Raw genomic sequence first — 115,343 nt, 5'->3', positions numbered from 1 at the left:
CGTGCCACCGATGGCGAAGAAGACCAGCGCCGTCAGCATGAACCGTTTGCCGACGACATTATGGTTGACGGCAGCAAACCGGCCCCATCCGGGCTTTGTTGCCCAGACACGGTCGAGTGCCTTGTGCAGAGCGATGGCTGAAGTGGGCTGCTCCTTGTGCCTCATCTTATATTTCCGCTCATTATCCGTTCGAACTCCTCAGCGTCATGCGCGATCACTCGAAAGTCCATTCCGGCATGGCCGGCGCCGCAATATTCGGCACAGACGCCGCCATAGCTTCCAGGCCGCCCGGCTTCTATACGCAGGCGTGTGACGTGACCGGGAATTGCATCGATCTTGCCGCCAAGACGGGGTACCCAGAAGCTGTGAATGACATCGGAGCTCGTAAGCAGAATCTCTATCGGTTGCCCCGCCGGAATATGCAGAACGTTTGCGGTCGCCGAAATGCCTGGAAGATCGGGATAATGAAAATCCCATGTCCACATGCGGCCCCTGGCTTCGATGCGCATCGGTGTGCGGTCGTCATGGGTGCCAATCAGGCGTTCGCCTTGGTACAGTGCATAGCCTGTAAGGGCGATTAGAATCGGAAGCGGCAGAACAAGCCCGCCTCCGATGATCCAGGAGCGGGCCGACACGCGCTTCATCATGGCGCCTTTCCGCGTGACAACGAAGAAAAGCGTCATCACAAGCAGAAAAAGAAATACGCTTCCCGCCAGCATCACCCACCAGAGTTGCACGATAGATTGTGCCGAAGGGCCAGCCGGGTCGAGCGCCGAGAGGTCACCACTGCAACCAGCGAGGAGACAAGCTGGAACAATGATGCGAGCCACGTGGAACCGTTTTATCAGTTTTTCGATTAGCCCCTGCAAAGGAGTTCGGGCATGAGCGAAATCGGGCATGATGAGGAAAATCCGGTCATTTCGAAGGTCAATGAACTCGATACGAGTTCCGCGGTTGCCGTCGCTGGCCATCCGCTGCATGCAATGAGTGTGCATTTTCCCATAACACTGGTTTTTGCAACGCTCGGAGCCGATGTGTTCTACTGGTATTCCGCGGACCCGTTCTGGCTGCGCGTTGGCGTCTGGACGGCCGGTGCCGCATTTTTCTCGGGCCTGGCCGCGGGTGCCGTCGGTACAATAGAACTCTTGGCGGTACCAGGGATTCGCAGTCGCGTGGCCAGTTGGGCGCACGCGATTGCCGCGATCGTACTGGTCGCTATCGCCGGCTTGAACTGGGGGCTGCGTCTGAGCGGAACTATCGACCTGCTGCCGCATGGACTGTTTATCTCTGTCGTCGCCTGTATCATGACCGGAATGGCCGGTTGGCATGGGGGAAAGCTGATTTTCGATCACGGCATCGGCCTCATGGTATCGTCCAAGGACTGATGGTCTCGAGCATATCCCGTAACGCACCGGGCTCTGACACGAATGAAGGGAACGAAACGTCAAGCTGCGGCTTGACGAGCACAATGACGACAATCGTCAGCGCTACTGCGGCAGTCAGTGCGGTCGTCAGCATAAATCGCCAGACCGGATAAATTTCACCGTCCTTGAACAGGCGCACTATGACCAGCCCGGTGAGCGTATGGAAGATGGCAAGCACACCTACAAAGGTCAGCTTCAACGAGAACCAGGCGTCGAACGTCTGTTGCAGGAAGATCAATGCAATTCCGGATGCTACCGCGATGAAGGCCGCAGGTGAGATAATGGCTACATAGGAATAGCGAACGATATTCTGAAGGCGGAAGAGATCATCCTCATCGCGCACGTGAGCGCGCTGAACATAAAGCCCGGGGAGAGCTATGAGACCAGCGCTCCAGATGGCAATCGCGACGATATGGATGAATTTCAGCGCAACTGTCATGCACGACCTGCGGGTGTTGCAGCACATGTCAAAAGCTGCATGAGTTTGAGAACAGCCACGAGAAGAAAAGGCAGGGCCGACGGCACCCACATGATAAGGCCCGCCAGTTGCTGATCGGTGAGTGGGCTAAGACCGTAGCTCTCCGTCGTAAGGAAATGGGCGGCGAAAAGAGGTCGCGACGCAAATGTCAGCAAGGCACCAAGCAGAGCCATCTGTGTGGCTGCGAAAAGCGCTACCACTGCTGCCATTCCCGTCTCGCGCACCGATAGAAGATCATTCCATAGAAAGAGCGAGGCCAGAATGAGCAGCAATTGCATCAGCCAATATTGCCACGTGCCGGAGAGAGCAAAGTCATAAACGACAGGCAGATGCCACGCCCATAGCACGACGAGGAAGAAGGCGCTCGACAGCAAAGGGGTCTTAATCCGGGAAAAGAGCGGAGCATTACCTAACGCAAATACAATGCAGGGTGCCAGCAGTGACGTCACCAGCAAGTGGTGCGTCGCTCTTGCCGAAAACAGCGAACTGGTCAGCGCGCAAAGCGGAGAAACAAACGCTACGAGCAAAAGAGCCAGCGCGAGAGAGCCGTAAGTTTTTTTGCGGGCCGTTGGTGCGCGCCGATACAGAATCCAGCCGGTCAACGTGATAAAAATTATCAAGATCGGGTCGAAATTCCACTGAACGAACAAGTCAGCCGGATCCGGTGGAGTTCCGCAATATGGATCATACACCCCACCATTCATTGTTGTTCCCCCGAAACATGGATCATGAACTAGGGAAGAACTGTCCGGCCTGCATGTGGTTCCATGCTTCCAGCACGCCGCGTAGTGCCGTCCTGAAGGCGCCACACAGCTTTTATCAATGCTCGCCCGCTCATTTTCCTCGGCACTTTGGGAACATCTGGGTGCGGATCTACTTAGCGGTCTGTCTCTTCAAAAAAGGGACGAATGAACCGAGGAGGCAGTGATGAATGGGATCGTATATATCGTAGGACTTATAGTGATCGTGATCGCCATTCTGTCTTTTCTGGGGCTGGGTTAGACAGGAGGCTAGATCATGCAACAGGGTATAGCGGACGAGCCTCAAGGCTCACGCGCCGCACAGGATGCGCAGGAAATGCGCAACAAGTTCGATCGCGAAACAGAAATGGCAAAAGCCAAACTGGAGGAAGGGAAAGAGCAGCTCGCGCATGATTTCTCATCCGCCACATCTTCGCTGAAGGACGAAGCAATCCGGGAAGCAGAAAGCGGTAAAAACCAGGCTGCGGATGGGCTGCGCGATTTCACGGCTGCAATCCGCAAGGCATCTGAGGAACTGGGCGAACGCGATCAGTCCATGGCTGCAGGCTTTGCGCGCGAGGCGGCTTCCGGGCTGGAACATTTTGCCGGATCTCTTAAAGGTAAGAATGTCCAGGAACTGACGCACTCGATCGCGGGCTTTGCGCGCAAACAGCCGGCCGCGTTTCTGGTCGGTGCGGCCCTCGCTGGCGTCGCCCTCGGACGGTTCGCGAAGGCGTCGGGTGCACATGGGACCGACGAGGTTCGGCCACATCCGGCAGGCACAGAAACTACCGTTACCGGCAGACCGGAAGCGACTGCACAGGCGGAAGATCCCGTTATGGCCGGCACGTCGGTGCTCGGAACTGAGGACTTGCCCGAAAATGCCACCGCCGATCTGTCGCAACCCGGACTGTTTCAGGGAGGCAATCATGAGCGTTGAACCACGCGACCAGAAATCGGTACCCGATTTGCTGAGCGGTCTCTTACGGGAAGCAACAGAGCTTTTCCGGACGGAGACCCGTCTTATCCGGTCCGAACTTTCCGATAAGATGACGCAATTACAGGTGGGTGGCGGCTCTATCGCAGCTGGTGCGATCTGCCTTCTTGTCGCGCTGATCGTGCTTGCACAAGCGCTGGTCATCGCACTTACCAACGTCCTCGACATAGATGGCGGATGGGCAGCGCTTATGGTTGGCGCGGTGATCGCGATCATAGGCGTCATTCTGCTGGCGAAAGGAAAGAAGGAACTGGAACCCACCAATCTCGTGCCCGAGCGCAGTGTTGAACAATTGCGCAAGGACACCACCATGGTGAAGGAGCAATCCCGATGAGCAGCGAAACCGAACAGCTGGCGCGCGAAGCAGAAAGCCATCGCCGCGCTGTTGACGCCACCATCGACAGCTTGAAGGAGCGGATGTCACTTGGGCAGATCATAGATGAGCTGACGAGTTATGCGCGCGAAGGTCAGGCCGCCGAAATGGTGACTAATCTCAAAACGCAGGTGAAGGAAAATCCGCTGGCGCTTGGCCTCGTGGGTGCTGGCGTTGCCTGGCTGATGCTAGGGGATGGTTCAAAACACAGCGCCACTTCGGGTGCGCCCGGGAGCTTCGCCTCCGCCAGCAACACCGCCAAAGGCGTTGCCTCCAGTGCAGGAGAGGCAGCAGCATCAGCAAAAGACGCAACAATGCGTGCAGTACACGATATGCGCGACACGGCAAGCAACGTCGGAAGCTCGGCTTATCATGCCGGAGCACAGGTGGGCAGCGCCATGTCGCACGGTGCGCAAAGAGCACGCCGCACGATCGTAGACAGTCTGCACGAGGAGCCCTTGGTCATCGGCGCTATTGCGCTTGCCATCGGCGCGGCAGTTGGTGCGTCCCTCCCATCTACCGAGACCGAGGATCGACTGGTGGGCGATACGAGTGACCGGGTTAAGTCCGGTCTAGCGAAAGGCGGCAGCGAAGCAGTCGAGACGGCAAAAGCAGTCGCGGCAGATAGCTATACGGCTGCGGCGTCTGAGGCGGACCGCCAGGGTTTGACGCCCGGCGGAGGCGAGGACACTATTTCCGAAAAGGTATCTTCCGTCGTCGGGGCCGCGGCAGACGCGGCCAAGCAGTCATTTAATGATCGTACATAATCGCAAAAAGACCGGCTTGCTCAAGCAGGCCGGTCTTTATCCGAGTGCAGATCAACGTGCTGTTGCATAAAGTCTATCGATGACGTCCGCGCTGGCGAGAATACGTTCGCAGGCAGCATCAAAAAGTGGCGATTGCGCGAGACGCTTTACCCAATCGGCCGCAGCGCGGCCACCCCAGTCGTCAGGAGGCGACACGAGCGTTTCACGGGCGGTTCCACGATATTCTTCCAGCTGAAGATCATAAAACGAACCATTAACATTGCGCATGGAAAGCGTAGCTTCCGTGCCATAGAATGTTGCTTCGATCACGGCGTCGCGACCTGCATTCAAGCGCCACGAGCACGCAAGCCTGACTTCACAACCGCTGGCCAGGGACAGGGCCGCGGTCGCGTAATCCTCGACTGCATCGCTGTTTGGTTCAAGCGGCCGCCCCTTAAACATGATCTTGCCTGCTACGTCCTGAACCTGCGGAAAGTCCAGTGTCCAGAGGGCAAGATCTATCAGATGAACGCCGAGATCAACGACACAGCCGCCACCCGACCGTGTGCGATCGTAAAACCAGTCCTTATCGGGGCCGTAGGCGTTATGAAAGATCAGCTCGGCAGCGAATATACTGCCAAGTGCACCCTGCGAAATCATCTTGCGAGCCCTCTGCATGGCAGCAGTATGGCGGTATGAAAAGTCAACACCCAGCAGCCGGCCCGCGTGTTTTGCAGCGGCAACGACCTCGGCCACTTCCGACGCTGAACGACCGAGCGGCTTCTGACAGAAGACTGCCAAGCCGGCCTCCAGAGCTTTGATCGCCTGTTGCGCATGCAGCGCACTGGGCGTAGCAATCACGATGCCATCAAGGCCGCTTGCAAGCATGTCCTCGAATGTCGCCGCGATCACCGCATCAGGTGCCAGCTTCCTTGCTTCGTTGAGCATCTCGTCGGACGGGTCCAGCAAGACCGTTGCGCGGGCAAGGCCAGTATCAAGCATGGCTTGCATTCGGTGTCGGCCGATCCAGCCAACGCCAAGGAACCCCAGGCGCAACTGCTTTGTGGAGATTTTCATTGCATGTGCAGGTGCAAGTTCGTTCATGAGTATATCACCAGAGCCTTGAGAAAATTGTCGGGACGATCACGTGTCGCGTCGAGTGCCTTGTCGAGCTCCTCAAGCGGATAATGATGTGTAAAAAGCAAGGAAGGCGTCATGCGTCCGCTCACTACGGCTTCGACCGCTGAACGAATACCGTCCATGTATATTTCCGGACTGCGCTCGTGCGCGTTGACGACATCGAGCCCGCGCCAGTTCCACAGCTGCATATTGATCTGGCGCGCGCCATCCTGATGATAGCCCGCGATGATCAATCGCCCGCGCTCGCGCGTGAGTTCGCCTGCGAGATCGAGCGGCCAGGACTTACCCGTCGCTTCGATTACTCGATCGCAGAATGTGCCATCCGTCAACTTCCGAACATCTTCAATGATGCGCCAGTGATCATCCATGACGATGGTCTCTGCCGCACCCATTTTGCGCGCAACATCAAGCGCATAGGCACGACGGGAAATCGCGATGACACGAGCGCCCGCCTTCGATGCCAATTCGGTTAGCAAAGCACCAAGAAAGCCTATGCCGATAATAGCGACGGTTTGTCCGGCCCGAATGTCGCTTCTGCGAAAAATGTTCATGGCACATCCGAGCGGTTCTCCCGGGAACGGTTCTCCGTGCAATTCGGGCGGCAACTTAACGACATTCTCCTCCGCAGCAATATCGTGCGTGGCGTAGGCATTGTAGGAAAGGGCGGCAACACGATCGCCAATCCCGACAGATCGCACATCCTGACCCACTGCGTCGATGACGCCCCAACCTTCATGCCCCAGTCCGCCCGGTGGCGTCGGAAACTCCATCCATTCCGGCCCTGCCCAAGGCGTGAGATTGGAGGCGCAGACGCCGCACCCTTCCAGGCGGATCCGCACCTCTCCGGATTTTGGAACCGGAGCGGTATGATATTGAATGGCAATCTGGCCAGGAGCCGTCACGACCGCCGCGCGCATCTCGTCCTGGGTGCTCGTTGCTGCACTATCCATGAATGGTCTCCTTTGGAATTTCGTCCTGATCAGGATGGCGACGCTGCGATCTTGATACGTGCCGAAACGCCGCTGCCCTGCTTGCGCGGACGTGTTCGCGCAAGAGCCTTGGGTCTGCCAATGCTGACATAATGCAAGCCATGCGCCACAACGTCGTCCGAGGTCAGAAGATTACGATAATCGATCAGACAATCGCCGCGCATGGCGCCAGCCAGGCGGCTGAGATCAAGTCGGCGGTAATCTTCCCATTCGGTGAGAATGACGATCGCGTCGGAAGCGTCAGACGCTTCGTAGGGGCAGTCGTACCACAAGACATCCGGCAACAAACGCGATGCCTGGAAGCGTGCCTTGGGGTCATGCGCGCGAACCTCGACACCAGCCTCAATAAGTTTTGGCACGATTGCCAGTGCAGCCGCTTCGCGCATGTCATCCGTGTTCGCCTTGAAGGCAGTTCCAAGAATCGTGACGCGTCCACCTTCCGGATTTCCCAGTTCTTCCAGAATGCGGTCGGCCAAATTGGTCTTCCGCAGTTCATTATCCCCGATCAGCGTCTCTACCAGAGATTGCGGCTGGCCGTAGCGTCTGCCAATCGCAGCGAAGGCTCGAGTATCCTTGGGAAAACACGACCCTCCATATCCCGGACCCGGTGAGAGAAAAGCCCGGCCAATACGGCTATCGAGGCCCATTCCCTCAGAGACAGCGACCACATCCGCTTCTGCTCCCTCGCAGAGATCGGCAACCTGATTGATGAACCCGATTTTCAACGCAAGAAATGCATTTGCGGCATATTTGATAAGTTCAGCATTGATGGTCGTCGTCTTCAGCACTGGAACGCCTCGGCGCTCGAATGCGGCATAAAGCTCCACAAGTTTCACCTGCGATGCGTTCCTGTCCGCGCCTATGACGATCCGGTCCGGTTTCATGAAATCACGGACGGCGCTTCCCTCCCGCAAGAATTCGGGATTCGAGGCGACGTCGATCGCCCGGTCTCCCCGTATCCTCACGATAAGATCGCGAATATATTTTGCAGTTCCGGCTGTTACCGTCGACTTGATAACGACCGCCGCCTGCTCCCCTAAATGTGGTGCAACGTTTCGCGCCGCGGTTTCAACGTAGGACAGGTCGATGTCTCCATCAGCCCGCGACGGCGTGCCGACAGCGAGGAAAACCAGTTCGGCGTCAGAGATGTTGCTACCGATCGCATGGGAGAATGCCAAGCGGTTGCAATCAAGGTTACGTGCAACGAGATTCTCCAGGTCTGGCTCATAAACTGGCAGTTTGCGACTTTTAATCGCGGCTATACGGGCTTCGTCAATGTCGATGCAGAGCACGTGGTGGCCCAGTTCTGCCAGGCATGCGCCGGTCGTCAGACCCACATAGCCTGCACCTATGATTACGACCTTCATCATCTTTCTCCATGGGGCACGATTTCGTGAATGAAGACCCGAAGTCGAGAAATCCGCGGGGGTTCCTGAAGATGGCGAAAGAAGTGGAAGAGGACAAAGAAGATGTAGCCCATCTTGTGCAGGCGCGAATCCTCTTGAAATCACAATGAAATTTTTCCTGGAACTTTCTAATCCAGGGTCGGTTCGGAATCCGATTGCAACATCTTCATAGGGTTTCAGGGTTTCTCATGAAAAAGATTTTGGTCACAGGAGGCTGCGGCTTCATCGGTCGCCATGTCGTCTCCGAACTGCTTGAAAATGGCTATGGGGTCCGCGTTCTGGATGCACTGATCGAGCAGGTGCATGGGGATGCTGAAACGATATTACCCGAAGAGGTTGACGTCGTTTCCGGCAATGTCTGCGACCGCGCGGTCGTTGAGAAAGCACTTGCTGATATCGACGGCGTCATTCATCTCGCAGCGGAAGTCGGCGTTGGTCAATCAATGTACGAGATCGCCCGTTATGTCGATGCGAACGATCTCGGCACCGCTGTTCTTCTGGAGGCAATGATCGGTAAGCCGATCAAACGCATTGTCGTTGCCTCCTCCATGAGCGTTTACGGAGAAGGCCGCTACATGGACGCGACGGGGCGGGATGCTGGTTCTATCCGACGCCGCGCGGACCGCGTGAGGGCGGGACTCTGGGAGCCCTTGGGGGCAGATGGCTCGGCACTGACGCCATCTCCCACGGATGAGCAGAAGCCGGTCGATCTTGCGTCGATTTATGCGCTCACCAAGTACGCGCAGGAACGCCAGGTACTTATCTTCGGCGAAGCTTATAACATGGAAGCCGTCGCGCTCCGCCTTTTCAACGTGTTCGGCGCCGGACAGGCACTCTCCAATCCTTATACCGGCGTTCTTGCCAATTTCGCTTCACGCCTTGCAAACGGGCAGCGGCCAACCGTTTTCGAAGATGGTCAGCAAAAGCGCGATTTCGTGCATGTCGAGGATGTGGCGCTGGCTTTTCGCCTCGCTCTGGAGAAGCCTGACGCCAACAGCCATGTCATCAATATCGGCAGTGGCAACGCCTACACGATTACAGAAGTTGCGGGCCTCCTTGCAGAAGCCATGAACGTGCCGCATCTCGAGCCCGAGATACTTAACAAGTCGCGAGCCGGCGATATTCGCAATTGCTTCGCCGATATTTCCAAAGCGCGGGAGCTGCTCGGCTTCGAGCCTCGCCATTTGCTTGAAAACTCCCTGCAGCGGTTCGTCCAATGGGTCGCGCAGACACGATCTGTCGATCGCGGCAACCAAATGCGCAAACAGCTGGAAGAGCGAGGGTTGGTTTCATGACGATCGTCCCGAAAACGCCGTGCCGCAGGGATTTCGGCTTCGTGGAATGGTTTCGTCCCGGAGAATATGAGCGCACGGAAGAGCTGTTGCCCGGTCTTCTGAAAAGCGGCGCGAACTATCTTCGCACGCATGTGTCCTGGGCGGAGTATCATGCCGAGGGCGGGCAGGAGTGGTTCGATTGGATCATCCCCCGAATCGGCGCGGAAATCGACCTCCTGCCGTGCCTGCATTACACGCCGCCATCGCTGTCGCGCAACGGCAAGACCTCGGGCGCGCCGTACGTGCTCAAGGATTATGCCGATTTCGTGGATCATATACTGACGCGTTATGGCCAATATTTCCGCCACGTCGAGCTTTGGAACGAGCCAAACAATCTCCTGGACTGGGATTGGCGGGCAGATCCCGACTACCAGCTTTTCTGCGAGATGGTTGGTGGTGCCGCCTACTGGGCGAAAGAGCGCGGCTTCAAACCTGTGTTGGGCGGACCCTGTCCGTTTGATCCGCTCTGGCTCGATCTCATGGGCGAACGCGGCGTCCTAGGTGTCGTCGATGCCGTCGGCTTCCACGGCTTTCCTGGCACGTGGGACAGTGAGCAGGCGAGTTGGAGCGGCTGGGACATGCACTTGGGCGAGATGCGCCGCGTCATAGACAGGTTCAATCCTGAAGCGCAGATATGGATCACCGAAACCGGCTATTCCACCTGGCGCAATGACGAGGTCGAGCAGGTCCGACGATTTATCAATGCGCTCAACGTGAAGGCCGATCGCGTTTACTGGTACTCTTGGCGGGACGTGCCGCCGGATGTGGCCGTACAGGAAGGATTGTGGTTCGACCCGCGGCACTATCACCTCGGCGCGACGACGCACGACGGACAGCCCAAACTCCTTGCGCGCCTCCTGATGGAAGGTGGCATTGAGCGACTGGAACAAGTAACCCGGCTTGCGGCCCCGGCCATCTCGAGCGGCGCGAAACCGGTTATCATTACTGGGGGCGCGGGCTTCATCGGCTCAAATCTCGCTGACAGCCTTCTGAGCGACGGTAAAGATGTCATCATTCTGGATAATCTGGGCCGAACCGGCGTAGATCAGAACCTTTCATGGCTGATCGAGCGGCACGGAACAAAAATCTCTCCCGCCCTGGCTGACGTGCGTGACCTACGGGGCATCGAGGATTATTTCACCGACGCGAAGGCTGTGTTTCACCTCGCGGCGCAGACGGCGGTGACCACCAGTCTGATAAATCCGATCGATGATTTCGAGGCCAATGCACGCGGCACGCTCAATGTCCTCGAAGCAGTGCGCAAAGCTGGCGGCGAGGCTCCTATTGTCTTCGCCAGCACCAACAAGGTCTATGGCGCGCTCGATGATCTCACCATGGAAGAGATGGCGGACTGTTACGCGCCGGTAGACGAGCGAATACGCCAGCATGGGATCGACGAGACGCGACCACTGGACTTCTGCACGCCCTATGGTTGCTCGAAAGGCGTCGCGGACCAATATGTGCTGGATTATGCAAAATCCTTCGGTCTTCGGGCTGCTGTTCTACGCATGAGCTGCATTTACGGGCCGCGGCAGTTCGGCACGGAAGATCAGGGTTGGGTGGCGCATTTTCTAATTCGCGCCTTGGCGGGTGAACCGATCTCCATCTACGGCAATGGCAAGCAGGTACGAGACATTCTGCACGTCAATGATGCCGTGAAGGCCTATCGGGCAGTGCTTGACAATATGGACAGTGTCAGTGGCCACGCGTTCAATCTTGGAGGCGGACCAGAAAATGCCGTGAGCCTCAACGCGGTTCTGCAATGTATTGAGAGTCTGAGCATCAATCGCGTCAGGACCAGTCACGACGCATGGCGTGCAGGCGACCAGTTCTACTTCGTTGCGAATACCTCCAAGCTGCGGAACGCGCTCGATTGGCAACCCACCATAGGCTGGCAGAATGGGATTCGGGATCTGGCATGCTGGCTGGCCGAAAATCGCGCTGCATGTCGAGCAGGGATGAAAACACGCGAGAAGGTGTTCGCATGAAGACCCTTCCCACAAGCCTGCGCATCCTCATGAGCCTGGACGCTGTCGGCGGCGTCTGGCGCTACGCCGTCGATCTGGCTGAAGGGCTTGTCGCGCATGGCATCGAGTCGGTTTTCGTCGGTTTCGGCCCCCGCCCCCATGAAACACAGGTCGCAGAAGCGGAAAAGATTGGTGCCAAGCTGCTCTGGTTCGATTTGCCTCTCGACTGGATGGCAGAGGATGCCCGGCAACTCTCATCCATATCGGCAATTCTGGCAGACCTAGTGGTATGTGAAAAGATCGACCTCCTCCAGCTCAACCTGCCGTCGCAGGCAGCGAACCTCGATCTCAACGTTCCGATCGTTGTCGTTTCGCATTCCTGTGTTGTCACATGGTTTCACGGCGTGCGCGAGAGCGCGGTGCCGGATGATTGGTCATGGCAATATGATCTCAATCAGCGGGGCTATGAACGCGCAGATCTAGTGATCGCACCAAGCAAAAGCCATGCGACGACGACACAGGCTGTCTACGGGTTACAGCGCGGGATCGAGGTCGTTCACAATGCGACCCGCGTCCAGCCAAATCCGGCGATTGAGAAGCAGAACTATATTTTTTCAGCCGGTCGCTGGTGGGACGAAGGAAAGAATGCCGCGCTGCTTGAGGGGGCTGCGCCCGATCTGTCCTGGCCACTGGTTACGGTCGGCAACACCAGTGGGCCAAGCGGGCAAAGCTTCCAGTTTACGAACCCCCGGCACAAGTCTCACCTGCCGCATTCGGATGCCATGCGATTGATGGCGGGGGCAGGTGTGGTCGCCTCGCCTTCAATCTACGAACCATTCGGCCTCGTGGCACTGGAAGCCGCACGCCAGGGCGCTGCGCTGCTTCTTTCGGACATCCCCACATATCGCGAGCTTTGGAACGACGCCGCGCTTTTCTTTGATCCGCGCGATGTCGCCACTTTCGTAGCGGGGGCCAACCGGCTGGCTAAGGACGGAGATCTCCGAGAGACGCTTGCCGCGAAGGCATTCGAACGATCGAGGCAGTTTTCTCTGGCGCGGCAGGCGGAGCGCATGGCTGAGCTCTACATGCAGACGCTTGAAAATTCTTCCCGAATTGCAGCGGAGTAACCATGAATTTCGTTTTCTATACGCATTCCCTTGTCTCAGATTGGAACCATGGAAACGCACATTTCCTGCGCGGCGTGATGAAGGACCTGATCCGACGCGGGCATTCGGCCAAGGCGCTGGAGCCGCAGGCCTCCTGGAGCCGCGACAATCTAGTGGCCGATCAGGGCGCGGAGGCTATCCAAACCTTCCATCACATATTTCCGCAATTGCGCTCGGAGCAATATGATTCTAACTTCGATCACGAGGCGGCGTTGGAAGATGCAAATATCGTCATCGTCCACGAATGGACAGAGCCAGCGATTATCGCCCATATCGGGAAAATCAGACGCGATGGTGGAAGGTTTCTGCTGCTCTTCCACGACACGCATCATCGAGCGGTGTCGGCGCGCGAGGAAATCGCTGGTCTTGATCTTACCGATTATGATGGCGTTCTTGCCTTCGGCGAAACATTGCGCCAGCGTTACCTCGACGCTGGTTGGGGCAGGCAGGTTCAGACCTGGCACGAGGCGGCGGATGATACGCTTTTCAAACCGTTAGAAACAAACCACGCTGAAAAAGACCTGATCTGGATCGGAAACTGGGGCGATGATGAACGGTCTGCTGAAATCGTCGAATTCTTGATCAAGCCGATCAGGGACTTGCAGCTCAGCGCAACCGTCAGGGGCGTTCGCTATCCCGCTCACGCACTGGATGCGTTGCGTCGGGCCGGCGTCGACTATAGCGGCTGGATCGCGAACGCGGAGGTGCCGAAAGCTTTCGCCCGGCATAAGGCGACCGTGCACATCCCGCGCCGACCTTATGTTGAGTCTCTTCCCGGCATTCCGACTATTCGCGTTTTTGAAGCATTGGCCTGCGGCATTCCGCTCGTTTCTGCGCCATGGCCCGATACAGAACAGCTGTTTCGCCCCGGAGAAGATTATCTCGTGGCGCGCAACGGCGACGAAATGAAAAAGAATCTGCATGCCATTCTTGGCGACCCCGACTTAGCTCGATCTTTGCGAAATAACGGACTCGAGACAATAGGCGCGCGGCACACCTGCCGGCACCGCGTCAGCGAGTTGCTTTCATTTGTGGACGAGCTGACCTCTTCGCCGAATCAATCACACGAGATTAAGGAGCCGGCAGAATGAAGATCGCATTTTATGGGTCCAGTCTGGTTTCAGCATATTGGAATGGAGCAGCGACTTATTATCGCGGCATGCTGCGCGCGCTTGCGGAAAAGGGCTATCGGATCACCTTTTATGAACCCGACGTCTACGACCGGCAGAAGAACCGGGACATGGAGCCGCCCGAGTGGTGCAAGGTTGTGGTCTATCAACCGACGCTGGATGCAGTAGAACAGGTTACGTCGGAAGCAAGTCAAGCCGACATCGTAGTCAAAGCCAGCGGCGTCGGTTTCGAAGATGATACGCTGCTCGATCGCCTGCTGCATCATGCGCGCGCAGACGCCCTGAAAATCTTCTGGGACGTGGATGCACCAGCCACCCTCGCGGAACTACACGCATCGGCTGAGCATCCGTTGCGCAAGGCGTTGAAAACGCTAGATCTTGTATTGACCTATGGTGGGGGCGAGCCGGTGGTTGATGCTTATCGTACGCTGGGGGCAAAGAACTGCATTCCAGTCTACAACGCGCTCGATCCGGAAACCCATCATCCCGTCTCCCCCGATCCGGCCTTTTATGCCGATCTCGCCTTTCTCGGCAATCGGCTGCCTGATCGTGAGGCACGGGTCGAGGAATTCTTCTTGAAGCCCGCTTCGTTACTGGAGGAGCAAAACTTTTTGCTCGGTGGCTCCGGTTGGGAAGATAAGGCGAAGCCACAGAACGTGAGCTATATCGGACACGTCTCCACGACGAAGCACAACGCGTTTAACTGCACACCTAAAATCGTGCTTAATATTTCGCGCGACAGCATGGCGCGCAATGGCTTTTCGCCAGCCACGCGCGTCTTCGAAACAGCTGGAGCGGGTGGATGTCTCATCACGGATTTCTGGGAGGGGATTGAGCTTTTTCTTCAACCGGACGAAGAAATTCTGGTTGCGCGCGACGGCAAGGATGTCGCTGAAATCATGGCCTCTCTGTCGCCACGCGACGCAGCGTTGATCGGGCACCGGGCCCGCGATCGCGTGCTTTCGGAGCACACTTATACGCATCGCGCTGATCAGGTTGACGCGATCTTTCGCACCTACGCAGAAGGCAGGGCGGAGGCAACGCAATGACTGGGAAACTCGATATCGTCATTTTCGGGCTATCATTGTCCTCATCGTGGGGTAACGGTCACGCCACGACCTACAGAGCACTGCTACGCGGCCTGGACACGCTTGGTCATCGAGTGCTTTTCCTCGAACGGGACGTGCCATGGTATGCAAGCCAGCGCGATCTACGGCAGCCTGATTTCTGTGAACTCGTTTATTATGACGATCTGAACGACGCGCTCGCCACTTACCGAACAGCGATTGAGACAGCCGACGCCGTCATCATCGGTTCATATGTGCCGGAGGGTGTTACCTTGATCGATCGCGTCGTGGCGCTCCGACCGCGACAGCTTTGCTTCTATGACATTGACACGCCGGTTACCTTAGCCAAGCTCGACAGAGGTGATGAGGAATATCTGGCAAAACGGCAAATAGCCTTCTTCGACACCTATTTCTCCTTTTCCGGTGGAGCAGTTTTGCGCCGGCTTGAAGGGGATTATGGAGCGCGCCAGGCTGCCGATCTCTATTGTTCGGTCGACGCCGAGAAATACAAGCCGATGGATGAGCCTCTTAGCTGGGACCTCGGCTATCTCGGCACTTATAGTCCCGATCGCCAACCGGCGCTGGAAAAGCTCTTGATCGAACCGGCGCGGCGCTTACCGGAAAAGCGTTTCGTGGTGGCCGGACCACAATACCCGAACGACATAAACTGGCCGCAGAATGTCGAGCGCATCGAGCACCTGGCCCCGGATCGGCACCCCGCTTTCTACAGCCGTCAACGCTTTACGCTGAACATCACGCGGGCCGACATGATCGCGGCTGGTTGGTCACCCAGCGTTCGTCTCTTCGAGGCAGCTGCCTGCGGGGTGCCGATCATCAGCGACTGGTGGCAAGGGCTGGACGAAATTTTCGAGACCGGCAAAGCACTTCGGGTTGCGCATACGACGGAAGATGTCGTCGCAACCTTGAGCAACATGCCCGATGAAAGGCGGCAAGCGATCGCTGATGCGGCAAGCGATATCGTGCTGCGCCATCATACCGGCCTAGCCCGCGCAAGCCAGCTCGCCGCGACCATCGCCGCCAGACAGATCCAGCACGCGTGAGGATAGACATGCTTCAAAGTGTTGAACGGAAAAATATTCTCGTAGCAGGCGGAGCAGGGTTCATCGGCTCCCATCTTTGCGACTTTCTTCTCAGTCGCGGTGATTATGTCAGCTGCGTCGACAGCTTTATCACCGGCTCAAGACAAAACATCCAACCGCTCATGAACCATCCGCGATTTCGGCTGATTGAAAAAGACATTTCCGACTTCGAAGATTTCGACGAACCGATTCAACAAATCTATAATCTGGCGTGCGCAGCCTCGCCTCCGCAATATCAGGCCGATCCCGTTCATACGATGATGACCTGCGTCAATGGAACGGCGATCTTGCTTAAGGTTGCCGAACGGCGGAGGGCGCGGTTTCTGCAGGCGTCCACCAGCGAGGTCTATGGGGATCCCTTGCAGCACCCGCAGCAAGAGGCTTACTGGGGCAATGTCAATTGTACAGGCCCGCGCGCCTGTTACGACGAAGGCAAGCGGGCATCTGAAACCTTGTGTTTCGATCTGTTAAGGCTAGGTCGCGTGGACGCACGCGTGGCGCGTATCTTTAACACATACGGGCCGCGTATGCAGCGCAATGATGGACGCATAGTCTCCAATCTCGTCGTACAGGCGCTTGAGGGCCGGCCGTTGACCATATACGGAACAGGTCAGCAGACACGCTCCTTCTGCTATGTCAGCGATCTCGTGGCTGGTCTTGTCCAACTGATGGACGCCTCACCGAATCCACAATCCCCCCTAAATCTCGGTAATCCCGGCGAATTAACGATCCTCGAGCTCGCGCATCTCGTGCTCGATATGATACCCACCTCCTCTGAAATCGAATTCCGGCCCTTGCCACAGGACGACCCAACGCGGCGACGCCCAGATATTACGCGTGCAAAACAAGTCCTGAACTGGTGTCCTGCAATTCCCTTACATGAAGGCCTTCGCCGCACCATCGAGTGGTTTGCGACGACATCTGGAGAAATGCCGCAAGAAGAGAGCGTTCTGTCATGAATGTTGCAGACAGACAGTTCAAACTGAGGAGGAGCATTGAAGAACTCGGTCCCTGGTTCCAAAATTTGAAGCTCCACGGGATCGAGACTGCTCCGGACCATTTCCTCGGCGATTATCCCGCGTTCAAGTGGCGGGGATTCCAGCACGTCCTTCCGGATGATCTGGAAGGGCGCAGCGTTCTCGATGTGGGGTGCAATGCCGGCTTCTACAGTATCGAAATGAAGCGGCGTAACGCCGGGCGTGTAGTCGGCATCGACAGCAATCCGAAATATCTGCGCCAGGCGCGGTTCGCAGCTGACGAGCTTGGCATGACCGACATCGAGTTCCGCCAGCTGTCGATCTACGATGTTGGCCAGATCGGCGAACGCTATGATCTCGTCATCTTCATGGGTGTGCTGTATCATTTGCGTCATCCGTTGCTTGCGCTCGATCTTCTTTCTCAACACGTTGTCGGAGATCAGATGTTGTTCCAATGCTTGCAACGCGGCGACGAGCGCGTCCCGACGCTAAACGAGAATTACGATTTCTCAGAATGGGCGATTTTCGACAAACCCGAATTCCCGAAGCTGTTCTTCATCGAAAACAGCTATTCCGGGGATCCTTCGAACTGGTTTATCCCCAATAAAGCCGCCGTTGAAGCCATGCTGCGCAGTTCCGGATTTCGAATTCTGGATAACCCGGAGCGAGAAGTCTTTCTTTGCGAAAAAACGGGAGAACCCATGGCAGAACACTGGCTCTAAGCCGTCGAGGAACTTTGCAGGGACCTTCTTGTTTGAGCGCGATAACCGCAATCGAACGAGGCAAGCTATGAGCAGTTCCGAGACTACGACGGATCATGAAGCGATTCGCAAATGGGCAGAAGCACGCGAGGGGCGACCGGCCGTCATACGTACTGGCGGCGAAGGTGGTGTTCTCCGTATCGACTTTGGAAAGCCCGAGAAAGAGCTGGAAGAAATCGACTGGGAAGAGTTCTTCACGATATTTGAGGAAAGTCAGCTCGCGTTTCTATATCAGGAAAAAGTGGAAAGCGGACAACTCAGTCGTTTCAACAAGTTCGTAAACCGAGCCTAGCGAAATGATTAAATGTTCCTGATCGCTATCTCGCGACTTCTCAAATCACTTACGATTATTCCCTACATTGGAGATGAATGATGCGACCGCTCATTCTCGTTATCGGCATTTTAATTTTATTTGGCGGTGCTATGATTTTACTGAACAGAAACGGCGCCGACGGAGACGAAGTGCCGCAAGACAGTGCAAACCCTCATGCCATCCAGCAAGAATAGCGAGTGACAGCCGAGCGAAACAGGGGAAAGCCCTACAGGTACAGGATCTGTTATGACGACATTCACAGGACTATTATTTGGAATAATCGCCCTTATCATAACATTGATGGGCGGCTGGCTGATCGCGCTGGGCGGGAGTCCAGCCTATCTCTTTCTTGGCTTGGCCATTCTTCTGACGGCTTGGCTTGTCTTGCGCAGAAGTGGAGCAGCTACCGTCGTTTTCTCGATTACTCTCGTTCTCTGGCTTGGCTGGGCAATTTGGGAGGTCGGATTCGACTGGTGGAAACTGGCGCCTCGCGGCGGTCTCGTCGTCTTGATGGCCATATGGCTGTGGTTGCCGTTCGTACGTAACCGTCTGGTCGGCACATACGACACAGCGCCGGAACGAAGGGCAGGAGGAACTTCCGGCTTGCCGCTCGCGGCAGCGATCCTGCTTAGTATCTGTGCCGCCGCATATTCCATGTCTCAGGATCCGACACGCATCGAGGGCGAATTACCTGGCAAGCGTATTGCGAACGAGCCTAACACCGGAAACCCTGTCCCTCCGGGTGAGTGGCACCAGTACGGTCGCACCAATTACGGCCAGCGCTGGTCTCCGCTTGATACAATTACACCGGAAAATGTAGCACAACTGGAAGAAGTCTGGCGCTATCAGACAGGTGACGTGAAACGCCCTGACGACGTATCGGAGACGACATACCAGGTCACGCCGCTGAAGATCGACAACAGACTTTATCTCTGTACTCCTCACAATATAGCTATCGCGCTCGACGCCGCCACCGGCAGGGAGGTTTGGCGGTACGATGCACAATCCGGAATGAACCCGGATCGCCAACACCAGACCTGCCGTGGCGTAACCTACTGGGATACGGGTGCCGCGCCCGCCACGGAGGGCCCAGCCTGCGTGCAGCGGGTATATATGCCGACTGCCGATGCTCGGCTTCTCGCACTCGACGCAGAAACGGGAGAACTCTGCACCAGCTTCGCCGAAGGCGGAACACTGCGCCTGGAGCGCGGTATGCCTTATAATCCGGCAGGCTATTATTATTCAACCTCCCCACCTGTTGCCGTCAATGGCTTGCTCATTATAGGCGGCGCTGTGAATGACAATTTCTCCATCTATTCGCAATCGGGCGTAATCCGCGCCTATGACATTCTGACCGGCGAACTCCGCTGGAACTGGGACAGTGGCAACCCGGACGATACGGCCCCCATCAACGTGGAGGCAGGCGAAACCTACACAGCGAATTCGCCGAATAGCTGGTCGGTCTTCTCCGTCGATGAGCAACGCGGCCTAGTCTACATTCCGCTTGGAAATCAGGTGCCGGATCAGTTGGGCATGGGGCGGTCACCGGCAGTGGAAGAGCATTCTTCCTCCATTGTTGCCCTCGACGTGAATTCCGGCCAGCGACGCTGGGTCTTCCAGACGGTGCACCATGATCTCTGGGACATGGACGTTCCCGCACAGCCAGTTCTCATCGACCTTGAACGGGATGGACAGACCTTGCCGGCACTGGTTGGTCCGACCAAGCAGGGCGACATCTACGTGCTTAACCGCGAGACGGGTGAGCCTATTCTTTCCGTCAGCGAAGAGCCGGCACCGGGCGGAGCCATCCCGGAGGATTTCACTGCCCCGACTCAGCCGACCTCGGCGCTGACCTTGAAACCCGAACCCTTGCGGGAACGAGACATGTGGGGCGTATCGATCTTCGATCAGCTTTACTGCCGCATCCAGTTTCACCAGCTCAAATATGAAGGTCGCTATACTCCGCCGTCGCTCCAGGGAACGATCGTGTATCCCGGCAATTTCGGCACATTCAACTGGGGCTCTGTCGCAGTCGATCCCGAACGCCAGGTCATGTTCGGTATGCCGACCTATCTGGCCTTTACCTCTCGCCTCGTGCCCCGCGCCGACATCCCGCCAAAAGAAGAGGGGGAAACTGCGAGCGAACAAGGCCTCAATCGAAATGAAGGGGCGCCGTACGGCGTCGTCATGGGGCCATTTCTCGGTCCTCTGGGCATACCGTGTCAGTCCCCGCCATGGGGCTATGTTGCAGGTGCCGATCTGACTAACGGTCAGGTCGCATGGATGCACAAGAACGGCACGGTACGCGACATGTCTCCCGTACCGCTCCCCATCAAGATGGGTGTACCAGGGATCGGAGGCCCGATCATCACCCGCGGCGGGGTCGCGTTTCTCGGGGCTGCCGTCGATGATTATTTGCGCGCTTACGATTTGACCACTGGTGAGCAGCTTTGGCAGGCGCGTCTTCCGGCGGGTGGCCAATCTACACCGATGACCTATGAGCAGGACGACAGACAATATGTGCTCATTGTTGCCGGCGGTCACGGTTCAGTCGGAACGAAACCCGGAGACTACGTGATCGCGTACGCCTTGCCGGAATAATCAGGTCAGCAGAATGAACGGCATCTGCTGCGGATTGCGGTGGGTGCCGTTCTGCATCGCGGGTCGAATTCAAGGAACTATGCACAGGAAGCTCTGTTCGGACGTAAATCCAACCGAGGAGAGTTTCATGTTCTTTCGAACAAACCAGTTCCAATACAACGCCAAGCCGACCAAGCCCGACCCGATCTTTGCCAAGCAGCTGCAGGAAGTGCTTGGGGGGCAGTGGGGCGAAATCAGCGTCATGATGACTTACTTGTTCCAGGGGTGGAACTGCCGTGCCGCGCCAAAGTATCGTGACTTGATCATGGACACTGGCACAGAGGAAATTGCTCATGTCGAAATGCTGGCGACCATGATTGCGCGACTACTCGAAACGTCACCTGTAGACGTTCAGGAGAACGCTGCGAAAAATTCCGCCATTGGGGCAGTACTCGGCGGCTCGCGCATGGAAGATGTCCTGGTTGCGGGGATGAACCCCCAGCATGCGATCGTCTCTGGGCTTGGCGCAACGCCGACCGACAGCAACGGCTATCCGTGGAATTCACGCTACACCGTCGCCTCGGGCAATCTGATGGCCGATTTTCGCTTCAACGTCACTGCGGAGTCGCAAGGTCGGCTTCAGGTTTGTCGACTTTACGAAATGACGGACGATCCGGGCGTTCGCGATATGCTTTCCTTCTTGATTGCACGCGATACCATGCACCAGAATCAATGGCTGGCCGCTATTTCCGAACTGGAAGAAGATGGCGTCGAAGGACCGCTCGTTCCAACGAGCTTCCCCGTGGAAAATCAGAAATCGGACGTCGCCTATCAATTCATGAATTTTTCAGGCGGCGAGGAAAGCAAGGAAGGTCGGTGGGCGAAGGGACCGTCGATTGATGGCATGGGTGAGTTCGAATATGTCGCGGAGCCCAGGGCCATGGGCGAGGTGGTAGAGGAAATGAACCCCGCTGATCCGCTTATGCACGGGACGCCGAAAAAGCCGATACAGCCCCAATCCACCTAACTAACCCTCCGAATTACAATAGGGCTCCCAGGAAGGTGAACACCGGCCTAGGTCAACATGTCTTGGGGGCTTCAGTTCAAGAGATTATCCCAGAGGGAAAGACATGGACATGACAGGTGCTGCCCAATAAAATCGAATGCAGTATCGCCCGCAGCGGATCGTTCCGCAGCTCGGCGGCCATTCCGGCTGGTCAGAAGGTCAAATGCGACGATTTCTCCCGTCATTATCAGCTCTTCACGCCTTTGATGCATCGGCGCGGTATCTCAGTTTCACCCGGGCTGCGGATGAACTAGGCATAACGCAGAGCGGCATCAGCCGTCAGATCAAAAAGCTTGAAGAGTTCTTGGGAGTAACACTTTTTCATCGATCGGGGACACGGCTTGTTCTCACCGAAATCGGGGCAGCCTATTATCGAGATGTTGCGCAGGAACTCGATCGGCTTCAGGAGGTAACCATCGATGCCGTACGCGGTCGATCAGCCGACACGTCGCTCCTGCTTGGCACGCATCCGACAATTGCGGCGCGCTGGTTACCAGAGAGACTTGGCTCCTTCATTCAGAGTTATCCCGACATTCCACTCGAGGTTCAAAGCATCGAGTCAAATACCGATTTCGAGAAGACACGCATCGACATTGCGATTCTCCGCGGGGTAGGACAATGGCTGCACGTGCGCTGTTTCGAACTTTTTGCCGAAGAGCTCGTCGTCGTGGCCGCGCCCCAGCTTATTCCGGCCGGTACAAGCTATCCACCCTCGGATTTCGCAAAATTTCCGTTGTTGCAAAATGCGGGGCAGCCAAGCCTTTGGCTACATTGGCTGCGTCTCTCCGGCATCAGTCACGCGGGTCGAATACAAGGAACACGTTTCGCTTATTATGATATGGTAATAAATGCCGCGGTGCATGGGCTTGGGCTGGCTCTTGTGCCTACATTTTATGTTCGACGTGAATTGGAGCGTGGCGATCTGCACGCGCCTTTCGGCCCACCGGTCGCGTCGGGGGAATCCTATTTCATTGTCTATCCGGAACGGAAAATCCCATCAATCGAGTATAATTCTCTTCCGAGATTGGTTGCTAAGACATTTTCGCGAACGCCGGCTTCCGACCCACGATCTTTTATTGCCATAACGGAGAAGACGCCGATCAGCGCTTCCTCTGCGGCCAGATTAAAAATAGCGGACCTCTTCAGCCTCGACGCTCAACGGATTTTTGCCGCGCTTCGCAAGCCAGGAATAAACCGGAGGCACGCGATCTGCGATGGACTCGACATGTATGTCGATGAAGCAGGGACCACTTTTATAGGCAAATGCTTCGCCCAGAGCCGCGTCCAGTTCCTCTGCATTCTTGGCGGTCCACGCTTTCAAGCCAAAGGCTTCAGCGATTGCCTGTCCCTTCGGCGGTGTGAAGTCTACGCCAAAGCATTGATTGTGCCCGCGCAGTCGATGAAGACCCTTGATCCAACCAAATGTACCATTGTTGAAAAGGAGCAGAATCGCCGGAACCTGCAAGCGGACCAAGGTTTCCAACTCGCCGACAGTCATGCCAAAGGAGCCATCGCCAAACATTCCAATCGGACGACAGTTTTTGTTGGCAAACCACGCGCCAACCGTTGCTGGTAGCGCGGACCCTAAACCGCCGAAAGCACGCGGAATTGCGATCTGGGTGTTGCTGTCCTTCAGCTTCAGAAAACGCGTCATATGCGGCGTTGGGGTTCCTGCATCCGAATAAATCAAGGCAGATTGTCCGGAAGTGTCGAGCGCCTCGTTAAAACAACGGACAGCGCGTTCCGGACGTAAGGGCAATGCGCTTGAGCTTAGCAGTTCCTCTGCATTCTCCCAGAAAGAAGCACGCAAGTCGTTGAGCTGATCGATCCAGTCTTGCGTGTGGGAGCTATCTTTGTTCACATCGACTATGCCGGCCATCTGCCGTAGCACGAGCTTGGCATCACCGGTGACAGACAGCACGTTCTCATAATTGTTGGCCATGATCTCCGGATCAATATCAATTTGAGCTACCCGCTTGTTGAGGGTAATTTTCGGAAACGTCCAACCGATCGTCACGACGGAACCCATTCTAGAGCCGATGAACAGCACGAAATCGGCATGTTCGAGTGCCCAGTTTGCATGGGGATGGAAACCATTATCGCCGATCACCCCCACAGCAAGCCGATGATTGTCCGGCATGGTTCCTTGACCCGTCATCGTGGTACAGACGGGGATGTTCAGGAGTTCAGCGAGTTCCGTGACTTCCCGTCCGGCGCGAGAGCGGTTCACGCCACCACCCGATACAATCAATGGTCGCTTGCTCGAACGCAGGAGCGAGATGAGCTGTTCGAGTTTATGCGGCTCCGGCAGCGTTGGAAACGCGGGAAATTCGCGGCACTCCTCTTCGACGTGAAGTGAAACACGTCTTGGATCTACTTCGGCAAGAAGCATGTCTTCCGGAATTTGCAAATGAACTGCACCCGGCTTGCCCGAACAAGCGACGCGAAATGCGCGACGAATGATTTCGGGTAGCTTTTCCGGTGATTTAACCTGTACGGACATCTTGGTGATCGGATCGAACAGGCGGGCGCAATCAAGTTCGGTCAGAACGCCGCGCCCTTCTCCCGGAAGGGGAATGTCTATCGTCAGGAGTATCACCGGAACGGATGATGAGTTTGACTCGGCAACGGGCGGCAGCGAATACATGGCACCGGCGCCTGATGGACATTCGAAAACGCCGGGTTTGCTCGTAAAACGACCATAAGCATCGGCCATGTAGCCAGCCGAACGCTCATCGCGCGCCATGACATGTCGAATACGTTCTTCCTTCTGCTGCAGAGCTTCATAGAAGGGAACATTCGTGTCACCCGGAACGCCAAAGACAACCTCAACGCCATATCCGATCAGCATTTCCACTAAGATATCCGCACCACGCATTTATACTCTCCCGTAACTTCGACAGGGGCATCCAGACCTGCCCGAGGCTGGGAGCGAGGCCCAGCAACCGAAACTTCTAAAATTTCTCGCTTACCTGAACCGTCCGGGTGAGAACGCGACGTTGATGGCGTCGTGCCCCCTCCCTGAGATGAGATCGGCAACAATCCGTCCAGTAGCCGGTCCACTGGCGAAGCCAATGTGGCCGTGACCGAAGGCGAAAATGATGTCCTGAGAGCGATTCGAATAGCCGATGACCGGCAGGCCGTCTGGCGTCGACGGTCGATGCCCCATCCACCGCTCAATCTTCCGCTCATCCGTTTCCAAGGCTGGATAGGCTTTTCTCGCGTGGTTGAGGAGAATATCGACCCGGCGCCAGTCGGCCAGTGCATCGACGTCAGCCAGCTCTACCTGACCGGAAAGGCGCAAGCCATTGTTGGTCGGCGTATTGGCCATCTTGCCATCACTTGGCATGATAGGGCATTTCAGGTTGATTGACGGACATGTGATAACGCAGTGATAACCACGCTCCGCTTCAAGTGGGATTCGATCACCCGCCTGTGCTGCGAGGCTTTTCGAGCGGATGCCCGCCGCAACCACGGCTTGATCACAGTCGATACGCTCGTTCTCGCCGGTGATTATGCCGACCAGCTTCTCGTTCTCAAATTGAAAATCTCTGGCGCTATCCCGGACGAATTTGGCGCCAAGTTGAGCACAAGAGTCAGCGATTGCAGAGAGATAGCGGGCGGGATCAAGACAATGACTGCCATTCTGGATCAGAATGCCAAATTTGTAGCGATTAGCGAGAGTGGGCTCGTACTCATGCAGCACCTCGTGTTCAAGCTCTCTCCAGGTCACGCCGTTAGCCTTGCGTAAATTCCAGGAAAGTTCTTCGGCCTCGAACGCTTGACGGTCTGGAAAGACGTAAAGAAGACCATCTTGGTGGATGAGCGCTTCTTCACCAACATCTTGCGCGAGCTGCCGATGACGTTCCGGACCGTCTCGCAAGAGATAAGACAACGCGTGAGCGGTACGCTCGACCTTGGCTTTCGTGGCACCGGCCAGTATGAAGCGAACCAGCCATGGCAGCAGTCTTGGCAAACTTTTCCAGCGGATCACCAAAGGGCCGGTTGAATCAAGCAGATAGCTCGGCACTTTCTTCCACAGGCCGGGCATCGACATCGGTACAATGGACGCCGGGCTGATCCAGCAACCATGGCCATAGCTCGCGCCATGCTTTCCACCGGGGCTTTTGGGGTCCAGGATGGTCACGGTGTGACCAGCCTTCAACAGTTCATAAGCCGAGCAAAGGCCTATGATACCGCTTCCGATCACCGCAACTTTTTTAGAACCCATAGACATACCGCATTCCCGAATTTCGACAAAATGAAGCCTGTCCCGTCCCGACGCTCCGAAACGGATCAGAAATTTTTCTGGTTTGTGAGTTGACTGACCTTATCGTTCAGCCAAGATTCTGGCGTTGCCCCGTAAAGAGGCTTCGCTGATTTTAATACCTAAGCCTGGACCGTCCGGAACCACGACGTGCCCTTCCTCGTTGCCGACCCGCTCTTCCAGGACGTCTTCTGTCAGCACATGATGCGGCATGTAAAATTCGCATCCAAGTGACATGCCGGGTGCGGCCGCGATAAACTGCGTGCCCGCCGCCAACGCGATCCCGCCTTCCCAAAGCGTGCCGCCATATGCTGGAAGGTGGGCCGCGTCGGCTATTGCCATCAAAGCCTGAGCTTTGAGAATGCCCCCGGCCTTCATGAGCTTTACCGATATGGCATCGGCAGCCGTTAGGCGAATGACTTCCATCAGGTCACGCGCGTCGAAGCAACTCTCATCCGCAAGAATTGGCGTATCGAGGTCACGCGCGAATGAGGCCATCGCCATCAGACAATCACGCGGCACGGGCTGCTCAATGAAAGTCGGGCGGAACTGATCGACATCACGCAAGATCGAAATTGCGCCAAACGGTTTCAGTGCCTGATTATAGTCGAGCCGGAGATCAATCTTATCGCCAAATGCGTCGCGCATGGCCTGAAGATGCGCCATATCCTCGGCATGAGATTTAACACCCGTCTTCACTTTGAAGATCCTGTGTCCACCTTCCACCATGATCTTCATTCGACGCATATCTGCATCGAAATCCGGATCGGCTATAGAGAAGGAGAGCGGGATTGTATCCCGCACACGCCCACCTAAAAGATCGGCAATCGATAGTGCGCATGACTTTCCGAGGATATCGAACATAGCGGTTTCGACAGCAAGCTTTGCTTCACTATGCCCGACAAGCGCCTTGTCCATTGTTCGCGTCAGTTCACGGATACGATTGACAGGCGCACCTATGACATGCGCGCGCAAATAGACATCGATCGCTGCGAAGGCGGCTTCGGAAGTTCCTGTGAAGACTTCCCACGGCGCTGCTTCCCCCCAACCGACAATACCGTTGGCCGTTGTCAACTCAAGAAGGACACGCTTCACTGTCCCCTTGATATTTCCGACCCCTTGCAGTCGCGCCATCTTGATCGGACTTTCGATGAGGAAGAGTCTGAGGCGTTCAATGCGATCCATCTTGATTTCCATCGTAAGTATCTGCGTTGGTCAAACGAGCCTGTGGGCTTTGTGGAAGTGACTGAGGAAAGATCTGGTCGCTTCCATCGCCGGGTTGTCGATCGTTTCGCGCGCTGGACCTTCTTCAACGACGTAGCCATCGCGCATAAAGATAACGCGATCGGCGACGTCCCTCGCAAAGGCGATTTCATGCGTGACGATAACCATCGTCATGCCGCCGCTCGCCAATTTCTGCATGATCTGCAAAACCTCGCCCACCAGTTCCGGATCGAGCGCGGACGTAGCTTCATCAAACAACATTACCCTCGGTTCCATGGCCAGTGCGCGAGCAATTGCTACACGCTGCTTCTGACCGCCAGATAGGGTCTCGGTTCCCTGCTGCGCTCTGTCGTCCAGTCCGACTCTTTGAAGCTGTGCCATCGCCAAATCACGGGCTTTAGCTTTGGGCATACGTCGCACTTGAACGAGCGCTTCCATCACATTCTCAATCACGTTCATATGTGGAAAGAGATTGAAATTCTGGAAAACCATACCAGTCTGCGCACGAAATGCTGCCAGTGAGCGGGAGCCGGGCGCGGTCGTCCCTTGGCCGAACCTGAACGATTTCTCTCCGACGCGTATACTACCATCGTCTGGTTGAACAAGGAGGTTAAGGCAGCGCAGCAAAGTTGACTTTCCTGAACCGGAAGGACCGATCAACGCGACCACACCGCCATGTTCGACGCTTAGATTGATATCCTTCAAAACATCGAGTTTTCCGAAGCTTTTTCTGAGCTGCGTTACTTCTATCATCGGAGTGCTCGAAGTCATCGCTTCTCTCCGTTTTTCCGTTCGCGATGGCGTACAAAAAGCGTTAGCGGGAAGAGGATCATGAAATAGGCGACAGCCACGGCGGTGTAGGTCTCAAGCGGTCGGAAACTATCATGGGCGATCATCTGACTCTGATAAACGAGGTCGGGAACCGCCAGAACTGAGACAAGAGAGGTATTTTTGAATTGCAAAATTGATTGATTCATCATCGCGGGCATCATGCGCCGCAAGGCCTGTGGAAGCACGATGCGACGCATGGTTTTCGCAGGCGTCATACCAAGCGCCGCCGCTGCCTCCGATTGCCCCGGATCTATTGAAACAATGCCGCCGCGGATAATCTCGGCGTAAAACGATCCGCCATAGAGAGATAGCGCCAAGACCGAAGCCGTCATCGGCGTCATCTCTACGCCTGCCAGGATTGGCAGGGCGTAGTAAAACCAGATCAGCTGAACCAGGATCGGTGTGCAACGAAATACTTCGATGAAGCCAAGCGAGACGACCCGCAACAATCTGTAAGGAGACAGGAGACAGATCGCGGAAGTCAGACCGACGGCCAGTCCACCGAATACGATCGCGGCGGTGAGGGCAATGGTCATGCCCATTCCCTGCAGTAAAAGCCATCGGTAATCCCAAAGGAGCGCGAAGTTCCACTCGTACATCTTTAACAAGTCTCATAAGAAATGGGGCTGCACGGGGCGAATGTCCCGCAGCGTGGAAATCAGATCTCGAAGTCGTCAGGAAGATCCGTTTCCTTGACGCCGACCAATTCCATGTTCTTGATGATGGTCGACTTGATGAAACCGCTTTCGCGATGTTCGGAAATCCATTTGTCAACAAATTCACGCCAGGAGGCATCGTCTTCACGGCGAAAGCCAGCGTTGGAAGTAGTGAAATCGAGGGGGGTGGGCATCACGAGATCGCCAATCGCCGGGTTCTTCGCAACAAGGCTGAGAGCAAGGACTAGAACCAGGCACTGTGCGTCAGCACGCCCGGACTGCAGCGCTGCCGTGGCATCGCTTGCCGTCTTCAACCGCGATATCGTAGCGTTGGGTGCATGGCGCCCCATCGCTGAATCGTGAGAGGAGCCGGCGTCGACCGCGATCCGAATATTCGACTTATTGAAATCCTCCCAGCTTTTAGCCTCCAAATCCTTACGCTTGATCATCGTGAAGGCGTTCTTGAAGACCGGACCAGAAAAATCGATGACCTTTTCCCGCGCAGGGGTGGGGTTCAGGCCAAAGAAGACGTCAATCTTCTGAGATTGCAGATCGAGGACGGAATTGCCCCAGGTGGTCTCCGTAATCTTCAGCTTGACACCCAGATCGTCAGCAAGCTTCTGACAAATATCTATATAGAAGCCGCGCCACTGACCATCCGTCAGGCTTTTCTGATAATAGGGTGCACCGTCCGCGACGCCGCCTATGCGCAATTCCCCCGAGGATTTGACCCTCTCCAGCGAGCTAGCCGCCCGCACTTGGGTGGTCGCAAACGGCATCAATGCAGATGCTACGACACCGAGTCCCGCGAATTTGTTGAAGGTACGTCTATTGATCATCTTGTTCCCCTGTCATTTTTATCGTCAGCACTTGCGGCACGACTGAGCGCGCTAAACGCTTTTCAGATGGCGCTTCAGGCAGCAGCCATTACCCTAGACTCCTGCTTCACTCACTGTTCCTCTCGGAGAGAAGCATGATCGAGTCATTCATGGCCCACCCCTGGCCAAAGAAAAAACGACAAAAGAGGGGTCTTGCATGACTTTTAGTCATACCCCGATCGTTCCCCCTTGAAATGCCGCTATTTGCTCACGAAAGACCGTTGATTTTGAGCACGCACTTCAAGCCAGGCAACAAGCCGCACCATCGGCCAGAGAAGGGCGATATAGATGATTGCAGCGCCGATCAGGGGCGTCGGGTTCGCCATCAAGGCTTGAGTATCATTCGCCTGCTTGAGCAGGTCAGGCATCGCCACGACCGAGGCGAGAGCCGTGTCTTTCATGATCGAGACACAGTTTGATGTATGGGGAGGAATGACGATCCGCATGGCTTGCGGCAGGATGACTTTGCGCATTGTAAGGAAGAACGACAAGCCCAGTGCACTGGCAGCCTCGAACTGCCCGCGCGGGATTGCCTGAATACCCGCACGCAGAACTTCTGCGGTGAACGCCGCAAGAACCAGGCTGAGCGCGAGCGCTGCGGAAGTGAAGGACGAGAAGCGTATGCCGACGAAGGGCAGGGCGTAGTAAATAAGAATAAGCAGAACCAGAACCGGCATTGCTCGCAATATGTCGATATACCCTACAGCAAGCAGCCGAAAAAATTTGGGGCCGTACAACCTGACAAGACAAATGCCCACACCCAACAGTCCGCCACAGATGATGGCGGTTATCCCGAGCAGAAGCGTATTGCCAAGGCCACGCAGCAATATGGGAAAAGAACGAACAAGAATGTCCCAGTTGAAGAACGTGTCGATCAGTTCCATGATTTCACTTTCATCGATATTGTGGCTGCCGCAGAGAAAAGAAGCCAGCCACAAGAGGCTGGCTTCCAAGCACCGGTGAGCACTCGTGCTACTGTGCCTTCGGCAGATCCGACGGCGTCACCGTGCTCGTGTCCGGGGTGGGTTCAACGCCGAACCACTTCTTGTGGATGCCAATCATCGTGCCGTCCTGCTTCATTTCCGTCAGAGCGGCGTTCACCTTCTCTAGCAGGGGATGATCCTTTTTCATCATCATCGCGAAGCGTTCACCGGTAGGAATCCGCACCAGGATCTTCAAGCCAGGCGTTTTAGTCATCGCATATTGGAAACCAGCCAGTTCACCCGCACCGCCGTCGATACGTCCGTTTCGAACGTCGAGAAGGAGGTCCTGCTGGGCGGAATAGCTGGTGACGTTGCCGATCCCGTATTTCTCGCGATTTTCTTCCGCCCACTTGGCGCCGGTCGTCGCCGCCACCACGCCAATCGTCTTGTCCTTCAAATCTTCCAGGGACGCTATGTCGGAGGCTTCTCTTCCAACTATAGTTCCATCGCTGTCATAGTAGGGCTGCGTGAAGGACTGTGTCTGAAGACGGTCATTATTGATGGAAATCGAAGAAACCGCACCATCAATGCGACCGGAACTCGTGGCGGCAAACAAGGCCTGGAAGCCAAGGTCGGAAATTTCCAGCTCCATCCCGAGGCGCTTGACAACCTCTTGTGCAACGTCAATCTCAAAGCCTTCGAATTGACCTCGCTCGTTCTTGAACTCCCAGGGCGGGTTGGATGGATAGGCCCCGAGGACAAAGGTTTCAGCCTTCGCTCCGAGAGTGGCCATCGATACCAGCAGGGCAGAGGCGAGTAAGGTTCCGAATTTAAGCATGCGTAGGCTCCCGAAAATGCCCCCGATGCAATTCTTCTGCATTATTCGGGGTGTTCCTGCGCCTAATATGATGCGAGAGAAAACGCCTTGTCCAATGAAATCTTGATCAAATGATACTTTTGCGAAAAGGTCGATTCGTGGAAACCCACGCGCGTGAATGCCCGCAGAGGGCGGCTCCAGAGGGAGTCTCGGCGCGAAGCTTTGAATATCAGGTCTTCAGAAAGGAATTTTAGATGGCAGGTGCCACGCTTTCAAAAGTATCAACACGCTTCACCCTGCAGGATGGCGTGTACGAGCAGTTGCAGCAGGCACTGATGTGGGGACAATTCGAGCCCTCTCAAGCGATAACGATTTCCTCTCTCGCCTCTGAGTTCGGTACCAGTCACATGCCGGTACGAGAAGCACTGCGACGGCTCGCCGCCGAAAAAGCGCTTGAAATTGGCAGCAATGGATCGGCACGCGTCCCCGCAGTCTCGCGCGAGAACCTCGACGATATATGTCTTGCACGGCTATCGCTCGAAGGAACAGCCACGGAAGAAGCCGCGAAACAGGCAACAGTAGAACAGATAAATACGGCCGAAGCGTTGTCGAAGGAGCATGCCCGTCTCGGTGATGCGGGCGACGTTCTGGGGATGCTGCGCAAGAACCAGGAATTTCACTTCGCAGTCTATGAGATGTCGGGATCGAAAGTCCTCCATCAGTTGATTCTGATGCTCTGGCTTCGCTTCGGCCCTTACATGCGATTATTGTCCGATCATGTGGAGCGAGAGATCCAGAACGGGAAGACAGACGATTTCGAACGCATTCACAGACAGATCATTACTGCGCTGCGCGAAGGAGACGCAAAGCGTGCTCGTGCCATGATGCGCGAGGACATTCAGACGACCCGTGACCTGATCCGCACGCTACTCACTCCCGCCGGGTCTGTGATGCGCGGCTAAATACATGCAAACTCAGCCGGCGTGGTGGGACATATTTCACGCAAGGCTCCACAACAGCGCGTGGATCTCCAGGGGCACATGCGCATTTGATCAAAATTTACTTGCACATGCAGCTATTTCCCTTATCCTCCCAATCCAAGTCGCCAAAAGGCGAGAACTATAAAGTGGGAACGATAGGGAGTTTGCCCCATGTTGCGGCAGCACACAGTAATTTCACGCCTTGAATCCTGGACGCCATCAAAAACGCGGGCCCGCGCGGGAATCGCATCGGTGGCCCTGGCCGCAATGGTCGCTGCGATGGGAGTCTCCACAGGCTCGGCGAACGCGGCCGAGTTTAAGTTTGCTGGCCCGCTCGATGCTTATACGCTGGACCCACATGCGGTTTCCAATACCCTCATTTTCGCGGTTCTAAGCAATGTTTATGAGCCCTTGGTTCGCCGTAATGCCGAACAGAAACTCGAGCCCGCACTAGCGACCGAATGGAAGCAGATCGATGATCTGAGCTGGGAGTTCACGCTGCGCGAGGGCGTAAAATTCCACAATGGCAATCCCTTCACAGCTGACGATGTGATCTTTTCCCTGACCCGCGGCAAGGCCGGTGGAATCAAGTCGAACATCGCGTCCATGGCGTCGATCGAGAAGGACGGGGATTACAAGGTAGTCATCAAGACGATTGCTCCCAATCCGATCCTGCCGAACCAGATCGTCAACTGGTTTATCATGGACGAGGAATGGGCGGAGGAGAACGGCGCCGTCGCCCCTGGTTCCGCCAATAACAGCACCGAAACCTACGCCAATCGGAACGTGAATGGCACCGGCCCCTATAAGATCAGCTCCCGTGATCCCGGCGTTAAGACGATTTTCGAAGCAAATCCGGATTGGTGGGACAAGCTTTCGGGCAATGTCGATAAGGCCACCTTCTTCATTATTCCCAATCCTTCCACGCGTGTCTCAGCGCTCCTTTCCGGGGAGGTTGACATGATCGAGAGCGTGCCACCGCAGGATACCGGACGCATCGACCAGACGACCGGCTTCCGCGTTCAGGCCGGCAATGATCTGCGAACAATTTATCTCCAGCCGGACGTGGCGCGCGACGAACTGATTTTCGGGAGCGTCAAGGACAAGAACCCGTTCAAGGATGTAAAAGTTCGCAAGGCCATGCAGCTGGCCATCGACACCACGGCGATTCAAAAACGGATCATGCGAAACTATTCGACCCCGATCGGAACGCCGATCGGCATAGAAGTCGCAGGCAACACGTCCGAACTGGCCACGCCGGTTGCAGCCGACGTCGACCAGGCAAAGGCGCTGATGGAAGAGGCAGGTTATGGCGAAGGCTTCGCCGTAACGCTGGATTGCACCAATGATCGCTTCATGAACGACGAGGCAACCTGCCTTGCAATTGCAGCATCGCTGGACCGTATCGGAATTAAGGTCACGCCACGTGCGCAGACCACGAGCCAGTGGGCAAAACAGGTCAATCCGCCTGAATACAATACCAGTTTGGCACTTCTCGGCTACTCGCCCTTTACATACGACGCGCATATTTTCATGACGTCGATCGCGACGACACGGGATCCAGAAAAAGGTTTGGGCTCCTTCAATATTGGCGGTTATTCCAACCCGAAGGTCGACGAGTTGATCGTCGCCAGCGGCAAGGAAACCGATCCTGCCAAACGCACAGCCCAGATTGGCGAGGCCTTGCAAATCATCAAGGATGATGTCGGCTTCATTCCGATCCACCAGTTGAAGCAGCTCTGGGGTGTCCGCGACGGGGTTGAAGTGGTCCAGCCTGCTGATCTCGGCTACCCGTTGCGCTATTTCAAGGTTGCCGAATAATGGCGACTGCGACTGTAGAAAGACATCTGGCCGATTTGATCGCGTTCCCGACTGTAAGCGCAGAGTCCAACCTTGCTCTACTCGACCATGTGGAGACTGTGGCAGCGCCATTTGGCGCGCGCTTCCGTCGTTTTCCTAATCCGGAAGGCACAAAAGCCAATCTTCTTGTTTCCATCGGACCGGAAGAAAAAGGCGGTATTGTCTTTAGCGGCCATACGGACGTCGTGCCTACAAAAGGGCAGGCGTGGAGCGGGGACCCATGGGTGCTGCGTCAGCAGGAGGAGCGCCTCGTCGGCCGGGGCGCAACGGACATGAAGGGCTTCCTGGCATGCTGTCTTGCGGCGCTTCCAGCGCTGAGTGCTCGTATGCTCGAACGCCCGGTTCATCTGGCCTTCTCATATGACGAAGAGGTCGGATGCACCGGCGTCGGCTCGATGGCTGAATGGCTGGGACAGGAGCACGTGCGGCCCAGTCTTGCCGTTATCGGCGAGGCGACCGGAATGGACATGATTTCGGCCCATAAGGGTGGCCTGATCGGATGGACCCGCATTATCGGCAAACCGGGACATTCCTCCCAACCGGATCGCTACGTCAATGCCGTCATGGCAGCCGGTGAAATGATCGCAGAAATCAATCGCATCCGTGACGATATGCGTAACGGCCCGCAGTTCGAAGGCCTTGATCCTCCTTATTCAACGATCCAGGTCAATCAGATCAGCGGTGGCCTGCACGGTAACATCGTTGCTGAAGCTTGCGAATTCTTCTGGGAAATGCGGATCATTCCCGGCGAAAGCGATCTCGCTGTGCTTGACCGCATGCGGGATTTTGCGCGCGAGAAGATCGAACCCGCCATGAAGGCGGTCGATCCTGAGTGCGGCATCCGTTTCGATGTCCAGGCACGCATTCCGGGGCTGAAACCGACGAATGATGCCACGCTTGAGACCGATCTTCTCGGCCGCTTGGGCAAAGTAGCTCCTCGCGCCGTACCCTACGGGACAGAAGCAGGCATTTTCCAGAATGCCGGTATTCCTTCGGTCGTCATCGGACCAGGCGATATCGCCGACGCGCATCAGCCTGACGAGTCCATCGCGATCAGCGAACTGAAATCATGCGTCGCCTTTCTGGAAGATTTGGGCGACCGCTGCTGCTGAGTGAATAGCCATGTTGTCATACACAGCCTCACGCATTGGCCAGACCTTGCTGGTTTTGCTTATTATCAGCTTTATCGCCTTTTTGCTGGTGGCCAATCTCGGAGATCCGCTCGGCTCGCTGCTGAGCGCGGACGCGACGGTTGCGGAGCGTGCTGAGCTGATCAAACAGCTCGGCCTCGACCAGCCAATGCTAACGCGCTTCGCCAGTTTTCTTTCTGACCTTCTGCAGGGCGATCTTGGAACGTCTTATCGAACACAGGAACCGGTCTCGAAACTGATCGGCGAACGGCTACCCGCAACGGTGGAACTGGCGGTGGTAAGCCTGATCTTCACAATCATCATTGCCATCCCGGCCGGCATCTATTGCGGCGTGAAACCGAAGTCGCCCCTGGCGCGAGGCATCATGCTCTTTTCGATTGCCGGCATCACCTTGCCAAACTTTGTCATTGGCATAGCGCTTATTGTCATCTTCTCCGTTCAGCTGGGCCTCCTGCCGTCCTTCGGGCGCGGTCAGACCGTCGAGCTAGGCTTCTGGGCCACCGGCTTGCTGACAAAATCGGGCTGGCAGGCCATCATCCTGCCCGCGATCACGCTGTCGACATTCCAGATCACCTTCATCATCCGCATGCTGCGCACACAGCTGATGGAGGTTGGCCACAGCGAACATATTCGTTTTGCGCGCGCACGTGGCATCCCGGAACGCACCATCTGGTTTCATTACGCGATCAAGAACACGCTCCTGCCGATCATCACCATGCTCGGCCTACAGCTTGGCAATATCATCGCTTTTTCCGTCGTGACCGAAAACGTCTTCGCCTGGCCTGGCCTCGGGTCACTTTTCCTCCAGTCGATTCAGGCCGCCGACATTCCTGTCATCGCAATCTATCTGATCTTTGTCGGCGCGGTGTTTATGGTCATCAATCTCTTCGTCGAGCTTTGCTACCCACTGATTGACCCGCGCGTCCTGAGGAGAAGGTCATGACTTCCATTCCGCTCCATACGCCGGCCTCAGCGACACGGAACCGCCGGAATAGCTTTCTCAAAGCGATGTTCAGCGCGCCGGCGGCTACATTCTCTGCGATCATTCTCGTAGCGTTGTTTGCCTACGCTATCCTCCTGCCATTCTTCGCGCCAAACCCGTTCGAACTGTCCGGCATGTCAGTACTCGATGCCTTTACGCCACCAATCTGGATGGATGGGGGCAACCCGGATTTTCCGCTAGGTGCCGATGACCAGGGCAGAAACCTGTTGACTGCAATGGCGTATGGGCTGCGCACTTCGATCATGGTGGGCGCGTTCTCCGTGCTGATCGGCCTTGCACTCGGCGGAACGCTTGGCCTGATCGCCGGCTTCGTCGGCGGGCGTATCGACAACCTGATCATGCGTGTCGCGGATGTCCAGCTCGCTTATCCGGCCCTGCTTTTGGCAATGATTATCGATGGCGCGTCACGTGCGGTCCTTGGCAGCGATCGCAGCGTCGCCGTCTCCATTGCCATTGTCGTTACATCGATTGGTATCGCGTTCTGGGTCCAATATGCCCGCACGATCCGCTCCTCGGTCATGATCGAACGGGATCAGGATTACGTCGCCGCAGCCAAGATCAGCGGGCGTAGCAACACGGGCATAGTTCTTCTGCATATTCTGCCGAACGTCATGGCGCCAGTTCTGGTCATTGCAACGATCAATCTTGGTATTGCAATTATCACCGAGGCGACGTTGAGCTTCCTCGGCATCGGCCTACCCGTCACAACAGCCTCGCTCGGCACGCTTATCCGCAACGGCAACAATTTTCTGCAGTCAGGGGAATGGTGGATTTCGATCTGGCCTTGCGTGCTCCTGGTGATTTTCGTGGTCGCTGTCAATGTGCTCGGAGATCATCTTCGCGACGTCTATAACCCCAAGCTGAAAGGCCGTTCGTGATGCAGCCCTCACTTCTGGAAGTACGCGATCTCACGGTGACGCTGCGGCGGGACGACAATGCGTTGACTGCCCTGGACAGGGTTAGCTTCGATGTCAAGAAAGGAGAAGTGCTGGGAATTGTGGGCGAGTCCGGTGCGGGCAAGTCCATCACCGGCTCTGCGATCATCGACCTGCTCGTTCCCCCGCTACGGCGAACCGGCGGCTCTATAAGCCTCAATGGCGAACGGCTCGACATACTGTCTTCCCGCGCCATGCGCCACGTCCGCGGCGGGAAGGTGGGCTTCATCTTTCAGGATCCCATGACGTCGCTCAATCCGGTAATCTCGGTTGGTCGCCAGTTGATGGACACAATACGTGCGCATCTCAAGCTCGATCGGACACGCGCGCGCAAACTTGCGATAGAATGGCTGGATCGGGTCGGGCTTCCAAACCCGGAATTACAGGTCGATCGTTATCCCCATCAGCTATCAGGAGGCATGCGCCAGCGCGTCGTCATAGCGCTCGCACTCTGCACCAATCCCGCGCTCGTCATTGCCGATGAGCCGACCACGGCGCTCGATGTCTCCGTACAGGCGCACATTCTACAGCTGCTGCGTGATCTTCACCGTGAAACCGGGACGGCCATGATGCTTATTACGCACGACCTCGGGGTAATTGCCAAGATGGCGGATCGTGTAGCTGTCTTCTATGCGGGCCGCATAGCGGAGATCGCGCCTGTATCGCAGCTATTCGCAAATCCGAGGCACCCCTATACGCAGGGACTCATTCGCGCCACGCCGGATATATCGGATGCTGGTGAAATAGAGCTGACGCCCATTCCGGGTTCAATGCCAGGCATCGGGGCGCTGCCATCCGGTTGCGCTTTTAATCCACGCTGCTTCAAGGCGCAAACCGACTGTCGGGGGATTGTCCCTGCTCTGTCTGGAGACGAAGTATCGGCGTTCGCCTGTCACCATCCTCTCGAAAGGGAGCTGCCGCAATGAGCACGGATGTCATTTTGAAAGTCGCTCATGTCAGCAAGGTCTATGGCCAACAACAAAGGCTGATCGACAAGCTGAAGGGGCAACCCGCACAAGGTGTGCGTGCTGTTTCCGATGTCAGCTTTTCGATCGTCCATGGCCAAACCATGGGGCTGGTAGGAGAAAGCGGTTGTGGAAAGTCCACCATCGCGCGCCTGGTATCGGGACTCGTGCAGCCGACGGAGGGGCAGATCGAGCTCGCAAGCACTCCTGGCAAGACGGTTCGACCGCGTCTGCAAATGATCTTTCAGGACCCCTTCACCTCGCTGAACGGCCGCTGGACGATTGAGCGCTCGATAGCCGAACCGATTATCGTTCACGGCTTGCGCACCAGCAAGGCAGCCATTCGCGCACGTGTCGACGAACTGCTGGAAATGGTCGGTCTTTCCTCCGGGGATAGAGAAAAATATCCGCAGGAGTTTTCCGGTGGGCAGCGCCAGCGCATTTGCATTGCCCGTGCGCTTGCAGGCGAACCTGACTTCCTGATCCTTGACGAACCGACCAGCGCGCTCGACGTCTCCGTTCAGGCTCAAGTTCTCAACCTCCTGCGCGACCTGCAGGCCCGGCTAAATCTGACGAGCCTTTTCATCACTCATAATCTGTCAGTGGTGCGGATCATGGCTGATCGGATCGGGGTCATGTATCTCGGCGAACTGGTCGAGGAAGCACCAGCTGCAACGCTATTCGAAAAGCCGCAACATCCCTACACACGCCTTCTGATCGATGCGGCACCAGGCATGGACGTCGAGGACCGGGCCTTGCACCCGATCCTTGGAGAACTGCCGAGCCCTTCATCGCCGCCACAGGGCTGCCGGTTCCACACGCGATGTCCTTTCGTTCAACCGAAATGCCGTACCGACGCGCCTGAGGCCCGCCCCCGTCCGGATGGAGGCATGTTCCGGTGCCATTTCAATCTCGAGCTTGGCCAGGGCGGCAAGGCCGCCGGTTCATCGCTTGCCAACGAACTGTCACTGTCCGCATAAACGCCAAAAACGAGTATTCCATGGATAATATTGTAGCGAGCGACAGTCGCCAGAACGCAATCAGGCGCGCCCTCGACCATCTGGATAGCGGAGAGTTTCAAACGATTCTGGCGCGCCGGGTTGCCATTCCATCAGCCAGTCGCATCGCAGAGAACAAACCTGACCTCGAAGCCTATATTCACGAGGAAATGATCCCGCCTTTCGAGCGGATGGGATTTTCGATAGAGGTCTTCGAAAACGATCTGGCGCCGGGCCCATTTTTACTCGCCACGCGGCTGGAGGAGGGAACGGATCTCACCGTACTGCAATATGGCCATGGCGATGTCGTTGCCGGTCTTGCCGAGAAATGGACAGCGGGACTTTCTCCATTCGACATGCAGGAGCGGGATGGGGTTTGGTTTGGCCGGGGCACGGCCGATAACAAGGGGCAGCATTCCATTAACATGGCGGCCATCGAAGCCGTTCTCTCTGAGAAAGGGCGCCTTGGCTTCAACCTGAAATATTTGATCGAAATGGGCGAAGAATCCGGATCCCTGGGACTGGAGGAGTTTTGCTCGGAGCATCGCGACAAGCTCCGCGCCGATGTCTTCATCGCATCAGATGGCCCCAGACTTTCGTTGCAACGGCCGACATTGTTTCTCGGCGCACGTGGCGGCATGTCCTTCTATCTCGAAGCAAACGCACGCGAGCACTTCCAGCATTCCGGCAACTGGGGCGGCTTACTCTCCAATCCCGGCATCGAGCTTTGTCATGCGATTACAGCGCTGGTGGACCGGGCAGGCAGAATCAAGGTGAAGGCCCTGACGCCCGGAACCATTCCGGGGAATGTGCGTGAGGCCCTGCGTGATTGCAAGATCGAGCCGACCGCCCACGATCCCCAGATAGAACCATGGTGGGGGGAGCCGGGACTGACTGCCGAAGAGAAAGTCTTCGCCTGGAGCTCGTTCGATATCATGGAGATGGAATGCGGCAATCTCGCACAACCTCTCTACGCCATCCCTCCCAAGGCACGGGCGCGTGTGCAACTCCGCTTTCCTGTCGGCGTCGATCCGGACGCTATTGTGCCGGCGGTACGTTCGGCGCTGGAAGAGGAGGGCTTCGATCGCATCGAGGTGAGAGATCCTCATGATGCAATTTTCCTCGCCAGCAGGCTCGATCCCGATCACCCATGGGTGAAGAGAATTGCAGCGTCCATAGAACGCACGTCAGGGCAGAAACCTGCTATTCTTCCCAATCTCGGCGGTTCTCTGCCAAATAATATATTCAGCGATCTTCTCGAACTGCCGACAATCTGGATCCCGCATTCCTATCCCGGCTGCCTTCAGCACGCACCGGATGAGCATCTTCCAATATCAATCGTGCGCGAAGGACTGGCTATCATGGCGGGGATCTATTGCGATCTCGGAGAGGGAGAAGGTCAATGAGCGGATATTTTCTTTATCACTCGATCGGCACATTTTCCGGGAAAGATGCCGCCATGGCCGAGGCGCTGAGAGACTTCTCCAGCGCATGGTCCGCCGAAGACGACAACCAATGGCCGACGGCGCTCGCGGCGCGGCAGTCCTTCATCAACGCTTGGGAACGTCTCATCGGTGCGCCGTCCGGATCGCTTACCGTGACAGAAAACGTGACGCTTGCCCTTTATACCCTGATCGGCTCCTTGCCCTCCGGCCGCTTGCGGGGTAAGCGCGTGCTCGTCGCTCAAGACTGCTTTCCGAGCTTGCATTTTCTCCTGAACGGTCTTTCCGGGCGTTTCGGGTTCACCCTTGAAACCGTGCCGTTCCGGCAGGGTGAGTTCTTTGTTCATGACGAAGATTTTCTCGCCCGCTGGAACGAAGACGTCGGCCTGGCTCTCGTAACATTCGTCTCGTCTACCACCTCGAAAAAAGTCGACATCGACGCGCTGCGAAACCAAAGCAAGCGCATGGGCAGCATCATGGTCGTCGACGTCACGCAAGGCGTGGGCATTGCACCATTTGCAGTGTCGGAGGGAATAGACGTCGTGATCGGATCGTCACTCAAATGGCTCTGCGGCGCTTCAGGGGCAGGCGTCCTCCAGATCGAACCGTCTTTGCTGGCACAATGCGAACCGGAATTACGCGGCTGGTTCAGCCAACCCAATCCGTTCTCCTGGGGACTGGATGATTTTTCCTATGCTCCTGACGTCCGCCGCTTCGATCACGGAACCCCGGCAGTATTGGCGTCTGTGGCCTCCCAGCCGGGCATAGAATTCGTTCTGGAGACTGGTGTGGAAACCCTGGCAACCCGTAATCGTCAGCTTGTCTCCTCTATCGTGGAGATGGCGCAGGCACTCGAAATGCCGATCGTCTCGCCGCTCGATGCCGCGCAGCGCGGCGGAAGCATCATGATCCAGGCAAGCTCGCCGGAAGTCGCTACCCAAATTCAGAAGAAACTCAAAGCCGAAGGTCTATTTTGCGATAATCGCGGAGCAATAATCCGGTTTTCCCCAGGCATCGTGACGGGAGAGGATGCCGTTGCGCATCTTGGCGCGGTGATGCAGGAATTCCGCTGAATTATCTGGCGCGACCGGCACTGCGCTTTCCGGTCGCGCGCTTCCAATCAGGCGACTGCCGCCATCCGGCCATTGAAATACGCGGAAAGCCGATCCATCGCCAGATCAAGTTTCTCCAGGCTTTCTGAACCAAAGCACACGCGTAAATGGCCTTCACCTTGGGAGCCATAAAAACTCCCGGCTTCTAAGACAACGCCGGTCCGCTGCAATATATCCTCTGCGGCCTCCCGGGACGTCAAGCCCGTCTCGGAAATGTCCGGGAAAGCGTAGATCGTTCCCTCTGGCATCGTGCAGCGAACGCCAGGCATCTGGTTAAGACGCTTCACCACCAGATCACGCTTGCGCCGATCATCTTCAACCATATCCGCAAGAACGTTTTCCGGACCGGTAAGGGCCGCGATCGCCCCATGCTGAATGAAGGTGTTGACGTGGGTGACTTCGGAAGCCGTCATCTTGAGCAATGCACCGATGAGGGACGCATCAGCGGCAAGATAGCCTAGACGCCAGCCATCCATCGCAAAAGCCTTGGTAAAGGCAAAAAGGGAAACAGTCCGCTCACGCATGCCTGGCAAAGAGGCAATGCTGATATGGCTGACACCGTCGAAAACGATCTGCTCATAGACTTCGTCGCAGATAACGACGAGGTCATGTTCAATGGCGAGATCGGCAACAATCTGCAATTCGTCGCGCGAATAGACGCGGCCCGTCGGATTGACCGGATTAACCAGCACGATGACGCGGCTGGCCGGGGTTATATGCTTCTCGATGAGATCGCGCCGAATTCTGAACCCGGCCTCCTTGTCGAGTTGGGCATAAACTGGCTTGGCGCCCGCAAGCTCGATCTTGCCTATATGCTGCGGATAATACGGTTCCAGGAGAATTGCCTCGTCGCCCTGATCGAGCAGAGCCATGAAAGCGGCGAACGACGCCTGCGTCAACCCGTTGGTAACAATCAACTCGGAGGGCTTGTAGTCCAGCGCGTTTCCCGCCGCCAACTTCTTTGCCAAGGCTTCACGCAGCTCGGGAATGCCCTGCAAGTCGCTGTAATGCACATGGCCCTCTTCAAGCGCTTTTATCGTCGCCTGTTTTATATGGGACGGAGTGTCGTGATAGGGCCGCCCGAGTTCAAGATGGATGAGATCCTTGCCGCTACCCGCCAACGCTGCCGCGCGCGCGAACATGCCATAATCTTTCTTGGAACTTTGCGTAATACGTCGAGCGAGGCGGACCATGAAGTTTCCTATAGAATGCGACTAATGAGCGGGGCTTATTCCATTGCAGATAGGAGAAAGCCGACTGGAGACCCTGCTAAACATAATCATGATCTTTTGATCAAATCAACAGAAATAGATAGGATCGAGCTTATGCCGCCCGTTTCTCAGGCTCCGCTGCGCATCTCCAGCGTCGTGGTACTCTGAATCTGCACGCCTTGGCGCCTGTGGACGTGAAACTCGAAAAGAATGCAGGAACATATTTCACGAGGCAAAATTCCTCTCTTTTCATCATTCAAGCCAACGCCACGGAATAATTCCTAAAGCTATTGACCTCCGCTGTGGAATTAAAATATGATTTTGCAAATATCTTGAAGCTCCAGAAGAGAGCGGGGGAATTAAATAATGGCAGAGCGTTCGTTCGCTCGCGAAGTCGAGGACCTTAAGCTCGGCGACGGCGAGATTTTTCGCGGCGAGGGCATCCTCGCAATTACCAAGGCTCTGTTGCAGTCCGGCGTTTCCTATGTCGGCGGCTATCAGGGTTCGCCAATCTCACATCTGATGGATGTTCTGGCAGACGCCAAGGATGTCATGGAAGAGTTGGGTGTTCACTTCGAGACATCCGCCTCGGAAGCAGCGGCAGCGGCCATGCTGTCAGCCTCCGTCATGTATCCGGTACGTGGAGCGGTCACCTGGAAATCCACGGCCGGCACCAATGTCGCCTCCGATGCGCTCTCCAATCTCTCCTCCGGGGGCGTCACGGGGGGTGCCCTGATCATCCTCGGCGAAGATTTCGGCGAGGGCTCATCGATCATGCAGGAGCGCAGTCACGCCTATGCGATGAAATCGCAAATGTGGCTGCTCGATCCGCGCCCGAACCTGCCATGCATCGTCCAGGCAGTGGAGGATGGCTTTCAACTTTCCGAAGCGTCCAATACGCCGGTCATGCTTCAGGTTCGCATCCGAGCCTGTCATGTGCACGGGCAGTTCGTCGCCAAAAATAACAAACGTCCCGCATATACTTTGAAGCAGGCGCTGGAAAATCCAGTCCGTGACGTCAATCGCATTGTGCTTCCTCCCGCAAATTTCGCGCACGAAAAGGATAAGCTCGAGCGCCGCTGGCCCGCAGCCGTGGAATTTATCAAGCAGGCGAAGCTGAACGAGTTCTTTGGACCGGAAGAAGGGGAGGTCGGTGTCGTTGTGCTCGGGGGGCTGTATAATTCCCTCATGCGCTCCCTACAGCAGCTCGGCCTGGCAGATGTCTACGGCAATTCCGCCGTACCGATCTACGTAATGAACGTAGCCTATCCGATGATCGACGACGAGATGGTCGCCTTCTGCGCCGGCAAGAAAGCCGTCATCATGATCGAGGAAGGCGCACCGGAATATATCGAACAGTCGCTTCACACGCTTCTGCGCCGGCGCGACATCCAGACCAAGGTTTCCGGCAAGGATATTCTGCCGTTGAGTGGCGAATACACGGCCCCCGTTCTGACCAAGGCGCTGAAAACATTCTTCGAGACCCATGCGCGTCCGATCCTGGGCAATCAGCCGCCCGTTCCGGACCCAACGCCCATTCTGGCAGACCCGAAGATCAAGGCGCTGGCCGAAGTCGTCCCGCCGCGACCGGCAGGTTTCTGCACCGGCTGCCCCGAACGCCCGATATTCGCGGCAATGAAGCTCGTTGAGAACGAACTCGGACCGCATCATGTGTCTGCCGACATCGGCTGCCATCTATTCTCCATCCTGCCACCCTTCAATATTGGAGGCACGACCATGGGCTATGGCCTTGGCCCGGCCTCGGCTTCGGCCTTCAACGTCGAAGCCGACAAACGTTCAATTGCGGTGATGGGCGATGGCGGCTTCTGGCATAACGGCCTTGCGACTTCCGTCGGAAACGCGGTGTTCAACAAGCAGGACGGGGTGATCCTCGTCGTCGACAATTATTATTCGGCGGCCACTGGCGGGCAGGACATTCTCTCGTCGCGTGCCATCAACCCGCGCCGCAAGACAAATAATTCCATCGTCGATGCCGTGAAGGGTATCGGCGCGACATGGGTGCGTCAGATCGATCATACCTATGATGTCGCGAAGGTTCGGGACACGCTGAAGGAAGCGCTTACGACCGACGAGAAGGGGCCCAAGATCATCGTGGCCTCTTCCGAGTGCATGCTGAACAAGCAGCGTCGCGTGAAACCGCAATTTAACAAGGCGGTGAAAGACGGCAAGCGCATGATCAAGGAACGTTTCGGCGTGGATGAGGATGTGTGTACGGGCGATCACGCCTGCATACGCCTGTCCGGCTGCCCATCGCTTTCGGTGAAGCACACCGACGACCCGCTAAAGGACGATCCAGTCGCATCGATCGACAATTCCTGCGTCGGCTGTGGCAATTGCGGCGAAGTTTCCGAAGCAGCCGTTCTTTGTCCCTCCTTCTATCGCGCAGATATCATTCATAATCCCACCGGCTGGGACAAGTTTGTCGCCCGCATCCGTGCTGGCGTCATAGGCTGGCTTCAACGCCGTCGTGACGGAAGCCGTATCGTTTTTGCCGACTGAGGACATGACCTTGAAACATACGCAGATTGCCGCCCATCAGCGGCTCTCCACGGACAAACCCCTCAGCCTCGCCATTCTCGCCATGGGCGGGCAGGGTGGCGGTGTGCTGGCAGACTGGATCGTTGCCGTCGCCGAACGCAGCGGTTGGATTGCGCAATCTACGTCTGTACCGGGCGTCGCGCAGCGCACGGGCGCTACTATCTATTATATCGAAATGTTACCTGAAAAGGATGGTGCCCAGCCGGTACTGTCCCTGATGCCTTCGCCTGGCGACGTCGATATCGTCCTTGCGGCTGAGCTTATGGAAGCTGGACGTTCCGTCCTTCGCGGCCTGGTGACGCCCGACAAGACAACCCTGATTGCCTCTACCCACCGGTCCTTCGCCATCGGCGAAAAGGAAAAGCCAGGTGATGGTATCGGCAACCCGGAGACAGTGACGCAAGCGACCGATTTTGCTGCCAGGAACACAATCGCTTTCGACATGGACACGCTAGCCGTCAAAAATGGTAGCGTGATCTCCGCATCCATGTTCGGCGCGCTCGCAGCTTCCGGAACTTTGCCTTTTGAACGATCGGCTTACGAAGAAACCATCAAAGAAGGTGGCAAGGGCGTTTCCGCCAGCTTGAAGGCATTTGACGCGGCCTTTGAGCGTACGAAGATAAAGCCGCGCGATAGCGTTTCCAATGAACCATTTAAACGCCTTGACCCGCTACCAGGCATAACCGGGAATGTCGTACTTGACGCACTGGTGGCGCGTATAGCCGCGTTTCCCGAGATTGCGCATGCCATGCTTTTTGCTGGCGTGAAAAAGTTGACCGATTTTCAAGATCCTGCTTATGCGGACGAATATCTGGATCACATGAGCGAGATATTGTCGCGCGACCAGAAAAATGGTGGCGAGGCGAAAGGCTACCCCTTCACAGTTCAGGCCGCGAAATATCTGGCTGTTGCAATGGCCTATGACGATGTTGTGCGCGTCGCTGATCTGAAGGTCCGCGCCTCCCGTTTCGAGCGCGTACGAAGGGAAGTCGGAGCAAAAGACGGCCAGATTCTTTACATGACGGAATATATGCACCCACGCATGGAAGAGATCTGCGGGACGATGCCAAGGCGCATGGGGGAGTGGATCGAAAACCGCCCCAAGCTTTTCGCCCGGCTGGACAAGATCGTCAACAAGGGTCGCCGCGTTCGGACTGGCACCCTGTTCTGGTTTTTTGGACTTTATGCAATGTCATCCTTGCGTCGCATTCGCCGCAAGACATTGCGGCACGCGCGTGAAATGGAGCACCTGCAGGCCTGGCTCGATGCGGCTAAGGCCACACTTCCTGTAAATTACGATCTCGCCGTTGAACTGCTTGGTAATCGTCGTCTCGTGAAGGGTTATTCCGATACGCATTCACGTGGTCTTTCCAAGTTCGACCGCGTCATGAGCGTCCTGCCGCAGTTGCGCCAACGGGAAGACGGAGCAGATTGGATGCGCCGGCTGCGTCAGGCAGCGCTCGCCGACGAAAAGGGCGAATTGCTCGACGGCGCGATCAAAACGATAGCGACCTTGTAAAATCCTAGAAGGTCTTAATGGGGAATGGGATGACTGATGCAGTTCATGGGAGGAGCATGGCTGCTCCCGAAACACAGACGACGGAAGTTTCACACAAGAAAAGTCTGATCGTCGTTTTTCTCTGCTGGCTGGCGATTTTTGCCGAGGGGTATGATGTTGGGGTGCTGGGTGCCGTATTGCCGTCGCTCAGCACTTATGAGAACTGGTCGCTTACTCCCATGCAGCTTGGCGCATTCGGTGCCTATACCGTCTTCGGCATGTTACTCGGCGGCATCGCGATAGGAACGCTGAGCGATCTCTATGGCAGAAAACCGATGTTTCTCTTCTGCCTCGCGCTTTTCGGTATCTGCATGGTGATTGCGGCATCTGCGCCAACTCCCACAATCTTCGGCATAAGCCGCTTCGTCGCCGGCCTTGGCCTCGGCGGGATCATTCCGGTAGCAGCTGCCCTAACGATCGAGTATTCGCCATCGTCGAGGAAGAGCTTTAACTACGGCCTCATGTATTCCGGCTATTCCCTGGGTATCCTGGCTTCCGCCCTGGTGGGACGCGGCATGCTTGAAGAGCATGGCTGGCGGCCGGTCGTTCTGATCGGCGCCTTTCCGTTGCTGCTTCTGCCCGTGATGATGGCGCTATTGCCGGAATCTCTGGATTTCCTCGTCCGCCGCAGGCGCACGGGAAAAGCCCGGTCCACGGCGGAACGCTTCGGTATTACCGTGCCTGCCAAGGCAACGGAGAAGATGGAAGTCCCGAGCTGGCGCGCTGTGTTGCGTGAAATTTTTTCAAGAGAAAACGCCTTCGCCACCGCCTGTTTCTGGGTCGCGCTTTTCATGGGACTGCTTCTGGTCTACGGGCTTGCACAGTGGTTGCCGCAGATCATGCGTAGCGCAGGCTACGATCTCGGCAACAGCCTTCTGTTCCTGGCGGTCTTTTCCTTTACGTCTGCAATTGGCGGTATTGTTCTCGGGCAATGGGCCGACAAGTTCGGCGTGCGTCTCACAGTCACACTTTCCTACCTGCTCGGTGCGGTGGGCATTGCCGCTCTCTCCATCCAGGGTTCGATCTGGTTCAACTATCTCGTGGTAGCAGTAGCAGGCTTCGGCACCGTCTCCGCATCCCTGATATTGACCGGCTACCTAGCCTCCTATCTATCACCACAGGCTCGTGCAACGGGAACCGGTTGGGCACTCAGCTTTTCGCGCATCGGTGCTCTTCTGGGCCCTCTGCTAGGTGGCTATATTGCCAGCCTAGAGGTTAATCCAAATTGGAATTTCTACATATTCGCCGTCATCGCGCTTATTGCAGCCTTCGCAACTGCACTTATTCCACGAAAAGCCTAAAGCGCCGGCTGGCCGCTAAAAGCGCGGCCAGCTCCTTCAAATTGCATGTTTGCGAATGTTCAGCAGGATTTTGTGCAGCGTTGCAGTGAAAGCTCTATACTCGTCTTCATCGACGCCATCGAACATACGCAGAAATGAGTCATACATGACAGGCCATGCTTGCTCGAACGCGGCGCGACCCTCTTCTGTGAGAGACACGTCGCGCACGCGCATGTCTTCTGCGCGAGGCACCCTGCGGATGAAACCCTGCTCTTCAAGCGAATCCAGGGTCCGGCTCATGGTCGATTGTTCAGTAACCGCAAAAACCGCAAGTTCGTTGATAGTCATCGACGACGACACGCTCAACACCGCCAACGCACGCATCTTGGCGGTCGTGATGTCCTGCGCGCGAAGTTCATCTGCCAGATTGGCGTTCCACCGCGCTATGACGCGGTTCATGAGATAGGGTGCAAAGTGGTTAAGCCCAATCTCGCCCATAGTCGGACGGACCGGTGTTTCGCTGTCCTTGGCAGGCCGCAGCACCACGCCCGAAAATCGATCCGACATTACGTCTCCCGTTCTTCACTATCTTAAACCAGAGGCAAGAAGAAAACCCGATCCTCCGCCCAGTCCCGGCCCCGGATGGGTCGAGGCACCAATGTGATATAATTTCGCAATCCTGGTGCGATGATTAATCGAGGACTTGAACGGCCGCCACAAGAAAAACTGGTCGAGTACGCTGGACCCGCCATAGGGGTCGCCGCCCAGCAGATTGATATTGAGCGCGTTCAGGTCGGAAGGAGAGTAGGTCTTACGGGCAAGGACGATCTCGTCGAAATTATCTATATGGCGCGAAAGTATGGCGTGGACGCGATCCGCATAGGCTTCGCGGAGATCCGGCGTCCAGCCGTCCTCCGGCAACAATTCAATTTCCCCTGCCGCATCACCTTTCACGTGCCGCGGCATTTCCGGCATCTGCAGCCATAGAATAGCTTTGCCTTCGGGCGCCCTTGTCGAATCGAATGAGACCGGCTGTCCGACACAAATCGTGGGCTCTGCAGGCAAAAGACCGCGCTCTGCCTCGTTGCAGGCACGGGAAACGGCATCTATTCCGTCTGAAAGGTGCAGGAGCGCGACATTTGCCAAAGCCTCCCCCGATTTCCAGACGGGCGGACGCGACAAGGCATAATGCATCTGCATATTGCCCTTTCCATATCGATACGACTTGAGCTCCTTGACAATCTCGGGCGCCTGCGCCTCCGGCCAGTCTTTGAGAAGATCGCCGTACAATGCGTTCGGCGTAGTGCTGGCGATGACACCACGACGCGCGAAGACACGCGTTCCATTACGCAGGGACACGCCTGCTGCTTTTCTTCCTGTCCCCGCCAAAATGGAAACGACATCGCTCCCGGTCCGGATTTCGCCACCCATATCGCGGATCAGTCTCTCAAAGGCAGCAACAAGATTTCGCGCGCCGCCTTTGACGATCGGACAACCTGCCTGCTCGATGGCGAAAGCTATGACCTTGAGCATTTGCGCGGAATAAGCGCTTTCCGGGTTCAAGCCGCAGTGAAGAACCCATGGCGCCCAGAGCGCCTGTGTGGTGGGCGAACTATAGGCCGTCTCCAGATAGCCACGGGCGGGCGAAAGGGCCTTGCCTATGAAGGATGCAAGACCGCGGGGGCCGCGTCTGAAGACTTCTCTTGCGATGGTCTTGGCCGTTGCCGCAGACCATAACCGCCCACCGAGCAGAGAAAAGACAAGAGGAGCATCCCTTTCCATCTCCGCCATTGCCTCTGCAAAGGCGGCACCATCGCCATCTGCATGCGCGTCGAAACGATCGACATTGCTGCTTCTGGTTTTCGTGAAGATAATATGGGAACCGTCAGGTCTCAGGACTCCTGTCGGCGTTGGGCAATGGGCGAATTCAAGTCCTCTGGCGGCGAGATCATCAGCCAGATGCGCATAAGCGGGCGACGTCAGAAAGAGAACCATCGTCGTGGCCATAACGTCGTGGACGAAGCCCGGATCGGTCATCTCCTCCGTCAGCAGGCATCCGCCCGCTGTCGAATTGCGCTCAAGGACAAGAACTTTATGCCCCTTCTTGCCCAACGTGGCCGCCGCAACAAGCGCATTGATGCCGCTGCCGATAATCACATAATCGAAGCTCGCCATCGCTTTTCCCCTGATGAGGGCGATGCCGCCTCCGCGCCATCGCTATTTTCGCTCAGCGGAAAGGAGGTCAGGCAGGCACCAGAGCCATCGCACGGACCGGGGAACCAGTTCCCTTGACGAATTTGAGTGGCGCGGCAATCAGGACAGCTCCCTTGGCCGGAAGCTGATCGAGATTACACAAGCTGGCGAGGCCGTATTTATTTGCCTTGTGCATCAGGTTATGCGCGGGGAAAGGGGGGGTCATGCCGCCGGCAGCGCCGGCGTCCGTACCCACCGTTTCCGTGCCCCAGCCAATAATTCCTTTGGTCAGCAGATATTCGATGGCTTCTGCCGTTGGCCCGGGCGAATGCGGTCCATTCTCGTCAGCGTTCAAAAAAGTTTCAGTCGAGCCATTGCGCTTATACCAATCGGAGCGAAGCAAAACCCAGCTTCCCGCTTCTATCTCGCCGTTCTGCGCTTCCCATTCCTTGATGCTTTCGACAGTAAGGAGATAATCCGGATCGGCAGTCGCCTCGCTCGAACGGTCGATGACATTGACGGGCGCAACAAAGTTTTGTGGCGGAATGGTATCCGTAGTGTTCTGCGGATTGTCCTTGCCCGTAATCCAGTGGCTCGGCGCGTCGAAATGCGTTCCGGTATGTTCGCCCAGTTCCAACCAGTTCCAGGCCCAGAAGGGACCATTCTCATCATACTCGGAAATGGTGTGAACCTTGACCTTCGGTGTGTTCTTGCCGAACTGCGGCGGCAGGTACAATACCGGCGTGTCCGGACCAAGCGATGCGGAAAGATCAACCACCTTCACCGAACCGGAAACAAGGGCTGAGGCAAGATTTGCGAGCGCATTTGCGGATGTCATGGAAATTCCCCTGAACGTTGCTTTCGTCTTACGTTCACGGTTCCTCTCCGTCTGCGCAAGACCTGGAAGAATGCTAGAAATAAAAATATGAGAATGCAACTTTTATCCCGAAACCTCTCAAAAACAGGCGGAGATATGGTTGCGTCCTCTATGCGAACGAATGCTTCCCTCTTCTCAAGCCGTCATCTTCGCGCAAATTTCGGCACAGTGACGGAGGAAGGCATTGACAGTGGGCCGTGCAACGCTTTGACGGCGATAGGTGGCGCATGTCGTCCGCATCCACGTCGGCACATCCAGCGGCAATGCGGAGAGCTCAGCACCCGCATGTTTTTGCGCGTGGAGGCTGGATTGCGTCAGGTAACTGAGATTATCGGTCGCATTCAACATCGCCGACTGAAAGACGACGGACGTTGTTTCCACCGCCATGCGCGGCTTTGGAAGACCTCCATTGACGAAAAGCGCATCCAGTCTCAACCGATCAGGATCAGGGCGTGGCGGCACGACCCAGCCATAGGGGACGAGGTGAGAGAGCGAAACTCTCGTCTCGCCTGCCAGCGGGTGATTTTGACCGCAGACGAGCAGCAGCGGTTCTTCCAGCAGATTAACATATTCGAGGTCGGGATTGAGCGCGCCTGAAGGGCGCAGCGTCACAGCCAGATCGAGACGCCCGCCATGCAGCAGGTCGAGCAGCGTATCATTGAGCCCCTCGCTCACCACAATGTCGACACCTGGATGCCTTTCAAGAAAGCTGGTCACCGCATTGGGCATCACGGCCCGCAGCACCGCTGCCACACAACCGATTCGTAGCGAGCCGCGCCTGACCCCGCGCAAGGCGTCGATTTCGTCGATAGCCTCGCTCGAAAGCGTCAGCATGAGATCGGCATAATTTTTCAGCCGCTCGCCAAAAATCGTCAACGTCACGCCGCTTGGCCCGCGCTCAAAGAGCGTGACGCCGATACTTTCCTCCAGCATCCGCACACTTTTGCTCAGGGCCGGCTGTGTCAGGTTCAACTCCTTCGCGGCCGCGCTGAAACTTGCAAGATGCGCCACCGCGCTGAAGTGTCTTAACTGTCTGATCTCGAGAGCCATGGCGACCATCCTGCCCATAACCAAAAGCTATAGCAAGTGGCGCCATAGTTGTTTGCCGGCCCTTTCTTTCGGTCCTATCGTCCCGGGAAAAGGATATAAACGGGGAATTTCGCATGATACGCCTTCGCGCACCAATGCGGCCGAATGAAAGGAAAACTGCCTTCCATGAAGAGGCAGCAGAATGAATTTTTCATCGATGAACGAGGGCAAAGCGCTTGATTCCAAGCTGATTTCGGCATTTCCACCCCCGCAGCGCACTTTGCCGGTCATGCTTCAGCGGCAGGCTCTATTGTTCGGGGACCGAACACTCCTGACCTTTGATGACCATACCATCAGTTATAGAGAAGCCTGTGCGATTGCTGCACGGAGTGCCGCAGCGCTGCACCAGGCAGGCGTCCGCCCTGGCGACCGCGTTGCGCTACTATGCTCCAACCGCGTGGAATTCTTGCAGCTTTATCTCGGCTGCGCCTGGGCAGGAGTGATCGCCGTGCCGATCAATGTTGCCTCGCGCGGCGCACAGCTCCGGCATATTCTCGATAATTGCGGTGCCAGACTCATCGCCATAGAGGCCGATCTTGTGCATGTCCTGGAACCCTTGGATCGGGCAGGACTGGCTCTGGAAAAAGTCTGGCTCATCGGCAATGGGCGTTCGGTGACCTTGCCAGACCTCCAGGTCGCACCATTCGTGCTTGGCAATGAAGCTGCCGATCCTCATCAAAGCCAGCCCGGCGACACTGTGGCGATCCTCTATACCTCCGGAACGACCGGCCTCTCAAAGGGGGTTTGCTGTCCGCAGGCACAATATTTCTGGTGGGGTGTGCATACGGCATCGCTGCTGGAGATGCGCGAGGGCGACGTTCTCTACAGCTGCTTGCCATTGTTCCATACCAATGCGCTCAACAGTTTCTATCAGGCACTTTTGACCGGCTCGACCCTCGTGGTCGGCCAGCGGTTTTCCGTGTCAGGATATACGGCGGCGTTGAAGCGCCATGGCGCGACAATAAGCTATCTGCTTGGCGCCATGGTCCCAATGCTTTTGTCACGCCCTCCGTCCGATGATGAGCGAGCGCACAAGACCCGTATTGCTCTGGCGCCTGGCGTGCCAGTGCAATTTCGAGAGATTTTCCAGAAGCGTTTCGGTATCGGCTTGATCGACGGCTACGGATCGACCGAAACCAATTTCACTATTGGTGCCACGCTGGCCGATCAGCGACCGGGCTTCATGGGGCGTGTCCGTCCCGGTTTTCAGGCCAAGGTCGTAGACGAGCATGACAATGAGGTGCCGGATGGCACTCCGGGCGAGCTTATTATGCGTGCCGATGAACCTTTCGCTTTTGCTACCGGCTATTTTGGGATGGCCGACAAGACCGTGGAAGCATGGCGGAATCTCTGGTTCCACTCGGGGGACCGGGTCATCCGGGAAGCCTGCGGCGGATTCCGCTTTCTCGATCGAATGAAGGACGCCATCCGCCGTCGCGGCGAGAACATCTCCTCCTTCGAGGTTGAACAAGTCATTACAAGCCATCCGGCAGTCGCCAATGCGGCGGTCTTCCCGGTGCAATCGGAACTGGCGGAGGATGAGGTCATGGTCGCCGTCGTGCTTCAGGAAAAAGCACGGCTGACGCCCGAAGAACTCCTCGATTACTGCCAGCCGCGCATGCCGTACTTCGCCGTTCCCAGATATGTCGATTTCGCAACCGCGTTACCGACGACAGAGAACGGCAAGGTGCAGAAATACAAGCTGCGGGACAAGGGTGTAGGGGAAGCAACCTGGGACCGTGAAGCCGCGGGGTATGTCGTCAAGCGCTGATGCGCAACAACAACCTGCCCGGACAGAAAATCCTAACAAGGGGAACAACCATGTCTGTCTCTACGCATGATCCAATAAGCCACAAGCGGCCCTCCAAAGCGCAAATGCGTAAAATCGTCGCCGCTTCGGTCGCAGGCAACGCCCTCGAATGGTACGATTTTTTTCTATACGGCACGGCAGCAGCTCTGGTTTTCAGTCAGCTGTTCTTTCCGGCTGGCACCGATCCGTTAACCGGTACGCTGGCGGCGTTCGCAGGTTTTGCAGTCGGCTTCGCCGCACGTCCGTTCGGCGGCATTGTATTCGGCCATCTGGGCGATCGACTCGGTCGCAAGTATGCTCTTGTGCTAACGCTCAGCATCATGGGAGCCGCAACCTTTGCCATCGGCCTTCTGCCAACCTATGAACAGATCGGCATATGGGCACCGGCGTTGCTTGTTCTTCTGCGCCTCTTGCAAGGAATCGCCGCGGGTGGCGAATGGGGCGGCGGTGTCCTCATCATCAGCGAAAACGCCCCGCCGGAACAACGCGGCCTTTACTCCGCCTGGAGCCAGGTAGGCGTTGCCGCCGGTTTCGTTCTTTCGGCGGGAGCTTTCTACCTCGCCCAACTGCTTCCGCATGAAGCCTTCATGAGCTGGGGCTGGCGTGTACCGTTCCTTATCAGCATCGTGATCTTCGCTCTGGGAATCTATATTCGCTACAACCTTCCCGACAGCGCAGAATTCAAGCAGGCTCAAACTGAAAAAACGGATGAAAAGCCGCATCTGCCTTTGAAGGAAGTGCTGCGCCGTCACCCGCGCGAGGTGCTGCTTGCCATGGGACTGCGTGTGGCGGAAAATGGCGGCTCCTATATATTCCTGGCCTTTGCACTTGCCTACGGCAAATTTGCTGGCGCGGATCAGGGTACCATGTTGCTGGGCGTCATGCTCTCCATGACGGTTGCCCTCGGCTCAATGGTTTTCTTCGGTCATCTGTCGGACAAGATCGGTCGGCGTCCCGTCTTCATGTTCGGAGCAGTCGGTATCATCTGCGTAGCGTTCCCATTCTTCTGGCTCATCGATACGCTTTCGACGCCGATGATCCTGATTGCCTTCCTGCTCGGCAACGCCGTTTGCCATGCCGCAATGGTCGGAACCATGCCTGCCTTCTTCTCCGAATTGTTCGATCCGGACGTGCGTTATACCGGTGTGGCCCTTGGGCACGAGATTGCTTCGGTTTTCGCAGGCGGCATGTCACCGCTTATTGCCACGGCATTACTCGCCGGCTTCCAGGCCTCCTGGCCTATCTCGCTATTCCTTGCGGGACTTGGCCTGATTTCGGTGATTGCCGTGCTCTGTTCCAAGGAAACGGCTTCGGGCGCGGCAACACCGCAGACAACGCCAGTCGAAAGGGTCGTCTGAATTTATGGCACGGCGTTGCAACTATGAGGGCGTGGTTCTCACCACGCCCGTCACTGTCCCATACGAACGCTTTTCTGATCGGGCAGCCCATCACTGGATCGGCCGCGCCTTGCGTGGCGTTCTGGATGCTTCACTTCTGGAAAAATCTGCGATTGACGGTCTGGCCGTCGCTAGCTTTTCTCTCGCGCCAGACAATGCGGTCGGCCTGACTCAGCATTTCGGTTTCTCGCCGCGCTGGCTTGATCATGTCCCTATGGGCGGAGCAAGCGGCATCGTTAGTCTGCGACGGGCTGCACGTGCCGTACAGTCCGGCGATGCCCACATCATCGCCTGTGTCGCGGGAGACACTAACCCGCGCGACGGGTTTCGCAATCTTTTGCGCAACTTCTCGCGATTTTCACAGGACGCGGTCTACCCTTATGGCGCCGCGGGGCCGAATGGCAGCTTTGCCTTTCTCACCGATCATTACATGCGCAAGTTTGGAGCGACCCGTGAGGATTTTGGGAAGATCAGCGTGTCGCAACGGGCTAACGCTCTTCTCTACCCGCACGCGCTGATGAAAAAGCGATTGAGCCTGGATGATTATCTCGGTTCACGCATGATCTCCGACCCTGTCTGCCTTTTCGACTGTGTTATGCCCTGTGCTGGAGCCGAAGCTTTCCTTGTCATGCGTGAAGAAACCGCCAAGGCTCAAGGACTGAAATATGTGCATCTGCGCTCCGCGATCGAACGACACAATGCCTTCCCCAACGATCCTGTTCAGGAAAAGGGTGGGTGGGCGATGGATCGCGATGAATTGTGGGCGATGGCCTCATGCCGGCCTGGGGACATCGATCTCGTTCAAACCTACGATGATTATCCGGTTATCGTTATGATGCAGTTCGAAGATCTGGGCTTCTGCGGGAAGGGAGAGGCCAAGGACTTCGTGCGCTCGCATGATTTAACGATATATGGCGATTTTCCGCATAACACGTCTGGCGGTCAGCTTTCGGTAGGACAGGCAGGCGCGGCGGGAGGCCATCTCGGCATAGTCGAGGCACTTCGGCAACTTACCGCGTCAGCTGCAGAAAATCAGGTTAAGAATGCGCGCCGCGGGCTCGTCTCCGGTTTCGGCATGATCAATTACGATCGCGGCCTTTGTTCCGGCGCAGCTATTCTGGAGGGAGCCGGAGCATGAGTGATCTTCCGCCTGAGGCCCGAAGCCAGCTTGCAACAATGTTCGACACGCTGGCCGATGAAAAAAGGTTCGCATTACAGAAATGTCGCGAATGCCAAACATTTCTGTACCCGGCGCGCGAAGTTTGCGTGAACTGCCTTTCGAGTGCGCTGGATTGGACGGACACGTCCGCTAGTGGAAGCATCCTTGCCCGGACTCTAACCCGCGTCAGCGCCGAACCCTATTTCCTGGAACATGGACCGGTAGAAACTGGTCTCGCAAAGCTCGATTGCGGACCCATTATCGTCTGCTTCCTTGCGAAAGGTATAGAACCCGGCACGAAGGTCCACTTGTCAATCCGGCGAGACGCCGCCGGGCGAGGCGTATTTTTCGCAACCGCTACGGTTCCCTGATCATCCCAGGATGGAAGACAGAAATTCTTTTGTGCGCGCTTCTTGGGGAGAGCCGAACATATCGTCCGGTGCACCTTGTTCGCAGATGCGCCCCTTGTCAAAAAAGCACACGCGGTCCGAGACTTCACGCGCGAAACGCATTTCGTGCGTCACGAGCAGCATGGTCAGATCATGCTCATGGGCCAGCCCGCGAATGACGGAAAGCACTTCTCCCACCAGTTGCGGATCGAGCGCCGAAGTCGGCTCGTCAAACAGAAGAACGCTCGGGCGCATGGCGAGAGCACGTGCAATCGCTACGCGTTGCTGCTGGCCGCCGGAAAGCTGCGAAGGATAATGATCCTTCTTGTCGTGCAGCCCCACCATTTTAAGCAGATCAAGGGCCCGATCCTCCGCCTCGGCACGCGCAATACCCAGAACCCGCACGGGCGCTTCCACCACATTGCGCAACACGGTCATATGCGGGAACAGATTGAAACTCTGAAAGACCATCCCGACATGATTGCGGATTTGTCGCAAATGTTTCTCCGACGCACGAAATGCGCCTTTTCCGTTCGGCTGCTGATAGGACGTACCCGCGAGCGTCAGCTTTCCTTCCTGGAACGGTTCAAGCGTCATCAATATTCGCAGGACGGTTGATTTTCCCGAACCGGATGGTCCGATCAGGGTCACCTTTTCACCCTTCGCAACGCTGAAATTGAAATCGTCGAGAACCGTCAACGCCCCGAAGCGCTTGGTGACATTGGAAAACTCGATGATAGGCTGATTATTATTATCGGTCATCGCAAAGGTATTCCTGCTTTTGGAAGAACTTTCTGCAGGCGGTGAAGGCCGGCCGAGCAGATCAGCGTCAGGAGGAGGAAGATCACGCCGACGAGCGTCAGCGGCACGAGATATTCGAAGGTGCGTTCGCCAATCATGTTTGCTAGCCCCATCATCTCAAGAACAGTCACGACCGAAAGCACCGGCGTCTCCTTGATCATCGCAACGAGGTAATTGCCCATGGCTGGCACGATGCGCGGAACCGCCTGCGGAATTACAACGTCGCGGTAAGTCTGCATGCGCGTCAGGTTAAGCGCCGTTGCAGCTTCCCATTGACCGCGCGGCACCGCCTCGATGCCACCGCGATAGACTTCCGAGGTATAGGCAGCATATTGCAAACCGAGCGCGAGAGCGCCCGTAAGAAATGCAGGCAGCACGACGCCGAAATCCGGCAGCACATAGTAGAGAAAGAACAGCTGCACCAGAAGCGGCGTATCGCGCAGGAATTCGACGACAACGGCAGTCGTCCAGGAAACGGCCTTGACGCGGCTGCGGCGCAGCAGCGCAAAAACGAGTCCCAGCACCAGTGCGATGGCGAAACCCGCGGCGGCAGCTTTCAGAGTAACGGTCAGGCCAATGAGGATAATCGGCAAGATCGAGGTCGCATAGGTTAGCCAGGTCGTGGTGTCCCATTCATAGCCATACATCATGACAAAAATCCTTATGAATGAGCCGCGCGGGGAAAGGCGTTGCCGCGTCGCACAAAGCGTTCGACCAGACGGATTGCCACCATCAGCACCAGCGACATGGCGAAGTAACAAAGCAGCGTCACCGTATAGATGCTGGCGCTATCCAGCGTGATGTTGCGGATCGATTGGGCCGCGAAAGTCAGATCGGCAATCGAAATCAGGGAAACCAGTGACGAAAGCTTCAGCGTTTCAATGGTGAGATTGCCGAACGCGGGCATCATCTCTACGATCGCCTGCGGCAATGAAATGCGAAACAAGGTCTGGAACCTGTTGAAATTCAAGGCGCGCGCCGCTTCCAGTTGCTGCACGGAAACGGACGAAAGAGCGCCCCGCACAATCTCCGCGCCATACCCCCCTGCATGGGCGGCCAGAACCAGAACGCCCGTGGTGATCGGATCAAAGCTCAGGCCGACCAGTGGCAGCGCGTAGTAGAACCAGAAAAGCTGAACGAGCAGCGAAGTACCACGAAACACTTCCGTATAGCAGAGGGCTATAGCCGAAAGGATCGGGCCGCCCTCGACGCGAAGAACGCCGAACACAAAGGCAAGCACCGCGCCAATAGTGATCGACGCGAGGGTGATCGTCATGGTGACGACGGCGCCTTGCCAGAGCATTGGCAGGTAGGCTGTCCAGTCCATCCGGAAGTCTCCCGAGTTATTGAATGGCGCCCGACGCAGGCCGAGCGCCTTCTGCCGTTACTTGCCGGCGCAAAGATCGGCGACGTTCTTTTCGGCAGCCGCAACGATACTCTGTTCAGAAAGGCCGTACTTGCCGAGGATGGCCTTGTACTCATCGGTCTTGCGGAACTCGACAAGAGCGGCGTTGAAGGCGTCGCGCAGTTCCTTGTCCTCCGGGCGGAAGGCAAAGCCGCCATAATTGCGGACGGGCGCACCGTCGACGACCGGATCGGTGAAGGGCTGCACCTGTTCGACGTTTTCCTGGCCCTTGGCGAGCTCAGAAACCGTCAGCTCAGTCGCCGCATATGCATCGACGCGGCTCTGAACGGTTGGAATAGCGTCGGCGTTGGCGGGGATAAAGACGATCTGCTCATCCTTGACGCCGACGGCGCGCAGAAAGTCCACATTGTTTGCGCCCGAAACCACGGCAACCTTAAGCGACGCATCCTTGGCGATATCGGCGTATGTGGTCAGCCCCTTCGGGTTGCCCTTCTTCACCAGAAGGCCTTCCCCATAGGAAGAGTTCGGCTCCGTAAAAGCAACCTGCTTGCAGCGTTCCGGTGAGATGTTCTGCTCAGCCGCGGCAAAGTCGAAGCGGCGCGCCTTTAGACCCGGGATAAGGGTACCGAACGGCGTCACGGTCCAGGTGACCTCTTCAACGCCCATTGATTTGAGCACGGCGTTGGCCACGTCGGGTCCTATGCCTGCGGAAGTGCCGTCCGGCTGCATATACGAGTAGGGAACCTCGTTGGCGGTTGCAGCTCGGATGTAACCCTGTTCCTTGACCTCTTCCAGGGTCAGAGCGCTGGCGGACGTGATGCCGATGGTGAGCGCAAGGGCGGAAAGCCCGGCGATTTTCGATATGCGCATTTTGAATTCTCCTCTGGTTAGTGTTCTTCGCGGTCCGTTTTCGGATCTCACGTCGTTGTTCAGGTCAGTTTGTCTCCGTAATCATCGCTATGACCGAAAGGCAGTCACCGGCCTGAATCAGGCCGGGCACGTGGCGCGCTGCGAGGACGCCATCCATGCCCGCGCGATATTCGACGGGTGCACCCCCCGTCCTGCCCAGGGGATAGACCCGGGCAATGATTTCCCCTGCCTTGATCGGATCACCAAGATCACGCGCAAAGGCGATCAGCCCGTCATCTTCGGCAAAAGTGAAGCAGTCGCTTGACGGCATGTCCAGCCAGTGGCTCGGCTGAAGCTCAGGCCTGCCCCCGAGAATGCCTACGTGACGCAAGAGGTTGAGGCAGCCTTTGCGCGCAATATCGATGGATTTTGCGCTGGCCGTGCCCGCACCGCCAAGTTCGGTGGTTACGAAGACCTTTCCCATCTCCTCTGCCGTCGTATCGAGCATCCCCACGGCGTCAATCTCCAGCATTTTCATCGAGTAGGGGGCCGAAAATGCTGCCACCGCGTCAAAGCACCGTGCTTCCTGCTTCTTGTCCGGCAGTTCGTGCGCGGCCGCGTAGGGCAAGAAGTCGAGTGTCTTGCCACCCGAATGGAAGTCGAGCACGACATCGGCCAGCGGGATCAGGTGCCGTGTGACATAATCGGCAATCTTTTCTGTCACCGTGCCGTCCGGACGTCCCGGAAAACTCCGGTTCAAATTGCCTCGGTCAATAGGGGAGGTCCGTGTACCAGCCCGGAATGCCGGATAATTCAAAGCGGGCACGATGATGATGCGCCCGCTCACCTCCGATGGCTCCAACGTCTGAGCCAGTTCGAAAAGTGCCGCCGGGCCTTCATATTCGTCGCCGTGATTGGCACCGGTAAAAAGCGCGGTCGGGCCATCGCCATTGGCGATGACGCAGATCGGGATCATCACCGAGCCCCACGCGCTGTCATCGCGACTGTAGGGCAGGCGCAAATGACCATGCTGCACGCCCTTCGCATCAAAATCGACGGAAGGGGCTATAGGCGAGGGGCGAGGCGCATTCGTGAGCATGGGCGTCAACCCTTCACGAAGAGCTGGCGCGGCACATTAGACAGGCATTCGACGCCCGTCTCCGTGATCGCGATGCTTTCGGTGATCTCCAGCCCCATATCCTCAAGCCACAGGCCGGTCATGAAATGGAAGGTCATGCCGGGCTTCAGCTCGGTGCGGTCTCCGGGACGCAAGCTCATGGTGCGCTCGCCCCAATCCGGCGGATAGGATGAACCGATGGGATAACCGGTGCGATTGTCCTTGATGATCCCATATTTCTTCAGGATCGCGAAGAATGCATTGGCTATGTCTTCGCACGTATTGCCGGGCTTGGCAGCAGAAAGCCCAGCTTCCATGCCCTCAAGCGTCGCCTTTTCCGCGTCGATGAAGGCTTGCGTCGGCTGGCCCAGGAAGACGGTTCGCGACAGCGGGCAGTGATAGCGCTTGTAGGCGCCCGCGATTTCGAAGAACGTGCCTTCGCCAAGCTGCATCGGCTTGTCGTCCCACGTCAGATGCGGCGCAGAAGCATCTGCGCCCGATGGCAGCAGCGGCACGATTGCAGGATAATCGCCGCCAAATTCCGGTGTGCCACGAATACCGGCATCATAAATTTCGGCCACGAGATCGCATTTGCGCATACCAGGTTCGATGACATCGACTATGCGCTTATGCATAAGCTCGACGATCTTGCCTGCCTTGCGCATATAATCGAGTTCGGTCGGACTCTTGACGGCCCGTTGCCAATTGACCAGACCCGCAGCATCCTTGAACCGCGCGTTCGGCAGATGCCGCTGGAGGGAGGCAAAGGCGGCAGCGGAGAAATAGTAATTATCCATTTCCACGCCCACCGTATGGCCCGACCATCGGCGGTCATCGATAATCTGCGACAGCAGATCCATCGGGTGACGCTCGATGGATTGCACATAATGATCCGGATAGCCGATAATATTGTCATGCTCGATATAGGCCGTACGCTTCGCGCCGTTGGCGTCCTGCTTGCGCCCGTACCAGATCGGCTCGCCGCTTGGCGGCACCACGACGCATTGATGCACATAGAAGGACCAGCCGTCGTAGCCCGTGAGCCAGTGCATATTGGACGGATCGGTAACAATCAGAAGATCAATCCCGGCTTTTTCCATGGCCTGTCGGGTCTTGGCGAGGCGCGTCGCATATTCTTCGCGCGTAAAGTTCAGCGTCACGCTCACGCTGCATCTCCCATTTTGATTTCATTATCAATTGTTTGGCCGCTATTTGCGTCTCTTGCGCGGGCGAGCGCCAGATTGGCAATAGCCGTGTCCTGTACGCCTGTGCCGGTGAGATCGGCAAAGGTGATTTCATCGGCGCTCGTTCTCCCCGGCGCCTTTCCGGCAATGACCGCGCCAATTTCAGCAAATGACTGATCGGGCATAACTGCACCTGCCTTGATGGCATGATGCAATTCTCCCAGGATGCGGGTTTGCGTGGTACGGTCGGCAACGTAGATTGTGCGGGCAAAAACGGCAGGCTCAATCTCGTTCTTGTGCTCGGCATCCGAACCCATCGCTGTCAGATGCTGTCCGGGTTCCAGCCACTCGGCCTTCAGGATAGGCTTTTCGGCAGGGGTGGTCGTCACGATGATATCCGCGCCGCGCACCGCCTCGCCGGGATCGGCCTTTGCAACGATGTCGAGGCCGTGTTCCTGTGCCATGACCCTCGCAAGCTGCTGCGCCTTGGCGTGATCGCGCGCCCAAATTCGGGCGGACTTGATCGGACGCACAAGCATCAACGCCTCGAGTTGCAGCCGCGCCTGTACACCGGCACCGAAAATTGCCGCAGCGGAAGCATCTTCGCGCGCCAGGTGGCGGGCCGCAACGGCCCCGGCAGCTGCCGTACGCACATCGGTAAGATAGCCATTGTCGAGCAGGAGCGACTGGACCAGGCCGGTCTTGGCGCTGAAGAGGATCATCAGCCCGTTGAGGCTCGGCAGCCCAAGCTTGGGATTGTCGAAAAAGCCGGGGCTGATCTTGATAGCGAAGCCGTCGAAGCCAGGCACATACGCGGTCTTGACGTCCACTTCACCACGATATTCAGGAATATCGAGGCGCAGGATCGGCGGCATCGCGACGGATTCGGTTGCGAGCGCAGCAAATGCTTGTTCGACACAATCGACCGCTGAACTATCGAGCTTGACGATGGCACGAAGATCTTTTTCCAGCAGAATGCTGACGCGGCTCATGCGACAACTCCATCGACGATAGTTTTATGGATTTCGGGATCGATATTGCCACCCGAAACGATAATCACAGACGGACCGGTCAGACTGACTTTTTTTGCAAGGATTGCGGCAATACCGACGGCGCCAGCCCCTTCGACGGTTTCGCTTTCCTCTCGCGCCGCGTGGCGAATGCCGGCTGCAATCTCATCCTCGGCAAGCAGGACGATCTCGTCGATCAGACTGCGACAGAGGGCGAAAGTCACACGGTTTTGCAGGCCGATACCGCCACCAAGCGAATCCGCCAGGGTTTCTTCTTCGCGGATGGCCACGGGCCTGCCGGCGACAACCGCCGCATGCATGGCTGCACCGCGAGCCATCGAAATGCCTATGATGCGCGTCTGCGGCATCAGCGCCTTGATAGCAACCGCGATACCGCCTGCCAGACCGCCACCGGAAAGGGGAATGAGCACTGTCGAAAGCTCAGGCAGGTCTTCAAGAATTTCCAAGCCGATCGTCCCTTGACCGGCGGCGACATTGATATTGTCGAACGGCGGGATTGCAACAAGGCCGCGGCTGGCGACAAGACGCTCAACCTCTTCCTGAGCATCATCCTGCGAGGATCCAACGATGCGGATTTCGGCACCAAGGGCACGAATTGCCTCAACCTTGTTAGCGGGCACCAATGCCGACATGCAGATCGTAGCCGGAAGGCCTAGCTCGCGCGCAGCATAGGCAACCGCGCGGCCGTGATTACCGGTCGAAGCGGTAACGAGGCCGCGTTTGCGCGCCGCTTCATCAAGGGAAAGGATTGCATTCATCGCACCGCGCAGCTTGAAAGCACCGATCGGCTGACGCGTTTCAAGCTTGAGATAAACGGGTTGATTGGAAAACGCGGAAAGTGAACTCGAACATACGAGCGGCGTACGCGTAACATGCCCCTCGATGCGAGCCGCAGCCTGCTCGACATCTGCCAGCATTAGGGGCAGCATGGTTTCTTCGAATGATCCGGGCGCGACTTTGCTCTTCATGATTGTCATGTTGAGAGCGAACCAAAATCATGTCAATTATTATATTGTCATGATTCAATGATTGTCGTGTGCAGCCTAACCGATCGAGCCTATGTCATAGACTGGCGGCAATTGCTCAAAAGCCTGATGCACGGTGATGAGGGCCTTGGTAAGGCTCGCATGGCTCATGCGCCCTCCCAGACATATGCGAATGCCTCCTCCGTGGGCCGGCCCTGCAATGAAGGGTTCGGACGGAGTGACCGCGATATTCTGGTTCGCAAGCGAGCGCACCAGACCTTCTTCCGTCCAATGTGCAGGAACCTTGAGCCAGGCACACAGGGACAGCGGGTGACTGGATGCAATATGATCACCGAGGATTTCGGTCGCGATCGACTGACGCGCACGCGCCTCATCTCGCTGGATATCAAGCAGCCGGAGCGCAGTGCCATCTTCCACCCAACGGGTTGCGATTTCCGCTGCGAGATAGGTACCGCTCCAACTCGACACGCGCAGAATGGAGGCTGCGCGAATGGAATAGGCCGGTGGCACGACGAGATAGCCGACGCGCAAGCCGGTCAAGACCGCTTTTGTGAAACTGGTAACGAAGAAGCCTAGATCAGGCAGCATTTCGCTTATTGACGGCAGATCTTCTTCGATTATTGGCCGGTAAACCTCATCTTCTATAACGAAAACGCCGTAACGATCTGCAATCGCTGCTATTTCCCGTCTGCGCGCGGCTCCGGCGACATGGCCGGTAGGATTATTGAGCGTTGGGATAAGAACGAGAGCCCGTACGCCGCCAGCCGCACATGCAGCCTCCAGCGCATCGGGCAAAAGACCTTCATTATCCGTGGGTAAGCCCTTCAAGCTAAAGCCCAGAATATTGGAAAGCCCAATAATTCCATGATCCGTGAGATTCTCGCATAGAACAACGTCACCGGAGCGGATTATGCAGCTTAGTGCGAGAAAGATCGCGTGTGCGGCGCCATTGGTAACCAGGATTCGCTCGGCTCCGGCTGCAACGCCAAGTCCGCGCAACCAGGTTCTTGCTGTCTCGCGATGCCGATCAAGTCCCGCAATCGGACGGCAAGGTCGCATGAAACCCGCGACATCACCTTCTGCCATTTCCCGGAAAATCTCCCGTGACGCATTTTCATGTGCGTCGAGATAGACCCCGCGAATGATCGAAAGGTCGAGCACTTCATTAGGACTGTGGTCGAGCATCATACGGCCCGCGCGGTCCGTCACGCGCGCCTTGACGAAAGTACCGCGGCCGATTTCACCGCTCAAGTAGCCAAGCCGCTCCGCCTCTTTGTAGGAAAGGCTGACAGTCTGGACAGAAAGACCAAGCTCGCGCGCCAGATCGCGATGCGTAGGCATGCGATCCGTAGGCTTGAGTATGCCGGCATCGATATCGGCGATGATGCGTTCGGTGAGCGCTGCGTGCTTGGTTGCGCCTTTCTGCCGGGCAAGCTTCGGTCGCCACTCCACCGGCTTTGTCGCAGGTATCGGATCGAGCGCGAGGGGATTGGCTTGACGACGCATGAAATTGTCTCGTTCTTCGGGACGATAATTTCATGACATTATGCACGCTTCATCGCAAAAGATGAAGCGTTATGCAGCATCCGCGGCAAGTGCATCCGAAATGCACATAATTGCCGCCATTATGCCTTTGAACCAGGCAGTTACCGGCGGCTGGAAAACCCGCCGGCGCCGCTTGCATCAAACCTTTTCGCCAGCCTGGACCAGTTCGTCCATCACGGATCGCACCGCAGCTTCCGCGATGGCGATAATCTCATCAACCTCTTCCTTCGTCGTAACGAGGGGCGGTGCGAAGCCTAGAATATCACCATGCGGCATGGCGCGAGCGATGAGGCCACCGTTGCGCGCCGCTTTGGAAACGCGTGCGCCGACAGCAAGACCGGGGGCAAAGCGCGTCTTCTTTTCGCGATCCGCTACGAATTCGATTGCCCCCATCAGACCAACACCACGCACTTCGCCAACGATCGGAAGCTGGGCAAACTTTGCCTTCAGCTGCTCCTGGAAATAAGTGCCGACTTCGCGCGCATTGCCAGGCAGATCCTCCTTCTCAACAATGTCGAGCACAGCATTGGCGGCAGCCGCGCCAATTGGATGGCCGGAATAGGTGTAGCCATGCGAGAAGGCACCGACGCGATCCGCGCCTTCTTCCAGCACTTTGTAGACTTTTTCGCCGACTATGGCACCTGAAAGCGGAAAATAGGCGGAGGTCAGGCCTTTGGCGACGGTGATAAGATCAGGCTCGATTCCATAGTGTTGCGAGCCAAACATGGAGCCGGTCCGGCCAAAGCCGGTAATAACTTCGTCGGCGATAAGAAGAATGTCGTACTTCTTCAGGACCTTCTGGATTTCTTCCCAATAAGCTTGCGGGGGAGGGGTGATACCCCCGGTTCCGAGTACCGGCTCCGCGATGAAGGCACCGATCGTATCCGGGTCTTCGCGCACGATCAGCGTTTCAAGTTCGCCAGCACGGCGTCTGGAAAATTCCAGTTCGGTTTCGCCTGCTTCCGCTCCCCAGTAATGATGCGGTGCACCAGTATGCAAAATCCCCGCACGCGGCAAATCCATGTGATCATGATAGAAACTCATGCCGGTCATGGAGCCGGAAACGACGCTGCAGCCATGATAGCCGCGCTCCCGCGAAATGATCTTCTTCTTGTTCGGCTTGCCGCGCAGATTGCTGTAATACCAGACCAGCTTCGCTTGCGTTTCGTTGGCATCCGAACCCGACATGCCGTAAAAAACCTTGCTCATCTTGCCCGGTGCCATCTTCACCAGTCGGTCTGAAAGAATGGCGAGTTCGTCCGTTGTATGGGCAGCATAGGAATGATAATAGGCGAGGCGATAGGCCTGACGGGAAATCGCCTCAGCAACTTCCGTGCGTCCATAGCCGACATTCACACAGTAGAGGCCAGCGAACCCATCGATCAACTGCTTGCCATGCGCGTCCTGGATGCGGATGCCTTTGCCCGTTTCAACGATAGTCGGATCTCCCATCTTGCCGGTGGCAAAATCCTTGAGCTGCGTGAAGGGATGCAGAACCGAATTCCGATCCATCTCCGCGATCTGGTTAAGGTTGAGGGTCATGGATAATCCTTTCATGCAGCGAGATTGCCGAAGCAAACGTATTTTGCTTCGAGATATTCCAGAAGACCGTGGCGGGAGCCTTCCCGGCCAAGGCCGGATTGCTTCCATCCGCCGAACGGAATCGGCGCGCCGGTAAATTTGGGAGTATTGACGGCGACCATGCCGTATTCGAGCCGGTCAGTAAGACGCATCGCGCGTCCAAGATCATTCGTGTAGAGATAGGCTGCCAGTCCCATCTCGGTGGCGTTGGCGCGCGCAAGCACTTCGCTTTCATCATCGAAGGGAAGAACTGCGGCGACCGGCCCGAAAGTTTCCTCACGCGCGATGAGCATATCTTCCGTCACGTCGGCCAGGATGGTCGGGGTGACGAAATTGCCGCCAAGCGGACTGTCTTGTCCGCCGCAAGCCAGACGCGCACCCGCAGACAAGGCCTGTGCAATCTGCTGACGGCATTTCTCGGCCACTGACGGCCGCGTCATGGGTCCGATGTCGATACCCGGCTCAAGACCATGACCGACGGCAAGGCTGGACGCCGCCTCGGCGAACTGGTGGACAAAGCGATCATAAAGTCCGCGCTGGACATAGATCCGATTGGCGGCAAGGCAATCCTGACCCGATGTCGCGAATTTCGCGCCCATGCAGCCATTGACCGCTTTCGCAAGATCATAGTCGTCGAAGACGATGAAAGGCGCATGACCACCCAGTTCCAGCGATGCTTTTTTTATAGTCGCGGCCGATTGCGTGAGCAAAATGCGCCCCACTTCCGTCGAACCGGTAAAGGAGAAAGCGCGCACTTCCGTGTGCTCCAGAAGACGGCGGGCCAAAGGAGCGGCTTCGCCCGTCAGAACCTGAAAAACCCCCGCCGGCATACCGGCTTCCTGAGCGAGCTTCGCCAGAGCAAGCGCAGAGAGCGGCGTTTCGGGCGCCGGCTTTACAATCATGGTGCAACCGGCAGCGAGAGCCGCACCCGCCTTGCGGGTGATCATGGCCGAAGGGAAGTTCCAGGGAGTGATCGCCACGGCAACGCCAAGCGGCTGCATCTGTACGGAAAGACGACTGCCGGGCAGGTGGCTTGGAATGGTCTCTCCATAGGCACGTTCACCTTCGGCGGCGAACCAGTCGAGGAAATTGGCCGCGTAGGAGATTTCACCCAGCGATTCTGCCAGCGGTTTTCCCTGCTCGGCTGTCATGATGACAGCGAGATCCTGAGCATTGATACGCATGAGGCCAGCCCAGTTGCGCAGAATATGGCCACGCTCGGCAGGCAATCTGTCGCGCCAGTCGAAAAACGCGCTTCTCGCGAAATCGACGGCCGCGTCGGCATCTTCAAGCGTGCAGGCCGCAACCTCAACCAGATGCTCGTTCGACGCCGGATCAACGACACTCAGCGTCCTGTCGCGCGCAGCCCAGGTTCCGTTCAGAAAGGCACGCCGCTCGAGCAGATCGGGCCGGGCCAGCTTTTCAAGGGCGGCAGATGCGATGCCTTGCATGAGAGACTCCAGATGGGTTTACAAGCAGATTATCTGGCCCGCATGATCAGGTGGCAGCATTGATTACGACGTCAACGCAGAAAATTTGCATTGTTTGCCAATTTGGTGCAGGATTCCTGCATGATTATGCTTGATAGGGCAGACAGGGCGCTGCTTGAAGCCGTCCAGAAGAACAACCGCCTGACCTCGGAAGAGCTGGCGCAAACGGTCAATCTCTCGCCAACGGCCTGCCAGCGACGATTGAAACGACTGCGCGAGGAAGGCGTGATCGAAGCAGACGTTTCGATCGTTTCACCAAAAGCCGTAGGTCGGAGCATCACCATGATCGTGCTTGTTTCGCTGGAGCGCGAACGGGCCGATATTGTCGATCGATTCAAGGCAGCGATCCGCGCCACCAAAGAAGTGATGATCGGCTACTATGTGACCGGAGACGCCGACTTCATCCTCGTCATCACTGCTAAGGACATGGAAGATTATGAAGCCTTCACGCGTCGTTTCTTCTACGAAAATCACGACATCAAAGGCTTCAAGACGATGGTGGTGATGGACCGCGTGAAGGCGGGGTTCGCATTTCCCTTGGATCTTTAGAGGAAGCCCGGCATCTTCCGGCTTCTCCAGACGCTTCGCGACCGAACATGGGCTTTGCTGCATGAAGTTCGACTGGAATGACCTTAGGTTCTTTTTGGCCGTTGCCCGTACCCGCCGAATTACTGAAGCGGCGATCAAATTACAGGTGAGTCAGGCAACGGTGACGCGCCGCATCGGCGCGATGGAGGATGCTCTTGGAACGGCACTCTTCAGTCGTCGTAACGACGGCTACGTTCTCACGGACTCGGGAAAGGCGCTGGTCGAACCCGCGGAGCAGGCAGAGGCCCAGTTACAGTGGATCGAGAGGAATACCGCAGCGGCAACAGACGCTGTTCAAGGCACCGTAAGGCTTCAAACGCCGGAAATCCTCGGCCAGCACCTGATCATGCCACGGCTTGCAGCCTTTCACATGGCGCATCCGGATCTCGCTTTTGAGTTTATTGCGGACGTCCGCTCCACACGCCTGTCCAAAGGCGAGGCAGATATACTCATTCGTCTGGTTCGCCCCGAAAATGGCGACTATACCATCCGCAAGCTCGGAGAAATCGCGCTTGGATTATATTGTTCGGCAGAATATCTGGCTCGACATGATCACACCGCCATTTCCCGGCTGCATGCAGGGCACCGTCTCATCGGATGGGAAACGGAGCTTGCCTATCTGCCGATGGCGCGATGGCTTGAGAGCCGGTCGGGCGATGCACTCTACAGCGTTCGCACGCACACGATGGGCAGCCAGCTCGCCGCAGCCAAAGCGGGATTCGGCATCGCTGTCCTTCCAGCCTTCATTGCAAGAAAACAAGGCTTGATGCGGGTGATGGACGAGCACCCCCCACTCGTGACGGACATATGGATGCTACAGCAAGCTGCATCGCATGAATTTGCACGAGTTCGCGCAGTCGCAGACTATCTGGGCGATATGATCGCATCCGCACAGGCAGAGCTCTTGTCGGCGTGATACCTTCTGACAAATATGAAGAATGGTTCTTCATATTTGTTCATGGGCAGGGACCGGTTGCCTCCGCCATAGTTCCACCAGCTAATTTCCTGGGAGAGCATTGATAATGGCGACGACAGCTTTGGCCTACAAATTCGACAGGACGGGCGATGCGAATGTCCTCAAGTTTGAGGAGTATGAGCTCGACACGCCTGCGGCTGGACAAGTGCAAATCCGGCAGGAAGCGATCGGCCTCAATTTCATAGATATCTACCACCGCACGGGGGCGTTTCCACTGCCATTGCCTAGCGGCATCGGCGTCGAGGGTGCGGGCGTCATTGAAGCTGTGGGGGAGGGAGTGGACGGACTCCGTCGCGGAGACAGGGTAGTCTATGTTGGCGGTACGCCCGGCGGATATGCAACAGTCCGTCACATCGCGGCGGCCCGAGTGGTAAGGCTTCCGGACGGAATTAGCACACAAACCGCAGCAAGCTTGACCTTTAAAGGCCTCACCGTCGAGTATCTCATACGTCGCTGCCATATAGTGAAGCCGGGTGACGTCGTCCTTTGGCAGGCCGCCGCCGGTGGCGTAGGCAGCATCGCATGTCAATGGCTCCAACATATTGGTGCGACGGTAATAGGAACCGTTAGCTCGCGGCAAAAAGCCGAAATCGCAAAGGCCAATGGCTGCGCATATCCGGTCGTCTACACCGAAGAGGATTTTGTCGAGCGCGTGAAGGAGGTCACTGACGGCAAAGGTGTTTCGGCAGCCTATGATGGAATCGGTGGCGACACGTTCTACAAATCTCTGGACTGTCTTCAGCCCCGTGGGATCATGGTAAGTTTCGGAAGCGCATCCGGAGGTGTGCCTCCGCTCGACATAGGACAACTCGGCACTCGCGGCTCCTTGTTCCTGACGCGCCCATCCATCGCGCATTACACCGCCAGGAAAGATGAACTCGAGGCTGCGGCGGAAAGCCTGTTCTCCCTGATCCTTGATAAGAATATTCGCGTCGTAGAGCCCACTGTCTACCACCTGAAGGACGCAGCACAGGCGCAACGCGATCTGGAGTCGGGCAAAACCACAGGCTCGATCGTTCTGGTACCATAGCCTTCTCTTCGAACGGACGGGGTGGCGGATCTGCTGCGCTATTTGATCTCTATGGCTTTCCAAGATAGATGCATTCCTGCGTGGAGATCGTTCGAGGTCTTCCAGAAAAGGAAAAACAGATGAGCGACCTGAACGACGACGATTATGTATATGATGAAGCCACCGGCGAATGGCGCCCCGCTTCCGAACTTGCTGCTGAAAAGGCTAAAGGGGCGGAAGTCCGCGATGCGTCGGGAAATCTTCTTGCCGATGGCGATTCCGTCGTGCTGATCAAAGACCTGAAGGTCAAGGGCGCGGGACAGACGCTCAAGCAGGGCACCGTCATCAAGACGATCCGGCTGACCGACAATCCCGAAGAAGTCGACTGCCGTCACGACGCCATCAAGGGACTGGTCTTGCGTACCGAGTTCGTGCGCAAGCGCTGATTCGAAGTGCGGAAAGCGTTCCTCAGCTCTCCTTCATCCAGTTGAGGCAGCCCGCGAGAAACCCGTTATTGCTGACAAGGATAGCTCCACGCTTGTAAAGGCTTCCTGACGTGTTGGGGCTACGCGTCCTCAAGACCCAGACCTGTTGCGAGCTATCCGTCCATAAAATTTCACCGCCCGCACTACGAACCGCAGCGAAAGCTTGGACGGGGGTCGCCATGGGATGAAAAAGAACAATGGCAACATCGTTTCGCGCGACGGGAAATATCGATACGCCGCCTGCTAGAATAGCAATGAAAACCGTCAGTGCTGCGACTTTCGACGCACCGCCGTCCGATCCGTTGCGGCGCATCCAATAGCCCGCCAAACAAGGCAGAACCCCGAAAATCAGGAGCCAGACTACATCCCAGACAAGCGGGTTCTCGGCGTCCATGCGGATATGATGCAAACCCAGAACCCAATGCGAAAAAATCGCATCGACGATATGCCAGACACCGAAGCCGGTCAGCAGGTAGCTTGAAAATATCCGCTTCGTTTGCCCTTGCCCCAGAACCGCGCGTGATCTGAGAAGCAGGTAGATGCCGATCACAGTCATCAGATACATAAGCAGATGGAACAAGCCATCGGTCATGATGAGAAACCGAATGTCCAGACGTGCCTGCTGAACGCCGCTTAGCAGATGGTGCCATTCGAGAATTTGATGCAAAAGAATGCCGTCGAAGAAACCGCCAAGACCAAAACCCATGAAAGCCGCCGAGACCGCAAGCCTCCGGTCGGATACAGGTAGCCGGGAATGCACCATAGTGTCAGCTCGTCTTTCTCTTAAGGAAGAGGTCAAACATAAAGACAAGGACGAGGTTCCGACGTGATCGTGAGTTCAGGCGGAACCCAGCGGCCACACAAATGTGTGGCGGCGCTGTTGAAATATCATCGGCGCTGCAAAGTGGAAAATGTCCGACCAGTCGCAAGACGGGACGCCGACCAGCCCCGATCTGAGCGATAGCGGTTGCAAGATCAGGCCGGGGCGGGTGGCGAACACGTCTTTTCGGCTTTAGCTTTGAGATTATCCGATCGACACGTCACTCCGCAGCTTGGCGCGGCGTCAACGCTTTCTCCCGCCGCGCAATCACAGCCGGATCATTCATGAAGTCCTTGCTCCGGCCCGGCCCACGAGCGCGTTTGAGTTAACCATTCTTGCGCTGTTGCTCTTCACCTTCGGCTTTGCCTGGTCCTGGCACTCTTTCACGTAGACCAGAATATCACCGAGCGTTTCATGACAACTTCCTTGCATTGAATAACTCGTTGTTATCATTGTCGCACTTCAAGCGAGAACCCGCCCGGCTACACAAATAGGAATTCATAATGCATCTTATGGAACATAATTCACTTCTGAGTCCTGCACGCCGGTATCGCAACAAATGTCTCACAGCCGACTTAACACGCGTATCCCGCCAAACAGCCAGCCGCACGAGCCCCATGTGGAACAATCGACCGTCAGGCAACGGCAAGCCTCTCGCGACGATAACGGGATATTCCTGCACCGACCGCACTTTAGGCAACCGGGGCAATCGCGTGATTGGAATCTTCAGCATTGCAGGTGCGCGCGACAAACTTGTCTGATATGCATTTTCTGCCCATATGAGCAAAGCAGGATGAGACCGAGACGTGAAACAAATTCTAGCCTTTGGAGATAGCCTGACGTGGGGTGCAGACCCTGTGACGGGCGGACGACACCCTTTCGCCTATCGCTGGCCCACCGCTCTTTCTGAAGCGCTGGAAGATCGCGTGCATGTCATATCGGAGGGTCTGGGTGGACGCACCACCTGCTTTGACGATCATGCCGCGCCGAATGAACGTAATGGAGTGCGGGCTCTGCCTATGCTTCTGGGCAGTCACTATCCGCTTGACCTCGTCATAATAATGTTGGGAACCAATGACTTGAAGCCACAGCTCTGCGGCTTTGCCAATGGTGCACAAGGCGGCATCCGACGCCTTGTGCAACTTGTGCATCTCTACCCCTGGAAGACGGGCATAGAGGTACCCAAAGTGTTGATCGTGGCGCCGCCAGCCTGCTGCCAGACCGCCGATGGTCGTCCCCCTGCGCAAAACCGCTCAATCGAAGAATCGCGAAAGTTCGCTACTCTTTACGAGACTGTAGCGAAGGAGACCGGGGTTGCATTTTTCAACGCCGCACGTGTGGTGGAACCATCGCCCGTGGACGGTGTGCATCTCGATGCCGAGAACACGGAAAAGCTCGGGAAAGCGCTAGCGCCAGTGGCCGAGAAACTGCTTTTCGACTAACTTATATTACAATTGACAATTTTATATCATATGTGATCTGATACCTGAAATGCCGATGAGTGGAGGCTCATCGGCTAATAGGGAGGCCACATGAACAAATTTCTTTCCACCGTCGCTGCACTTGCACTCGGCGTCAGCATTCTCGGTACGCATTCGCTGCCGGCACAGGCTGAGACGCCGCCAAATCAGCTCGTCGTCGCGATTTCGATGCAGAACATTTTGACGCTTGATCCGGCCGGGATTACCGGCCGCGATGCCGTTCTGGTTCTCTCCAGCGTTTATGACAGCTTGCTGGTTGCCGATCCGGCAGATCGCACAAAGTTCATTCCCCGGCTTGCAGAGAGCTGGGAAGTTGCGCCTGATGGCAATTCCATCACCTTCAAGCTGCGCGAGGGCGTAAACTTTGCGTCGGGCAATCCATTCACAGCCGAGGATGTCGCCTATTCGTTCAAGCGCCTGATGACGCTGAACCTGGCGCAGGCATCCTTTCTCAAAACACGCGGCTTCAATGCCGACAATGCCGATGCATCATTCCAGGTGATTGACGACTACACCTTCAAGCTCAACCTTCCTCAGCCTGACGATCCGAATTTCGTCCTTATGACGATCAGCCAGGCCGGCCCCGGCTCTATCATCGACAGTGCGCAGGTCAAGGAAAACGAGCAGAATGGCGACTGGGGCGCTGCCTGGCTAAAGACCAATTCTGCTGGCTCGGGTGCGTATAAGCTCAATCAGTGGCGGTCGAACGAAAACGTACTGCTTGATCGGAATGGCGAATATTGGGGCGAAGAGCCCGCCATGCGCCGCATCCTGATCCGTCACCTGCCAGAATCCCAGTCACAGCGCCTGCAGCTGGAACGTGGTGACATCGACGTCGCTTACGCGCTACTGGCCGCTGATCTTCAGGCTTTGGAGAAAATGGAAGGCGTCGAGGTCGAGACTACGCCGGGCGCCGGGTTCTACTATCTCGCCGTCTCGATGAAGGACGAGCGTTTCGCCAATCCAAAGGTGCGTGAAGCCCTTCGCTATCTCATTGATTATGAAGGCCTGAACAAATCCATCATGCCGTTCTACGGCATACCCCACCAGCGCCCTCTGAGCAGCGGCGTCAAGGGCCTTCTGCCTGATCCTGGCTACAAGCTCGACGTCGAACGCGCCAAGAAACTGCTGGCTGAGGCCGGATATCCGGATGGCATGGAGGTTACTCTGCGTGCGCTTTCCGAACCGCCCTTCATCAATATTGCGACCGCCATGCAGGCAACGCTTGCACAGGCCGGCATCAAAGCAAATCTGATCACCGGTTCCGGGGATCAGATTTATGGTGCGATGCGCGAACGCAAGTTCGAACTGATCATCGGTCGCGGCGGCGGCGGCCAGCATCTGCATCCGGATTCGAACCTGCGCGCTATTGCGTACAATCCCGATAATTCGGACGAAGCAAGTCTTTCCAATTATCAGGCATGGCGCACCAGCTTCTTCGATGAAAAACTCAACTCGATGATTATCGACGCGCTGCTCGAAAAGAATCACGAGCAACAAGCCAAGAAATACGAGGAGATCCAGGTCTATTATGAAGACATGATCCCTGCGATCCAGCCATTCTCGGAAGTGGTCGATACCGCGGCCTATCGCACTGACGTGAAAGGCCTCGTGGTCAATCCATGGATCACCCGCTTCGAGACGGTAACAAAAGACAGGTAAAGCGAAGGGCGGGTGACAAACCCGCCCTCTTCTTTCATGCCAGAAGCGGGATCAAGACCAAAAAGCGCCGGATGAAAATCCGGCGCTTTTGCTTCTTCGCAGGTTTGTTCAGGCAAGATCGGCGGGCAGCAGGCTGGCCGGAATGTTCTGGTAGCTTACGGGCCGCAGAAAACGGCGGATCGACATGGTACCGACACTGGTTGCACCGAAATTGGTCGATGCCGGATAAGGGCCGCCATGCACCATGGAGTCGACAACTTCGACGCCAGTCGGGAAACCATTGGCCAGGACGCGTCCGGCCTTGCGCTCCAGAACCGGCAGAAGGCGACGCGCGTCCTCCGTATCCCCGGCATCGAGGTGGATGGTCGTCGTCAATTGGCCTTCCAGCCCCTTTGCCAGATGCACCATGTCATCCACCGACTTCACACGCACCACGATACCCAGCGGCCCGAATACTTCTTCACCGATGGTGTGATCCGCTAGAAATGCCTCGCCGGTCGTCTCGTAAAGATTGGGTGAAGCCTGCCGCTCCTTGCTTTCGGTCGAAAGCACAGGCTTGACCGAATTGCGTGCGTCGAACCGCTCCTTGCCATCGCGGTAAGCCTTGGCGATCCCGTCGGTCAGCATGGTCTGAGGTGCAACCTTTTCAAGCGCTGTCCGGGTGCTCTCAACGAAGCCGTCGGCAGTTGCATCGTCAATAACGACAGCAATGCCAGGATTCGTACAGAACTGCCCTGCCCCCATCGTCAGCGAGGCAGCCCAGCCTTCGCCCAAGGCTGCGCCCCGCGCCTTGATTGCCTCCGGCAGAACGAACATTGGATTGACGGAACCAAGCTCGCCAAAGAAGGGGATCGGCTCGTCACGCTGCGCACAAAGATTGAAGAGAGCACGACCACCGGCGAGCGAACCAGTAAAACCGACCGCCTTGATAAGCGGATGCGTGACAAGCGCCTCGCCAACCTTCCGGTCGCCGCCCTGGATCAGACCGAAGACCCCCTTGTGCACGCCTGTCTTTTCGATGGCGGCGTGGATTGCTTCGGCAATGATCTCGCCCGTTCCCGGATGTGCGGAATGCCCCTTCACGACAACCGGGCAGCCGGCGGCAAGCGCCGCAGCCGTATCGCCACCAGCCGTGGAAAAGGCCAGTGGAAAGTTTGAGGCGCCGAAAACCGCAACCGGTCCGATCGGACGCTGCATCAGGCGGATCTCGGGGCGCGGAGCTGGCTTGCGATCTGGCAGAGCTTCGTCAACGCGCTTGTCCAGATAATGCCCATCCCGAATATGCTTCGCGAACAGACGCAGCTGACCGGTCGTCCGGCCGCGCTCACCTTCCAGGCGGGCACCAGGCAATCCGCTCTCTTGCGTGCCTATTTCGGTGATATGAACGGCACGCGCTTCGATTTCGTCTGCAATCGCCTCCAGAAACGCCGCGCGCTCCTCGCGCGTGGAATAGCCATAGGACCAGAAGGCATCTTCTGCCGCCTCGGCTGCACGCGCGACAAGTTCCGGCGTTCCTATTGCAAATTGATGAGACGGACCGGTTGCGGGCGAGGATGTAAACCGCGACGGTCCCTCGACCCACTCACCCGCGATGAGATGGCGGCCATGGGGAATAAAACTCATTGTCAGTCGTCCTTGTGGATGGGGTCTTGCGTGAAGGGACCGCCCATGAAGATGGCGAGCGGCGATGACGGATCGGGACGCGCGACGGTCTTTTCCAGTTCGACGCGATATTTCTCGGCATTATCCTTCGGTTTCCAGCCGAGGAAGCGGGCCTTGCTGTTGTCCCACCAGGAGGAGTCATTTTCCGATACTCCCCAGATCGTCGGACATCCCAACATGGGGGTGCGGAAAACGCAATCGATCAGCGCGGTGAAATCATCATAGGACATCCAGGTTGAGAGCATGCGGTGGTTGCGCGGCGTCTCGAAACACGACCCGATGCGCACGATTGCCGTCTCCTGGCCGAACTTGTCGAAATAGAGCTTGGCCAACGCTTCCCCGAAGCATTTGGAAACGCCGTAGAGACCATCGGGACGAACCGGCGCATCTACGTCGATATATTCGTCCTGCTTGTAAAAGCCGATCGTATGGTTGGAACTGGCAAACAGAATGCGTGGCTGCCCATGAGCGCGTGCCGCCTCATAGAGATTGTACATGCCTAGAATATTGCCGTTGAGGATTTTACTGAACGGTGCTTCGACGGAAACGCCGCCGAGATGCAGAATGCCGTCGCAACCCTCGACGAGTTTGTCGACCGCGGCCGCATCGGCCAGGTCGCATTGGACCAGCTCTTCATTGGCCTTCGCCTCGCCCAGCGCCGCTATATCCGACAGACGCAGTATCTCCGCATAGGGCGCCAGGCGTTCGCGCATGACCTGTCCCAAGCCACCGGCGGCACCTGTTATAAGCAGTCTTTTCACGCGGAATCTCTCCTCCAAGATATTTCTCCTTAAACCCATCATACATGTCGTCGCAATCGGGTCAATCTGCATGGCCTATTCTCGGCAACTTGACTTATGAGAAAACTCACGGCTTTTTGAATACGGACCCTACCCTTCATGAAAGGCATCCCGCAGCATGCAGCACGGTGCAAAGAATTCTCGTCCAGCTGGCAATCTGGTCACGCGCGTGAGCGAGCTTCTCAGACAATCTATTCAGGCGGGAGATTTCAAGCCAGGCGAAAAGCTTCCCAGCGAAGCGAAGCTCACGCAAGCGCATGGCGTGAGCCGTACGGTCGTGCGCGAGGCCATTGCCGCCCTGCGTTCTGAAGGCCTGGTCGAGGCGCGACAAGGAGCGGGCGTCTTCGTCCTGGAAGCGCCGCAACCGGAAATCCTGCCCTTCCAGAACCTTGATTACGAGCGCATTTCCTCCGTTATAGAGCTTCTGGAACTGCGGACTGCAGTCGAGGTCGAAGCGGCCGCGCTCGCTGCGTTGCGACGTTCGCCGCAGCAGGAAGAGCGCATCATAGAAGCACATCGGGAAGTGATGAGGCGCCTGGAAAATGGAGGGCCAACGTCAGATGCCGATTTCGCGTTGCATCTGGCCATTGCGGATGCCGCCAATAATCCGCGCTTCCGCGAGTTTCTTTCGATGATCGGAAGCGGCGTGATTCCCCGCGCAGCGCTACAAGCGGGGCAGGATGCGAGTTCCGGCAATTACATCGCCAAGCTGCATGAAGAGCACAGTGAAATCATCGACGCCATCTCACTGGGCGACGAGGAAGCCGCCAGGACGGCGATGCGCAAGCACCTCAAAGGCAGCCAGGCCCGCTACAGGGCCGTTTTGCGACGTTCTCAATCAAACTTATAATACAAGTTATTGACTTATGTCTGCCAAGTGAGCTATCCCATCATGAAATTATCTGGGAGAGGTCAGCACCATGAATCCTTATGAAATCCAAAAACGGCTCGGCTCGGGCCTCCTTTCGTTCCCCGTCACTCATTTCGACGCCAACGGGCGATTCGCCGCTGAGAGTTACAAGGCGCATGTTGAATGGCTTTCCGGCTTTGACGCACCCGTTCTCTTTGCAGCAGGCGGGACTGGCGAATTTTTCTCGCTGACGCCGGCAGAAATTCCGGCCATCGTTGCCGCTGCGAAGGAAGCTGCGGGCAGCACCGAAACCGCTATAGTTTCAGGTTGCGGTTACGGTACAGAGATAGCCGTCGAAATCGCCAAATCGGCGGAAAAAGCTGGCGCCGACGGCATCCTGCTCCTGCCGCATTACCTGATCGACGCGCCGCAGGAAGGTCTCTATCACCATATCAAGACCGTCTGTCAGTCTATCGGCATCGGCGTCATGGTCTATAATCGCGACAATTCTGTTCTTCAGGCCGACACCCTTGCCCGCCTGTGCGACGAATGTCCAAACCTGATCGGGTTCAAGGACGGCACCGGCGATATCGGCCTCGTGCGCCAGATCACCGCGAAGATGGGCGACCGCCTTACCTATCTTGGCGGCATGCCGACGGCCGAACTCTTCGCCGAAGCCTATCTCGGCGCGGGTTTCACCACATATTCATCGGCGGTTTTCAACTTCGTCCCTGGCCTCGCGGTCGATTTCTATCGTGCCTTGCGCGCCGGCGAGCGCGCGACCTGCGAGAAGATCCTGCTCGACTTCTTCTATCCTTTCATGGCCATCCGCAATCGCAACAAAGGTTACGCAGTATCGGCCATCAAGGCCGGCGTACGCCTGCAGGGCTTCAATGCCGGGAAGGTTCGCAGCCCGCTCTCCGACCTGACCAAGGAAGAAGAGGCCATGCTGGACGCTCTTATCCAGCCCTACCGCCGCAAGCAGGCTGCATAAATGAAGATCGCTTCGGTCCGCACGCATCTTCTCGAGCACAGGCTGGAGACAGCATTCGAAAGTGCTTCCATGCGCTTCGACAGAAGAAGTCACGTGCTGGTCGAGGTCATCTGCGAGGATGGCACGACGGGCTGGGGCGAATGCCTTGGCCCGGCGCGCGCCAATGCGGCCATCGTGGAAACTTATGCGAACTGGCTGATCGGTCAAAATCCGCTCGAAACCGAGAAGATCTGGGCCCTGCTCTACAACGCGCTGCGTGACCAGGGTCAGCGCGGGCTGACGATCACCGCTCTTTCAGGCATCGACATTGCCCTTTGGGACATCAAAGGCAAGCATTTCGGCGTGTCCGTCGCGACATTACTGGGCGGACGTTTTCGTGAGAACGTTCGCGCCTACGCTACAGGCAGCTTCAAGCGCGATGGCGTCGATCGGGTTGAAGACAATGCGATCGAGATGGCTGGGCATCGTGATGCGGGCTTTCACGCCTGCAAGATCAAGATCGGGTTTGAGCCGGACGAGGATCTGCGTGTTATCCGAGCCGTGCGCGAGGCCATCGGGCCGAACATGCGGCTGATGATCGACGCCAATCACGGTTACGATGCCATCGAGGCAGTTCGGGTCGGCAAGCAAGCGGCAGATTACGGCATCGACTGGTTCGAAGAACCGGTGGCGCCGGAACAGCTTTCATCCTATCGCGAAGTGCGAAAGAGCCAGCCCATCCAGATCGCCGCAGGCGAAACCTGGCATACCCGCTGGGGTATGCGCGAGCCGGTGGAAACACGCGCAATAGATATTATCCAGCCGGATATTTGCGGCTGCGGCGGCTTCTCGGAAGCCAAGAAGATTGCCGATCTCGCATCCGTGCACGGGATTCGCGTCATTCCGCATGTCTGGGGAACAGCAGTTCAGATCGCCGCTGCGCTGCAATTCATGGCAGCGATGGTGCCCGACCCGGCGCGCACGCGTCCTGTCGAACCGATCCTGGAATTCGATCGTACGCACAACCCCTTCCGCCAGGCCGTCGTCACCTCGCCGATCGAACATGACAAGGGCATTGTCACCATTCCGCGCGGCCCCGGTCTCGGTATCGAAATTGACCGCGCCGCCCTTAAAGAATTCAGGATGAGAGACATATGACAATAAAGCGCAAACTCACCGGTGCGCCACCCCGGACCAAGCTGCCGCATGGCACCGTCGATACGCAGATGCACATGTATCTACCCGGATTCGAAGCGCAGGAAGGCGGGCCTCCACTACCCGGAGGTGCCTTGCCTGATGCCACGCAATATCGTCGGTTCATGAAATGGATCGGCATTGATCGCGTTGTGATAACCCAGGGCAACGCGCACCAGTTCGACAACCGCAACCTCGTTGCCTGTCTGCAAGAAATGGGCGACGTCGCCAAGGGCGTTGCCGCCATCGGGCCCGATACCACCGATGCCGAATTGAAGGAACTGGCGGATGCCGGCGTCGTCGGCGCGCGCATCATGGATCTGCCAGGTGGGGCGATCGGCCTTTCCGAATTGGAAGGTGTCGCAGATCGTGCGCTGGCGCTTGGATGGATGATGACCGTCCAATTCAATGGCAGCGATCTGCTGGAACATCTCCCTCGCCTCGGAACGCTCAAGACGAAATGGGTCTTCGATCATCACGGCAAGTTCTTCGACGGCGTTACCGACGCACATGTCGCAGCGTTGAAGAAGCTGATCGACCAAGGCAATGTATGGTTCAAATTCGCTGGTTGCTACGAATCATCCAAATCCGGCGCGCCGGATTATGAAGACATTGCAGCCGTGGCTCGCGAAATAGCCGCACATGCGCCCGAGCGCATCATCTGGGGCACGAACTGGCCACATAACATGGCCAAGACTACCGAAGAATATCCCGATGATGCAGCGCTGGCCGATACGGTGCTGGGCTGGTTCCCCGACGAACATGCCCGCCACCGCGCCCTGGTCGAAAATCCGCAGGAATTATTCGGTTTCTCGCCACTGTAAAGGTAGTTCCGGAGACGTTCGGTATTTGCCGGATATGCGAAAGCTGAAATTGCATAGCGAAAGACAAAAGAATGATCATTACAGATGTTTCGGTCAAAACCTTCCTGACCACCACGCGCCGGCATTCCGATAGCGCCGGTCACGCACATCCCGGTCCGGCCCATCAGGTGCAGCAGGCGATGATCATCATCCGCACCGAGGACGGGCATGAGGGCTACAGCTTCACCGCGCCGGAAATCGTGCGCCCGCATCTGATCGAGAAATTCGTCAAGAAGGTGTTGGTCGGTCAGGACTATCGCGACCGCGAGCGCCTGTGGCAGGATCTTGCTCACTGGCAGCGCGGTTCGGCTGCACAGCTCACCGACCGCACCCTCGCCGCTGTCGACGTCGCGCTCTGGGACTTGGCCGGGCGCACGCTCAACCAGCCCGTCTACAAGCTCATCGGCGCCTATCGCGACAAGGTTCGCGCCTATGGCTCCATTATGTGCGGCGACGAAATCGAAGGCGGTCTTGCAACCCCGGAAGATTATGCCCGCTTTGCCGAAAAGCTGGTCAAACGCGGCTACAAGGGGATCAAGCTACACACCTGGATGCCTCCGGTCAGTTGGGCTCCCAATGTGAAGATGGACCTGAAGGCCTGCGCTGCCGTGCGCGAAGCCGTCGGTCCGGATATTCACCTGATGATCGACGCCTTCCACTGGTACAGCCGCGTCGATTCCCTCGAACTCGGTCGCGGACTTGAAAAGCTGGGCTTCGACTGGATCGAGGAAAGCATGGATGAGCAGTCGCTTTCGTCCTATAAATGGCTTGCAGACAATCTCGACATTCCGGTTCTCGGACCTGAAAGCGCCGGTGGCAAGCACTGGCATCGCGCAGAATGGATCACCTCGGGCGCAGTGGATATACTACGCACCGGCGTCAACGATGTGGGGGGCATCACGCCAGCGCTCAAGACCATGCGTTTGGCCGAATCCTTTGGAATGGATTGCGAAGTCCATGGCAACACCGCCATGAATCTCCACGTTGTCGCGGCCGCGAAGAACTGTCGTTGGTACGAACGTGGCCTGCTGCATCCGTTCCTCGAATATGATGACGGGTTTGATTATTTGAACCAGCTCTCCGACCCAATGGACGAAGACGGCTATGTGCACGTGCCGAACCGCCCAGGAATCGGCGAGGATATCAACTTCGATTTCATCGAGAACAATCTCGTCTCCACCCATTGATTTACAACCGCCGGACAGATCACGCCCGGCGGTATATTTTTCTCGGCAGTGCCTGCTCCACCAGAACCGGCTCTGCCAGAACTGCATCGGACAATGCGCTCATCGGGAGGAAAGATGATCGTCGTTTCAGAAGAAGACGTGCGTCGGGAGGAGCCGACCCCGCACGGGCACATAGGTACATCGACCGGATTTCGCCTGACAGCGAATATCCCGCAGCGCACAATGGAATTTCGCAAACGCATCCTGCATCAAGGCAGTGCGATCGGTGCGCATCTCATCGACCACGACGAAGTTTATTACGTTGTCTCGGGCGAAGGCGAAGTTCATTCCAACGACGAGACACGCCGCCTAAGCGCAGGAAGTATGGCCTATCTTTATAGCGGCGATGTCGTTGGCATCCACCAGCTCGGCGACGCGCCCCTGGAGCTAATTATATCTTATCCCCTGGCTGAAAAAGCCGACGATTGACAATCTGTCATTATATATGACAAATATTCCAACATGTATGATGAGATTGCGCCGCGATCCGTCGTGCGGGAGGAGTGAATGTTGAAGACATCTAAAACAGCCGGCTGGGGCTCCGCTCCCGCCGCAACGAGAAGCGTTTCATCGCGCTTGCGCTCGTTCAACTGGCGTCCGGTCGGCGCGCAACTATTTACCGTCGCCGTCACTTTGTTCGGCCTTCTCGTGCTGACTTTCGTGATCGGCCGCATGATGCCGGCAGATCCTGTACGTGCCATCGTGGGAGAGGACGCGACGCGCGAGACCTACGAGATGGTTTATGAGCAGCTTGGCCTTGGCCGGCCGCTTTGGGAGCAGTTCTTCCTCTATCTCGGCGACGTACTGACCGGCAATTTCGGGATGTCGATCCGCACCGGGCAGCCCGTCATCAAGGACATTCTCCACGTGCTGCCCGCCACGATCGAACTTGCGACCTTCGCGATCATCATTGGCGCAACGCTTGGGGTGACGCTCGGTGTGCTGGCCGCCGTGAACAAGGATCGCTGGCCAGATCACGTCATTCGCGTCTTCAGCCTGATGGGCCATTCCATGCCGATCTTCTGGACGGGCATGATTGGCCTTCTCCTGTTTTACGCGGCTCTTGGCTGGGTTGGCGGCAGCGGGCGCATGGCGGATTTCTATATCGGCCTCGTTGAAGAACGCACCGGCTTCCTGCTGATCGATTCCGCACTCGCAAGGGACTGGGAAGTGTTTCGCTCGGCGCTCAACCACCTGATTCTGCCCGCGAGCATTCTGGGTTATTCGTCATCGGCCTATATCACCCGCATGACGCGCAGCTTCATGCTCGACCAGATCAATCAGGAGTATATTACCACCGCGCGCGTCAAAGGTCTCTCCGCCCGACGTACGATCTGGCGGCATGCCTTCCTCAACATTCGTGTCCAGCTCGTCACCATCGTGGCCCTTGCCTATGGTTCGCTGCTCGAAGGGGCCGTTCTGATCGAAACCGTGTTCGCCTGGCCGGGATTTGGCCAGTATCTCACCAACAATCTGCTGATCGGCGATATGAATGCCGTGATGACCTGCGTTCTGATCGTCGGCGTCATCTTCATCGCGCTCAACCTGATCTCCGACATGCTTTATCGAATATTCGATCCGAGGACGCGCTGATGACAACGCTCACCGCTAAAAGCGCCCTTCCCGCTCCGCTGCTGGCGCTCGGCAATATTTTTCGCTTCCTGATGAAAAGTCCGACTTCGGCTTTCGGTCTGATCGTGATCTCCGTTCTGATCCTCGTCGCGATTTTTGCACCGTGGATCGCGACGCACGCTCCCTATCAGCAGGATCTCAACAACACGCTGGCCGCCCCCGGCGGTGCGCATCTCTTCGGTACGGACGAACTTGGGCGTGATATATTTAGCCGCCTCGTCTACGGGACCCGCATCACGCTGACCATCATCTTTCTCGTATCCATAGTCGTTGGTCCGATCGGCCTCTTCGTCGGCACGACTGCCGGCTATATCGGCGGACGTTATGATACGGTGATGATGCGCATTACCGACATCTTCCTGTCCTTCCCAAGCCTGATCTTGTCGCTGGCCTTCGTTGCGGCGTTGGGACCGAGCCTGAACAACGCGATCATCGCCATCGCCTTGACCTCCTGGCCGCCGATCGCACGCCTGGCACGCGCCGAAACGCTCACCTTCCGCAGCGCGGATTATGTTTCAGCGGCGCGGCTGCAAGGCGCCTCCGTGCCACGCATCATTTTCAAGTCAATTGTACCGATGTGCCTTCCGTCGGTTCTTATCCGCCTGACGCTCAACATGGCGACCGTTATCCTGACAGCCGCAGGCTTGGGCTTCCTTGGCCTCGGTGCGCAACCGCCCGTCCCGGAGTGGGGCGCAATGATTGCCATGGGCAGGCGTTACATGATCGACAGCTGGTGGCTCGTCACTTTCCCGGGACTCGCGATCTTGCTCGTCAGCCTTGCGTTTAACCTTCTTGGCGATGGCTTGCGTGACGCGCTCGATCCCAAGCAGATGAACCGGAGATAAGCGCATGAGCAATGAACCTATTCTCGACGTGAAAAAGCTCTGCGTCAGCTATCGCAGCGATGGCGGCTATGTCGACGCGGTGCGTAATGTCTCCTTCACCCTCGGTCGGGAGAAACTCGGCATTGTCGGCGAAAGCGGCTCCGGAAAATCCACCATCGGCCGCGCATTGCTTCGGCTTTTGCCAACGGCGCGCATTACGGCGGAGCAAGTCCGGTTCGAAGACACAGACCTGCTGCAAATTTCGGAACGCCAGATGCTGAAGGTGCGCGGACGGCGGATGTCGATGATCCTGCAGGATCCGAAATTCTCGCTCAACCCGATCCGCCGCGTCGGCGATCAGATTGCGGAAGCCTATCTCACGCACTTCAAATGTACGAAATCGCAAGCACGCGCCAAGACCGTCGATATGCTGCAAGCGGTACAAATTCGCGATCCAGAGCGCGTCTACGATCTTTATCCGCACGAGGTTTCGGGCGGAATGGGTCAGCGTATCATGATCGCCATGATGCTCTTGACCGATCCGGACGTTGTTATCGCCGACGAACCGACTTCGGCACTGGATGTCACGGTGCGCTTGCAGGTCCTTAATATTCTCGATCGGCTGGTCAGTGAAAGGGGGATCGGTCTCATCATGATCAGCCACGATCTAAACCTCGTACGCAATTTCTGCGACCGCGTACTCATCATGTATGCTGGTCAGGTAGTCGAAAGCCTGAAGGCTTCGGAGCTGTCGAGTGCCAAGCATCCCTACACTCAGGGTCTGCTCGCCGCACAGCCGCGCATCGGCGGCGGACGTGCGCCGCTGAAGGTGCTGGATCGCAAGCCTGAGTGGAAAGAACCGCTGGAGATTTCAGCATGAAACCGGTCGATGTCAAAAACCTGACGATCACGCTCGGCGAAGGCCCCAAGGCTGTAACGATCCTGCCCAACATCTCTTTCTCCGTGAAGCCGGGCGAATGTTTCGGTCTGGTCGGCGAAAGCGGATCGGGCAAATCGACGATACTGCGCTGCATGTCGCTGCTTTTCACACAATGGCATGGAGAAATCCGCATAGGCGAGCAATCCGTGCGCGACATGCCGCTAATCGAACGGTGTCGCACTGTCCAGATGGTCTTTCAGGACCCTTATGGATCGCTGCATCCACGCCAGTCCGTACGGACCGTCCTGTCGGAACCGCTCAAGATCCACAAGATGGATCGGCGCCAGGAGCGCATGGAAAAGGCCATTACAGAAGTTGGCCTGCCGGTCGATTTTCTCGATCGTTATCCGCACCAGCTTTCCGGTGGCCAGCGGCAACGCGTGGCAATCGCGCGCGCACTCATTCTGGAGCCGTCCGTTCTGCTGCTGGACGAGCCCACTTCCGCGCTCGATGTTTCGGTGCAGGCAGAAATTCTCAACCTGCTGGCGGAGTTGCGCGAGAAAAAGGGGTTCACCTATCTCTTGGTGAGCCACGACCTCGCCGTGGTTGATTACATGTGCGAACGCTTCGCCGTCATGCAGTCGGGCGATATCGTAGAAGTCCTGGAGCGCGAGGCGCTTATCGGCAATCAGGCGACGCATCCCTATGCTCGCCAGCTGATCGAAGCCTCGCTTGAATATGACAGCGCCGTCTGAGGTGCTTCTGCCCTTCATATCGGAACGGATCGCTAACCATCGCTATCCGCTCCGGCTTCGCGAACCATTTGCGCAATGGCAAATGGAGCTGCGCAGCATCTGGCGAGCAAGCCTCCCTCCTTCAGGCATAATTCGGGCGGAGCTGCTTGAGACCAGCGGCAGGCACCGCCGCTTGCGCTTTCACTATGCAACGGGCGACAGCGGCGAAGCTGCCCTTCTTCTACCTGAAGGAAACGGGCCTCATCCGGCAGTCCTTCTCCTGCATGATCACGGCGGCCTCTTCGACATAGGTTGGCGGAAGATGGTCGCCGGCGAGCTTGGCGAGAAGCATGCCGAAAAACATTACGATGGTTGTTTTCTGGCAGATGACCTCGCCAAGTCAGGATTTGCAGTCCTGGTATGCGATGCGCTTGGCTGGGGCTCGCGATACGCTGGAGGCTACGTGGAGCAACAGGCGCTTGCCAGCCAGGCGATGCAAGCTGGATGGAGCCTCGCGGGCATTGTCGCCGCTGACGACCTTGCGGCCTTCGACTGGCTGAGCAGGCAGCCGGAGACAGACGATACGCGGGTCGCGGCGCTCGGATTTTCTTTTGGAGGGTTCCGCGCGTGGCAAGTCGCGGCGCTTGAACAACGCGTCTCAGCCTGCGCATCCTTATCCTGGGCAGGGACGAGAGCAGGGTTGCTTCAGCCGAACGCAACCCTCCTCAAGGGCCAATCGGCGTTCTACACGCTTCACCCGTCCCTGGCCCCGCTAGCCGACTTTCCCGACATGGCAGCGCTTGCCGCGGATCGTCCGATGTTCCTGCGTACAGGTTCTGCCGATATACATTTCCCGCAGACGGATGCGCAGAAATTCTTCGACAAGCTAAGAGATGCGACCCATTCAGCGGAAATCGATGCAGGAATTTTTCCCGGCCATCATCATTGTCCGCGTTCAATACAGGTGGAGGCAATAGATTTCCTGAAGAGGCACCAGACGGCATGAACGAGAGAAGCCGGGCAATGCACCCGGCTTCTCTCGTTCAACCAATATGCGATTTATCAGCCGACATACCCGAAGGCGACTGCCGGCTCAGCCGCCGTTTCGACCCAAACGCTTTTGGTCTGCGTGTAGGCCATGAGCGCATCCCGGCCACTCGAGCGACCATAGCCGCTTTGGCCGAAGCCACCGAAGGGCGACATGACGCTGATAGTCTTGTAGCTGTTGATCCAGAAGGTCCCGGCGCGCACTTGCCCGGCAATGCGATGCGCACGACCGACATTCTGCGTCCAGACCGCTCCAGCAAGTCCATAAGGATTGTCATTGGCAAGCGTGACGGCTTCTTCTTCACTGTCGAACGGCGTCACACCGACGACAGGCCCGAACACTTCCTCTTTCGAAAGACTCGCGGACGGCGACACATTGTCCAGAATGGTGGGGGCGAAATAGAAACCGCCCGTCGCGTCCAGAACTTCCGGACGACCGCCTCCGGTCGCAAGTGCGGCACCCTCGGCTACGCCCTGCTTGACCATTTCGGTGATCTTGGTCCACTGACGCAGATTATTGATCGGGCCAATCTGCGTCGTATCGGCGTAAGGATCGCCGACTGGAATTTTCTGCGCCGCCGCAGCGTAGCGCTCGACGAACTCCTTATGTATTGAGCGATGCACCAGAAGGCGCGATCCAGCCACGCAGCTCTGCCCCGCACCGCCGAAGATGGCCGCCTGCGCCCCCAGAATGGCGTGGTTGATATCGGCATCCGCGAATACGATATTTGCCGACTTTCCGCCCAGTTCGAGAATGCATGGAACAACGTTCTTCGCCGCCGTTGCAGCGATCAACGAGCCTGCATGCGCCGAGCCTACGAAAACGACAAGCCCTGTCCTCTTGTGGGCGACTGCTGCCTGACCTGCCGTGACGCCCTGCCCTCCGATGACGTTGACGAGACCGCGGGGCGCGCCTGCGGCCTCGCACAGCACTCCCAGAATAAGCGTGCTGAGCGGCGTCAGCTCGGATGGCTTGATGACGACGGCATTTCCCGCGCAGATTGCCGGCGCGATCTGCCAGCCACCGGTAAACAGCGGCGCATTCCACGGCGTGATCTGGACGACGACGCCGATTGGCTCCTGACGCGTATAATTGAGGTGCGATGTCGGCACCGGAATGACTTCGCCATGCAGCTTGTCGCACCAGCCCGCGTAGTATTCGAACATCTCCGCGACCTTGACGACTTCGCCGCGAATGTCGCGGATCGGGCGGCCAGCCGAGCGGCTTTCAATTTCGGCGATCTCCCCGGCCCGTTCGCGGATCTTGCGTCCGATCTCGTTCATGACACGACCGCGTGCAGACGCCGTGAGTTTCATCCATTCGCGTTGTGCTTTCGAAGCCGCGTCCATCGCCGCATCGATGACGGAAGCATCGGCATCCTTGAACTGAGCAAAAACCTTGCCGGTCGCGGGATCAGTCAGGTCAAGTAGATCGCCAGCGCCGAAAACGATCTCGCCATCTACGAAACTGCCAATTTCCTCCGTACCGGCAAAACCCTTCCAGAGTTCACGAATGCGAGGACCCGGATCACGAAGAATGTCTACCTTGCTCATTTCTAGTCCCCTTATTTCAATGACTTGAAGCTGCCCATACGGGTAAAATCGTCTGTATCGGCCCAATCCGAGCCGGCCCAAAGCTGCGCTACGACATCCGAAAGCGGGAGCAAGGCGTCGGTGCGATCGGCAAGTTCCTTCGCAAGCCGTACGTCCTTGCGCATCAACCCCATCGAGAAGCCGCTGTCGAAGCGGTCGGACATGACCCATGTCGGAAAATGTACTTCGCTGATCATCGAGCGGCCCGAGGCGGCGTTGACGACGCGTAGCGCCGCTTCCGGATCGATGCCCGCGGCAAGCGCAAGTTTCAGGCCCTCGCTGGTCGTGACCATGTGGGCTGCGGCAAGGAGATTATTGACGAGCTTGGCAACATTTCCTGCACCGCTTGGGCCGACATGCAACGCCTTGGCGGTCATGGCTTCGATTACCGGCATCGCATTCGCCAGATCTCCATCGGCGCCGCCGATCATCATGGCAAGTTTGCCCGATGCCGCGCCGGCAGGTCCGCCGCTGACGGGAGCATCAAGAAAGCCATGCCCGAGCGCGGCAAGCTGAGCCGCAAGGTCGCGACTGACATCGGGCTCTGAGGTTGAAGTGTCGATGATGATCAGACGACGATCGCCGCGGTCCTTGAGTATCTGGAGATTGTCATTGACGACCTTGGCGACATCCTTGGCCGTCGGCAGCGAGAAAACGAGGAAACCGCTCTTCTCGAAAGCTTCGCCAAGAGACGAGAGCGGCTGCACGCCGGATTCCGCCGCAAGCTTCAGGCGGTCCTGCGAAAGGTCGAAACCAAGTGTTGCGAATTCCTTTTGCGCAAGTGTCTGGGCCATGCCCAGTCCCATGCTCCCAAGCCCGATGACGCCAACCGTCACATCTGCCGCAACCGCCATGAAGGCAACCTCCCGATCTGTTTGAGATGTCTTTTGCAGACGTTCTCATCTATCATCGGGGCTAGGTAGTCGGCAGGCGGGGAACAATGTGTTGCAGGTCGCGCAACACATCATCAGCGAAATGCGAACATCTCGGCGGCCAGATAACCCGCCAGTTTTTCGACGGAACCGGGCAGACGTCGCCTCGCCTTCACCATGAGATGAGCACTCGCCTGGGCAAGCAGCGGATCCCTCAATTCGACCACGCCAAGCGTCGATTGCTGCAAGCGCGTGGAAATAGCGAAGCGCGGCAGGAAGGTCACACCAAGCCCCGCCACTACGAACCGACGCAAAGCATCGATTGAATGGGTTTCAAGCAGCGGTGCGACTGCAAAGCCACTATCGGCTGCGACGCGACCGACGAGTTGGGTGACGCCGTGCCCCTTGTAGAGAAGCGCATATTGCGAGCCGGCGAGACATTCAGCGAGCGTCACCGTCTGCTTTCCCAACAGCGGATGCCCCTGGGGCGCGACCAGGCAAAGCGGCTGACGCGTGATCGCCAGCGATCGGATGCGTGTATCCAGCAGAGGATTATAGGCGATACCTATATCTGCATCGCCATTCGCGACATGATCGAGTACCGCGTCGGTACCTGCAAGATCGACATGATATTTGACCGTGGGATAAACCTTGACGAAGGATTTCAAGCCATGTTCGACCAGATCGCCAAGAAAGCCTTCGCCGCAACAGAGTTTCACCCGGCTCTGCTGCACACCGCGCAGATTGTCGAGCTGTTCGGCAAGAATGCCGATGTCCTCGACGACCCGGTTACCATGATCAAGAACAAGCTCACCCGCATCAGTGAGACCAACGCCGCGACTGGTCCGATCAAAAAGCGACAGACCGATATTGCGCTCAGTTTCCGCGATCTGCCGGCTCACGACGGAAGGCGCAAGATTGAGATGTTCGGCTGCGCTACGAATGGAGCCGTAGCGGACGACGGCCATGAAAATCCGCAATGCCTTCGCATCCAACGTTTCCATGATCCTCAATCCGCTGCTTCAACCACCCAAGCCTGAGGGGTACAATGTGTCGCTCAGACGCTCAACTGGCTTTCAACCAATGCGACCCATAAATTGGCACCAAGAGGAAGCACCTTGTCATTGAAATCGAAAAATGGCGAGTGAAGACCCGGGTTCCTGCCTTCTTTCTTCGCGCCGAGCCAGAAATAACAGCCGGGCTTTTCTTCAAGCATGAAGGCGAAATCTTCCGCAGCCATGCTGGGCGCTGCATCGACAAACTGCAAGATATCGGTCGCGGCTGCCACGTCGCGCACGATCCTTGCGCAGCGTGGATCGTTTATCGTGGCGGGATAGCGGCGGGTGTAGCCCACCTTGGCCGAGCAGCCGAAGCCGGTCGCAATCGCTTGTGCAAGTGCCGTCAAACGTTCTTCGAGCTTGTCGCCGACCTCTGCATCAAACCAGCGCGTGGTGCCGCGGATCATTGCGTGTCCGGGAATTACATTCCATGTCTCACCCGCATGAATTTGGGTGACCGAGACAACAGCCGCCTGAAGCGGTGAAACATTACGGCTTGCAATGGTCTGGAGGCCAGCAGCTATGTGACTTGCTGCAACAATCGGGTCGGCCCCTTCATGCGGCATCGCCCCATGTGCGCCACGTCCCTCGATCATGATTTCAAAAGTGCCGAAAGCCGCCATCATCTGGTCATCGCGCGCAACGCCTTGGCCGACATCGAGCGCGGGCCAATTATGCATGCCGTAGATCGCATCGATGTTGAAATCGCGGAAAAGCCCGCCCTCAACCATGGCTCGGCCGCCCCCCTCGTTCTCCTCGGCAGGCTGAAAAACAAAATGCACTGTGCCGTCGAAGCTCGCACGAGTGCAGGCACGGGCGGCTGCGAGGGCCGTCGCGACATGCCCGTCATGTCCGCAGGCGTGCATTTTGCCAGGCGCTTTCGAAGCATAGGCTACGCCGCTCTCCTCAAGGATTGGCAAGGCGTCCATATCGGCACGAATAGCGAGCGATTTCTCTGAGCTACCGCGATGCAGGCTGGCAACGACACCGGTTTTTCCGTAGCCGCGCTTCACCTCATAACCCCAGTTCGAAAGCTGACCGGCAATGAATTGAGAGGTCTGATCTTCTTCGAAAGCGAGTTCGGGATGCTCGTGCAGATGATGACGCCACTTGATCGCTTCTTCGATCTCGTCGCTGGAAATATATGCAGATGCCATGAACCCTGATCCCACCTCGGAAATATGAATGATCGCTCCCTATGGAGCGATCATCGATTTGCATTACTGGCCGGAAAGACGCAGCGTTAGATCCGCAATTGCCACCGAACCAATATAGGTGCCGAACATGACGCAAATAGCGACGATGACGATCTTCCAACCGGAGCGCCGGGCAATATCGAACTCGTTTTTTGTCAACGCAAGCCCGGCGTAGGCCAGCGCAGGCGTTGCCAGAGCAAGGAAGTTCAGCGCTTCCACCTTGGCAACCACCCAGTCCGTTCCCGGAATGCCCGGGATGGTAACGAGGATCGCCAGAAGCGAAGTCCATGCCACCGCTGGCAGGTTTACCGGGATGACGCGTGCCATTATCAGCCCGCCGAGAGACACGATGTAGAGCACGATCATGCCCGGTAGCGCTGTGAGCGGGTCAGTGCCGGTCGCCACCCAGTTCGAGATAAGCCCTATGACGCAGGCAACGGCGAGATAAGCTGCAAAGACGGTGAGATCCCCCTTGCGCTCGTCCTCGCCTTCGGTCGGAAGGAACGGTTCGGCAGAAGCGTTCTGAGCTGTATTGATAGTCATGGTCCCTCTCCTATCAAACTGCGTTTGCCGGATCGTTTGGCCGCGCCTTGCGATACAGCCAATCGGTCAGAGGAAGCGCGATGAACAGGCCGACATACAGCCCGGTTGCATAGGTCAGAATGTTACTGGCCGCAGCAAGAGCCACAATCAGATCGGTCTGTTCGGGAATGACAGCCGCAAGCCCCCCGGTACAAGCTGCGAGCATACTGCCCGAGCCAACGCCACAGGACATAGCGAGGGCGCGAAAATCAAACCAACCTAAGGAATGGACCAGAGGCGGCATGATTGCGAAGACGAAGGTGCCGATCAACGTACCTGTCGCATAGACCCCCATGGCACCTGCACCCTCGGGGCTGTTTAACCCGTATTTATCGGCAATAAGCGCAAGGTTGGGCTCACGATCGATCGAGTAGGTGGCGCCGACCGCTTCGCGGCCCATGCGCAATAGAAAAACGGCTATCGGAAAAGCAATGGCAATAGTACCCAGATTGCCCAGTTCCTGAAGGATCAGCGCAGGCCCCGCCTCGATGATCTTGTCGATCTGCGGCCCCACCGTCGTGCCGAATCGCGCGATGAACGGCATGATCGCGATAGTGATCATGGTTCCAGCAAGCTTTACGGCCGTGGGTGGCAGAAGCGATGCTGTTTTCTTGAATATATGCGGATTAAGCGCGATACCAATGGCGAACGCGTAGAGAATTGGCAGGAACACGACTGTTCCTATACCGATGGCGAGACGCCGCAGACCGATCAGTTCGGCAACGACGACAATGGCGATCACGATGGCGTTCAGCCACCAGAAGCCTGATTGCGTGGAAACTTTGGTCATAGGTAACCCCTCCGTGTGGTGACGTCCCCCTTACTTTCTTTTTCTGGCGGGGTACACGTCTCGCGAGTATGTAGTCCAAAGCGATGATGTGTAGTCTCGCGCAAGGGAACAATGTGTTGCCTGATGAGCAACACCCGCCCGGGTTTGCCGTGTGCAGAAGCTGAAAGCTCAACTCATTCGGCCAGAGCCTGTGCGGGCGAACCTGCGCACAAGGAAGCACATTATCTCGATGAAAAGGAAATCTGTCGGGGCGGTCGGGATGGTAGCCGCTATCAGCAGCTAACCGTAGCGCTCTCTGGCGGATTGACGGCTCGGCAGGAGAATCTTGTCCATAAAACAATACCCGCCGGGGGAGGAGATCCGGCGGGCATCGTTTGGGTCCGACCAGCGATCGGGAGGAGGAGGAGATGCTGGTCGTATTTACAGAGCCTGGGAGGAGGAGTGGCTCTGCAAAATCTGTTAGATCGAACGGCGTGCGACGAAGGCGATGTCGCCACGCGAAATACCGATGTCGCTCAGCTCGCGGTTCGAAAGACGGTTCAATTCGGTAACGGTGTCGCGGTAACGGCGCCAGTTACGGTAGTTACGGATCAGGTTCATCGTCATGGCTCTCGTTTATTGCGTTGTACGCGTTTTTTGTATGGCCACTATATAGACGCTTAGAGCCTTGCGAAAAAGGCATAAGATTGCATGGCAGTCCCGCGTCCAGAGCAGGGCATTCGCGTCAAGCCATTGAATTAATGACATTATGACACACCAATGACAAAGCCGTATAGACCGCCCGGACGTTGCGGCTTGCTTACCCGAACTTGGCCCTGGCATCAATTGCGAGGCCCGTACCGACACTGCCCAGAAGATCGCCATTGACGATGCGTGCTGCAGGAAATTTCGATGTCACAGCAGTGCGCAGCATCGGCAGCGCACTTGAGCCGCCGGTCATGAAGATCGTGTTGATCGCGTCATGGACCACACCGGCATCGGCAAGCAGACGGTCCATGGCGGCTGCGACCTTGCCGACCGCGTTGCCGACAATGGCATCGAACTCATCAAAGTCGATGGCGACGTTATCTGCGGCGATGAAGGACGAAAGCTCAATTTCTGCCCGTGACGCGTCAGTCAGCTCGATCTTCGCCTTCTCCACCGCGAGCGCAAGCGAATGGCCGCGTCGCTCTTCCACAATGCGTATCAGCCGGTCCACCAGGTCGCGGCGTTCGGCTTCATAACGCACCTGGCTCAACTCGTTCATCATCTTCGGCCCATAGAGCGAGTTGATGCGATGCCAGGTGGCGAGATCGTGAAAATAGCGGGTTGGAAGATTTCGCTTTCCATCGCGTGTCCAGGTGCCGTAACCAAGCTGCGGCATGACCTTTGCAATGCTCAACAGGCGATCGAAATCCGTGCCGCCAATGTGCACGCCCTCATTGGCAAGAATATCATCCTGCCGCTCAGCCTTCTTCGCACGTTCGGGCGACAGGCGCACCAGCGAGAAGTCCGATGTGCCGCCGCCGATATCGACGATCAGCACCAGCTCTTCGGCATTCACCTGTCGCTCATAATCGAGCGCCGCGGCAATCGGCTCATACTGGAATTCGATGTCGCGAAATCCTTGTGCGGCCGCAATCTCGCGAAGCGTGTCTTCAGCCTGCTTGTCCGCCACAGCGTTTTCATCGATGAAATGCACCGGGCGACCGAGTACCACTTGCGTGGTTTCTTCCCCTGTCTCCGCTTCGAGCTTCTGCCTCAAATGGCGAAAAAACGTACCGACAATATCGGTAAAGGCAACCGATCTAGCGCGGATACGGGTCTTTTCCGCGATGAGCGAGGTGCCGAGAATGCTTTTCAGCGCGCGCATCAGGCGCCCCTCGTCCCCCTCGACATAGGCTGCAATGGCCGCGCGTCCAAACAGGATTTCGTCAGCATCGAAGCGATAGAAAATGGCGCTGGGCAGCGTCACAGCCTCCGCTTCCAGCGGGACAAGACGTGCGTTCCTGCCGTCATGAATGCCGATGGTCGAGTTCGAAGTGCCAAAGTCGATTCCGCTGAAAATTCGGGTCATTGCATTATCCTGTTTATCTAAAGCATGAAAAGGCGCGCGGGCTTGACGCCTGCGTTCACTTCGCTCGACAAAAGTCTGAAAAATCGTCCGGAAGGCGCTGACTTAGCGAGAAAGCCCGCCAAGGGCAAGCGCGTCAAAGCAGCCAGCAGAAAAATCCGCCACGGCGAATGCCGCACGGTTGATGGGAAATGAAATGGGATCAGGGCATGTGGCCCGTTGCATTTCATTCAATTTCGCATGCTTCCACATGCCCTGACGGTGTCTGGAAGAACCCGAAGAGGAGAGAAGGTCGTAAATCTTCTCTCGTTCGGCCCTCCGTCCGGCTTGCCAGGCCAAACGGCGGTTTCCGCCCGCTGTCTCAGCGTCTCGGTGTTCGGGAGCTCACCTATCCCTGACGCACGAGAAGTATCGCGCAGCCGGCCAGGGTGTGGATAAATCTTCCAGAACAAACCACGGAAAAAAAACTAAGCCGCTGATTTCACAGCGGCTTATTTCTCAGCAAATCTTTTCTCTGTCCACGATTCTACGCGGGCAGGTTCGGCCGGGTGAGGCCAAGATGATCGCGCAGCGTCGTGCCGACATAATCGCGACGATAAAGACCCCGCTCCTGCAGGATCGGAACGACCTGTGCATTGAATTCTTCCAGACCGCCGGGAAAATAGGGCGGCATGACATTGAACCCATCCGCAGCGCCGTTTTCGAACCATTCCTGCATGCGGTTGGCGATGTCTTCCGCCGTTCCAATAATCATATGATGGCCCCGGCCGGCAGCAACGCGCAGAGCAAGCTGGCGGATGGTCAGGTTTTCCCGGCGGGCAAGTGCCGTCAGGAGTTCTGCACGGCTTCGCAGTTGGTCGGAGATCGGCAGATCCGGCAATGGGCCGTCGAGATCATAGCCTGAGAGGCTGTGGCCGAGACGCTCCTCCAGAAGCGGCAACGCGCCAACGACGTCGGTCCACTTGTCGAGTTCGATCAGCTTTTCGCTGGCTTCGGCCAGCGTGCGCCCGACGACCGGCAAAAAGCCCGGCATGACGGCGACGCCGTTCGGATTACGACCGAATTTCGCGACCCGCTCCTTCAGGCTCTTGTAGAATGCCTGCGCCTCCCCAAGGCTCTGTTGGGCAGTAAAGACAATATCGGCAGTGCGCGCAGCCAGATCCTGACCTGGCCCGGACGATCCAGCCTGGATCAGCACAGGGTGGCCCTGTGGACTGCGGGGTATGTTCAGCGGCCCCTTGACGGAAAAATACTTGCCGACGTGATCGAGCACATGAACCTTGTTCGGGTCGGCATAGACGCCGCTCTCCTTATTTTTCGGAAAGGCGTCATCGTCCCAGCTATCCCAGAGTCCACGCACGACATCGACGAATTCCTGCGCCACAGCGTAGCGCTCGTCATGCTCCGGATGCGATTTGGAGAAATTATTCGCGGTACGCGCATAGGAGGTGGTGACAATATTCCAGGCCGCACGTCCGTGGCTGAGATGATCTATCGAAGAGAAGGCGCGCGCCAGATGGTAGGGCTCCCCGTAAGTTGTGGAGGCGGTGGCGGCAAGGCCGATCCTTTCAGTGACCATGGCGAGCGCCGAAAGCAGCGTCAGCGGCTCGAAACGGGCGATCATCGAGGGATGGGCGTCGACCCCGCTGGTCAGGCCGTCAGCCAGGAAGATCATATCGAACTTCGCCTTCTCGGCCTCCTGCGCCACTCGTCGCAACAGATCGAAATTCTCACTGCCCGCCTCGGCGTTCGGATGACGCCAGCCGGAAACGTGATGACCTGCACCTTGCAGGAAGAGACCCAGATGGATTTGTCGCTTGGCAGTCATGGCAAAATCTCGTTTCGGAATTCAGTGTGAAAGCGGTTGGTTGAGCAGAGCCAGCAGGCGGGCAAGATCGCGCCCGTCAGTCATCTTGCGGACGAAATCAGGGATCTCGGCAAAAGCCGCATAGCCTCTCGTTGCGTCGATAAACTTCTCTGCCGGATCGGCAAGGCTCGGCAGACCATCGACACGATGCGACAGCGCCGCGCCGTCTTTCTTTGCCACCTCCAAAACGACGAACCGCGTGGTGGGATCAGGCGACAGGCGACGCGCCGTCTCGTCATGGCGACGTTCAATCCGCATAGCGAGTGCCCGAATGTCGGCACGCGTCGGCCGCTCATCGAAATGGTCGATGCCAAGCTTGCCGTCGATCAAAGCCGCGGCGAAGACATATTCGGCGCTGAAACGGGCATCGATGCCGTTCTGCGGTGCAGGACCAGCCACGAGCGCGGCATCGCCACCGGGCGGAAAAGTGATAATCGCTTGGTCGATATCTTCGGCTGCAAGCCCCTTTGCGCGCAACTCCAGCGCCGCAACAGCGACGGGGTGGCTCGCAGTGCAGCAGGGAAATGCTTTCAGCGTCAAGCCGGGCGCGGTGATCTGCCACGGCGCGCCGAAATTCTCGACCACCCTCAACGGCTGCTCCGCACCGAAGGCAAAGGCCTCGAAAAAACCGATCGGTCCCTCGAGGAAATCATCCGCGCCGGTAAAGCCGACTGCGGCCAGACGCGCAGCGCTCAGCCCCGAACGGGCGGCAAGGCCAACATGGAGCGGTTTGGCATCATAGCCGAATTGCAGACGAAGACCTGCCGATTGCGTTGCAGCAAGTCCAAGCGCGACCGCCGTTTTCTCTACCGACAAGCCCTGCAGCCGTGCGATGGCTGCGGCAGCGCCGATCGGGCCGAGGGTTGCCGTCGCATGAAACCCGTTTTCATAGTGCCTTGTACCCAGGGCCAGACCGATGCGAGCCATGACTTCCAGACCGACGACATAAGCGGCGATGAAATCATCCGCGCGAGCAGCTATGCCGCTTGCCAGGAGCGCCGGAATAATGACCGCGGTGGGATGCCCGCGCACGCTGGCATGCACATCGTCATAGTCGAGAACATGGCCGGCATGTCCATTGATGAGGGCAGCGGAAAAAGCGTCGCGCTTCTCCGCGGAACCTATCAGGATGGCATCGCCGGGCGCCGAGCCAAGTGCGTCGCGCACGACAAGCGTACTGCGATCGGCCGCGCCGGCAATCGCGCAGGCAAGATAGTCGACAATCGCTTCCCGCCCCGCCTTCATGGCGCTCGCGTCATGAAGCGGATCAGCGCTGGCTATTGCTTCGGACAAGGTTTGGGTGAGAGCGCTCATCATCAGATACCCTCGCCATACTGACCGCGCGCGGAATGGCCGCTCAAGCCGCCGACGAAACTGCGAATGCGCGGGTTATCCGCCTTGTGAAACAGATAGTCCGGCGGTCCTTGCTCGACTATGCGGCCATTCTCGGTGAAGATGACCTTGTCGCTGATTTCCTCGGCAAAGCGCATTTCGTGGGTGACGAGAATGCTCGTCATGCCTTCCTGTACCAATTCGCGGATAACAGCCAGAACCTCGCCAACCGTCTCGGGATCGAGCGCGGAGGTAACCTCGTCGAAGAGGACCAGTTCCGGACGCATGGCAAGCGCGCGTCCGATCGCAACGCGCTGCTGCTGACCACCGGACAACTCGCCCGGATAGGCATTCACCTTCGCTGACAGGTGCACGCGCTCCAGGAGTTCCCGGGCGTGACGCTCGGCTTCGGCTTTTGGCGTGCCCAGGATCTTGATCGGCGCGATGGTGATATTGTCGAGTACGGTCAGATGCGGGAAAAGATTGAACTGCTGGAAGACAATGCCGATCCGCTTGCGCAGAGCAATCTTTTCGGCCTCGGTCTTGAGTTGGTCGACCCGGGTCTCACCGACGCTGATCTTTCCAGATTGCGGCGTGAGCAGACCATTGATGCAGCGCAGGATGGTCGATTTACCCGACCCGCTGGGGCCGATGATCGAAACTGCCTCACCCTTGGAAACCTGCAGATCTATTCCCTTCAAAACCTCATTCTGGCCGAAAGAAAGATGCACGTCCTCAAGCGCGACCAGCGTTTCGGCGGTTTTTCCGTTCAAAGTCATGAGAATTCCAATCGGTCAGCGGAGAGCGAAGCGCTTTTCGAGGCGCTGCGTGTAACGGGAGACGGGATAGCAGAACAGAAAGAACGCCATCAGCACGGTGACATAGACCACCACGGTGAAATCGTTGCGCTGCACCGCAGTCGAGGCATCCGTGGCCGAATGCAGCAGCTCGTGCACGCCGACGAGTGAGGCAAGTGCGGTTCCCATCGTGATCGAGGCATAAAGGTTCATCCATGGCGGCAGCGAGCGTTTGATGCATTGCGGCAGAATGATCCAGCGAAGCGATTGCAAACGCGAAAAACCGAGACTTTGCGAAGCTTCCCACTGAGTGGTGGGAATGGATTGCAACGCGCCGCGAGTGATTTCGGCGATATGCGCACTCGCCGGAATGGCAAGCCCGACAACCGCCTTCACCCAATCCGGAAACGGCACGTAATTGCCGAAGATGACCAGTTCGAAGGGAAAAATATAGGTTGCGGCAAAGATCAGCACGAGATGCGGCGCGTTGCGGAAAATTTGCACATAGGCGATCGCGGGAACGCGGATGAACTTGTAAGGCGCAAGCTCCATCGCCCCTAGCGCGACACCGGCGATGGTGCCAAGCGAAATCGCGCAGACGCTTATCAGCACATTCATGCTGAAGCCCTTGCCGAGATAGGGCAGCCATTGCAGCAGCACCTGCCCAAGAGAGGGGTCGAAGACAAGCCACAGCACGATGGCTATAAGCGTCAGCGCAAAGGTCGCAGTCGGAACCGAAACGCGGCGCGAACGCGGCTCCTGATGAAGGGTGATCGCGCTCATTGTCCAAATCCCGGAACGGCAAGACGGCGCTCGAACCAATAACCGATACGAGCGACGACAAGATTAATGACGGAGAAGAAGAGCAAAAGCACGATCATCAGTTCGATGACATTGTCGCGCTGCGTCCAGATCATCAGTGAGGCATAAGTGATTTCACTGACCGCAATAGCGGAGCCGACCGTGGTGAGTTTCACCAGGTTGACGAGATTATTGACTATGGAGGGAAGCGCCGTGCGGATTGCCAGCGGCAGTTCCACATAGAGAAGCACTTGGTTCTGGCTGAAGCCGATGGATCGTGCGGCCTCGACCGTCGTGGACGGCACCGCCTCGATACCGCCGCGCAACGCCTCGGCATGGAAGGCGGCAATGTGCAAACCCGTGACTGACACGACCCAGAAGAACGGCGTGAAGGGGTTGTTCTGCGCCCCGCCAACGGCGTTGGTGATAAGCATGTTAAGAACAAGGAAGCCGAACATGAGCTGCACCAGAGTCGGCGTGTTCCGCGTCAACTCGATATAGGCTCGGACCGGAGCCGAAAGCCAGGTCTTGCCCGAGGTAAGGGCAGCGGCAAACAGAACCCCGAAGACGAGGCTGAGCGGAATAGTGACTGCAATGAGGATGAGGCTCATCCCCATCCCGTCGAGCCACATGTCGACTTCGTAGCCGCTGTTGAGAAAATCGAAGTTCAGCCCAATCGCCGCGGTAAGCGATATGATGGTCTGGACGATATCGTTCTGCATTGCTTGAACCGTTTCGTCTGAAATCATCTCCGCCGCTGCGTCAGGCAACGGCGGACCTTTATTGTGCGCGGTGCAATATTTACTGGCTGGTCGCGTACTTTTTCTGCTGTTCCTCAAGGAAGCTCGTGTTGAGAAGGCGATTTGCCTTGGCGATTTCGAGCATTTTGCCGGTTCCGTGCAGCTTCTGGATGGCCTTATCGATCGCGGCTTCCATATCAGGCTGGTCCTTGCGGAACCAGATGACGGAGTCGGAAGGGATCAGATCGGTCGGAATGACGATCGCGAAATCCTTCCACTCCTCGGCGCGGTCCTGAAGCATAAGGCCTACGGTCGGAGCGACGTGGACGGAGACGTCGCAATTGCCGCCCTTGAGGGCGAGAAGCGAATCCGGCTGGCTCGGCAATCCCTTGACGATCGCACCATGTTCCTCGATCAGCGGCTGCGTATAGTTAGATCCTTGCGAGACGCAGGCGACCTTGCCCTTCAGATCCGACCAGTCCTTGATGCCACTGTCCTTGCGGCCGACAGCAGCACCGCCAACGCGGTCGAACGGCGTCTTGGCATATCCAAGCGTCTTGGCACGTTCCTCGGTCCACTGCATGTTGGCGAGAAGAATATCGACCTTCCCCTGCGTCAGGAACTGCACGCGGTTCGGCGGTGTGACGGTCTGGGTCTCGAGTTCAACACCGAGTTCGGCCGCAATAGCTTTGGCAAGATCGACATTGAGGCCCTTCTGTTCCTGACTCTTCGGGTCGATGTAGCCGAACGGCGCCCCGGACAGGATCACGCCCGCAGTGATCTTGCCGCGAGCCTTGATGCGATCAAGCGTGGCATCGGCCTGGGCGGTGCCGGACGCAAGAGCAACGCCGAGCAAGGCAACGCCGCCCGCGACAACTTTTATGAAAGAATTTGTAGACGAGAAAAACATTGCGGCGACCTCCGGTTCACTATGCCGCAAACATAAAAACTCCTTCATGTACAAACGAGCCAACCGCGTTCGCGGTACCACCTCTTTGTAGGATCATTTTCCGAATTCTGCAGATTATGTAGGCCAGCGTTCTAGTCGCGCCGAAATTCCGCTGTCTGGAGGACCCAAGGGAAGATCCTCATATCCGGAATGAGCCACCCGACAGTCGCGCGTGAGCGAATGAATTTTCTCCGCAAACAAGAAACGGGAAACAACATCGTCGGAACACAAGAAGAGCGTCGTCCGTTAGAGAAAGACCGCCAGCCAGCGCTTCGCCAGCCATCGGAGGTTCCATGCAGGTCGAACTCAATATTAATGGCCAGATCCATCAGATGGATCTGGACACGCGCACCACCCTTCTTGATGCACTTCGCCACCATCTCGGATTAACCGGCACGAAAAAGGGCTGCGACCACGGACAATGCGGCGCATGTACCGTGATCATGGACGGACGGCGGGTGAATTCCTGCCTGAAGCTCGCCTGCATGTCGGATGGTTCGGAAATCACCACCATCGAAGGCCTCGGCACCGCAACCCATCTTTCGCCGCTGCAAGCGCAATTCGTCACGCATGACGGCTTCCAGTGCGGCTATTGCACACCCGGCCAGATCTGCTCCGCGACTGCGATGATCGAGGAGTTGAAGGCCAACTGGCCAAGCCATGTCTCCGGCAACCTGGACGGGCCATATGCTCCCACCCATGCGGAAATCGCCGAACGCATGAGCGGCAATTTGTGCCGCTGCGCTGCCTATTCCAATATTATCGACGCCATTCAAGCAGCACTTGACGAGACGCGCGAGCGCGAGGAGGCAGCGTGAGACAGTTTTCCTATCACCGTGCCACATCGATTGCCGATCTGCCGCCAGGAGCGACCATTATCGCCGGCGGCACCAATCTTCTGGATCTGATGAAGCATGAGATCACGCGCCCGGAAATGCTTGTCGATATCACCCGGCTTGATCTTGATTCGGTCGAGGAGACAGAAACCGGGTTGCGCATAGGGGCATTGGTGAAGAACAGCGATCTGGCAGCTCATCCGGTCATTCGCAGCGATTATCCGGTGCTCTCGCGGGCCCTGCTTGCGGGTGCGAGCGGCCAGCTCCGCAACATGGCGACGACCGCTGGTAACCTGATGCAGCGCACACGCTGTCCCTATTTCTATGATACCCGCATGGCCTGCAACAAGCGGATGCCCGGGGAAGGCTGTTCGGCAATAGGTGGCATCAATCGCAACCACGCGATCTTCGGCACATCCCCTCATTGCATCGCGACACATCCGAGCGACATGGCGGTTGCGCTGATGGCGCTCGACGCAGCGGTAGAGATCGAGGGCCGGACGACGCGCCAGGTGCCGCTGGCACGCTTCTACCGTTTGCCGGGAGCCACGCCGCACATCGAGACCGTGCTGGAACCCGGCGAGATCATCACGGCAGTCTCCCTGCCCGCTCCGGCTGGCGGCGAACAACGATATCGCAAGGTGCGCGACCGTGCCTCCTATGCCTTTGCGCTGGTCTCCGTTGCAGCCATTGTCAGGATGGAGGCTGGCAGAATCGTCCATGCGGCGCTTGCCTTCGGCGGCGTGGCCCACATGCCATGGCGCGATCCTGAAATTGAGGAGATGTTGCTCGGGCAAGAGCCGTCGGGCACACTCTTCGACCGGATCGCCGAACACCTCCTTCGCAACGCAGAGCCACAAACGGACAATGCATTCAAGGTACCGCTTCTGAAACGCACACTGAAAGCCGTTCTTGCCGACGCCACGCAGACGGAGGTGAATCCATGACCCATCATCTCAAGGTGGACATCCCCGATTACCGCAACCGCCTCGACGATATGGTTCAGGGCATCCTGGGCAAGCCGATTGACCGCTTCGAAGGGCCTCTCAAGGTTGCGGGCCGCGCGACCTATGCAGCGGAAGCCCGCCCTGTCGGCCTTGTTTATGGAGTCCTGGTGCAGGCGGCCATTCCACATGGCAAGGTTTTGGAGGTAGGAGGCGTGACGGGCGTGCTCGCCGTCATTCACGATGAGCGAATGCTACGTCGCGCCGCGCAGGGCATGGCAAAAACGGGACCGATGGCAGGTCCCGACACCGTCGATTATATGGGCCAGGCCGTGGCGCTCGTCGTGGCAGAAACCTTCGAAGCCGCGCGTGACGCGGCGCTCAACCTCGAACTGCGTTACTCGGTCGAAGCAGCGGCGGTCAACCCGGAAGCCGTCGAGCCGGAGTTTCCCGAGAAAAAGCAATCAAGTCATGGTGATCTTGATCAAGCAGTGAAAGAAGCGGCCTTCAGCATCGACAATGTCTGGCATACGCCGGCCCATGCGGCATCGGCCATGGAGCCGCATGCGGCAATCGCCGAATGGAACGGCGATAGTGTCACGATCCGCGCCGGCATGCAGATGCTTTCGTCGAACAAGCTGCAGGTTGCCGATGCACTCGGCATCAAGCCCGCGCAGGTTCGTCTTCTTGCACCCTATGTTGGAGGCGGGTTCGGCTCGAAGCTTGGCGTTAATGCAGAAACTATAGCGGCAGCCATCGCAGCGAAGCAATTGGGACGGCCCGTCCTCGTCGCTCTAACGCGTCAACAGGAATTCGACCTAGCGCATCGACGGTCCGAAACGCGGCAACGCATTCGTCTCGCCTGCGACACAGACGGAAAGCTGACGGGCATTGGCCACGAAGCCTTCGTCTCCAACCTGCCGGATGAGGCATTTTCGGAGCCGGTGACGCAGGCAACGCCGTTCACCTATCAGGCAGCGCATCGGCAGATCGTGCACGGCGTGGCGCGCGTTCACCGATCCTGTGCGGGCTCTGTCAGAGCTCCGGGAGAAGCAGTCGGCGTGACCGTGTTCGAAACGGCGATGGACGAGCTTGCGGAGGCTGTAGGCATCGATCCGGTCGAGCTGCGACTGCGCAACATTCCCGAAGCGGAGCCAGTGACGGAGCGCCCCTTCTCCAGTCATAAACTGGCGGAGGCATTACGAGAAGGTGCAGAACGCTTCGGTTGGTCGCGACGGAAAGCGCCGCGCGAACGCCTTGAGGGAGAATGGTTCGTCGGCATGGGGGTTGCGGCGGCGGTTCGCGTCAACATGCTCATCGAGTCCCGCGCCCGCGTTACATTGAAGGCAGACGGCAAGGCCATCGTGGAAACCGACATGACCGATATCGGTACCGGCACCTATACGATCCTTTGTCAGATCGCGGCGGAGATGCTGGGGCTGGCCCGCGAGGATGTGCATGTCGAACTCGGCGACACGAATTTTCCGCCAGCCTCCGGGTCCGGCGGTTCGTTCGGCGCAGCGTCGAGCGGCACATCGGTCTATCTGGCCTGCGAGGAAATCCGGTCGCTCATCGCAACGAAAATGGGCTGCACGGAAGAAGAGCTGACACTCCAGGATGGTATGGCACGGGCCGGAAATGTCGCTCAACCTATCAGTCAATTGCTTGACGGACCGCTCGTTGCAGAAGGCCATGTCGAGCCGGGAAACACAGAAAAAACCACCCGACAAGCCACGTGGGGCAGCCATTGGGCAGAGGTAGCCGTCAATCGCTGGACCGGTGAAGTGCGCGTGCGGCGTATGATGGGTGTGTTTGCCTGCGGCCGCGTGTTCAACGAGAAGACGGCGCGTTCGCAATGTCTGGGCGGCCTCACTTTCGGCATCGGAATCGCGCTGACGGAAGCAATGGAGCACGATCCGCGGGACGGCCATATAGTGAGCCGCGATCTTGCGGAGTATCATATACCCTGCCACGCGGACGTGCCTCACATGGAGGTGCATTTCATCGAGGAACGTGACGCCTATGTCGGACCGACACAAGCCAAGGGGCTGGGCGAACTGGGTATTTGCGGCGCGGGCGCGGCTGTCCTCAATGCAATCTACAATGCCTGCGGGGTCCGTATACGGGATCTGCCCGCGACCCCCGACAAACTCATCGCGAGCCTTGCATGAGCATGGTGATCGCAGAAGCGTCTCCCGATCCCGTCCGTGGCCGACATGACGGCGACCCATTGCAAGCTGCGTTGCATCGCGAAGAGAGCGTGCTCGCGATCATCACCGAAGTAAACGGACCATCATATCGTCCGCTCGGCGAAATCATGGCTTTCGTCCCGGACGCTCGCGTTGGATCGTTGAGTTCGGGTTGCATAGAAGCAGACCTCGCGACGCATGCACAGGATGCCCTGCAGAATGGGGCAAAGCTTGTGCGCTACGGAGACGGTTCGCCCTTCATCGATCTGCAACTGCCCTGCGGCGGGGGGCTGGAAATTACGCTTATCCCACGTCCCGACCGAGATGTATTGAGAAGCGTCGAGGAAAAGCGTGGCAGACGCGAACGCTGCGCCTTCCTGGTAACGAACGATTACCGGCTGCAGGAAACCGTCTATGGCACGACCGGGAAGACCAGGGATGGCTTTCGCGTCTCGTTCCGCCCGCAACCACGCTTTCTGATTTTCGGCAGCGGACCGGAGGCTGCCATTTTCACCGATCTTGTCAAATCGGCGAACTATCCGCATCTTCTCCTTTCCGCCGATCGAGAGACATTAACATCTGCAAAAGCAAACGGCTGCGCCGCCACCCAGCTTCACTGGGCCGCAATGCCCGCCGATCTACCTATCGACGATCGAACCGCCGCCATTCTGTTCTTCCATGATCACAGCTGGGAACCAACTATACTTGCCCGGCTCCTGGAGACCCCGGCCTTCTATATCGGAGCGCAAGGGTCACGCCGGGCACATGACGGCCGGATAGCCGAATTGCGCCGAATCGGCGTGCGCGAGGGACTGGCTCGCATCAAGGGACCCATCGGATTGATACCGTCGGCGCGCGACCCAAGAACGCTTGCCGTTTCGGTCCTGGCCGAGGTTCTGGATGCCGCGCGATGACGACGGTGGTGCTTCTTGCAGCTGGCAAATCGCGGAGGTTTGGCGAAAAATGCAAGCTGCGAACGCCGTTCATGGGAAAACCACTGATCCGCCATGCGGCAGACGCCGTCGTCAATACAGGGCTGCCAAGAATTGCGGTCGTCAGCGACCCCGCAGTCCAAGCCCTGATACCCGAATTCCGCTGCATTTTTTCCAACGGACTCATGTCGCAATCGCTTAAGGCGGGCATTGGCGCGCTCGGTGACGATGATGCCTTGATCATGCTCGGCGACATGCCTTTCGTGAAGAGCGAATTCCTTCTGCAAATCGCTGGCGCTGACACGCCGGCAGCGGCGACGGATGGCAACAAAGTCTCGCCGCCTGCGCTTATCAAGTCCACTCTTTATCCACGCCTGTCCGCTTTGCAGGGCGATCAGGGTGCCGGATCGCTCTTGCGCGAGCTACCTGGGCTGATGCGCTTCAGTGCCGGTCCTGGTGAACTTGAGGATATCGATACCGGCGATGACTTTGCAAAGTTCTGCGAACCGACGGCAACTAAAGAACACTAAGGACTCGAGCCACTAGCGGAGCGGGTGACCAGCCGGTTCGCACCGGCGTAATACCGAGGCGGACGATAACGAGATTTGCGGAAGGAATGATCGCCGCGATCTGGCCGTCATGCCCACGCATCCAATAGGTGTCGCCCGGCAATGCCGCGCCCTCGCCCGAACGTGTCAGCGTGCTCAGCCACACTTGCCCTTGCCCATAGGCACCATTGGATGGGGCACTTGGTGTGCGCATCCAATGGACATAGCCCTGAGGAAGAATGGGCGTTCCCTTCCAGACGCCGTCCTGCAGCAGGAACTGGGCGAAGCGTGCCCAATCCCGCGCCGTCGCGTACATGAATGACGAGCCTATAAAAGTGCCTGAGGCGTCCGTTTCCATCACCGCGCTCGACATGCCAAGCGGTGCAAATAGCGCCCGTCTCGGCCAGGCAAGCGCTTCCTCAGGCGTGTCAAAACGGTCCTGAAGCAGGCGCGCCAGCAGAACTGTGGTGCCGGACGAGTAGTTGAATGTCGTGCCTGGCGCAGCTTCGAGCTGTGAGCGAGCAACAAAACGCGCCATGTCAGGTTCAAGAAAGAGCATGCGGTTGACGTCCGAGATCCCGCCATAGGTCTCGCGGAATGCCAGACCGCTCTTCATGCCAAGAAGATCGGACAATTTGATCTGCTGTCGATCACCCGTCCAGTCGGGTCGCAGGTTCGGCTCGTCCAGACTGTCGAACCGGTTCGTGGCTGTGCCGATCAAGGCTGCGATCACCGTCTTGGTCATCGACCAGCCGAGAAGCGGCGTGTCGGACGAAAACCCCTCCCCGTACTGCTCACCGACAATGCGGCCATCATGCACGACGACCACAGCGCGCATGCCTGGCCCGACAAGCACTTCGTCGCGGAGAATAGAAGAGACCGCAGGGTTCGCGCTTTGCGCCGTGGCATCTCCATCCGGCCATGGCAGGGTCTTGTCAGCAACGGGCATCTCGACCGCCGCGGCGCGCGGCATTGCCTGAACGCGAGCGAAATCGCCATCGGGAACAGGCGTGCAGCCCAACTCATCCCGATGCATGGCCCAGTTGCGAGCGAACTGACCAAGAAAAGCGGCGGAGACGATTTTTCGATCGTGATCCACCTCGACGGAGATGAGCCGAAGCAGCGGATTGCCCGGGGCCTGAACGTCGACCGCGAGAAGCGTTTCCAGGTTGCGCCCGGCGACGAAGAGACCGGAGCACACGATTTTTGCAGCATAGCCCGTGCCGATCCGCAAGAGGCTGGGTGGCGCAAGCGCAAGCCACACAAGCGCACCAATCAGCAGCGCCGCCAGAAGTGTTGATATCATCCGAGCCAATCGCCGCATAACCATTTACGTCCCGCCCCCAAATGTCCCCTCATCGCTGATGATGTGAATTCAGGAGCGGAGCTTATGCAAGCTCTATGTCGTTAAAATATCAGCTCGTCATTCGTTCGATTTATCGCTTCTTTGCAACATAGAGATGGCCCGGCACCGGCGCATCCCGCTCATTGCGCACAATGATGTCTGCGCAGCAGACGCAATCCATATCATGAGCGTTGAGAAGTCGTTCGACATAGGACCGGGGATGAGCGAAACGCTGATGATCACCAACGGTAAAGTCGCGTCCTTCAAAGCGAGCATCTTCCAGCGTTTCACTGGAGAAACCAAAAAAACCGCCAGACAGCAGGTGTTTTTCGACGCCAGAGAAGAAGCGTTCCAGGTCGCCCATGTAAGGCAGCACGTCCGTTGCGACGATCAGATTCCAGGCCGCGTCTTCGGTATTATCAAGAAAATGAACGACTTCGCCAACGAAGAGCTTGTCATAGTCGCCCTTCTCGTAGGCGATCTCCACCATATTCTCGGAAATATCGACACCCGTTTTGTGGGCGGCCATGTCCTCAAGCGCATCTGCCGACAAACCAGTGCCGCAACCTAAATCGAGCATGCGCTCGACATGGAACCGCGGATCAATCTCCAGTAATGCCTCCCGCAATTGCAGCGGTACGTCGTAACCCAGCTGATCGACCAGGATCGTATCGAACATTTCGGCGTGCTGATCGAAGAGAGTGGCGACATAAGCGTCCGGCGCTTTTTCCGGTACGGTGCCGCGTCCCATGCTGGCCATCCGCACCGAAGCGCCGCCGTGATCCTCAGGGTCGAGCGCAAGCACTTCCTCATAAGCCCTGGCCGCCGCATCATAATCGCCGGCCTTTTCCAGATCGAGCGCGCGGTTATAGGCTTCCTCAAGCGCCGCCTGATCGAGTTCTTTCTTTTCGTGCTGCGTCATCGATCTTGTCATCCTGTTTTCAGGGCAGGGCTTTACGCCTCGGGCGCCTCTTTGAACAGGGGGTATCTCTCTCCCTCCAGAAGAGGACGCAACGATGTCAGCTCCTTTGCCAGATAATCCAGCAGACTGCGGATACGTGGCACGTTGCGCAAGTCGCGATGTGTCAGAAGCCAAAGATCGGTTGCAAAGCGGGCGTCCGGGGCCGCGAGGCGCTTCAGGCTCGGGCGGACATCGCCGATGAAACAGGGCAGATAGCCGATGCCTATACCGGCCTCTATCGCCTCTCCAAGGCCCAGAACGGTGTTGGCCCGGTAGGCAATGCGCCGAGCCTCTACATTGGCGACGACTTCCCGCACAACCTTCATCTCGCCCATACTTTCGCCAAGGGTCACCCAACGCGCAGCATCGACTTCCTCCTTCAGCCCCACAGGCGTGTAAAGCGCCCAGGCGATACGGCTTGCCCGCCGTCCGATCAGCGTTTCAGGGGGTGTGTCTGTCGCGCGGATCGCAATGTCGGCATCACGCCTCGAAAGGTTGAGCGGCGCATTAGAAAGGACAATGTCGAGTGTCACGTCGGGACAGCTCTTCTGGAAGCCGGCAAACAGCGATGTCAGAAGATGGACAAGGAGCGAGTCGTTCGTTGTCACGCGCACTTCGCCCGCGGGCAGAAGCTCTCTGCCTGAAAGTTTGAGCGCCAGTGCGTCCACCTCTTCCTGCATGTGCTCGGCTGCCTTGACAATCTCCTCTCCGAGCTGCGTCGGCGTGAGCACCGGGCCGTTCCGCTCGAAAAGCGTCAGCTTATGCGTTTCCTCGACCTGCTTAAGCCGACGAAACACCGTGGAATGGGCAACGCCAAGTCGATCCGCGGCGGCCGGCAATGTCCCTGTATCTGCGATTGCCTTGATCAATCTAAAATCGTCCCAACTTAGCTTTTCCACCATCGAACTCCGTCCCCGCGCAATTTCGTTATTGCGAATTTGCAATACGAATATCAATGACATTTGAAAACTATTGCATAATTATGCTGAAAAGCAACGAAGGAGGTCATCATGACGACCCGCAACGGAATTCATCACGTCACAGCCATCGCCGGTCCTGCCAGCCGCAATGTGCAGTTCTACACGAAGACGCTCGGCCTTCGCCTCGTCAAGAAGACGGTTAACTTCGACGATCCGGGTACCTACCACCTCTACTATGGAGATGAGGCCGGTAGTGCAGGCACGATCCTGACCTTCTTCCCCTGGGCCAATGTAGCGCCTGGACGTCTTGGTGTCGGCGAGACACAGGAAACAGTCTTCCGCGTGCCGGAAGGCTCGATCGGTTACTGGACGCACCGTCTGCTCGAAAAGGGCATCACGCATGATGCGCCTGAAAAGCGCTTCGGCGAAACCATACTCTCCTTCCGTGACCCGGACGGGATGCGGCTTGCGCTTGCCGGCGTGCCCGGGGCCGAAGCCGAAGCTGCCTGGGACAATGGGGAGATACCGGTTGAGCATGCGATCCGCGGCTTCCATTCGGTCAGTCTGCTGCTTGAAGAAGAAGGCCCCACGGCTGCAATCCTCACCGGCGTTCTCGGTTTCGAGAAGATTGGCGATGAGGCTTCAACGTCGCGCTTCATCGTCAAGGACCAGCCGATCGGCGGCATCGTGGATATTCGTGCTGTCGGGGGTTTCCTGAAGCCCCGTCCTGGCGGCGGCTCGGTTCACCATATTGCGTTTCGCGCCAAGGATGACGCGCAACAGGAAGACATGGTGCGCAAGCTGCGCGAGACCTTCGGCATCGCGACCACGGAACAGAAAGACCGTAATTATTTCCGGTCGGTCTATTTCCGTGAGCCGGGTCACGTGCTCTTCGAAATCGCAACGGATCAACCCGGTTTCTCCGTCGATGAACCGTTAGCCGAACTGGGTAACGCGCTGAAGCTTCCGGATTTTCTGGAGCCGCACCGCGCACGGATCGAGGCAAGCCTGCCTGATCTGACGGAACAATAATTATCGCCAAAACTTCGCGAGGGACGCAATCACACATCGTTCCCTCGCGAACGGGAGCATTCAGATGAACACGACGCTTTCCTTCACCCATCGTTTTGTCCCCGCCTCGGCCGAGGGCGAAAAGCCCCTGCTGCTCCTCCACGGAACAGGGGGCGATGAAAACGACCTGCTCGATCTGGGGCGGGCTCTTGCACCGCATTCCGCCCTTCTGTCGCCGCGCGGCCGTGTGCTTGAAAACGGCATGCCGCGATTTTTCAAGCGGTTGAGTGAGGGCGTCTTCGACGAGGCGGATCTCCTGGCTCAAACGAAAGCTCTGGCGGCCTTCATTGCGGAAGCGCGCGAGGCTTACGCACTTGAAGCTCCGCTCGCCGTTGGCTTCTCGAACGGGGCAAACATCGCAGCATCTCTCCTGATGCAGGCCCCCAACTGCCTGGCGGGCGCGCTCCTGCTACGGCCCATGCAGCCATATCGCGTTCGACCGCAATTCCGTTTGAACTCCACGCCCATACTCATGCTTTCCGGCGCGTTCGATCCAATCGTCGGGAAAGTAAACGTTGACGGCCTGGCTGAAGCTTTTACCGAGGCCGGGGCCGATCTTCGTTACGAGACATTGCCTACCGGCCATGCATTGAGCCAGATGGATCTGACGATCGCAAAGGAATGGTTGTCCGAGCATGGGCGAGCCTGACCGCCTCTTCTCAAGCGAAAATCCAGACGCTCAGACTCTACGTTTGAGCGTCTTTCTGTTTGAGCAGAAGCACACATGCGTCTCTTCATGCATCAACTAAAATTAAGTTTGTAAAAGACACTTTTTTAGTTGTCACTAAATATTGTTTTGCTAATTTAGTTAGTACCAAATGAATTTTAGATAGAAGCTTTTAGGGTCGGAGTCGCAATCGGGGGGAATAGACGGCGCACCCGCCAAGGGGATTATCCCAGGAGAGGAAACTGGAATGGCTGCGCGCATTACAGGCAAGCTGGACGGCAAGATTTCGGAAGTCGCCGGCAACGTTTTACACCTTGACGCGCCAAGCGTCGTTCAACTGCCTTATACGCCTGAACAAGTTGTCTCCTATCAACGCGTCGGCGATGATCTCATTCTCCGGCTTATTAATGGCGAGATCATCCGCATTGAAGATTTCTATGCTGATCTTCAGAGCGGCGTCAGAAGCGATCTCGTGCTGGAAGGGCAGAACGGAGAACTCTGGTACGGCGCGCATACCGAAGGTCTGACCGATTTCAGTTTCGCCCGGATTGGTTCCGTCGATCAGCTTGTCGGCGCAACCGCAAGCGCAGGTGGAGGCCTTGGTCTCGGCGGATTGCTGGCGGCCGGTCTCGCTGTCGGGGCGGCTGGCGCCATCGCAGCATCTTCCAGCGGCAGCGACAATGACAGTGGCAGCAATGACAATGGCGGTGGCGCGGACACGACCCCGCCTGCCCGACCGGGTGACCTCGCAATCACTCCTGACGGAACCAGCCTTACCGGCACGGGAGAGGCAGGTTCGACCGTCGCGGTACTTGATGCTTCCGGAAATCAGATTGCCGAAGGCACCGTCGGATCGAATGGCCATTTTACGGTTGCGCTCCAGCCACCGCAGAACGATGGCGGCCAGCTCAGCGTTACGCTGACCGATGCAAATGGCAACACATCCGAGCCCGGTTCGATAACCGCCCCTGCCCTGGACACGATCGCCCCCGAAGCTCCAACCGATCTCGTCGTCGCAAGCAATGGCGCGAGCATCACCGGTCGTGGCGAGGCTGGCGCGATTGTAAAAATCTACAATGCCGCAGGGCAAGTGATCGGCGAAGGCACGGTCACGCAGGACGGCACCTTTATTGCAGCGCTCTCCCCCGCTCAATTTGATGGATCGACCCTTTCCGTCACATTGACCGATGCTGCCGGAAATATATCGTCAGCGGCAACCGTAGCCGCCCCCATTCAAGATATCATACCGCCCGAAGCACCCACCGGTGTGGCAATCGCCGCCGATGGCAGTGCCGTCACGGGCACCGGAAAGCCGGGTTCGACCAT

Annotated in this window: 108 protein-coding genes and 1 pseudogene (1 of these 109 running past the window's edge); 58 read left to right on the top strand and 51 right to left on the bottom strand. The window is 57.3% G+C overall.

Annotated features, from left to right (window positions below):
• On the bottom strand, positions 1-165 hold the 5' portion of the coding sequence (gene ctaD, locus IE151_RS10055; protein ID WP_189489879.1) for a cytochrome c oxidase subunit I. The gene continues 2,340 nt to the left of window position 1, outside the view; the window shows 165 of its 2,505 coding nt (coding positions 1-165); the start codon lies at positions 163-165; its stop codon lies beyond the left edge, outside the window.
• Positions 162-830: a cytochrome c oxidase subunit II gene (coxB, locus tag IE151_RS10050; protein ID WP_244636696.1), complete on the bottom strand. Its 669-nt coding sequence runs from the start codon at positions 828-830 to the stop codon at positions 162-164. Before coxB ends, ctaD begins: the two co-directional genes overlap by 4 nt.
• Positions 831-881: 51 nt before the next feature.
• Between coxB and IE151_RS10045 the strand changes: the two genes are divergently transcribed.
• Positions 882-1,385, top strand: coding sequence for a DUF2231 domain-containing protein (locus IE151_RS10045; protein ID WP_189489877.1), 504 nt, complete (start codon positions 882-884; stop codon positions 1,383-1,385).
• Here IE151_RS10045 and IE151_RS10040 read toward each other — a convergent pair.
• Together IE151_RS10040 and IE151_RS10035 are read right to left on the bottom strand one after the other, a co-directional pair.
• Positions 1,363-1,863: a CopD family protein gene (locus IE151_RS10040; protein ID WP_189489876.1), complete on the bottom strand. Its 501-nt coding sequence runs from the start codon at positions 1,861-1,863 to the stop codon at positions 1,363-1,365. The two genes, IE151_RS10045 and IE151_RS10040, sit on opposite strands and share 23 nt — an antisense overlap.
• Complete coding sequence (locus IE151_RS10035) at positions 1,860-2,606, bottom strand: cytochrome c oxidase assembly protein (protein WP_189489875.1); 747 nt, start codon at positions 2,604-2,606, stop codon at positions 1,860-1,862. The genes IE151_RS10040 and IE151_RS10035 overlap by 4 nt, the downstream gene beginning before the upstream one ends.
• Positions 2,607-2,919: 313 nt before the next feature.
• Here IE151_RS10035 and IE151_RS10030 point away from each other — a divergent pair, with 313 nt between their 5' ends.
• Genes IE151_RS10030 through IE151_RS10020 form a run of 3 tightly spaced genes read left to right on the top strand, consistent with a single transcriptional unit; the run spans position 2,920 to position 4,779 of the window.
• A complete protein-coding gene (locus tag IE151_RS10030) occupies positions 2,920-3,582 on the top strand; it encodes a hypothetical protein (RefSeq protein ID WP_189489874.1) in 663 nt (220 codons plus the stop codon).
• Entirely contained in the window at positions 3,572-3,973 is a 402-nt protein-coding gene (locus IE151_RS10025) for a phage holin family protein (RefSeq protein WP_189489873.1), read from the top strand. Before IE151_RS10030 ends, IE151_RS10025 begins: the two co-directional genes overlap by 11 nt.
• Positions 3,970-4,779, top strand: coding sequence for a hypothetical protein (locus tag IE151_RS10020; protein WP_189489872.1), 810 nt, complete (start codon positions 3,970-3,972; stop codon positions 4,777-4,779). The genes IE151_RS10025 and IE151_RS10020 overlap by 4 nt, the downstream gene beginning before the upstream one ends.
• A gap of 51 nt (positions 4,780-4,830) precedes the next feature.
• Here IE151_RS10020 and IE151_RS10015 read toward each other — a convergent pair whose 3' ends face one another.
• From IE151_RS10015 to IE151_RS10005, 3 genes are read right to left on the bottom strand one after another with little or no spacing between them, the layout of a single operon-like run.
• The gene (locus tag IE151_RS10015) at positions 4,831-5,862 is read right to left on the bottom strand and encodes a Gfo/Idh/MocA family protein (protein ID WP_189489871.1); all 1,032 of its coding nucleotides are present in this window, start codon (positions 5,860-5,862) and stop codon (positions 4,831-4,833) included.
• A complete protein-coding gene (locus IE151_RS10010) occupies positions 5,859-6,848 on the bottom strand; it encodes an MDR/zinc-dependent alcohol dehydrogenase-like family protein (RefSeq protein WP_189489870.1) in 990 nt (329 codons plus the stop codon). Before IE151_RS10010 ends, IE151_RS10015 begins: the two co-directional genes overlap by 4 nt.
• Before the next feature lie 29 nt (positions 6,849-6,877).
• A complete protein-coding gene (locus IE151_RS10005) occupies positions 6,878-8,257 on the bottom strand; it encodes a UDP-glucose dehydrogenase family protein (protein WP_244636695.1) in 1,380 nt (459 codons plus the stop codon).
• Positions 8,258-8,481: 224 nt separating this feature from the next.
• Between IE151_RS10005 and IE151_RS10000 the strand changes: the two genes are divergently transcribed.
• The 13 genes and pseudogenes from IE151_RS10000 to IE151_RS09940 all read left to right on the top strand — a co-directional run.
• The gene (locus IE151_RS10000; RefSeq protein WP_189489869.1) at positions 8,482-9,588 is read left to right on the top strand and encodes an NAD-dependent epimerase/dehydratase family protein; all 1,107 of its coding nucleotides are present in this window, start codon (positions 8,482-8,484) and stop codon (positions 9,586-9,588) included.
• A complete protein-coding gene (locus IE151_RS09995) occupies positions 9,585-11,615 on the top strand; it encodes an NAD-dependent epimerase/dehydratase family protein (RefSeq protein WP_189489868.1) in 2,031 nt (676 codons plus the stop codon). The genes IE151_RS10000 and IE151_RS09995 overlap by 4 nt, the downstream gene beginning before the upstream one ends.
• Complete coding sequence (locus tag IE151_RS09990; protein WP_244636694.1) at positions 11,612-12,721, top strand: glycosyltransferase family 4 protein; 1,110 nt, start codon at positions 11,612-11,614, stop codon at positions 12,719-12,721. The genes IE151_RS09995 and IE151_RS09990 overlap by 4 nt, the downstream gene beginning before the upstream one ends.
• Before the next feature lie 2 nt (positions 12,722-12,723).
• A complete protein-coding gene (locus IE151_RS09985) occupies positions 12,724-13,851 on the top strand; it encodes a CgeB family protein (protein WP_189489867.1) in 1,128 nt (375 codons plus the stop codon).
• Positions 13,848-14,939, top strand: coding sequence for a CgeB family protein (locus tag IE151_RS09980; protein ID WP_189489866.1), 1,092 nt, complete (start codon positions 13,848-13,850; stop codon positions 14,937-14,939). The genes IE151_RS09985 and IE151_RS09980 overlap by 4 nt, the downstream gene beginning before the upstream one ends.
• A complete protein-coding gene (locus tag IE151_RS09975; protein WP_189489865.1) occupies positions 14,936-16,018 on the top strand; it encodes a CgeB family protein in 1,083 nt (360 codons plus the stop codon). Before IE151_RS09980 ends, IE151_RS09975 begins: the two co-directional genes overlap by 4 nt.
• 8 nt (positions 16,019-16,026) lie before the next feature.
• A complete protein-coding gene (locus IE151_RS09970) occupies positions 16,027-17,016 on the top strand; it encodes a UDP-glucuronic acid decarboxylase family protein (protein WP_189489864.1) in 990 nt (329 codons plus the stop codon).
• Positions 17,013-17,756, top strand: a complete 744-nt coding sequence (locus tag IE151_RS09965) for a TIGR04290 family methyltransferase (RefSeq protein ID WP_189489863.1) — start codon at positions 17,013-17,015, stop codon at positions 17,754-17,756. Before IE151_RS09970 ends, IE151_RS09965 begins: the two co-directional genes overlap by 4 nt.
• Positions 17,757-17,823: 67 nt before the next feature.
• Positions 17,824-18,087 carry a hypothetical protein gene (locus IE151_RS09960; protein ID WP_189489862.1) on the top strand — a complete coding sequence of 88 codons (264 nt, stop codon included), beginning with the start codon at positions 17,824-17,826 and terminating at the stop codon, positions 18,085-18,087.
• A 77-nt stretch (positions 18,088-18,164) separates the two neighbouring features.
• Positions 18,165-18,302 carry a hypothetical protein gene (locus IE151_RS09955; RefSeq protein WP_189489861.1) on the top strand — a complete coding sequence of 46 codons (138 nt, stop codon included), beginning with the start codon at positions 18,165-18,167 and terminating at the stop codon, positions 18,300-18,302.
• 52 nt (positions 18,303-18,354) lie between these two features.
• Positions 18,355-20,709, top strand: a complete 2,355-nt coding sequence (locus tag IE151_RS09950; RefSeq protein ID WP_189489860.1) for a glucose/quinate/shikimate family membrane-bound PQQ-dependent dehydrogenase — start codon at positions 18,355-18,357, stop codon at positions 20,707-20,709.
• 127 nt (positions 20,710-20,836) lie between these two features.
• On the top strand, positions 20,837-21,715 hold the full coding sequence (locus IE151_RS09945) for a manganese catalase (RefSeq protein WP_189489859.1): 879 nt from the start codon (positions 20,837-20,839) through the stop codon (positions 21,713-21,715).
• Between the two features lie 136 nt (positions 21,716-21,851).
• Positions 21,852-22,685: pseudogene (locus IE151_RS09940) on the top strand (LysR substrate-binding domain-containing protein); the annotation flags it as partial.
• A gap of 192 nt (positions 22,686-22,877) precedes the next feature.
• On the opposite strand, the gene IE151_RS09935 reads toward IE151_RS09940, so the two are convergent.
• The 8 genes from IE151_RS09935 to IE151_RS09900 form a co-directional block, all read right to left on the bottom strand.
• Positions 22,878-24,632: a thiamine pyrophosphate-binding protein gene (locus IE151_RS09935; RefSeq protein WP_189489858.1), complete on the bottom strand. Its 1,755-nt coding sequence runs from the start codon at positions 24,630-24,632 to the stop codon at positions 22,878-22,880.
• A 90-nt stretch (positions 24,633-24,722) separates the two neighbouring features.
• Positions 24,723-25,991: an NAD(P)/FAD-dependent oxidoreductase gene (locus tag IE151_RS09930; RefSeq protein WP_189489857.1), complete on the bottom strand. Its 1,269-nt coding sequence runs from the start codon at positions 25,989-25,991 to the stop codon at positions 24,723-24,725.
• Between the two features lie 93 nt (positions 25,992-26,084).
• On the bottom strand, positions 26,085-27,206 hold the full coding sequence (locus IE151_RS09925) for an enolase C-terminal domain-like protein (RefSeq protein ID WP_189489856.1): 1,122 nt from the start codon (positions 27,204-27,206) through the stop codon (positions 26,085-26,087).
• Between the two features lie 30 nt (positions 27,207-27,236).
• Positions 27,237-28,016: an amino acid ABC transporter ATP-binding protein gene (locus tag IE151_RS09920; protein WP_280517245.1), complete on the bottom strand. Its 780-nt coding sequence runs from the start codon at positions 28,014-28,016 to the stop codon at positions 27,237-27,239.
• Entirely contained in the window at positions 28,013-28,675 is a 663-nt protein-coding gene (locus IE151_RS09915) for an amino acid ABC transporter permease (RefSeq protein WP_189489855.1), read from the bottom strand. Before IE151_RS09915 ends, IE151_RS09920 begins: the two co-directional genes overlap by 4 nt.
• Positions 28,676-28,734: 59 nt before the next feature.
• Positions 28,735-29,571 (bottom strand): transporter substrate-binding domain-containing protein, encoded by an 837-nt coding sequence (locus tag IE151_RS09910; protein WP_189489854.1) that lies wholly within the window; start codon positions 29,569-29,571, stop codon positions 28,735-28,737.
• 239 nt (positions 29,572-29,810) lie between these two features.
• Positions 29,811-30,494, bottom strand: coding sequence for an amino acid ABC transporter permease (locus IE151_RS09905; protein ID WP_189489853.1), 684 nt, complete (start codon positions 30,492-30,494; stop codon positions 29,811-29,813).
• Between the two features lie 88 nt (positions 30,495-30,582).
• The gene (locus IE151_RS09900; protein WP_189489852.1) at positions 30,583-31,371 is read right to left on the bottom strand and encodes an ABC transporter substrate-binding protein; all 789 of its coding nucleotides are present in this window, start codon (positions 31,369-31,371) and stop codon (positions 30,583-30,585) included.
• A 233-nt stretch (positions 31,372-31,604) separates the two neighbouring features.
• On the opposite strand from IE151_RS09900, the gene IE151_RS09895 reads away from it, so the two are divergent.
• The 9 genes from IE151_RS09895 to IE151_RS09855 all read left to right on the top strand — a co-directional run bounded on the left by IE151_RS09895 (position 31,605) and on the right by IE151_RS09855 (position 41,757).
• Entirely contained in the window at positions 31,605-32,312 is a 708-nt protein-coding gene (locus IE151_RS09895; RefSeq protein ID WP_189489851.1) for a GntR family transcriptional regulator, read from the top strand.
• 270 nt (positions 32,313-32,582) lie between these two features.
• Positions 32,583-34,151, top strand: a complete 1,569-nt coding sequence (locus IE151_RS09890) for an ABC transporter substrate-binding protein (protein ID WP_189489850.1) — start codon at positions 32,583-32,585, stop codon at positions 34,149-34,151.
• The gene (argE, locus tag IE151_RS09885) at positions 34,151-35,302 is read left to right on the top strand and encodes an acetylornithine deacetylase (RefSeq protein WP_244636693.1); all 1,152 of its coding nucleotides are present in this window, start codon (positions 34,151-34,153) and stop codon (positions 35,300-35,302) included. Before IE151_RS09890 ends, argE begins: the two co-directional genes overlap by 1 nt.
• A 10-nt stretch (positions 35,303-35,312) precedes the next feature.
• Entirely contained in the window at positions 35,313-36,284 is a 972-nt protein-coding gene (locus IE151_RS09880) for an ABC transporter permease (protein WP_189489849.1), read from the top strand.
• Positions 36,281-37,222, top strand: coding sequence for an ABC transporter permease (locus tag IE151_RS09875; protein WP_189489848.1), 942 nt, complete (start codon positions 36,281-36,283; stop codon positions 37,220-37,222). Before IE151_RS09880 ends, IE151_RS09875 begins: the two co-directional genes overlap by 4 nt.
• Positions 37,222-38,205 (top strand): ABC transporter ATP-binding protein, encoded by a 984-nt coding sequence (locus IE151_RS09870; protein ID WP_189489847.1) that lies wholly within the window; start codon positions 37,222-37,224, stop codon positions 38,203-38,205. The genes IE151_RS09875 and IE151_RS09870 overlap by 1 nt, the downstream gene beginning before the upstream one ends.
• A complete protein-coding gene (locus tag IE151_RS09865) occupies positions 38,202-39,224 on the top strand; it encodes an ABC transporter ATP-binding protein (RefSeq protein WP_189489846.1) in 1,023 nt (340 codons plus the stop codon). The genes IE151_RS09870 and IE151_RS09865 overlap by 4 nt, the downstream gene beginning before the upstream one ends.
• A gap of 20 nt (positions 39,225-39,244) precedes the next feature.
• A complete protein-coding gene (locus IE151_RS09860; RefSeq protein ID WP_189489845.1) occupies positions 39,245-40,648 on the top strand; it encodes a M20 family metallopeptidase in 1,404 nt (467 codons plus the stop codon).
• Entirely contained in the window at positions 40,645-41,757 is a 1,113-nt protein-coding gene (locus tag IE151_RS09855; RefSeq protein ID WP_189489844.1) for an aminotransferase class V-fold PLP-dependent enzyme, read from the top strand. Before IE151_RS09860 ends, IE151_RS09855 begins: the two co-directional genes overlap by 4 nt.
• Positions 41,758-41,804: 47 nt before the next feature.
• Here IE151_RS09855 and IE151_RS09850 read toward each other — a convergent pair whose 3' ends face one another.
• Entirely contained in the window at positions 41,805-42,989 is a 1,185-nt protein-coding gene (locus IE151_RS09850) for a pyridoxal phosphate-dependent aminotransferase (protein ID WP_189489843.1), read from the bottom strand.
• 384 nt (positions 42,990-43,373) lie between these two features.
• Here IE151_RS09850 and IE151_RS09845 point away from each other — a divergent pair, with 384 nt between their 5' ends.
• Genes IE151_RS09845 through IE151_RS09835 form a run of 3 tightly spaced genes read left to right on the top strand, consistent with a single transcriptional unit; the run spans position 43,374 to position 48,425 of the window.
• Positions 43,374-45,527, top strand: a complete 2,154-nt coding sequence (locus IE151_RS09845) for a ferredoxin family protein (RefSeq protein ID WP_189489842.1) — start codon at positions 43,374-43,376, stop codon at positions 45,525-45,527.
• A 4-nt stretch (positions 45,528-45,531) separates the two neighbouring features.
• Positions 45,532-47,085, top strand: coding sequence for an indolepyruvate oxidoreductase subunit beta family protein (locus tag IE151_RS09840; RefSeq protein ID WP_189489841.1), 1,554 nt, complete (start codon positions 45,532-45,534; stop codon positions 47,083-47,085).
• Between the two features lie 29 nt (positions 47,086-47,114).
• On the top strand, positions 47,115-48,425 hold the full coding sequence (locus IE151_RS09835) for an MFS transporter (protein ID WP_244636691.1): 1,311 nt from the start codon (positions 47,115-47,117) through the stop codon (positions 48,423-48,425).
• Positions 48,426-48,461: 36 nt separating this feature from the next.
• On the opposite strand, the gene IE151_RS09830 is transcribed toward IE151_RS09835, so the two are convergent.
• From IE151_RS09830 to IE151_RS09815, 4 genes are all read right to left on the bottom strand, one after another.
• Positions 48,462-48,971, bottom strand: a complete 510-nt coding sequence (locus IE151_RS09830; RefSeq protein ID WP_189489840.1) for a MarR family winged helix-turn-helix transcriptional regulator — start codon at positions 48,969-48,971, stop codon at positions 48,462-48,464.
• A gap of 18 nt (positions 48,972-48,989) precedes the next feature.
• Complete coding sequence (locus tag IE151_RS09825) at positions 48,990-50,579, bottom strand: phytoene desaturase family protein (RefSeq protein ID WP_189489839.1); 1,590 nt, start codon at positions 50,577-50,579, stop codon at positions 48,990-48,992.
• Between the two features lie 67 nt (positions 50,580-50,646).
• Positions 50,647-51,435 (bottom strand): cyclase family protein, encoded by a 789-nt coding sequence (locus IE151_RS09820; protein WP_189489838.1) that lies wholly within the window; start codon positions 51,433-51,435, stop codon positions 50,647-50,649.
• Between the two features lie 174 nt (positions 51,436-51,609).
• Complete coding sequence (locus IE151_RS09815; RefSeq protein ID WP_189489837.1) at positions 51,610-52,524, bottom strand: LysR family transcriptional regulator; 915 nt, start codon at positions 52,522-52,524, stop codon at positions 51,610-51,612.
• Between the two features lie 181 nt (positions 52,525-52,705).
• Here IE151_RS09815 and IE151_RS09810 point away from each other — a divergent pair, with 181 nt between their 5' ends.
• The 4 genes from IE151_RS09810 to IE151_RS17965 are packed head-to-tail and all read left to right on the top strand — an operon-like array spanning position 52,706 to position 57,300.
• Positions 52,706-54,334, top strand: coding sequence for an ATP-dependent acyl-CoA ligase (locus IE151_RS09810; RefSeq protein WP_210310884.1), 1,629 nt, complete (start codon positions 52,706-52,708; stop codon positions 54,332-54,334).
• A gap of 50 nt (positions 54,335-54,384) precedes the next feature.
• A complete protein-coding gene (locus tag IE151_RS09805; RefSeq protein WP_189489836.1) occupies positions 54,385-55,731 on the top strand; it encodes an MFS transporter in 1,347 nt (448 codons plus the stop codon).
• A gap of 4 nt (positions 55,732-55,735) precedes the next feature.
• A complete protein-coding gene (locus tag IE151_RS09800; protein ID WP_189489835.1) occupies positions 55,736-56,908 on the top strand; it encodes a thiolase family protein in 1,173 nt (390 codons plus the stop codon).
• Entirely contained in the window at positions 56,905-57,300 is a 396-nt protein-coding gene (locus tag IE151_RS17965; RefSeq protein WP_189489834.1) for a Zn-ribbon domain-containing OB-fold protein, read from the top strand. Before IE151_RS09800 ends, IE151_RS17965 begins: the two co-directional genes overlap by 4 nt.
• On the opposite strand, the gene ehuA is transcribed toward IE151_RS17965, so the two are convergent.
• The 11 genes from ehuA to IE151_RS09740 all read right to left on the bottom strand — a co-directional run bounded on the left by ehuA (position 57,301) and on the right by IE151_RS09740 (position 69,229).
• Positions 57,301-58,080: an ectoine/hydroxyectoine ABC transporter ATP-binding protein EhuA gene (ehuA, locus tag IE151_RS09790; protein WP_189489833.1), complete on the bottom strand. Its 780-nt coding sequence runs from the start codon at positions 58,078-58,080 to the stop codon at positions 57,301-57,303.
• Complete coding sequence (gene ehuD, locus IE151_RS09785) at positions 58,077-58,769, bottom strand: ectoine/hydroxyectoine ABC transporter permease subunit EhuD (RefSeq protein WP_189489832.1); 693 nt, start codon at positions 58,767-58,769, stop codon at positions 58,077-58,079. The genes ehuA and ehuD overlap by 4 nt, the downstream gene beginning before the upstream one ends.
• An 11-nt stretch (positions 58,770-58,780) precedes the next feature.
• Entirely contained in the window at positions 58,781-59,446 is a 666-nt protein-coding gene (gene ehuC / locus IE151_RS09780) for an ectoine/hydroxyectoine ABC transporter permease subunit EhuC (protein ID WP_189489831.1), read from the bottom strand.
• Positions 59,447-59,503: 57 nt separating this feature from the next.
• Entirely contained in the window at positions 59,504-60,355 is an 852-nt protein-coding gene (ehuB, locus tag IE151_RS09775; protein WP_189489830.1) for an ectoine/hydroxyectoine ABC transporter substrate-binding protein EhuB, read from the bottom strand.
• A gap of 64 nt (positions 60,356-60,419) precedes the next feature.
• The gene (gene doeB / locus IE151_RS09770; protein ID WP_189489829.1) at positions 60,420-61,433 is read right to left on the bottom strand and encodes a N(2)-acetyl-L-2,4-diaminobutanoate deacetylase DoeB; all 1,014 of its coding nucleotides are present in this window, start codon (positions 61,431-61,433) and stop codon (positions 60,420-60,422) included.
• 5 nt (positions 61,434-61,438) lie between these two features.
• Positions 61,439-62,617, bottom strand: a complete 1,179-nt coding sequence (gene doeA / locus IE151_RS09765; RefSeq protein ID WP_189489828.1) for an ectoine hydrolase DoeA — start codon at positions 62,615-62,617, stop codon at positions 61,439-61,441.
• Positions 62,614-63,627, bottom strand: a complete 1,014-nt coding sequence (gene eutC, locus IE151_RS09760) for an ectoine utilization protein EutC (RefSeq protein WP_189489827.1) — start codon at positions 63,625-63,627, stop codon at positions 62,614-62,616. Before eutC ends, doeA begins: the two co-directional genes overlap by 4 nt.
• The gene (eutB, locus tag IE151_RS09755; protein ID WP_189489826.1) at positions 63,624-64,643 is read right to left on the bottom strand and encodes a hydroxyectoine utilization dehydratase EutB; all 1,020 of its coding nucleotides are present in this window, start codon (positions 64,641-64,643) and stop codon (positions 63,624-63,626) included. The genes eutC and eutB overlap by 4 nt, the downstream gene beginning before the upstream one ends.
• A gap of 66 nt (positions 64,644-64,709) precedes the next feature.
• Positions 64,710-66,158, bottom strand: a complete 1,449-nt coding sequence (gene ehuR, locus IE151_RS09750) for a MocR-like ectoine utilization transcription factor EhuR (protein WP_189489825.1) — start codon at positions 66,156-66,158, stop codon at positions 64,710-64,712.
• Positions 66,159-66,335: 177 nt separating this feature from the next.
• Positions 66,336-67,739 carry an aspartate aminotransferase family protein gene (locus tag IE151_RS09745; RefSeq protein ID WP_189489824.1) on the bottom strand — a complete coding sequence of 468 codons (1,404 nt, stop codon included), beginning with the start codon at positions 67,737-67,739 and terminating at the stop codon, positions 66,336-66,338.
• Positions 67,740-67,750: 11 nt separating this feature from the next.
• Complete coding sequence (locus IE151_RS09740; RefSeq protein WP_189489823.1) at positions 67,751-69,229, bottom strand: NAD-dependent succinate-semialdehyde dehydrogenase; 1,479 nt, start codon at positions 69,227-69,229, stop codon at positions 67,751-67,753.
• 120 nt (positions 69,230-69,349) lie between these two features.
• On the opposite strand from IE151_RS09740, the gene IE151_RS09735 reads away from it, so the two are divergent.
• The 4 genes from IE151_RS09735 (at position 69,350) to IE151_RS09720 (ending at position 72,287) form a co-directional block, all read left to right on the top strand.
• Entirely contained in the window at positions 69,350-69,817 is a 468-nt protein-coding gene (locus tag IE151_RS09735; protein WP_189489822.1) for an Lrp/AsnC family transcriptional regulator, read from the top strand.
• A gap of 61 nt (positions 69,818-69,878) precedes the next feature.
• A complete protein-coding gene (locus tag IE151_RS09730) occupies positions 69,879-70,772 on the top strand; it encodes a LysR family transcriptional regulator (protein ID WP_189489821.1) in 894 nt (297 codons plus the stop codon).
• A 106-nt stretch (positions 70,773-70,878) separates the two neighbouring features.
• Complete coding sequence (locus IE151_RS09725; RefSeq protein WP_189489820.1) at positions 70,879-71,862, top strand: quinone oxidoreductase family protein; 984 nt, start codon at positions 70,879-70,881, stop codon at positions 71,860-71,862.
• 119 nt (positions 71,863-71,981) lie between these two features.
• Positions 71,982-72,287, top strand: a complete 306-nt coding sequence (locus IE151_RS09720) for an alkylphosphonate utilization protein (protein ID WP_189489819.1) — start codon at positions 71,982-71,984, stop codon at positions 72,285-72,287.
• Between the two features lie 22 nt (positions 72,288-72,309).
• Here IE151_RS09720 and IE151_RS09715 read toward each other — a convergent pair whose 3' ends face one another.
• Positions 72,310-73,032 carry a DUF2243 domain-containing protein gene (locus IE151_RS09715; protein ID WP_189489818.1) on the bottom strand — a complete coding sequence of 241 codons (723 nt, stop codon included), beginning with the start codon at positions 73,030-73,032 and terminating at the stop codon, positions 72,310-72,312.
• Positions 73,033-73,952: 920 nt separating this feature from the next.
• Here IE151_RS09715 and IE151_RS09710 point away from each other — a divergent pair.
• Together IE151_RS09710 and IE151_RS09705 are read left to right on the top strand one after the other, a co-directional pair.
• Positions 73,953-74,588, top strand: coding sequence for an SGNH/GDSL hydrolase family protein (locus IE151_RS09710; protein WP_189489817.1), 636 nt, complete (start codon positions 73,953-73,955; stop codon positions 74,586-74,588).
• 90 nt (positions 74,589-74,678) lie between these two features.
• Complete coding sequence (locus tag IE151_RS09705) at positions 74,679-76,289, top strand: ABC transporter substrate-binding protein (RefSeq protein ID WP_189489816.1); 1,611 nt, start codon at positions 74,679-74,681, stop codon at positions 76,287-76,289.
• Between the two features lie 108 nt (positions 76,290-76,397).
• On the opposite strand, the gene IE151_RS09700 is transcribed toward IE151_RS09705, so the two are convergent.
• Together IE151_RS09700 and IE151_RS09695 are read right to left on the bottom strand one after the other, a co-directional pair.
• Positions 76,398-77,912, bottom strand: a complete 1,515-nt coding sequence (locus IE151_RS09700) for an aldehyde dehydrogenase (NADP(+)) (protein ID WP_189489815.1) — start codon at positions 77,910-77,912, stop codon at positions 76,398-76,400.
• 2 nt (positions 77,913-77,914) lie between these two features.
• Positions 77,915-78,712 (bottom strand): NAD-dependent epimerase/dehydratase family protein, encoded by a 798-nt coding sequence (locus IE151_RS09695; protein WP_189489814.1) that lies wholly within the window; start codon positions 78,710-78,712, stop codon positions 77,915-77,917.
• 157 nt (positions 78,713-78,869) lie between these two features.
• Here IE151_RS09695 and IE151_RS09690 point away from each other — a divergent pair, with 157 nt between their 5' ends.
• The 11 genes from IE151_RS09690 (at position 78,870) to IE151_RS09640 (ending at position 88,933) form a co-directional block, all read left to right on the top strand.
• Positions 78,870-79,601 carry a FadR/GntR family transcriptional regulator gene (locus tag IE151_RS09690; protein ID WP_189489813.1) on the top strand — a complete coding sequence of 244 codons (732 nt, stop codon included), beginning with the start codon at positions 78,870-78,872 and terminating at the stop codon, positions 79,599-79,601.
• 70 nt (positions 79,602-79,671) lie between these two features.
• Positions 79,672-80,595 (top strand): 5-dehydro-4-deoxyglucarate dehydratase, encoded by a 924-nt coding sequence (gene kdgD / locus IE151_RS09685; RefSeq protein WP_189489812.1) that lies wholly within the window; start codon positions 79,672-79,674, stop codon positions 80,593-80,595.
• Entirely contained in the window at positions 80,596-81,732 is a 1,137-nt protein-coding gene (locus tag IE151_RS09680; RefSeq protein WP_189489811.1) for a mandelate racemase/muconate lactonizing enzyme family protein, read from the top strand.
• Positions 81,729-82,592 carry an amidohydrolase family protein gene (locus IE151_RS09675; protein WP_189489810.1) on the top strand — a complete coding sequence of 288 codons (864 nt, stop codon included), beginning with the start codon at positions 81,729-81,731 and terminating at the stop codon, positions 82,590-82,592. The genes IE151_RS09680 and IE151_RS09675 overlap by 4 nt, the downstream gene beginning before the upstream one ends.
• A gap of 71 nt (positions 82,593-82,663) precedes the next feature.
• Positions 82,664-83,818: a mandelate racemase family protein gene (locus IE151_RS09670; RefSeq protein WP_189489809.1), complete on the top strand. Its 1,155-nt coding sequence runs from the start codon at positions 82,664-82,666 to the stop codon at positions 83,816-83,818.
• Positions 83,819-83,932: 114 nt separating this feature from the next.
• Positions 83,933-84,286, top strand: coding sequence for a cupin domain-containing protein (locus IE151_RS09665; RefSeq protein ID WP_189489808.1), 354 nt, complete (start codon positions 83,933-83,935; stop codon positions 84,284-84,286).
• Positions 84,287-84,364: 78 nt separating this feature from the next.
• Entirely contained in the window at positions 84,365-85,450 is a 1,086-nt protein-coding gene (locus tag IE151_RS09660) for an ABC transporter permease (RefSeq protein ID WP_244636690.1), read from the top strand.
• Entirely contained in the window at positions 85,450-86,334 is an 885-nt protein-coding gene (locus IE151_RS09655; protein WP_189489807.1) for an ABC transporter permease, read from the top strand. The genes IE151_RS09660 and IE151_RS09655 overlap by 1 nt, the downstream gene beginning before the upstream one ends.
• Positions 86,335-86,338: 4 nt before the next feature.
• Positions 86,339-87,193 (top strand): ABC transporter ATP-binding protein, encoded by an 855-nt coding sequence (locus IE151_RS09650; RefSeq protein WP_189489806.1) that lies wholly within the window; start codon positions 86,339-86,341, stop codon positions 87,191-87,193.
• Positions 87,190-87,948 (top strand): ABC transporter ATP-binding protein, encoded by a 759-nt coding sequence (locus IE151_RS09645; RefSeq protein ID WP_189489805.1) that lies wholly within the window; start codon positions 87,190-87,192, stop codon positions 87,946-87,948. The genes IE151_RS09650 and IE151_RS09645 overlap by 4 nt, the downstream gene beginning before the upstream one ends.
• Entirely contained in the window at positions 87,932-88,933 is a 1,002-nt protein-coding gene (locus tag IE151_RS09640; protein WP_189489804.1) for a dienelactone hydrolase family protein, read from the top strand. The genes IE151_RS09645 and IE151_RS09640 overlap by 17 nt, the downstream gene beginning before the upstream one ends.
• A 56-nt stretch (positions 88,934-88,989) precedes the next feature.
• Here the strand turns inward: IE151_RS09640 and IE151_RS09635 are convergent, their stop codons facing one another.
• From IE151_RS09635 to IE151_RS09570, 14 genes are all read right to left on the bottom strand, one after another.
• Entirely contained in the window at positions 88,990-90,528 is a 1,539-nt protein-coding gene (locus IE151_RS09635; protein WP_189489803.1) for an aldehyde dehydrogenase family protein, read from the bottom strand.
• Positions 90,529-90,539: 11 nt separating this feature from the next.
• Positions 90,540-91,421 (bottom strand): NAD(P)-dependent oxidoreductase, encoded by an 882-nt coding sequence (locus IE151_RS09630; protein ID WP_189489802.1) that lies wholly within the window; start codon positions 91,419-91,421, stop codon positions 90,540-90,542.
• A gap of 113 nt (positions 91,422-91,534) precedes the next feature.
• Positions 91,535-92,443, bottom strand: a complete 909-nt coding sequence (locus IE151_RS09625; protein ID WP_189489801.1) for a LysR family transcriptional regulator — start codon at positions 92,441-92,443, stop codon at positions 91,535-91,537.
• 53 nt (positions 92,444-92,496) lie between these two features.
• Complete coding sequence (locus IE151_RS09620) at positions 92,497-93,654, bottom strand: M20 aminoacylase family protein (RefSeq protein WP_189489800.1); 1,158 nt, start codon at positions 93,652-93,654, stop codon at positions 92,497-92,499.
• Positions 93,655-93,717: 63 nt separating this feature from the next.
• On the bottom strand, positions 93,718-94,236 hold the full coding sequence (locus IE151_RS09615) for a hypothetical protein (RefSeq protein ID WP_189489799.1): 519 nt from the start codon (positions 94,234-94,236) through the stop codon (positions 93,718-93,720).
• A 13-nt stretch (positions 94,237-94,249) separates the two neighbouring features.
• Positions 94,250-95,065, bottom strand: a complete 816-nt coding sequence (locus tag IE151_RS09610) for a DUF3100 domain-containing protein (RefSeq protein WP_189489798.1) — start codon at positions 95,063-95,065, stop codon at positions 94,250-94,252.
• Positions 95,066-95,524: 459 nt separating this feature from the next.
• Positions 95,525-95,665: a DUF1127 domain-containing protein gene (locus IE151_RS09605; protein ID WP_189489797.1), complete on the bottom strand. Its 141-nt coding sequence runs from the start codon at positions 95,663-95,665 to the stop codon at positions 95,525-95,527.
• Between the two features lie 199 nt (positions 95,666-95,864).
• Positions 95,865-97,121 (bottom strand): Hsp70 family protein, encoded by a 1,257-nt coding sequence (locus tag IE151_RS09600; RefSeq protein WP_189489796.1) that lies wholly within the window; start codon positions 97,119-97,121, stop codon positions 95,865-95,867.
• A gap of 523 nt (positions 97,122-97,644) precedes the next feature.
• Positions 97,645-98,946 (bottom strand): LLM class flavin-dependent oxidoreductase, encoded by a 1,302-nt coding sequence (locus IE151_RS09595; protein WP_189489795.1) that lies wholly within the window; start codon positions 98,944-98,946, stop codon positions 97,645-97,647.
• 21 nt (positions 98,947-98,967) lie between these two features.
• Positions 98,968-100,299, bottom strand: coding sequence for an MmgE/PrpD family protein (locus IE151_RS09590; protein ID WP_189490010.1), 1,332 nt, complete (start codon positions 100,297-100,299; stop codon positions 98,968-98,970).
• A gap of 2 nt (positions 100,300-100,301) precedes the next feature.
• Positions 100,302-101,096: an amino acid ABC transporter ATP-binding protein gene (locus IE151_RS09585; protein ID WP_189489794.1), complete on the bottom strand. Its 795-nt coding sequence runs from the start codon at positions 101,094-101,096 to the stop codon at positions 100,302-100,304.
• 15 nt (positions 101,097-101,111) lie between these two features.
• Positions 101,112-101,897 carry an amino acid ABC transporter permease gene (locus IE151_RS09580; RefSeq protein WP_189489793.1) on the bottom strand — a complete coding sequence of 262 codons (786 nt, stop codon included), beginning with the start codon at positions 101,895-101,897 and terminating at the stop codon, positions 101,112-101,114.
• Positions 101,894-102,637 carry an amino acid ABC transporter permease gene (locus IE151_RS09575; RefSeq protein ID WP_189489792.1) on the bottom strand — a complete coding sequence of 248 codons (744 nt, stop codon included), beginning with the start codon at positions 102,635-102,637 and terminating at the stop codon, positions 101,894-101,896. Before IE151_RS09575 ends, IE151_RS09580 begins: the two co-directional genes overlap by 4 nt.
• 79 nt (positions 102,638-102,716) lie before the next feature.
• Complete coding sequence (locus tag IE151_RS09570; RefSeq protein ID WP_189489791.1) at positions 102,717-103,565, bottom strand: transporter substrate-binding domain-containing protein; 849 nt, start codon at positions 103,563-103,565, stop codon at positions 102,717-102,719.
• Positions 103,566-103,897: 332 nt separating this feature from the next.
• Between IE151_RS09570 and IE151_RS09565 the strand changes: the two genes are divergently transcribed.
• Genes IE151_RS09565 through IE151_RS09545 form a run of 5 tightly spaced genes read left to right on the top strand, consistent with a single transcriptional unit; the run spans position 103,898 to position 109,035 of the window.
• Complete coding sequence (locus tag IE151_RS09565; RefSeq protein ID WP_189489790.1) at positions 103,898-104,422, top strand: 2Fe-2S iron-sulfur cluster-binding protein; 525 nt, start codon at positions 103,898-103,900, stop codon at positions 104,420-104,422.
• Positions 104,419-105,387 (top strand): FAD binding domain-containing protein, encoded by a 969-nt coding sequence (locus tag IE151_RS09560; protein ID WP_189489789.1) that lies wholly within the window; start codon positions 104,419-104,421, stop codon positions 105,385-105,387. The genes IE151_RS09565 and IE151_RS09560 overlap by 4 nt, the downstream gene beginning before the upstream one ends.
• Positions 105,384-107,555: a xanthine dehydrogenase family protein molybdopterin-binding subunit gene (locus IE151_RS09555; RefSeq protein WP_189489788.1), complete on the top strand. Its 2,172-nt coding sequence runs from the start codon at positions 105,384-105,386 to the stop codon at positions 107,553-107,555. The genes IE151_RS09560 and IE151_RS09555 overlap by 4 nt, the downstream gene beginning before the upstream one ends.
• On the top strand, positions 107,552-108,487 hold the full coding sequence (locus tag IE151_RS09550) for an XdhC family protein (RefSeq protein ID WP_189489787.1): 936 nt from the start codon (positions 107,552-107,554) through the stop codon (positions 108,485-108,487). The genes IE151_RS09555 and IE151_RS09550 overlap by 4 nt, the downstream gene beginning before the upstream one ends.
• The gene (locus IE151_RS09545; RefSeq protein WP_189489786.1) at positions 108,484-109,035 is read left to right on the top strand and encodes a nucleotidyltransferase family protein; all 552 of its coding nucleotides are present in this window, start codon (positions 108,484-108,486) and stop codon (positions 109,033-109,035) included. The genes IE151_RS09550 and IE151_RS09545 overlap by 4 nt, the downstream gene beginning before the upstream one ends.
• Here IE151_RS09545 and IE151_RS09540 read toward each other — a convergent pair.
• The 3 genes from IE151_RS09540 to IE151_RS09530 form a co-directional block, all read right to left on the bottom strand.
• Positions 109,022-110,377 (bottom strand): serine hydrolase domain-containing protein, encoded by a 1,356-nt coding sequence (locus tag IE151_RS09540; protein ID WP_189489785.1) that lies wholly within the window; start codon positions 110,375-110,377, stop codon positions 109,022-109,024. The genes IE151_RS09545 and IE151_RS09540 overlap by 14 nt on opposite strands.
• Positions 110,378-110,489: 112 nt before the next feature.
• Positions 110,490-111,320 carry a methyltransferase domain-containing protein gene (locus tag IE151_RS09535; protein WP_189489784.1) on the bottom strand — a complete coding sequence of 277 codons (831 nt, stop codon included), beginning with the start codon at positions 111,318-111,320 and terminating at the stop codon, positions 110,490-110,492.
• Positions 111,321-111,352: 32 nt separating this feature from the next.
• Positions 111,353-112,261, bottom strand: coding sequence for a LysR family transcriptional regulator (locus IE151_RS09530; protein WP_189489783.1), 909 nt, complete (start codon positions 112,259-112,261; stop codon positions 111,353-111,355).
• Positions 112,262-112,369: 108 nt separating this feature from the next.
• On the opposite strand from IE151_RS09530, the gene IE151_RS09525 reads away from it, so the two are divergent.
• The 3 genes from IE151_RS09525 to IE151_RS09515 form a co-directional block, all read left to right on the top strand.
• Positions 112,370-113,311 carry a ring-cleaving dioxygenase gene (locus tag IE151_RS09525; RefSeq protein ID WP_189489782.1) on the top strand — a complete coding sequence of 314 codons (942 nt, stop codon included), beginning with the start codon at positions 112,370-112,372 and terminating at the stop codon, positions 113,309-113,311.
• 64 nt (positions 113,312-113,375) lie between these two features.
• On the top strand, positions 113,376-113,999 hold the full coding sequence (locus IE151_RS09520; RefSeq protein ID WP_189489781.1) for an alpha/beta hydrolase: 624 nt from the start codon (positions 113,376-113,378) through the stop codon (positions 113,997-113,999).
• A 265-nt stretch (positions 114,000-114,264) separates the two neighbouring features.
• Positions 114,265-115,343: Ig-like domain-containing protein (locus IE151_RS09515; protein WP_189489780.1), on the top strand; the 1,079-nt coding region annotated here is incomplete at its 3' end.

This window comes from Limoniibacter endophyticus (genome assembly GCF_014652835.1).
GTDB classification, from domain to species: Bacteria; Pseudomonadota; Alphaproteobacteria; order Rhizobiales; family Rhizobiaceae; genus Limoniibacter; species Limoniibacter endophyticus.
Note: the sequence above shows the minus strand (reverse complement) of the source record. Positions and strands in the feature narration are given on the sequence as shown.

Excerpts from the sequence above, each read along its gene's own strand:
- IE151_RS10045 (WP_189489877.1), top strand. The coding sequence starts at position 882 with ATGAGCGAAATCGGGCATGATGAGGAAAATCCGGTCATTTCGAAGGTC.
- IE151_RS10040 (WP_189489876.1), bottom strand. The coding sequence starts at position 1,863 with ATGACAGTTGCGCTGAAATTCATCCATATCGTCGCGATTGCCATCTGG.
- IE151_RS10035 (WP_189489875.1), bottom strand. The coding sequence starts at position 2,606 with ATGAATGGTGGGGTGTATGATCCATATTGCGGAACTCCACCGGATCCG.
- IE151_RS10030 (WP_189489874.1), top strand. The coding sequence starts at position 2,920 with ATGCAACAGGGTATAGCGGACGAGCCTCAAGGCTCACGCGCCGCACAG.
- IE151_RS10025 (WP_189489873.1), top strand. The coding sequence starts at position 3,572 with ATGAGCGTTGAACCACGCGACCAGAAATCGGTACCCGATTTGCTGAGC.
- IE151_RS10020 (WP_189489872.1), top strand. The coding sequence starts at position 3,970 with ATGAGCAGCGAAACCGAACAGCTGGCGCGCGAAGCAGAAAGCCATCGC.
- IE151_RS10015 (WP_189489871.1), bottom strand. The coding sequence starts at position 5,862 with ATGAACGAACTTGCACCTGCACATGCAATGAAAATCTCCACAAAGCAG.
- IE151_RS10010 (WP_189489870.1), bottom strand. The coding sequence starts at position 6,848 with ATGGATAGTGCAGCAACGAGCACCCAGGACGAGATGCGCGCGGCGGTC.
- IE151_RS10005 (WP_244636695.1), bottom strand. The coding sequence starts at position 8,257 with ATGATGAAGGTCGTAATCATAGGTGCAGGCTATGTGGGTCTGACGACC.
- IE151_RS10000 (WP_189489869.1), top strand. The coding sequence starts at position 8,482 with ATGAAAAAGATTTTGGTCACAGGAGGCTGCGGCTTCATCGGTCGCCAT.
- IE151_RS09995 (WP_189489868.1), top strand. The coding sequence starts at position 9,585 with ATGACGATCGTCCCGAAAACGCCGTGCCGCAGGGATTTCGGCTTCGTG.
- IE151_RS09990 (WP_244636694.1), top strand. The coding sequence starts at position 11,612 with ATGAAGACCCTTCCCACAAGCCTGCGCATCCTCATGAGCCTGGACGCT.
- IE151_RS09985 (WP_189489867.1), top strand. The coding sequence starts at position 12,724 with ATGAATTTCGTTTTCTATACGCATTCCCTTGTCTCAGATTGGAACCAT.
- IE151_RS09980 (WP_189489866.1), top strand. The coding sequence starts at position 13,848 with ATGAAGATCGCATTTTATGGGTCCAGTCTGGTTTCAGCATATTGGAAT.
- IE151_RS09975 (WP_189489865.1), top strand. The coding sequence starts at position 14,936 with ATGACTGGGAAACTCGATATCGTCATTTTCGGGCTATCATTGTCCTCA.
- IE151_RS09970 (WP_189489864.1), top strand. The coding sequence starts at position 16,027 with ATGCTTCAAAGTGTTGAACGGAAAAATATTCTCGTAGCAGGCGGAGCA.
- IE151_RS09965 (WP_189489863.1), top strand. The coding sequence starts at position 17,013 with ATGAATGTTGCAGACAGACAGTTCAAACTGAGGAGGAGCATTGAAGAA.
- IE151_RS09960 (WP_189489862.1), top strand. The coding sequence starts at position 17,824 with ATGAGCAGTTCCGAGACTACGACGGATCATGAAGCGATTCGCAAATGG.
- IE151_RS09955 (WP_189489861.1), top strand. The coding sequence starts at position 18,165 with ATGATGCGACCGCTCATTCTCGTTATCGGCATTTTAATTTTATTTGGC.
- IE151_RS09950 (WP_189489860.1), top strand. The coding sequence starts at position 18,355 with ATGACGACATTCACAGGACTATTATTTGGAATAATCGCCCTTATCATA.
- IE151_RS09945 (WP_189489859.1), top strand. The coding sequence starts at position 20,837 with ATGTTCTTTCGAACAAACCAGTTCCAATACAACGCCAAGCCGACCAAG.
- IE151_RS09935 (WP_189489858.1), bottom strand. The coding sequence starts at position 24,632 with ATGCGTGGTGCGGATATCTTAGTGGAAATGCTGATCGGATATGGCGTT.
- IE151_RS09930 (WP_189489857.1), bottom strand. The coding sequence starts at position 25,991 with ATGTCTATGGGTTCTAAAAAAGTTGCGGTGATCGGAAGCGGTATCATA.
- IE151_RS09925 (WP_189489856.1), bottom strand. The coding sequence starts at position 27,206 with ATGGATCGCATTGAACGCCTCAGACTCTTCCTCATCGAAAGTCCGATC.
- IE151_RS09920 (WP_280517245.1), bottom strand. The coding sequence starts at position 28,016 with ATGACTTCGAGCACTCCGATGATAGAAGTAACGCAGCTCAGAAAAAGC.
- IE151_RS09915 (WP_189489855.1), bottom strand. The coding sequence starts at position 28,675 with ATGTACGAGTGGAACTTCGCGCTCCTTTGGGATTACCGATGGCTTTTA.
- IE151_RS09910 (WP_189489854.1), bottom strand. The coding sequence starts at position 29,571 with ATGATCAATAGACGTACCTTCAACAAATTCGCGGGACTCGGTGTCGTA.
- IE151_RS09905 (WP_189489853.1), bottom strand. The coding sequence starts at position 30,494 with ATGGAACTGATCGACACGTTCTTCAACTGGGACATTCTTGTTCGTTCT.
- IE151_RS09900 (WP_189489852.1), bottom strand. The coding sequence starts at position 31,371 with ATGCTTAAATTCGGAACCTTACTCGCCTCTGCCCTGCTGGTATCGATG.
- IE151_RS09895 (WP_189489851.1), top strand. The coding sequence starts at position 31,605 with ATGGCAGGTGCCACGCTTTCAAAAGTATCAACACGCTTCACCCTGCAG.
- argE (WP_244636693.1), top strand. The coding sequence starts at position 34,151 with ATGGCGACTGCGACTGTAGAAAGACATCTGGCCGATTTGATCGCGTTC.
- IE151_RS09880 (WP_189489849.1), top strand. The coding sequence starts at position 35,313 with ATGTTGTCATACACAGCCTCACGCATTGGCCAGACCTTGCTGGTTTTG.
- IE151_RS09875 (WP_189489848.1), top strand. The coding sequence starts at position 36,281 with ATGACTTCCATTCCGCTCCATACGCCGGCCTCAGCGACACGGAACCGC.
- IE151_RS09870 (WP_189489847.1), top strand. The coding sequence starts at position 37,222 with ATGCAGCCCTCACTTCTGGAAGTACGCGATCTCACGGTGACGCTGCGG.
- IE151_RS09865 (WP_189489846.1), top strand. The coding sequence starts at position 38,202 with ATGAGCACGGATGTCATTTTGAAAGTCGCTCATGTCAGCAAGGTCTAT.
- IE151_RS09860 (WP_189489845.1), top strand. The coding sequence starts at position 39,245 with ATGGATAATATTGTAGCGAGCGACAGTCGCCAGAACGCAATCAGGCGC.
- IE151_RS09855 (WP_189489844.1), top strand. The coding sequence starts at position 40,645 with ATGAGCGGATATTTTCTTTATCACTCGATCGGCACATTTTCCGGGAAA.
- IE151_RS09850 (WP_189489843.1), bottom strand. The coding sequence starts at position 42,989 with ATGGTCCGCCTCGCTCGACGTATTACGCAAAGTTCCAAGAAAGATTAT.
- IE151_RS09845 (WP_189489842.1), top strand. The coding sequence starts at position 43,374 with ATGGCAGAGCGTTCGTTCGCTCGCGAAGTCGAGGACCTTAAGCTCGGC.
- IE151_RS09840 (WP_189489841.1), top strand. The coding sequence starts at position 45,532 with ATGACCTTGAAACATACGCAGATTGCCGCCCATCAGCGGCTCTCCACG.
- IE151_RS09835 (WP_244636691.1), top strand. The coding sequence starts at position 47,115 with ATGACTGATGCAGTTCATGGGAGGAGCATGGCTGCTCCCGAAACACAG.
- IE151_RS09830 (WP_189489840.1), bottom strand. The coding sequence starts at position 48,971 with ATGTCGGATCGATTTTCGGGCGTGGTGCTGCGGCCTGCCAAGGACAGC.
- IE151_RS09825 (WP_189489839.1), bottom strand. The coding sequence starts at position 50,579 with ATGGCGAGCTTCGATTATGTGATTATCGGCAGCGGCATCAATGCGCTT.
- IE151_RS09820 (WP_189489838.1), bottom strand. The coding sequence starts at position 51,435 with ATGACATCCGCAAATGCGCTCGCAAATCTTGCCTCAGCCCTTGTTTCC.
- IE151_RS09815 (WP_189489837.1), bottom strand. The coding sequence starts at position 52,524 with ATGGCTCTCGAGATCAGACAGTTAAGACACTTCAGCGCGGTGGCGCAT.
- IE151_RS09810 (WP_210310884.1), top strand. The coding sequence starts at position 52,706 with ATGAATTTTTCATCGATGAACGAGGGCAAAGCGCTTGATTCCAAGCTG.
- IE151_RS09805 (WP_189489836.1), top strand. The coding sequence starts at position 54,385 with ATGTCTGTCTCTACGCATGATCCAATAAGCCACAAGCGGCCCTCCAAA.
- IE151_RS09800 (WP_189489835.1), top strand. The coding sequence starts at position 55,736 with ATGGCACGGCGTTGCAACTATGAGGGCGTGGTTCTCACCACGCCCGTC.
- IE151_RS17965 (WP_189489834.1), top strand. The coding sequence starts at position 56,905 with ATGAGTGATCTTCCGCCTGAGGCCCGAAGCCAGCTTGCAACAATGTTC.
- ehuA (WP_189489833.1), bottom strand. The coding sequence starts at position 58,080 with ATGACCGATAATAATAATCAGCCTATCATCGAGTTTTCCAATGTCACC.
- ehuD (WP_189489832.1), bottom strand. The coding sequence starts at position 58,769 with ATGATGTATGGCTATGAATGGGACACCACGACCTGGCTAACCTATGCG.
- ehuC (WP_189489831.1), bottom strand. The coding sequence starts at position 59,446 with ATGGACTGGACAGCCTACCTGCCAATGCTCTGGCAAGGCGCCGTCGTC.
- ehuB (WP_189489830.1), bottom strand. The coding sequence starts at position 60,355 with ATGCGCATATCGAAAATCGCCGGGCTTTCCGCCCTTGCGCTCACCATC.
- doeB (WP_189489829.1), bottom strand. The coding sequence starts at position 61,433 with ATGCTCACGAATGCGCCTCGCCCCTCGCCTATAGCCCCTTCCGTCGAT.
- eutC (WP_189489827.1), bottom strand. The coding sequence starts at position 63,627 with ATGAGCCGCGTCAGCATTCTGCTGGAAAAAGATCTTCGTGCCATCGTC.
- eutB (WP_189489826.1), bottom strand. The coding sequence starts at position 64,643 with ATGACAATCATGAAGAGCAAAGTCGCGCCCGGATCATTCGAAGAAACC.
- ehuR (WP_189489825.1), bottom strand. The coding sequence starts at position 66,158 with ATGCGTCGTCAAGCCAATCCCCTCGCGCTCGATCCGATACCTGCGACA.
- IE151_RS09745 (WP_189489824.1), bottom strand. The coding sequence starts at position 67,739 with ATGACCCTCAACCTTAACCAGATCGCGGAGATGGATCGGAATTCGGTT.
- IE151_RS09740 (WP_189489823.1), bottom strand. The coding sequence starts at position 69,229 with ATGCAAGGCATCGCATCTGCCGCCCTTGAAAAGCTGGCCCGGCCCGAT.
- IE151_RS09735 (WP_189489822.1), top strand. The coding sequence starts at position 69,350 with ATGATTATGCTTGATAGGGCAGACAGGGCGCTGCTTGAAGCCGTCCAG.
- IE151_RS09730 (WP_189489821.1), top strand. The coding sequence starts at position 69,879 with ATGAAGTTCGACTGGAATGACCTTAGGTTCTTTTTGGCCGTTGCCCGT.
- IE151_RS09725 (WP_189489820.1), top strand. The coding sequence starts at position 70,879 with ATGGCGACGACAGCTTTGGCCTACAAATTCGACAGGACGGGCGATGCG.
- IE151_RS09720 (WP_189489819.1), top strand. The coding sequence starts at position 71,982 with ATGAGCGACCTGAACGACGACGATTATGTATATGATGAAGCCACCGGC.
- IE151_RS09715 (WP_189489818.1), bottom strand. The coding sequence starts at position 73,032 with ATGGGTTTTGGTCTTGGCGGTTTCTTCGACGGCATTCTTTTGCATCAA.
- IE151_RS09705 (WP_189489816.1), top strand. The coding sequence starts at position 74,679 with ATGAACAAATTTCTTTCCACCGTCGCTGCACTTGCACTCGGCGTCAGC.
- IE151_RS09700 (WP_189489815.1), bottom strand. The coding sequence starts at position 77,912 with ATGAGTTTTATTCCCCATGGCCGCCATCTCATCGCGGGTGAGTGGGTC.
- IE151_RS09690 (WP_189489813.1), top strand. The coding sequence starts at position 78,870 with ATGCAGCACGGTGCAAAGAATTCTCGTCCAGCTGGCAATCTGGTCACG.
- kdgD (WP_189489812.1), top strand. The coding sequence starts at position 79,672 with ATGAATCCTTATGAAATCCAAAAACGGCTCGGCTCGGGCCTCCTTTCG.
- IE151_RS09680 (WP_189489811.1), top strand. The coding sequence starts at position 80,596 with ATGAAGATCGCTTCGGTCCGCACGCATCTTCTCGAGCACAGGCTGGAG.
- IE151_RS09675 (WP_189489810.1), top strand. The coding sequence starts at position 81,729 with ATGACAATAAAGCGCAAACTCACCGGTGCGCCACCCCGGACCAAGCTG.
- IE151_RS09670 (WP_189489809.1), top strand. The coding sequence starts at position 82,664 with ATGATCATTACAGATGTTTCGGTCAAAACCTTCCTGACCACCACGCGC.
- IE151_RS09665 (WP_189489808.1), top strand. The coding sequence starts at position 83,933 with ATGATCGTCGTTTCAGAAGAAGACGTGCGTCGGGAGGAGCCGACCCCG.
- IE151_RS09660 (WP_244636690.1), top strand. The coding sequence starts at position 84,365 with ATGTTGAAGACATCTAAAACAGCCGGCTGGGGCTCCGCTCCCGCCGCA.
- IE151_RS09655 (WP_189489807.1), top strand. The coding sequence starts at position 85,450 with ATGACAACGCTCACCGCTAAAAGCGCCCTTCCCGCTCCGCTGCTGGCG.
- IE151_RS09650 (WP_189489806.1), top strand. The coding sequence starts at position 86,339 with ATGAGCAATGAACCTATTCTCGACGTGAAAAAGCTCTGCGTCAGCTAT.
- IE151_RS09645 (WP_189489805.1), top strand. The coding sequence starts at position 87,190 with ATGAAACCGGTCGATGTCAAAAACCTGACGATCACGCTCGGCGAAGGC.
- IE151_RS09640 (WP_189489804.1), top strand. The coding sequence starts at position 87,932 with ATGACAGCGCCGTCTGAGGTGCTTCTGCCCTTCATATCGGAACGGATC.
- IE151_RS09635 (WP_189489803.1), bottom strand. The coding sequence starts at position 90,528 with ATGAGCAAGGTAGACATTCTTCGTGATCCGGGTCCTCGCATTCGTGAA.
- IE151_RS09630 (WP_189489802.1), bottom strand. The coding sequence starts at position 91,421 with ATGGCGGTTGCGGCAGATGTGACGGTTGGCGTCATCGGGCTTGGGAGC.
- IE151_RS09625 (WP_189489801.1), bottom strand. The coding sequence starts at position 92,443 with ATGGAAACGTTGGATGCGAAGGCATTGCGGATTTTCATGGCCGTCGTC.
- IE151_RS09620 (WP_189489800.1), bottom strand. The coding sequence starts at position 93,654 with ATGGCATCTGCATATATTTCCAGCGACGAGATCGAAGAAGCGATCAAG.
- IE151_RS09615 (WP_189489799.1), bottom strand. The coding sequence starts at position 94,236 with ATGACTATCAATACAGCTCAGAACGCTTCTGCCGAACCGTTCCTTCCG.
- IE151_RS09610 (WP_189489798.1), bottom strand. The coding sequence starts at position 95,065 with ATGACCAAAGTTTCCACGCAATCAGGCTTCTGGTGGCTGAACGCCATC.
- IE151_RS09605 (WP_189489797.1), bottom strand. The coding sequence starts at position 95,665 with ATGAACCTGATCCGTAACTACCGTAACTGGCGCCGTTACCGCGACACC.
- IE151_RS09600 (WP_189489796.1), bottom strand. The coding sequence starts at position 97,121 with ATGACCCGAATTTTCAGCGGAATCGACTTTGGCACTTCGAACTCGACC.
- IE151_RS09595 (WP_189489795.1), bottom strand. The coding sequence starts at position 98,946 with ATGACTGCCAAGCGACAAATCCATCTGGGTCTCTTCCTGCAAGGTGCA.
- IE151_RS09590 (WP_189490010.1), bottom strand. The coding sequence starts at position 100,299 with ATGAGCGCTCTCACCCAAACCTTGTCCGAAGCAATAGCCAGCGCTGAT.
- IE151_RS09585 (WP_189489794.1), bottom strand. The coding sequence starts at position 101,096 with ATGACTTTGAACGGAAAAACCGCCGAAACGCTGGTCGCGCTTGAGGAC.
- IE151_RS09580 (WP_189489793.1), bottom strand. The coding sequence starts at position 101,897 with ATGAGCGCGATCACCCTTCATCAGGAGCCGCGTTCGCGCCGCGTTTCG.
- IE151_RS09575 (WP_189489792.1), bottom strand. The coding sequence starts at position 102,637 with ATGCAGAACGATATCGTCCAGACCATCATATCGCTTACCGCGGCGATT.
- IE151_RS09570 (WP_189489791.1), bottom strand. The coding sequence starts at position 103,565 with ATGTTTTTCTCGTCTACAAATTCTTTCATAAAAGTTGTCGCGGGCGGC.
- IE151_RS09565 (WP_189489790.1), top strand. The coding sequence starts at position 103,898 with ATGCAGGTCGAACTCAATATTAATGGCCAGATCCATCAGATGGATCTG.
- IE151_RS09555 (WP_189489788.1), top strand. The coding sequence starts at position 105,384 with ATGACCCATCATCTCAAGGTGGACATCCCCGATTACCGCAACCGCCTC.
- IE151_RS09550 (WP_189489787.1), top strand. The coding sequence starts at position 107,552 with ATGAGCATGGTGATCGCAGAAGCGTCTCCCGATCCCGTCCGTGGCCGA.
- IE151_RS09545 (WP_189489786.1), top strand. The coding sequence starts at position 108,484 with ATGACGACGGTGGTGCTTCTTGCAGCTGGCAAATCGCGGAGGTTTGGC.
- IE151_RS09540 (WP_189489785.1), bottom strand. The coding sequence starts at position 110,377 with ATGCGGCGATTGGCTCGGATGATATCAACACTTCTGGCGGCGCTGCTG.
- IE151_RS09535 (WP_189489784.1), bottom strand. The coding sequence starts at position 111,320 with ATGACGCAGCACGAAAAGAAAGAACTCGATCAGGCGGCGCTTGAGGAA.
- IE151_RS09530 (WP_189489783.1), bottom strand. The coding sequence starts at position 112,261 with ATGGTGGAAAAGCTAAGTTGGGACGATTTTAGATTGATCAAGGCAATC.
- IE151_RS09525 (WP_189489782.1), top strand. The coding sequence starts at position 112,370 with ATGACGACCCGCAACGGAATTCATCACGTCACAGCCATCGCCGGTCCT.
- IE151_RS09520 (WP_189489781.1), top strand. The coding sequence starts at position 113,376 with ATGAACACGACGCTTTCCTTCACCCATCGTTTTGTCCCCGCCTCGGCC.